Origin of the sequence: Chromobacterium sp. ASV23, assembly GCF_016428945.1 — a bacterium.
Classification (GTDB): Bacteria; Pseudomonadota; Gammaproteobacteria; order Burkholderiales; family Chromobacteriaceae; genus Chromobacterium; species Chromobacterium sinusclupearum.
Genome location: NZ_JAELTR010000003.1, coordinates 1 through 111,625, shown reverse-complemented (window position 1 = coordinate 111,625; position 111,625 = coordinate 1). Strand labels below are relative to the sequence as shown.

Annotated in this window: 108 protein-coding genes and 3 riboswitches (1 of these 111 cut by a window edge); of the genes, 53 read left to right on the top strand and 55 right to left on the bottom strand. The window is 63.7% G+C overall.

Annotation, left to right across the window (positions count from 1 at the left end; all coding sequences use genetic code 11):
- On the bottom strand, positions 1-476 hold the 5' portion of the coding sequence (gene bla, locus JHD59_RS02595) for a subclass B2 metallo-beta-lactamase (RefSeq protein WP_233163859.1). 286 nt of this gene lie to the left of the window's left edge; 476 of the gene's 762 nt are visible here — the first part of the coding sequence; it begins with the start codon at positions 474-476; the stop codon falls past the left edge of the window.
- Between the two features lie 226 nt (positions 477-702).
- Here bla and JHD59_RS02590 point away from each other — a divergent pair, with 226 nt between their 5' ends.
- Entirely contained in the window at positions 703-2,265 is a 1,563-nt protein-coding gene (locus JHD59_RS02590) for a hypothetical protein (RefSeq protein ID WP_199153035.1), read from the top strand.
- A 52-nt stretch (positions 2,266-2,317) separates the two neighbouring features.
- On the opposite strand, the gene uvrB is transcribed toward JHD59_RS02590, so the two are convergent.
- A complete protein-coding gene (gene uvrB / locus JHD59_RS02585; protein ID WP_103321961.1) occupies positions 2,318-4,330 on the bottom strand; it encodes an excinuclease ABC subunit UvrB in 2,013 nt (670 codons plus the stop codon).
- Between the two features lie 278 nt (positions 4,331-4,608).
- Here uvrB and JHD59_RS02580 point away from each other — a divergent pair, with 278 nt between their 5' ends.
- The 3 genes from JHD59_RS02580 to JHD59_RS02570 all read left to right on the top strand — a co-directional run bounded on the left by JHD59_RS02580 (position 4,609) and on the right by JHD59_RS02570 (position 6,666).
- Complete coding sequence (locus JHD59_RS02580; RefSeq protein ID WP_103321962.1) at positions 4,609-5,478, top strand: serine hydrolase; 870 nt, start codon at positions 4,609-4,611, stop codon at positions 5,476-5,478.
- A gap of 87 nt (positions 5,479-5,565) precedes the next feature.
- Positions 5,566-6,063 carry a GNAT family N-acetyltransferase gene (locus JHD59_RS02575; protein ID WP_199153034.1) on the top strand — a complete coding sequence of 166 codons (498 nt, stop codon included), beginning with the start codon at positions 5,566-5,568 and terminating at the stop codon, positions 6,061-6,063.
- A 57-nt stretch (positions 6,064-6,120) separates the two neighbouring features.
- Positions 6,121-6,666: a kinase inhibitor gene (locus tag JHD59_RS02570; protein ID WP_199153033.1), complete on the top strand. Its 546-nt coding sequence runs from the start codon at positions 6,121-6,123 to the stop codon at positions 6,664-6,666.
- Between the two features lie 36 nt (positions 6,667-6,702).
- Here JHD59_RS02570 and JHD59_RS02565 read toward each other — a convergent pair whose 3' ends face one another.
- From JHD59_RS02565 to JHD59_RS02550, 4 genes are read right to left on the bottom strand one after another with little or no spacing between them, the layout of a single operon-like run.
- Positions 6,703-7,662 carry an ABC transporter ATP-binding protein gene (locus JHD59_RS02565; protein WP_199153032.1) on the bottom strand — a complete coding sequence of 320 codons (960 nt, stop codon included), beginning with the start codon at positions 7,660-7,662 and terminating at the stop codon, positions 6,703-6,705.
- Positions 7,637-9,202, bottom strand: a complete 1,566-nt coding sequence (locus JHD59_RS02560; RefSeq protein WP_199153031.1) for an iron ABC transporter permease — start codon at positions 9,200-9,202, stop codon at positions 7,637-7,639. The genes JHD59_RS02565 and JHD59_RS02560 overlap by 26 nt, the downstream gene beginning before the upstream one ends.
- Complete coding sequence (locus JHD59_RS02555; RefSeq protein WP_199153030.1) at positions 9,199-9,750, bottom strand: GNAT family N-acetyltransferase; 552 nt, start codon at positions 9,748-9,750, stop codon at positions 9,199-9,201. Before JHD59_RS02555 ends, JHD59_RS02560 begins: the two co-directional genes overlap by 4 nt.
- Before the next feature lie 56 nt (positions 9,751-9,806).
- Positions 9,807-10,823 (bottom strand): thiamine ABC transporter substrate binding subunit, encoded by a 1,017-nt coding sequence (locus tag JHD59_RS02550; protein WP_199153029.1) that lies wholly within the window; start codon positions 10,821-10,823, stop codon positions 9,807-9,809.
- 45 nt (positions 10,824-10,868) lie between these two features.
- A riboswitch (TPP riboswitch) is annotated at positions 10,869-10,963 on the bottom strand.
- A gap of 129 nt (positions 10,964-11,092) precedes the next feature.
- Between JHD59_RS02550 and JHD59_RS02545 the strand changes: the two genes are divergently transcribed.
- Together JHD59_RS02545 and JHD59_RS02540 are read left to right on the top strand one after the other, a co-directional pair.
- Complete coding sequence (locus JHD59_RS02545; RefSeq protein ID WP_233163858.1) at positions 11,093-12,535, top strand: DUF1800 family protein; 1,443 nt, start codon at positions 11,093-11,095, stop codon at positions 12,533-12,535.
- A 10-nt stretch (positions 12,536-12,545) separates the two neighbouring features.
- Complete coding sequence (locus JHD59_RS02540; RefSeq protein ID WP_199153028.1) at positions 12,546-13,724, top strand: DUF1501 domain-containing protein; 1,179 nt, start codon at positions 12,546-12,548, stop codon at positions 13,722-13,724.
- 4 nt (positions 13,725-13,728) lie between these two features.
- Here the strand turns inward: JHD59_RS02540 and JHD59_RS02535 are convergent, their stop codons facing one another.
- On the bottom strand, positions 13,729-14,490 hold the full coding sequence (locus tag JHD59_RS02535; protein ID WP_199153027.1) for an ABC transporter substrate-binding protein: 762 nt from the start codon (positions 14,488-14,490) through the stop codon (positions 13,729-13,731).
- A gap of 126 nt (positions 14,491-14,616) precedes the next feature.
- Between JHD59_RS02535 and JHD59_RS02530 the strand changes: the two genes are divergently transcribed.
- Positions 14,617-15,447 carry a hypothetical protein gene (locus JHD59_RS02530; protein WP_199153026.1) on the top strand — a complete coding sequence of 277 codons (831 nt, stop codon included), beginning with the start codon at positions 14,617-14,619 and terminating at the stop codon, positions 15,445-15,447.
- Between the two features lie 254 nt (positions 15,448-15,701).
- On the opposite strand, the gene JHD59_RS02525 is transcribed toward JHD59_RS02530, so the two are convergent.
- Complete coding sequence (locus tag JHD59_RS02525; RefSeq protein WP_199153025.1) at positions 15,702-15,947, bottom strand: hypothetical protein; 246 nt, start codon at positions 15,945-15,947, stop codon at positions 15,702-15,704.
- Between the two features lie 140 nt (positions 15,948-16,087).
- Positions 16,088-16,939, bottom strand: coding sequence for a Kdo hydroxylase family protein (locus tag JHD59_RS02520; RefSeq protein WP_199153024.1), 852 nt, complete (start codon positions 16,937-16,939; stop codon positions 16,088-16,090).
- A 273-nt stretch (positions 16,940-17,212) separates the two neighbouring features.
- Here JHD59_RS02520 and JHD59_RS02515 point away from each other — a divergent pair, with 273 nt between their 5' ends.
- The 3 genes from JHD59_RS02515 to JHD59_RS02505 all read left to right on the top strand — a co-directional run bounded on the left by JHD59_RS02515 (position 17,213) and on the right by JHD59_RS02505 (position 21,720).
- On the top strand, positions 17,213-19,480 hold the full coding sequence (locus JHD59_RS02515; RefSeq protein ID WP_199153023.1) for a YgiQ family radical SAM protein: 2,268 nt from the start codon (positions 17,213-17,215) through the stop codon (positions 19,478-19,480).
- A 280-nt stretch (positions 19,481-19,760) separates the two neighbouring features.
- The gene (locus JHD59_RS02510) at positions 19,761-21,236 is read left to right on the top strand and encodes a YdiU family protein (protein WP_199153022.1); all 1,476 of its coding nucleotides are present in this window, start codon (positions 19,761-19,763) and stop codon (positions 21,234-21,236) included.
- A 43-nt stretch (positions 21,237-21,279) separates the two neighbouring features.
- Positions 21,280-21,720, top strand: a complete 441-nt coding sequence (locus JHD59_RS02505; protein ID WP_199153021.1) for a hypothetical protein — start codon at positions 21,280-21,282, stop codon at positions 21,718-21,720.
- 4 nt (positions 21,721-21,724) lie between these two features.
- Here the strand turns inward: JHD59_RS02505 and JHD59_RS02500 are convergent, their stop codons facing one another.
- On the bottom strand, positions 21,725-22,234 hold the full coding sequence (locus JHD59_RS02500) for a GNAT family N-acetyltransferase (RefSeq protein WP_199153020.1): 510 nt from the start codon (positions 22,232-22,234) through the stop codon (positions 21,725-21,727).
- A 156-nt stretch (positions 22,235-22,390) separates the two neighbouring features.
- Between JHD59_RS02500 and JHD59_RS02495 the strand changes: the two genes are divergently transcribed.
- The 4 genes from JHD59_RS02495 to JHD59_RS02480 all read left to right on the top strand — a co-directional run bounded on the left by JHD59_RS02495 (position 22,391) and on the right by JHD59_RS02480 (position 26,202).
- Positions 22,391-23,758: an HD-GYP domain-containing protein gene (locus JHD59_RS02495; protein WP_199153019.1), complete on the top strand. Its 1,368-nt coding sequence runs from the start codon at positions 22,391-22,393 to the stop codon at positions 23,756-23,758.
- A 150-nt stretch (positions 23,759-23,908) separates the two neighbouring features.
- Positions 23,909-24,370 (top strand): putative immunity protein, encoded by a 462-nt coding sequence (locus JHD59_RS02490; RefSeq protein ID WP_233163857.1) that lies wholly within the window; start codon positions 23,909-23,911, stop codon positions 24,368-24,370.
- Positions 24,371-24,455: 85 nt separating this feature from the next.
- Complete coding sequence (locus JHD59_RS02485) at positions 24,456-25,223, top strand: HAD-IIB family hydrolase (RefSeq protein ID WP_199153017.1); 768 nt, start codon at positions 24,456-24,458, stop codon at positions 25,221-25,223.
- A 52-nt stretch (positions 25,224-25,275) separates the two neighbouring features.
- On the top strand, positions 25,276-26,202 hold the full coding sequence (locus tag JHD59_RS02480; protein ID WP_103319329.1) for a glyoxylate/hydroxypyruvate reductase A: 927 nt from the start codon (positions 25,276-25,278) through the stop codon (positions 26,200-26,202).
- 250 nt (positions 26,203-26,452) lie between these two features.
- Here the strand turns inward: JHD59_RS02480 and JHD59_RS02475 are convergent, their stop codons facing one another.
- Positions 26,453-26,713, bottom strand: coding sequence for a hypothetical protein (locus tag JHD59_RS02475; protein WP_199153016.1), 261 nt, complete (start codon positions 26,711-26,713; stop codon positions 26,453-26,455).
- A 15-nt stretch (positions 26,714-26,728) separates the two neighbouring features.
- On the opposite strand from JHD59_RS02475, the gene cydP reads away from it, so the two are divergent.
- The 5 genes from cydP (at position 26,729) to JHD59_RS02450 (ending at position 30,761) form a co-directional block, all read left to right on the top strand.
- On the top strand, positions 26,729-26,890 hold the full coding sequence (gene cydP, locus JHD59_RS02470) for a cytochrome oxidase putative small subunit CydP (protein ID WP_199153015.1): 162 nt from the start codon (positions 26,729-26,731) through the stop codon (positions 26,888-26,890).
- Positions 26,887-28,458: a cytochrome ubiquinol oxidase subunit I gene (locus tag JHD59_RS02465; RefSeq protein ID WP_199153014.1), complete on the top strand. Its 1,572-nt coding sequence runs from the start codon at positions 26,887-26,889 to the stop codon at positions 28,456-28,458. Before cydP ends, JHD59_RS02465 begins: the two co-directional genes overlap by 4 nt.
- 2 nt (positions 28,459-28,460) lie before the next feature.
- Positions 28,461-29,597 (top strand): cytochrome d ubiquinol oxidase subunit II, encoded by a 1,137-nt coding sequence (gene cydB / locus JHD59_RS02460; protein ID WP_199153013.1) that lies wholly within the window; start codon positions 28,461-28,463, stop codon positions 29,595-29,597.
- 15 nt (positions 29,598-29,612) lie between these two features.
- Positions 29,613-29,708 carry a cytochrome bd-I oxidase subunit CydX gene (cydX, locus tag JHD59_RS02455; protein ID WP_082693332.1) on the top strand — a complete coding sequence of 32 codons (96 nt, stop codon included), beginning with the start codon at positions 29,613-29,615 and terminating at the stop codon, positions 29,706-29,708.
- Between the two features lie 300 nt (positions 29,709-30,008).
- On the top strand, positions 30,009-30,761 hold the full coding sequence (locus tag JHD59_RS02450; RefSeq protein WP_199153012.1) for a hypothetical protein: 753 nt from the start codon (positions 30,009-30,011) through the stop codon (positions 30,759-30,761).
- A 128-nt stretch (positions 30,762-30,889) separates the two neighbouring features.
- Here the strand turns inward: JHD59_RS02450 and JHD59_RS02445 are convergent, their stop codons facing one another.
- The 7 genes from JHD59_RS02445 to JHD59_RS02415 form a co-directional block, all read right to left on the bottom strand.
- On the bottom strand, positions 30,890-32,557 hold the full coding sequence (locus JHD59_RS02445; RefSeq protein ID WP_199153011.1) for a SulP family inorganic anion transporter: 1,668 nt from the start codon (positions 32,555-32,557) through the stop codon (positions 30,890-30,892).
- A 174-nt stretch (positions 32,558-32,731) separates the two neighbouring features.
- Positions 32,732-33,454, bottom strand: a complete 723-nt coding sequence (locus JHD59_RS02440) for a LytTR family DNA-binding domain-containing protein (protein WP_199153010.1) — start codon at positions 33,452-33,454, stop codon at positions 32,732-32,734.
- A gap of 28 nt (positions 33,455-33,482) precedes the next feature.
- Positions 33,483-34,502 (bottom strand): sensor histidine kinase, encoded by a 1,020-nt coding sequence (locus tag JHD59_RS02435; RefSeq protein WP_199153009.1) that lies wholly within the window; start codon positions 34,500-34,502, stop codon positions 33,483-33,485.
- Positions 34,503-34,511: 9 nt separating this feature from the next.
- Entirely contained in the window at positions 34,512-35,735 is a 1,224-nt protein-coding gene (locus JHD59_RS02430; RefSeq protein ID WP_199153008.1) for a hypothetical protein, read from the bottom strand.
- A 3-nt stretch (positions 35,736-35,738) separates the two neighbouring features.
- Positions 35,739-36,506, bottom strand: a complete 768-nt coding sequence (locus JHD59_RS02425) for an outer membrane lipoprotein-sorting protein (protein WP_103319314.1) — start codon at positions 36,504-36,506, stop codon at positions 35,739-35,741.
- A gap of 10 nt (positions 36,507-36,516) precedes the next feature.
- Positions 36,517-37,893: an ABC transporter permease gene (locus JHD59_RS02420; RefSeq protein ID WP_199153007.1), complete on the bottom strand. Its 1,377-nt coding sequence runs from the start codon at positions 37,891-37,893 to the stop codon at positions 36,517-36,519.
- Positions 37,890-38,591: an ABC transporter ATP-binding protein gene (locus tag JHD59_RS02415; RefSeq protein ID WP_199153006.1), complete on the bottom strand. Its 702-nt coding sequence runs from the start codon at positions 38,589-38,591 to the stop codon at positions 37,890-37,892. The genes JHD59_RS02420 and JHD59_RS02415 overlap by 4 nt, the downstream gene beginning before the upstream one ends.
- Positions 38,592-38,799: 208 nt before the next feature.
- Between JHD59_RS02415 and ppk2 the strand changes: the two genes are divergently transcribed.
- The 4 genes from ppk2 to JHD59_RS02395 all read left to right on the top strand — a co-directional run bounded on the left by ppk2 (position 38,800) and on the right by JHD59_RS02395 (position 44,606).
- Positions 38,800-39,786 (top strand): polyphosphate kinase 2, encoded by a 987-nt coding sequence (gene ppk2 / locus JHD59_RS02410; protein WP_233163856.1) that lies wholly within the window; start codon positions 38,800-38,802, stop codon positions 39,784-39,786.
- 156 nt (positions 39,787-39,942) lie between these two features.
- Positions 39,943-40,491 carry a molybdopterin-dependent oxidoreductase gene (locus JHD59_RS02405; protein WP_199153005.1) on the top strand — a complete coding sequence of 183 codons (549 nt, stop codon included), beginning with the start codon at positions 39,943-39,945 and terminating at the stop codon, positions 40,489-40,491.
- A complete protein-coding gene (locus tag JHD59_RS02400; RefSeq protein WP_199153004.1) occupies positions 40,488-42,254 on the top strand; it encodes a hybrid sensor histidine kinase/response regulator in 1,767 nt (588 codons plus the stop codon). The genes JHD59_RS02405 and JHD59_RS02400 overlap by 4 nt, the downstream gene beginning before the upstream one ends.
- A gap of 270 nt (positions 42,255-42,524) precedes the next feature.
- Entirely contained in the window at positions 42,525-44,606 is a 2,082-nt protein-coding gene (locus JHD59_RS02395) for a methyl-accepting chemotaxis protein (protein WP_199153003.1), read from the top strand.
- Positions 44,607-44,648: 42 nt separating this feature from the next.
- On the opposite strand, the gene JHD59_RS02390 is transcribed toward JHD59_RS02395, so the two are convergent.
- Entirely contained in the window at positions 44,649-45,257 is a 609-nt protein-coding gene (locus JHD59_RS02390) for a LysE/ArgO family amino acid transporter (protein ID WP_199153002.1), read from the bottom strand.
- 129 nt (positions 45,258-45,386) lie between these two features.
- Between JHD59_RS02390 and JHD59_RS02385 the strand changes: the two genes are divergently transcribed.
- Positions 45,387-45,839, top strand: a complete 453-nt coding sequence (locus JHD59_RS02385) for an Lrp/AsnC family transcriptional regulator (RefSeq protein WP_199153001.1) — start codon at positions 45,387-45,389, stop codon at positions 45,837-45,839.
- Between the two features lie 6 nt (positions 45,840-45,845).
- Here JHD59_RS02385 and JHD59_RS02380 read toward each other — a convergent pair whose 3' ends face one another.
- From JHD59_RS02380 to flgB, 13 genes are all read right to left on the bottom strand, one after another.
- Complete coding sequence (locus JHD59_RS02380; protein ID WP_199153000.1) at positions 45,846-47,060, bottom strand: phospholipase D-like domain-containing protein; 1,215 nt, start codon at positions 47,058-47,060, stop codon at positions 45,846-45,848.
- Between the two features lie 116 nt (positions 47,061-47,176).
- Entirely contained in the window at positions 47,177-48,211 is a 1,035-nt protein-coding gene (locus JHD59_RS02375) for a hypothetical protein (RefSeq protein WP_199152999.1), read from the bottom strand.
- 4 nt (positions 48,212-48,215) lie between these two features.
- Positions 48,216-49,124 carry a flagellar hook-associated protein FlgL gene (gene flgL / locus JHD59_RS02370; RefSeq protein WP_199152998.1) on the bottom strand — a complete coding sequence of 303 codons (909 nt, stop codon included), beginning with the start codon at positions 49,122-49,124 and terminating at the stop codon, positions 48,216-48,218.
- Between the two features lie 8 nt (positions 49,125-49,132).
- Positions 49,133-50,500 carry a flagellar hook-associated protein FlgK gene (gene flgK, locus JHD59_RS02365; RefSeq protein WP_199152997.1) on the bottom strand — a complete coding sequence of 456 codons (1,368 nt, stop codon included), beginning with the start codon at positions 50,498-50,500 and terminating at the stop codon, positions 49,133-49,135.
- A gap of 12 nt (positions 50,501-50,512) precedes the next feature.
- The gene (locus JHD59_RS02360; protein WP_103319293.1) at positions 50,513-50,935 is read right to left on the bottom strand and encodes a rod-binding protein; all 423 of its coding nucleotides are present in this window, start codon (positions 50,933-50,935) and stop codon (positions 50,513-50,515) included.
- Positions 50,936-51,077: 142 nt separating this feature from the next.
- A complete protein-coding gene (locus JHD59_RS02355) occupies positions 51,078-52,184 on the bottom strand; it encodes a flagellar basal body P-ring protein FlgI (protein ID WP_103319292.1) in 1,107 nt (368 codons plus the stop codon).
- An 8-nt stretch (positions 52,185-52,192) separates the two neighbouring features.
- Positions 52,193-52,846 (bottom strand): flagellar basal body L-ring protein FlgH, encoded by a 654-nt coding sequence (gene flgH, locus JHD59_RS02350; protein WP_199152996.1) that lies wholly within the window; start codon positions 52,844-52,846, stop codon positions 52,193-52,195.
- On the bottom strand, positions 52,843-53,631 hold the full coding sequence (gene flgG / locus JHD59_RS02345; protein ID WP_103319288.1) for a flagellar basal-body rod protein FlgG: 789 nt from the start codon (positions 53,629-53,631) through the stop codon (positions 52,843-52,845). Before flgG ends, flgH begins: the two co-directional genes overlap by 4 nt.
- A gap of 12 nt (positions 53,632-53,643) precedes the next feature.
- Positions 53,644-54,375, bottom strand: coding sequence for a flagellar basal body rod protein FlgF (locus tag JHD59_RS02340; RefSeq protein WP_199152995.1), 732 nt, complete (start codon positions 54,373-54,375; stop codon positions 53,644-53,646).
- Between the two features lie 4 nt (positions 54,376-54,379).
- Complete coding sequence (locus tag JHD59_RS02335) at positions 54,380-55,561, bottom strand: flagellar hook protein FlgE (protein ID WP_199152994.1); 1,182 nt, start codon at positions 55,559-55,561, stop codon at positions 54,380-54,382.
- A gap of 20 nt (positions 55,562-55,581) precedes the next feature.
- A complete protein-coding gene (locus JHD59_RS02330) occupies positions 55,582-56,271 on the bottom strand; it encodes a flagellar hook capping FlgD N-terminal domain-containing protein (protein ID WP_199152993.1) in 690 nt (229 codons plus the stop codon).
- A complete protein-coding gene (gene flgC / locus JHD59_RS02325) occupies positions 56,268-56,672 on the bottom strand; it encodes a flagellar basal body rod protein FlgC (RefSeq protein ID WP_043626392.1) in 405 nt (134 codons plus the stop codon). Before flgC ends, JHD59_RS02330 begins: the two co-directional genes overlap by 4 nt.
- A 3-nt stretch (positions 56,673-56,675) precedes the next feature.
- Complete coding sequence (gene flgB, locus JHD59_RS02320) at positions 56,676-57,032, bottom strand: flagellar basal body rod protein FlgB (protein WP_043626395.1); 357 nt, start codon at positions 57,030-57,032, stop codon at positions 56,676-56,678.
- A gap of 124 nt (positions 57,033-57,156) precedes the next feature.
- On the opposite strand from flgB, the gene flgA reads away from it, so the two are divergent.
- Positions 57,157-57,846 carry a flagellar basal body P-ring formation chaperone FlgA gene (flgA, locus tag JHD59_RS02315; protein WP_199152992.1) on the top strand — a complete coding sequence of 230 codons (690 nt, stop codon included), beginning with the start codon at positions 57,157-57,159 and terminating at the stop codon, positions 57,844-57,846.
- Between the two features lie 322 nt (positions 57,847-58,168).
- On the opposite strand, the gene JHD59_RS02310 is transcribed toward flgA, so the two are convergent.
- Positions 58,169-58,486 carry a hypothetical protein gene (locus JHD59_RS02310; protein WP_199152991.1) on the bottom strand — a complete coding sequence of 106 codons (318 nt, stop codon included), beginning with the start codon at positions 58,484-58,486 and terminating at the stop codon, positions 58,169-58,171.
- Between the two features lie 441 nt (positions 58,487-58,927).
- Between JHD59_RS02310 and JHD59_RS02305 the strand changes: the two genes are divergently transcribed.
- Together JHD59_RS02305 and JHD59_RS02300 are read left to right on the top strand one after the other, a co-directional pair.
- Entirely contained in the window at positions 58,928-61,516 is a 2,589-nt protein-coding gene (locus tag JHD59_RS02305; protein WP_233163855.1) for a TonB-dependent siderophore receptor, read from the top strand.
- A 180-nt stretch (positions 61,517-61,696) separates the two neighbouring features.
- On the top strand, positions 61,697-63,022 hold the full coding sequence (locus JHD59_RS02300) for a PAS domain-containing methyl-accepting chemotaxis protein (RefSeq protein ID WP_199152990.1): 1,326 nt from the start codon (positions 61,697-61,699) through the stop codon (positions 63,020-63,022).
- A gap of 55 nt (positions 63,023-63,077) precedes the next feature.
- Here JHD59_RS02300 and JHD59_RS02295 read toward each other — a convergent pair whose 3' ends face one another.
- From JHD59_RS02295 to JHD59_RS02245, 11 genes are all read right to left on the bottom strand, one after another.
- On the bottom strand, positions 63,078-64,274 hold the full coding sequence (locus tag JHD59_RS02295) for a tryptophan--tRNA ligase (RefSeq protein ID WP_103319278.1): 1,197 nt from the start codon (positions 64,272-64,274) through the stop codon (positions 63,078-63,080).
- 75 nt (positions 64,275-64,349) lie between these two features.
- A complete protein-coding gene (locus tag JHD59_RS02290) occupies positions 64,350-64,988 on the bottom strand; it encodes a site-2 protease family protein (RefSeq protein WP_103319276.1) in 639 nt (212 codons plus the stop codon).
- Between the two features lie 58 nt (positions 64,989-65,046).
- Positions 65,047-65,688 (bottom strand): site-2 protease family protein, encoded by a 642-nt coding sequence (locus JHD59_RS02285; protein WP_199152989.1) that lies wholly within the window; start codon positions 65,686-65,688, stop codon positions 65,047-65,049.
- A gap of 20 nt (positions 65,689-65,708) precedes the next feature.
- A complete protein-coding gene (locus JHD59_RS02280) occupies positions 65,709-66,332 on the bottom strand; it encodes an L-threonylcarbamoyladenylate synthase (protein WP_199152988.1) in 624 nt (207 codons plus the stop codon).
- A 4-nt stretch (positions 66,333-66,336) separates the two neighbouring features.
- Complete coding sequence (locus tag JHD59_RS02275) at positions 66,337-67,206, bottom strand: 3',5'-nucleoside bisphosphate phosphatase (protein ID WP_199152987.1); 870 nt, start codon at positions 67,204-67,206, stop codon at positions 66,337-66,339.
- On the bottom strand, positions 67,193-67,387 hold the full coding sequence (locus tag JHD59_RS02270; protein ID WP_103319270.1) for an oxidoreductase-like domain-containing protein: 195 nt from the start codon (positions 67,385-67,387) through the stop codon (positions 67,193-67,195). Before JHD59_RS02270 ends, JHD59_RS02275 begins: the two co-directional genes overlap by 14 nt.
- Position 67,388: 1 nt before the next feature.
- The gene (locus JHD59_RS02265) at positions 67,389-67,604 is read right to left on the bottom strand and encodes an RNA-binding S4 domain-containing protein (protein WP_103319268.1); all 216 of its coding nucleotides are present in this window, start codon (positions 67,602-67,604) and stop codon (positions 67,389-67,391) included.
- A 206-nt stretch (positions 67,605-67,810) separates the two neighbouring features.
- Positions 67,811-68,362, bottom strand: a complete 552-nt coding sequence (locus JHD59_RS02260) for an AAA family ATPase (RefSeq protein WP_199152986.1) — start codon at positions 68,360-68,362, stop codon at positions 67,811-67,813.
- A 607-nt stretch (positions 68,363-68,969) separates the two neighbouring features.
- Positions 68,970-69,965, bottom strand: coding sequence for an asparaginase (locus JHD59_RS02255; RefSeq protein ID WP_199152985.1), 996 nt, complete (start codon positions 69,963-69,965; stop codon positions 68,970-68,972).
- A 77-nt stretch (positions 69,966-70,042) separates the two neighbouring features.
- The gene (locus tag JHD59_RS02250; protein ID WP_199152984.1) at positions 70,043-70,546 is read right to left on the bottom strand and encodes a hypothetical protein; all 504 of its coding nucleotides are present in this window, start codon (positions 70,544-70,546) and stop codon (positions 70,043-70,045) included.
- A 37-nt stretch (positions 70,547-70,583) separates the two neighbouring features.
- Complete coding sequence (locus tag JHD59_RS02245; RefSeq protein ID WP_199152983.1) at positions 70,584-71,102, bottom strand: hypothetical protein; 519 nt, start codon at positions 71,100-71,102, stop codon at positions 70,584-70,586.
- 501 nt (positions 71,103-71,603) lie between these two features.
- Between JHD59_RS02245 and hcnA the strand changes: the two genes are divergently transcribed.
- From hcnA to JHD59_RS02210, 7 genes are all read left to right on the top strand, one after another.
- On the top strand, positions 71,604-71,915 hold the full coding sequence (gene hcnA, locus JHD59_RS02240; RefSeq protein ID WP_103319258.1) for a cyanide-forming glycine dehydrogenase subunit HcnA: 312 nt from the start codon (positions 71,604-71,606) through the stop codon (positions 71,913-71,915).
- Complete coding sequence (locus tag JHD59_RS02235; protein WP_199152982.1) at positions 71,912-73,318, top strand: NAD(P)/FAD-dependent oxidoreductase; 1,407 nt, start codon at positions 71,912-71,914, stop codon at positions 73,316-73,318. Before hcnA ends, JHD59_RS02235 begins: the two co-directional genes overlap by 4 nt.
- Position 73,319: 1 nt before the next feature.
- Positions 73,320-74,579: a cyanide-forming glycine dehydrogenase subunit HcnC gene (hcnC, locus tag JHD59_RS02230; protein ID WP_199152981.1), complete on the top strand. Its 1,260-nt coding sequence runs from the start codon at positions 73,320-73,322 to the stop codon at positions 74,577-74,579.
- A gap of 178 nt (positions 74,580-74,757) precedes the next feature.
- On the top strand, positions 74,758-75,855 hold the full coding sequence (locus JHD59_RS02225; RefSeq protein ID WP_233163854.1) for an ABC transporter substrate-binding protein: 1,098 nt from the start codon (positions 74,758-74,760) through the stop codon (positions 75,853-75,855).
- A 67-nt stretch (positions 75,856-75,922) separates the two neighbouring features.
- Positions 75,923-76,828 (top strand): ABC transporter permease subunit, encoded by a 906-nt coding sequence (locus tag JHD59_RS02220; RefSeq protein WP_199152979.1) that lies wholly within the window; start codon positions 75,923-75,925, stop codon positions 76,826-76,828.
- Positions 76,825-77,625, top strand: coding sequence for an ABC transporter permease (locus tag JHD59_RS02215; protein WP_199152978.1), 801 nt, complete (start codon positions 76,825-76,827; stop codon positions 77,623-77,625). Before JHD59_RS02220 ends, JHD59_RS02215 begins: the two co-directional genes overlap by 4 nt.
- Positions 77,626-77,640: 15 nt before the next feature.
- Positions 77,641-78,645, top strand: a complete 1,005-nt coding sequence (locus tag JHD59_RS02210) for an ABC transporter ATP-binding protein (RefSeq protein ID WP_199152977.1) — start codon at positions 77,641-77,643, stop codon at positions 78,643-78,645.
- Positions 78,646-78,677: 32 nt separating this feature from the next.
- Here the strand turns inward: JHD59_RS02210 and JHD59_RS02205 are convergent, their stop codons facing one another.
- Positions 78,678-80,555, bottom strand: a complete 1,878-nt coding sequence (locus JHD59_RS02205) for a methyl-accepting chemotaxis protein (protein WP_199152976.1) — start codon at positions 80,553-80,555, stop codon at positions 78,678-78,680.
- Between the two features lie 330 nt (positions 80,556-80,885).
- Positions 80,886-81,027, top strand: a riboswitch (yybP-ykoY riboswitch).
- Positions 81,028-81,090: 63 nt separating this feature from the next.
- On the opposite strand from JHD59_RS02205, the gene JHD59_RS02200 reads away from it, so the two are divergent.
- Together JHD59_RS02200 and JHD59_RS02195 are read left to right on the top strand one after the other, a co-directional pair.
- On the top strand, positions 81,091-82,089 hold the full coding sequence (locus tag JHD59_RS02200) for a sodium:calcium antiporter (RefSeq protein WP_199152975.1): 999 nt from the start codon (positions 81,091-81,093) through the stop codon (positions 82,087-82,089).
- Between the two features lie 192 nt (positions 82,090-82,281).
- Positions 82,282-83,295, top strand: a complete 1,014-nt coding sequence (locus tag JHD59_RS02195) for a hypothetical protein (protein WP_199152974.1) — start codon at positions 82,282-82,284, stop codon at positions 83,293-83,295.
- Positions 83,296-83,388: 93 nt separating this feature from the next.
- Here the strand turns inward: JHD59_RS02195 and JHD59_RS02190 are convergent, their stop codons facing one another.
- On the bottom strand, positions 83,389-84,165 hold the full coding sequence (locus JHD59_RS02190; RefSeq protein ID WP_043628805.1) for an HAD-IIA family hydrolase: 777 nt from the start codon (positions 84,163-84,165) through the stop codon (positions 83,389-83,391).
- Positions 84,166-84,519: 354 nt separating this feature from the next.
- A riboswitch (M-box (ykoK) riboswitch) is annotated at positions 84,520-84,687 on the top strand.
- Positions 84,688-84,762: 75 nt separating this feature from the next.
- On the opposite strand from JHD59_RS02190, the gene JHD59_RS02185 reads away from it, so the two are divergent.
- From JHD59_RS02185 to JHD59_RS02170, 4 genes are all read left to right on the top strand, one after another.
- Positions 84,763-85,788 (top strand): magnesium transporter, encoded by a 1,026-nt coding sequence (locus JHD59_RS02185; protein WP_199152972.1) that lies wholly within the window; start codon positions 84,763-84,765, stop codon positions 85,786-85,788.
- Between the two features lie 436 nt (positions 85,789-86,224).
- Positions 86,225-88,465, top strand: a complete 2,241-nt coding sequence (locus JHD59_RS02180) for a M9 family metallopeptidase (RefSeq protein ID WP_199152971.1) — start codon at positions 86,225-86,227, stop codon at positions 88,463-88,465.
- A gap of 103 nt (positions 88,466-88,568) precedes the next feature.
- Positions 88,569-89,369, top strand: coding sequence for an AraC family transcriptional regulator (locus JHD59_RS02175; protein ID WP_233163853.1), 801 nt, complete (start codon positions 88,569-88,571; stop codon positions 89,367-89,369).
- A 76-nt stretch (positions 89,370-89,445) separates the two neighbouring features.
- Positions 89,446-90,564 carry a MalY/PatB family protein gene (locus JHD59_RS02170; protein WP_199152970.1) on the top strand — a complete coding sequence of 373 codons (1,119 nt, stop codon included), beginning with the start codon at positions 89,446-89,448 and terminating at the stop codon, positions 90,562-90,564.
- A 10-nt stretch (positions 90,565-90,574) separates the two neighbouring features.
- On the opposite strand, the gene JHD59_RS02165 is transcribed toward JHD59_RS02170, so the two are convergent.
- Positions 90,575-91,888 carry a hypothetical protein gene (locus JHD59_RS02165; protein ID WP_199152969.1) on the bottom strand — a complete coding sequence of 438 codons (1,314 nt, stop codon included), beginning with the start codon at positions 91,886-91,888 and terminating at the stop codon, positions 90,575-90,577.
- A gap of 298 nt (positions 91,889-92,186) precedes the next feature.
- Between JHD59_RS02165 and JHD59_RS02160 the strand changes: the two genes are divergently transcribed.
- From JHD59_RS02160 to JHD59_RS02145, 4 genes are read left to right on the top strand one after another with little or no spacing between them, the layout of a single operon-like run.
- Positions 92,187-93,026, top strand: a complete 840-nt coding sequence (locus JHD59_RS02160) for a heme-binding protein (RefSeq protein ID WP_199152968.1) — start codon at positions 92,187-92,189, stop codon at positions 93,024-93,026.
- A 55-nt stretch (positions 93,027-93,081) separates the two neighbouring features.
- Positions 93,082-94,362 (top strand): ferritin-like protein, encoded by a 1,281-nt coding sequence (locus tag JHD59_RS02155; RefSeq protein ID WP_199152967.1) that lies wholly within the window; start codon positions 93,082-93,084, stop codon positions 94,360-94,362.
- A gap of 15 nt (positions 94,363-94,377) precedes the next feature.
- Positions 94,378-96,192: a LodA/GoxA family CTQ-dependent oxidase gene (locus tag JHD59_RS02150; RefSeq protein WP_199152966.1), complete on the top strand. Its 1,815-nt coding sequence runs from the start codon at positions 94,378-94,380 to the stop codon at positions 96,190-96,192.
- Positions 96,182-97,309 (top strand): NAD(P)/FAD-dependent oxidoreductase, encoded by a 1,128-nt coding sequence (locus JHD59_RS02145; protein WP_199152965.1) that lies wholly within the window; start codon positions 96,182-96,184, stop codon positions 97,307-97,309. The genes JHD59_RS02150 and JHD59_RS02145 overlap by 11 nt, the downstream gene beginning before the upstream one ends.
- Here JHD59_RS02145 and sph read toward each other — a convergent pair.
- The gene (gene sph, locus JHD59_RS02140) at positions 97,291-98,826 is read right to left on the bottom strand and encodes a sphingomyelin phosphodiesterase (protein WP_199152964.1); all 1,536 of its coding nucleotides are present in this window, start codon (positions 98,824-98,826) and stop codon (positions 97,291-97,293) included. The two genes, JHD59_RS02145 and sph, sit on opposite strands and share 19 nt — an antisense overlap.
- A gap of 244 nt (positions 98,827-99,070) precedes the next feature.
- Between sph and JHD59_RS02135 the strand changes: the two genes are divergently transcribed.
- Positions 99,071-99,322 (top strand): hypothetical protein, encoded by a 252-nt coding sequence (locus tag JHD59_RS02135; protein WP_199152963.1) that lies wholly within the window; start codon positions 99,071-99,073, stop codon positions 99,320-99,322.
- Between the two features lie 67 nt (positions 99,323-99,389).
- On the opposite strand, the gene JHD59_RS02130 is transcribed toward JHD59_RS02135, so the two are convergent.
- From JHD59_RS02130 to JHD59_RS02120, 3 genes are read right to left on the bottom strand one after another with little or no spacing between them, the layout of a single operon-like run.
- Positions 99,390-99,968: a YceI family protein gene (locus tag JHD59_RS02130; RefSeq protein WP_199152962.1), complete on the bottom strand. Its 579-nt coding sequence runs from the start codon at positions 99,966-99,968 to the stop codon at positions 99,390-99,392.
- 31 nt (positions 99,969-99,999) lie between these two features.
- The gene (locus tag JHD59_RS02125) at positions 100,000-100,569 is read right to left on the bottom strand and encodes a YceI family protein (RefSeq protein ID WP_103318529.1); all 570 of its coding nucleotides are present in this window, start codon (positions 100,567-100,569) and stop codon (positions 100,000-100,002) included.
- 21 nt (positions 100,570-100,590) lie between these two features.
- Positions 100,591-101,133 (bottom strand): cytochrome b, encoded by a 543-nt coding sequence (locus tag JHD59_RS02120; protein ID WP_199152961.1) that lies wholly within the window; start codon positions 101,131-101,133, stop codon positions 100,591-100,593.
- Positions 101,134-101,439: 306 nt separating this feature from the next.
- Between JHD59_RS02120 and JHD59_RS02115 the strand changes: the two genes are divergently transcribed.
- The 5 genes from JHD59_RS02115 (at position 101,440) to acs (ending at position 106,574) form a co-directional block, all read left to right on the top strand.
- On the top strand, positions 101,440-101,886 hold the full coding sequence (locus JHD59_RS02115) for a lysozyme (RefSeq protein WP_199152960.1): 447 nt from the start codon (positions 101,440-101,442) through the stop codon (positions 101,884-101,886).
- A gap of 77 nt (positions 101,887-101,963) precedes the next feature.
- Positions 101,964-102,164: a hypothetical protein gene (locus JHD59_RS02110; RefSeq protein WP_199152959.1), complete on the top strand. Its 201-nt coding sequence runs from the start codon at positions 101,964-101,966 to the stop codon at positions 102,162-102,164.
- A gap of 385 nt (positions 102,165-102,549) precedes the next feature.
- On the top strand, positions 102,550-102,858 hold the full coding sequence (locus tag JHD59_RS02105; protein ID WP_103318538.1) for a DUF485 domain-containing protein: 309 nt from the start codon (positions 102,550-102,552) through the stop codon (positions 102,856-102,858).
- Positions 102,858-104,537 carry a cation acetate symporter gene (locus tag JHD59_RS02100; RefSeq protein WP_199152958.1) on the top strand — a complete coding sequence of 560 codons (1,680 nt, stop codon included), beginning with the start codon at positions 102,858-102,860 and terminating at the stop codon, positions 104,535-104,537. The genes JHD59_RS02105 and JHD59_RS02100 overlap by 1 nt, the downstream gene beginning before the upstream one ends.
- Positions 104,538-104,609: 72 nt before the next feature.
- Positions 104,610-106,574, top strand: coding sequence for an acetate--CoA ligase (gene acs, locus JHD59_RS02095; RefSeq protein WP_199152957.1), 1,965 nt, complete (start codon positions 104,610-104,612; stop codon positions 106,572-106,574).
- Between the two features lie 211 nt (positions 106,575-106,785).
- Here acs and JHD59_RS02090 read toward each other — a convergent pair whose 3' ends face one another.
- Positions 106,786-107,316, bottom strand: coding sequence for a GNAT family N-acetyltransferase (locus JHD59_RS02090; protein WP_199152956.1), 531 nt, complete (start codon positions 107,314-107,316; stop codon positions 106,786-106,788).
- Between the two features lie 171 nt (positions 107,317-107,487).
- On the opposite strand from JHD59_RS02090, the gene JHD59_RS02085 reads away from it, so the two are divergent.
- Positions 107,488-108,453 carry a transporter gene (locus tag JHD59_RS02085; protein ID WP_233163852.1) on the top strand — a complete coding sequence of 322 codons (966 nt, stop codon included), beginning with the start codon at positions 107,488-107,490 and terminating at the stop codon, positions 108,451-108,453.
- 93 nt (positions 108,454-108,546) lie between these two features.
- Here JHD59_RS02085 and JHD59_RS02080 read toward each other — a convergent pair whose 3' ends face one another.
- The 3 genes from JHD59_RS02080 to JHD59_RS02070 are packed head-to-tail and all read right to left on the bottom strand — an operon-like array spanning position 108,547 to position 109,832.
- On the bottom strand, positions 108,547-109,107 hold the full coding sequence (locus tag JHD59_RS02080) for a DUF4865 family protein (protein WP_199152955.1): 561 nt from the start codon (positions 109,105-109,107) through the stop codon (positions 108,547-108,549).
- The gene (locus tag JHD59_RS02075; RefSeq protein ID WP_199152954.1) at positions 109,101-109,508 is read right to left on the bottom strand and encodes a tautomerase family protein; all 408 of its coding nucleotides are present in this window, start codon (positions 109,506-109,508) and stop codon (positions 109,101-109,103) included. Before JHD59_RS02075 ends, JHD59_RS02080 begins: the two co-directional genes overlap by 7 nt.
- A gap of 9 nt (positions 109,509-109,517) precedes the next feature.
- A complete protein-coding gene (locus JHD59_RS02070; RefSeq protein ID WP_199152953.1) occupies positions 109,518-109,832 on the bottom strand; it encodes a carboxymuconolactone decarboxylase family protein in 315 nt (104 codons plus the stop codon).
- Between the two features lie 108 nt (positions 109,833-109,940).
- Here JHD59_RS02070 and JHD59_RS02065 point away from each other — a divergent pair, with 108 nt between their 5' ends.
- Both JHD59_RS02065 and rsxB read left to right on the top strand, forming a co-directional pair.
- Positions 109,941-110,834, top strand: a complete 894-nt coding sequence (locus JHD59_RS02065; RefSeq protein WP_199152952.1) for a LysR substrate-binding domain-containing protein — start codon at positions 109,941-109,943, stop codon at positions 110,832-110,834.
- An 81-nt stretch (positions 110,835-110,915) separates the two neighbouring features.
- Positions 110,916-111,625: electron transport complex subunit RsxB (rsxB, locus tag JHD59_RS02060; protein ID WP_233163851.1), on the top strand; the 710-nt coding region annotated here is incomplete at its 3' end.

The window sequence follows — 111,625 nt, the reverse complement described above, 5'->3', positions numbered from 1 at the left end:
AAGTCGCCTGGAAACACTTGATCCGGCAACACCAGCGGCAAGGCCGGATAGTCGGGAAAACCCTGGCGGGTGAAGGCGACCACCTCGTCCCAGCCGGCGCGCATCTCGTCCGCCGTCAGCCGGGTGGACACGATGCGCGCACCTATGCTCTTCCAGTAGGCGTTGCCGCCGGCGCGATCGGTATGGTAGTTGGTGTTGATCACCTCGGTGATCGGCTTATCGGTCACGCGGCGGATCTGTTCCGCCAGTTCGCGCGCGGTATCCGGCGTCCAGGTCGCCCCCACCACGGTCACGTGCGCGCTGCCGATATACACCACCGAATTCTCCCGCGTGTAGTAGCTGTCTTCCGCCACATAAACGCTGCCGCGCACCGGCTTCAACGCCATCTTTCCATCCGCGGCGCCAGCCGTCGCCGCCCAGACCAAAGCCAGGGCCCATGCCGCCAGGCGACCGCCCATCTTGAATATTTTGTGCATTCCATCATCCATCAGTGTTGATAATTAAGCCGCAAATCGTCCCGAAGCTTATCTGCGCGAGAACTTGCCGCCTGCTAGACGTTCAAATGGCGAATACCGGCGCTGCCATGCCGGCAATAAATTGTTTTAAAAAGAAAAACCGCCGAATGTCCGTGACAAAAATTCTAGGGGCGGCGTTCTGCTTGGTAAACGCCGCCAACCGTAACTTCCGTAACCACAAACCGCGATGATCCCGCCCGCCGCCGATTTTTGTTTCGAGCTCAGTTCGCCATATCACGCCGCCGGCGCCCCGGCCCGTTTCCAGTCGCTATGGCTGCTGGTCCGCTTGTATTACGCCAGCGTCCATGAAGATGGTCCGCTGCCGGCCGCCGCCTTGCGGCAGCGTTTTCCGGCCACGCGCGGATTGCGCATGCTGGTATCGCGCGCCTTCGCCGACTTTGCCCGCTGGGGGGTGGAAGTGGGCTGGGGGCCGCCGGGACGCGTGGCTGTGGCGCTGCTGAATCCTGCCGGGCGCAGCCGCGGCCCGTTCTGGCTGCCGGCAAGCACGCTGCAACGGCTGCGCTTCACGCTGCAAGGGCAAGCGGCCGGACGCGAGGCGCTGGAGCAGTTTCTGGGATTGCACGCCGCCTTGACAGCCGGCGCGGACGACCCGCTGGCCGAGCTGATGCAGGATCTTGATTACTGGAGCCGGCTAACGCAGGCGATCCGGGACGAGCGCGATGGCCAGGGCCGGCAGTCGGGACGCCAGACCGCCGCCGCCTTTCATGCCGCCAGCGCATGCGCGCACAACGATTTCCAGCAGGCGCTGGCCTTGATGAAGGAGAGCCTGGCCTGGCGCCGCAGCGCGCAAATGGACGATAGCCGGGTGGCGCTGAAACGGCTGGGCCGCGCCCTGGCGGGAAGCCGTTTCGCCAATGCCCAACCCACCTTCGCCGCGATGGCGCGCATCGCCGAGGCCTGGGACGGCTATGCGCGCGGCGAGACCGCGGCGGCAGAAGCCAGCCTGGCCCAGCTGCATGCCTCTCCCGAGCTGCAGCCGGTGTTCCGCTACAACCCGCGGGTCCGTTTCGAATGCCTGAACCTGAGCGCGCTGCTGCACAAGCAGGCGGCGCTAAGCGACAATCAGCCCCAGCGGGCGCAGGCCGCGCTGCAAGCCTTGGCCGGCGCGTTGGAGGCCGCCTACGAAGCCGACTCGATAGACTCCGCCCAACATGTGGCGGCCAATATCGGCTGGTGCCTGTGGCTGTTCTGGCGGCAGCGGCTGATCGACGGCGAGCGCGCGCTGCCGGCGGAGGCGATGCAGCGCCAAGCGATACGCTGGCTGGGCTTGTCGGAATGGATTTGCGACCGTTTTGGCGGCGGCAATGGCTCGGCCTGGAACACCATTTTTCTGCTGCGCGTCGCCCGCGGAAACTGCGCTGGCGACATCCATCCCTCGCTGGCGGCTTTCCAGTCCAACCGCCCCTTTCCGCCGTCCCAGTTAGGCAAGGCGCTGAAGCTCAGTCCTTGTCCATTCTCGCCGGCCAAGGGTTATGGCAACTGGTCGGCCTTGGCGGAATTGACGCTGGAAGAGCATGATCAGGGCCGGCTGCCGCTGGCGCCGCTGCAACTGGCGAATCTGTTGCTGGAAACGCTATGGTTCCAGGCGCAGGAACAGGGACTGAGCCGCGCAGCCTGCGGCAACGCCGCGCGGCTGCTGGCCTTGCTGCCCGAGCTGCGCCGCAATGAGCGCAGTTTCTTCCGCGCGGAGCTGGCCACCCTGCCGCAGGAATTGCTGGAAACGACTTAAAAAATACCCCGCGTCATTTCGGCGCGGGGCATCGGTTGCGGCATCCAGGCGCTTACAGATCGCTGAGCCAGGCTTTTTCCTTCAATTCCTTCAATTCGTCGCGGATGCGCGCGGCCTTTTCGAACTCCAGGTTGCGCGCCGCCTCCAGCATGTCCTTCTCCAGGCGCTTGATCTCCTTGGCCAGCGTCTTCTCGTCCATCATCGCCACCTTGGCCTCGTCCACCAGCTTCTTGCGCTCGGCCTCGACGCTGTAAACGCCATCGATGATGTCCTTCACCCTCTTCTCCACCCCCTTGGGCGTGATGCCGTGCTCGGCGTTGAACGCCATCTGCTTGGCGCGGCGGCGCTCGGTCTCGTCCATCGCCCGCTTCATGGAGTCGGTGATGCGATCCGCGTACAGCAATGCCCTGCCGTGCAGATTGCGCGCGGCGCGGCCTATGGTCTGGATCAGGCTGCGCTCGCTGCGCAGGAAGCCCTCCTTGTCAGCGTCCAGGATGGCCACCAGGCTGACCTCCGGGATGTCCAGGCCTTCCCGCAGCAGGTTGATGCCGATCAGCACGTCGAACATGCCGAGCCGCAGGTCGCGGATGATTTCCACCCGTTCGACGGTGTCGATGTCGCTGTGCAGATAGCGCACCTTGATGCCGTGCTCGGTGTAGTAATCGGCCAATTGCTCGGCCATGCGCTTGGTCAGCGTGGTGACCAGCACGCGTTCGCCCCGCTCCATGCGCAAGCGGATTTCGGACAGCAGATCATCCACTTGCGTCGCCACCGGACGGATCTCGATTTCCGGGTCCACCAGGCCGGTCGGCCGCACCACCTGCTCCACCACTTGGCCGGCATGCTCCTTCTCGTAAACCGCCGGCGTGGCGGAGACGAAGATGGTCTGCGGCATCAACTGCTCGAACTCATGGAACTTCAGCGGCCGGTTGTCTGCGGCCGAGGGCAGGCGGAAGCCATATTCCACCAGATTGGCCTTGCGCGCCGCGTCGCCCTTGTACATCGCCCCCACCTGCGGCACGGTGACGTGGCTCTCGTCGATGAACATCAGCGCGTTCTTGGGCAGGTAGTCGATCAGCGTCGGCGGCGGATCGCCGGGGCCGCGGCCGGAGAAATGGCGCGAATAGTTTTCGATGCCCTTGCAGAAACCCATCTCATACAGCATTTCCAGGTCGAAGCGGGTGCGCTGCTCGATGCGCTGCGCCTCCACCAGCTTGCCCTCTTTCTGGTACCACTCGATGCGGTGGCGCAGCTCCTCCTTGATCTGCTCGCAGGCGCGCAGCACGGTGTCGCGCGGCGTCACGTAGTGGCTGGACGGAAACACCGTGAAGCGGCCGACGCGCTGCTTGGTGACGCCGGTCAAGGGATCGAACAGCGTCAGCGTTTCCACCTCGTCGTCGAACAGGCTGACGCGCAGGGCGGTGTCACTGCTTTCCGCCGGATAGATGTCGATCACGTCTCCGCGCACGCGGAAGGTGCCGCGGCCGAAGTCGATATCGTTGCGGCTGTACTGCATGGTGGTGAGCCGGCTGATCATCTCGCGCTGCGGCGTGGTCTCGCCTTCCTTCAGATGCAGGATCATCTGATGGTAGTCGGACGGATCGCCGATACCGTAAATCGCCGACACCGTCGCCACGATGATGCAGTCGGGACGTTCCAATATCGACTTGGTGGCCGACAGCCGCATCTGCTCGATGTGCTCGTTGATGCTGGAGTCTTTCTCGATGAACAGGTCGCGGCTGGGAACGTAAGCTTCCGGCTGGTAGTAGTCGTAATAGGAGACGAAATACTCCACCGCGTTGTGCGGGAAGAATTCGCGCATCTCGCTGTACAACTGCGCCGCCAGCGTCTTGTTGTGCGCCATGATGATGGCCGGCCGCCCGGTCTGGGCGATGACGTTGGCCATGGTGTAGGTCTTGCCGGAACCGGTCACCCCCAGCAGGGTCTGGTAGGACAGGCCGTCGGACAACCCCTCCACCAGTTGGGCGATGGCGGCGGGCTGGTCGCCGGCCGGCGCAAACGGCTGGTTCAGTTGAAATGGACTGTCGGGAAAGGTTAGCAGCATGGCAAGAGGGGCGGATCGGGTGGCGAAGCCGATGATTTTACGCTTGTCCGGAGCGGTTCACACCTCCTGCGGAAGAAGACCGGCAACGCCCCGGCCGGAACACACTGCGGAATTGCTTTTTTGCCCTACACAGCGCGACAACATTGTTTAAAATGCAGACAGGACCCTGCGGGCAGCCCGCTTGCAAGATGCCGTCATCTTGGCGACATTTGGCAACCAATGCCCTCGGGATATCGTCCTGTTTCCTCCAAAATAAGCTCACATAAGCGGAGTGACGCATGATCAAGAAAATCGCAAGTCTGCTGGTATCGGCGGCTCTGGCCATGCCGGTAATGGCGGCTCCGCCGCACGGCGTGATGGTAGCCAGCGAGATGTCCGGCTACAGCGCCCCCCGGCTCAATTCCCGTTCGGTGCTGGTCATCAACGGCAGCACAGGTGAAACCCTTTACGAAAAGAACACTCATCAAAGGATGCCGATCGCGTCGATCAGCAAGCTGATGACGGCGATGGTGCTGCTCGATTCCGGGGCGCCGCTGGACGAGCAGGTGACGGTATCCAATGCGGAGATAGACCGCGTCAAGCACACCACCTCGCGCCTGGCCGTCGGCACCACGCTCAGCCGCAAGGAAATGCTGCTGTTGGCGCTGATGTCGTCGGAAAACCGCGCCGCCGCCACGCTGGCGCGCACCACCTTCCCCGGCGGCACCGCCGCCTTCGTGGAGCGGATGAACCGCAAGGCGCGCAGCCTGGGCATGACCGAAACCATCTTCCACGATCCGACCGGCCTTGATGTGCGCAACACCTCCACCGCCGCCGATCTGGCCAAGATGGTCAAAGCCGCCGACGACTACCCGCTGATCCGCGAATTCACCACCACCGAGCAACACCAGATCGTTTCGGCGCGCAACCGCGTGCTGCGCTACAAGAACAGCAATGCCCTGGTGCGCGAAGGCGACTGGGACATCGCGGTGCAAAAGACCGGCTACATCCAGGAAGCCGGCCGCTGCATGGTGCTGCAGGCCACCGTCGGTTCTCAGCCGCTGATCATCGTGCTGCTCGATGCCGGCGCCAGCTCCGCGCGGGTGCACGACGCCAAGAACATCAAAACCTGGCTGGAAGCCCACCCGGGCAGTTGGCTGGCTGGTTAAACACAATGCCATACCAGGGCCGCGTATTCCGCATGGAGTGCGCGGCTTTTTTCATGCCATACTGCTCAACTGACTAGGGAGCCCGCCTTGAACATCCGCATCACCGCCGCCCGGCCGCAGGATTCGGCCGACATCCATCGTTTCATCACCGAACTGGCCATCTACGAGCGCGCCGAGCGCGAAATGGTGGCCAGCGTCGCCGACATCGAGGCCTCGCTGTTCGGCCCTAAAGCCAAGGCCCAAGCGCTGATGTGTCATGTTGAAGGCGTACTGGCCGGCTTCGCCGTGTACTTCTTCAGCTATTCCACTTGGCTGGGCAAGAACGGACTGTATCTGGAAGACCTGTACATCACGCCGGAAATGCGCGGCGCAGGCGCAGGCAAAGCGCTATTGAAATACCTGGCGCAATTGGCTTGCGAACACGATTGCGGACGCTTCGAATGGAGCGTGCTGGACTGGAACCAGCCGGCGATAGACTTCTACCAGTCCATAGGCGCCAAGCCGCAGGCCGAATGGATACGCTACCGGCTGGCCGGAGACGATTTGCGCCGCTTCGCTCACGGCGAAGAAACGATAACTGCCTGATCAAGGGCGTGCCCACGCCTATGATCCGACTTGTCCGCCACCCACAGGAGAATCGATATGCGCCATACCCTGCTGATCGCCAGCCTGCTCGCCCTGCCGCTGGCCGCCCAGGCCGATGGTTTCAAACTGAGCAGCGCCAGCATAGCCGACGGCAAGCCGCTGAGCCTGCGCCAGGTATACAAGGGCTTCGGCTGCGAAGGCGGCAACATCTCGCCGCAGCTGTCGTGGAGCGGCGCGCCGGCCGGGACCAAGAGCTTCGCCATCACGGCCTATGACCCGGACGCGCCCACCGGCAGCGGCTGGTGGCACTGGACCGTGGTGAATCTGCCCGCCAACACGCATGCGCTGGCAGAGGGCGCCGGCAGCACGGGCGGCGCATTGCCGGAAGGCGCAGTGCAGGGCCGCACCGACTTCGGCGAATCGCGCTTCGGCGGCGCCTGCCCGCCGGTTGGCGACAAGCCGCACCGCTACCAATTCACCGTCTGGGCGCTCAAGGTGGACAAGCTGCCGGTGGATGCCAACGCCAGCGGCGCGCTGGTAGGCTTCATGCTGAACGCCAACGCGCTGGGCAAGGCAAGCATCACCGCCACTTACGGCCGCTGATCCAACCGCGCGGGGGCATTTGCGCCCCCGCCGCCATCAGGCCGCCGCATTGTCCAATCGCAACAGGCGCGCCTCGTCTATGCCGACGCCTATCTCGCCGCCGACAAAAAGCGAGTCCTGCCAACGCGCGGCCTCGCGCGCGGACAGGCTCAGCGCCAGCTCCCCCGCCTGGGCAGCCACCTTGACCCGCGCGCCGTCCGGCAGCCAGGTCAGCTCGACGATGCGCGCCGGCGGCTGATCGGTCCCTAATAGAATGGCCTGGGGCGGAACCACGGCATGGGCCAGCACATTTTCGTAGCCGATGAAACGAGCCAACCAAGCGTGATTTGGCGCAGCCAGCAAGCGCTGAGGCGTATCGCATTGCAGCAACCGGCCATCCTTCAGCACCGCCACCCGATCCGCCAGCGCAAAGGCTTCGTCGCGATCATGCGTGACGATGATCACCGGCACGCCTGCCTCACGCAGCAGGCTGCGGAATTCGCGCTGCAGCTGCCGCCGCAGATCCGCGTCCAGGCTGGAGAACGGTTCGTCCAGCAACAATAGCCGCGGCTGCGTCGCCAGCGCCCGCGCCAGCGCCACCCGCTGCTGCTCGCCGCCGGACAGCGTCCACACCTTGCGCTTGGCATGGTCGGCCAAGCCCACCCGCGACAGCATGGCCTGCGCCTGGCAAGCGGCTTCGCGCTTCGCCACGCCCTGCTCGATCAGGCCGAACATCACATTGCCCAGCGCATCCAGGTGCGGAAACAGGGCGAAATCTTGAAACATCAGGGCAAAACCGCGCCGCTCAGGCGGCAAGGCGGCCAGATCCACGCCGTCAAAGCGCAGCTCGCCGCTATCCGGCCGCTCCAGCCCGGCGATCATCTTCAGCAAGGTGCTTTTGCCGCAGCCGGACGGGCCCAGCAAGGCCAGGGTTTCGCCGGCTGCGACGGTCAGCGACACCTCATCGGCCACTACGCGCGCGCCAAATCGTTTATTCAGGTTTCGCAGAGTCAGCACGGCTGTTCTCCCAATGGCCGGCGCCGCCGGCGGTTTCGATGATCCAGAAAGCGATGACCGCCAGCAGCATCAACAGGCAGGACAGCTGCATCGCCGCGTCTGCGTTGGCCTGCCCCGGCCGCCCCAGCCACTGGTAGATCAGAGTGGTCAGTGTCAACCACTCCGGCCGCGACAGAAACAGCGTGACGGCGAACTCGCCCACCGCAGTGGCGGCGGCAAAAGCCAAGCCGCGCCGCAAGGCCGGCTGCAACAGCGGCCATTGCACGCGGCGGAACACTCGCCACGGACTGGCGCCCAGGCTGCGCGCGGCTGCGCGCCAATGCGGCGGCTGGCCGTCCAGCGCGGTCAGCAGCGCCTTGGCCACAAAGGGATAGGCCAGCAAGGCATAAGCCGCCAGCAGCAAAGCCAGCGCGGCGGTCCATTGCGGATACAGCAGCAACAGGCCAAAGGCCACGCATACCGGCGAGATGACAAACGGCAGGAAAATCAGCGCGCGCAGCGGCAGGCTGCGGCCGCAAGCCCAGGCATGCGCCAGCCCCAGCGCGCCCGCGGCCAGCACGGTCAGGCCGGTGAAGCGGACGCTGTTCCACAGCGCCAGCCGGGCATCGTCGTCCCATAGCGCCAGCCAGCCGGACGCGGCGGCCAGTCCGCGCCACAGCACGGCCAGGAGCGGCAGGCCGGCAAACAATAGCAAAGCCGCCAGCGCGGCAGACAACGCCAGCTTTTCCCTCAGTTTGGATACCGGCTTCAACGGCAGCGGCTCGACCTTGGCCGCCGTCGCCAGCTTCCGCGCCAGCCAGGCGTACAGCGCGGCGATGCCGCCGCACACCGCCAACACCAGCAAAGCCAGCGCGCCGGCGTCGGCCAGGTTCAGCTCGTAGGCCACCAGAGTATAGATTTCCACTTCCAGCGTGGCGTAACGCTGGCCGCCCAGGATCAGCGCCAGCCCAAAGCCGGAGAAGCAATACAGGAAGACCAGGCACAGGCTGGACAACAGCCAGGGCAAGGCCGCCGGCCATTCCACCCGCCAGAACGCACGCCACGGCGTGGCGCCCAGCGTGCGCGCGGCGGCCAGCCGGCTGGCCGGCACCTGGGAGAAGCCATCGCAGCCGGCGCGCACCACCAGCGGCAGATTGAAGAACAGATTGCCGTACAACAGCAGCCACGGCGTGTCCTGCAGATTGACGCCGAACAGTCCCTGCGGACCGAACAGCGCCAGCACGCCCATCGCCGCCACCAGCGTCGGCATCACAAAGGGCAGCATCAACAGGCGCAGCAACAGGCCGCGGCCGGCAAAACGATAGCGCGCCAACAGCCAGGCCAGCGGCGCGCCCAGCAGCAGGCACAACAAGGCGCTGGCGGCCGCCTGGCTCAGCGACCACAACAGGCGCCAGCGCAGATACGGATCGCTCAGCAGGCCGGGGCTGAACTGCAGGCCACCCTCGGCCAGCAGCCGAAGCAGCGGCAAAATCGCCAGCAGGAATAGAAACAACAGGGGCAGGCCGGCGAGCGCCTGCCTGGGTACATCGAAACGCTTCAAACAAGCACTCCAGACAACGGCCAATCAGCCGTCAATACATCCTCGCAACCGTCTTCGTCGCGCACCTGGCCCACCTTGGCGAAGCCCAGTTGCGCCGCCAAGGCGTGCGACGGGAGATTGCCCGGCTCGATCGACAACACCAGCCGCGCCACGCCGCCCTGCTCCACCGCCCAGCCGGCCATCGCCAGCAGCGCCTCGCGGGCATAACCCTGGCGGCGGAAGGCCGGGTACACCGCGTAGCCCAGCTCCACGTCGCCATAGCCGTTCAGGTACGGATGGCCGGGCATGGTGTGGAAATTGATGTGGCCGACCATGGCCAGGTCTTCGCGACGCAGCATCGCGCGCACTGACCACGGCGCGTAAGCCGGGTCTTCCGCCATGTCCTGCAGCCGCATCGCCATCAGCGGCCGCTCCGCCAGCCAGTCGGCGGGGAGCGGGCAACCCAGCTGCGCGGCTGCGGCGCTTGAGTCGCCGTACAGGCAAGTCTGCAAAAAGTCCGCATCGAGGTGGCGCATGATCAGGCGGGGACTGATGATGTCAGCGATCATCCTGTTTCTCCAGATTGTCATGATCGAATCATGGCAGAAACCGGCCGCTTCAGGCATCAATTACCAGACTTCAACACCACCCGCGTCCAGCGGCTGACCCAGCCGCGCTGCTTGGCGGCCAGCGTGGCGCTGTCGGGGGTGTCATGCGCGGTGGGCTGTTCGGCATGCTTGAACACCGGGTCCAGCGCGATATTGTCCATCGCCGGGTACATCCACATTTGCGTCGGGATGGCCTTTTGCACCGCATCCGAGCGCAGGAAGGCGATGAACTGTTGCGCCAGCTTCGGCTCCTTGCCGCCCTTGACCAGCGCCGCGCCTTCCACTTGGCGGAACACCGTGCCCGGCAACAGCAGGTTGCCGGTCGGGGCATCCGTCAGCTTTTCCTTGCTGTAGAACACTTCGGCCGCCGGGCTGGTGGCGTAGCTGACCACGATGGGCCGGCCGCCGCCGTTCTTGGAGAAGTCGGTGTAATACGCTTCGGTCCAGCCCTTGCTGACCTTCAGGCCGTTGTCGCGCAGCTTGCCCCAAAGCACGAACGCCTTGTCTTCGCCCAAGGCGTGGATGGTGGCGGCCAGAAAAGCCAGGCCCGGACTGGACGTGGCCGGATTTTCCACCACCAGCAGGTTTTTGTAGGCCGGCAACGTCAGGTCGTTCAGGGACTTAGGCAAGGGCAGCTTGTTCTTGGCGAACCAGGTCTTGTCGTAGTTCAAGGTGACATAGCCGTAGTCGATGGCGGCTGCGCCCGGCAGGCTAACCTTGCCGCCGCGAGCCAGATCGGCCGGCAGCGGCGCCAGCGCGCCGGCTTGCTCGGCCTTGCCGATCAGGCTGTTGTCGATGCCGAACACCACATCGGCAATCGGCGCGGACTTGGTCAGAATCAGCTTGTTGACCATCTCGCCGGCATCGCCGGCCTTGATGATGGACACCTTGGCGCCGGTCTGCTTTTCAAAGGCCGCCAGCAGCGGCTTGTCCACGCTGAAGGAGCTATGCGCCAGCACGCGCAACTCGGCGGCTTGGACGGAAAGGCCGGACAGGCTCAGGGCAAGGACAACAAGCTTGGGAAACCACTTCATGAAATTCTCCGTACAGAAACGACGGAGCAAGCGGGCATGCGGGAGACTTCCCGCGCATCACGCTCCCTCCGCTGGCATGACCCAGATCAGGTTCTCAGGGTGTCTCTCAGCCCGCATGGCGGGCACCCCCGGTGATAGGGCCACAGTATAACGGAGAATACGGCAAACAACTTAACACTCTGCCCCATTCGCTTAATACCGCAGCGAAAAGTAGCCACTATGCTGACATCGCTCGCTCAAGAATCCACCCGAAAAGGGGGAAGACAACCATGAAACGAATCCTGCTGGCCGCCGTCCTGTGCGGCCTGCCCTTGTGCGCCCTGGCCGACATCGGCGTAGACGGCGCGCGCCACCTGTTGCTGCGCACCGGCTTCGGCGCCAATCCGGCGCAAATCGCCGTTTTCGCGCCGCTGAGCCGCGAGGCGGCGGTGGACAAGATTCTGGCCGGCGCGCGCACTCAGGCCGTCACGCCGCCGCCGGGCTGGGCCAATGAGCCGTTCGAACGCCCCGGCCAGCCCGGCCTCTCCGAAGAACAGAAAAAAGCGCTGCAGCAGGAGCGCAACCAGCACGCGGTGGAGCTGCGCAGCTGGTGGCTGACCGAAATGCGCGACACGCCGTCGCCATTGACCGAGAAAATGACCCTGTTCTGGCACAACCATTTCGTGTCGGCGCTGGACAAGGTGCGCTCGCCGCAAATGATGTACCAGCAGAACCTGCTGCTGCGCCACTACGCGCTGGGCGACTTCGGCCAGCTCTTGCACGCGGTGGCGCGCGATCCGGCGATGATGCGTTATCTGGATACCGCCAATAACCGCAAGGAGCAGCCGAACGAGAACTTCGCGCGCGAAGTGATGGAGCTGTTCACGCTGGGCGAGGGCCATTACACGGAACAGGATATCCGCGAAGCGGCGCGCGCCTTCACCGGCTGGGGCCTGGACCATGACGACCAATTCATCGTCCGCCCGCGGTTGCGCGACACCGGCGACAAGCTCATCTTCGGCCAGCGCGGCAATTTCGACGGCGACGACGTGGTCGATCTGTTGCTGCAGCAGCCGCAAACCTCGGTATTCATCACCAACAAGCTGTGGCGCAATTTTGTATCGCCCACGCCGGACGCCGCTGCGGTCAACAAGCTGGCGGCCGACTTCCGCCGCAATCATTATCAGTTAAAGCCCTTGATGCGCGCGCTGCTGCTGACGCCGCAGTTCTGGCGCAGCCAGGGCCAACTGGTGAAATCGCCGGTGGAACTGACGGTCGGCACGCTGGTGACGTTTGACCTGATGCCGCCGGATTGGCGCGTGATCGCCGGGCTGAACCGCCAACTGGGGCAGGACGTGTTCGCGCCGCCCAATGTCAAAGGCTGGCCCGGCGGCGAAGCCTGGATCAACAGCGCCACCCTGCTGACACGCAAGCAGTTTCTGGACCGCATCACCCACGACGCCGCCCCGGCGCGCGACGCCTTCGCCCAAGCGGACGGCAGCATGAACGAGATGGCGGGCCGCGAGGCGCGAATCAACCGCTTCGTCGCCAAGGGCGTGGCGTCGATGAAGCTGCAGCCGGACGAATGGGCTGCCATCTATGACGTGAAGAGCGCGTCCGACGCGGCGCGGATGCTGCTGGCGGTGCCGCCGGCCAATCCCTTGCCGCAGGGAGAAAGCGGCGCCAAGGCCATCGCCCAGTTGCTGATGGACCCGTCCTACCAGGTGGAATGAGGAGCCTGCCATGTTCAAACGACGCGAATTCCTGAAAGCCGCCGGCGCGGGACTGATGATGACGGTGCTGCCCAATCTGTCCTGGGCGCTGGCGCCGGCAGGCTACAAACGGCTCTTGGTGCTGGTGGAGCTCAAAGGCGGCAACGACGGCCTCAACACCGTGGTGCCCTACGCCAGCGCCGACTACTACCGGCTGCGCCCCGGCATCGCCATCGCCCGCGAGCAGGTGCTGCAGCTCAATGGCGAAATCGGCCTGCACCCTTCCCTGGCGCCGCTGATGCCGCTGTGGCAGGACAAGCAGCTGGCGTTGCTGCAGAGCGTGGGCTATCCCGACCCGAATCTGTCGCACTTCCGCTCGATCGAAATCTGGGATACCGCCTCGGCCAGCCAGCAATTCCTGACCGAAGGCTGGCTGACGCGGCTGTTCCGCGAGCAGCCGACGCCGAAGAACTTCGCCGCCGATGGCGTAGTGCTGTCCAGCCAGGTGCTGGGACCGCTCGATGGCGGCTCGCGCGCCGTGGTGCTGTTGAATCCGCAGGACTTCGCGCGCCAGGCCAAGCTGGTGGCGGACCAACAGCCGGGCCACGCCGGCTCGGCGCTGGAGCACATCCTGAAAGTGGAAGGCGATATCCGCCAGGCCGCCGCCAGCCTGGCCCCGCTGCCGCGCACCGCGGCGAGCGAATCGCCCACCGCCGGCCCCAAACCCAATGGCGGCTTCGGCAACGCGGTACGCACCCTGACCGACACGCTGTCACGCGGCGTGGATATTGCGGTGGCGCGCATCACGCTGACCGGTTTCGACACCCACGGCAACCAGCAGCCGACGCAGGCGCGGCTGCTAGCCGAACTGGCCGATGGCCTGGCGCAGCTAAGAAGCGAGATGACGCGGCTGGGCCGCTGGGATGACACGCTGGTGCTGACCTACGCCGAATTCGGCCGCCGCCCGCGCGAGAACGGCAATCGCGGCACGGATCACGGCACGGCCAATGCGCACTTCGCACTGGGCGGCCGCGTCAACGGCGGGCTATACGGCGCCACGCCGCAGCTGGCCGGCGTCAGCGAGGGCAATCTCCCGCATGCCATAGATTTTCGCCAGGTCTACGCCACGGCGATGGAGAACTGGTGGGGCAAGGACAGCCGCAATGTGCTGGGAGACCGCTTTTCCACCCTGCCGCTGTTGCGCGCTTGAACCTTCAATGCTCCGGGTACGGCACGCCGAACTGGCTGCGATAGAGACGCGCCACCGTGCCGTCCTGCCGCATGGCCTGCAAGGCATCGGCAAAGGCCCGGCACTGCTGGACCGGCACGCTGCGACGGCTGAAAACATAGTAGGCCTGGCCCACAAACCACTTGGGCGGCAAGGCAACCATCTGCGGACTTTGCGGCAATCTGGCCACTTCGCGCTGCGCAGTGATGCTGTTGGCCAGCAACAGATCAATGCGCCCCAGTTGCAGCTTGCGGAAACTGCCATCCAGGGTCTCGCCGATATCCACGCTTACCGATTTGGGCGGTGCCTGCAGCCAATGGTCGAGGGCATCGCCGTAACTGTCGCCGCGGGTCACGCCTAGGCGGAGATGGCCTAGACGGCCCAGATCCTCCAGTTTACGCACCGGCCAGCGCGCCATGCGGTCACGCCGCGCCCATAGTTGCACCATGGTCGGGCTATAGCCCTGGACAAAGCAGGCATAGGCCTCCCGCTCCGGCGTCTTCAAGGCCTGCATCGCCGCATCCAGCTGACCCAGACGCAGCTGCTGCAAAGTGCGCGGCCACGGCAAGCGCCGGTAGGTCATGCGACACCCCAGTTTGGCGGCAGCCTGATTCAGCAAGGCCGCCGAATACCCGGCTACCTGCTCATCGCGCCCCTGGTATTGAAATGGCGGCCATTCATCCCAGCCCACGCTCAACGGCCGATCGCAGACGCCGCCCGCCAATGCCGGCAGGGCAAACGCGCTCAACAAAACCCCTCGGATCCAGCCCACGCCCTCTCCTTCGCAAGCAGGCGGCAAGCCCGCTGCTGCTCTCCTAAAATGTACGATAGAATCGTCCACATCACCCAGCAAACCGCATGGAATGCCTAGCCGATGACCAGCAACAACACCAAGAGCAACAGCCAGGCCGAGCCGGAGACGGAAGAGATTCCGCTATTGCCGCCGGAGAACGAAGCCAGCCTGGCCAACCATGCCATCCCGCTGGGGGAAACCATTCTGACCCTTCAGGTCGGCCCCCATCCCATCTACGGCATTCTGCAGCGCAGCCGCGCCGTCACCAGCCAATCCGACTACTACCGCCTGCAGTTCCGCGGCTACGCCCGTTCCGATGGCAGCCACTGGCACCCGATGGAGGGCGACGACAGCCGTTTCCACGCCTTGTACAACATGGCCTGGGTGCGCGTGGATCGTCCCAGCAAGACCGTCACCTTCGGCCCCAAGAACGGCGTGCATTGCAGCCCCGGGCTGGAAGGCACGGGCCTAGACACTTATTTGTTCGGCAATGCGGTCGCCTGGGCCAAGAGCACCTGTCCCGACTACGCCATCGCCCCCGGCCTGGTCACCCTCAGCCAGCCGGCCACCGAAGAGGAACAAACCCGAAAACACTCGTTCTACGCGGGACAGGGCTTTCAGTTTGAATGGCAAGACCCGGCCCAACGCAGCGCCTTGTACTTCAAAGACAAAGTCAGCAAGCTGCTGGGAGTGTGGAACAAAGACACGGTGCATGAATTCGGTGGCGAGGAAATGCTGAAAATGCTGGCCAGCCAGGATGAGGCCAGGGCGGAACTGCAACAGAAGCTGGACGTGGCGGAAAACGCGCAGGACCAGATGAAACGCGCGCTGCAGAAGGAAAAGAATACATCGCAAATTCTGACCGGCGTGCTGATCCTGGCCGCCATCATCGGCATCTGGGCCGTGCTATAGGGCCAGTCACCCGGGCGATGCCCAGGTCGGAGGGGAGCGCGCTTTGCCCGCCGCTCCCGCTCCGACGGCAGATTCGCCATCCTGCACTATCGCCTCCTAAGAGCCTGTTTACGATTTTCTCGTCATCCCTGACATTTCGGGGATGACGGAAAAGGACTACGCAAGCATCATCGATCGCAAAAATTAGTTTTCCCGAAACTGTGGGAGCTTGAAGCCAATACCCAACGTAAGAGCGGCGGCGAAAGGTAAGCTGTTTATGCGACCAAACCGTTTACCCTCACCACCGTGGACTGACCGGCTCCGTATAGCAGATGCGCCCAATGCGCCTCATCATTGGCAAACAGCTTGAACAGCGCCTCGCCATGCCGCGGCGGATCCAGCGGCAGCAAAAATACTGACTGTCCCTGAATGGGGGCGTTAGGCGCCTTCCCGGCCGAGCGCCAGTTTGGCAAGCGTTGCGAGGACGGCGTGGAATGGGGAGTGGCTTGCGGGGAGTTCATGCGTGGGCACCCATTTCTATATCGGCTAACGACGAGGAACCATGAAAACGGCGCTTCAGCGAAGCGCCGGCTAAAGAATTTCAGTATTTTGCAATGAAACGACGCCTCACCAAACCCATCCTAAAGGACAGGTGGTGCGCTCAAACCAGCGCCCGCCCCGTCAGCTTTTCCAACTGCCGCAGCGGCGACTTGCCCTGATCATCCATTTTCTCTAATGGCAGCCACAAGGTCTGCTCCAGCATGAACTGCCCGGACATCACGGCGTGCGAGGCATGGTCGGAAAAGCAGATCCAGGCGCCGCCCGGCGCGAACGGCACGGTTTGCTGCGGACAATCCCTTTGGTACGCCAGGTCGGCCTTCATCGCGTCGTGCAGGTGCAGCATGATGTGGTCGTAGGCGCTGCGCTTGCGCTTGGTGATTTTCAGCGCTGCCAGCAGCGCGGCCGAGCCGGGCCATTGCCTGGGCACGCGCGGCAGCATTGTCTTCGCCATGTCCTCAAACGGCTCGCCCACCCGCCACACCCGCGGCTCGCCCGCCGGATTGATGTTGCAGAACACGCGCAGAATGCGCTCGCCATAGGTGGGACGGGACGGGAAGGCATCCACATGCAAACGGCTATCATCCTTGCGCCAGGACGTTTTGCGGTCTTCCACCCGCACCAGCCGCAGGCTGGTCGGCGCGGCCCGCGTCTTGCCCTGATACTCCGGCAGCACTTGCGCCAACAACTGCGCCGCCGCTTGCTGATAACGCGAAATCAAGGCGCGCACTGCTTGCTGAGTGCCGTCTCCGCCCTGCACGCCGTGCAGGGCGCCGTTATCCGGTTCCAGGCTGATGTTCTTGCGCTTGGGATCGGCGATGGACGGGTTGAGCAAGGCCTGTTCCGCAGCGTTGAGACTGAAGCCGAAATCCGGCACATGCAGCACGGCGCCCGCCTCCAGTTTCTGCACCAAGCCCTGCTCTCCGCCCCTCACGCTGACGATACGCTCGACCATAAACTCCCCCTATCCAGACTCAACGACGGCAACCATGGCAGCCTTGCCGCGGGCCCTTTGCGCCGATTAAAGGCGAAAGGGTACACCCAAATCTATGACAAAGGCAGCCCGCCGCCAGGACAGCCTCGTCAGCGCTTTGATTTGCCTAAAAAATCCCGACGCGCAAAACCCCTACAAGCAGCCAGGCGATTCATGACAATAAACAATTGTTTATGCTGATTTTTTTACCGGATTGAGGCATAATGGCCGGCTGCCAGAAATAGACGTGAACGCATGACTACTCCGCAAGCCGCCAAACCGATCGATTCCTACCGCAAGTACTGGGCCAGCCGTTTCGGCACCGCCCCGTTCCTGCCGATGACCCGCGCCGAGATGGACCAACTGGGTTGGGACTCCTGCGACATCATCCTGGTCACCGGGGATTGCTACATCGACCATCCGAGCTTCGGCATGGCGCTGGTGGGCCGCTTGCTGGAGGCGCAGGGTTTCCGCGTGGGCATCATCGCCCAGCCGGATTGGCACAGCGCGGACGCGTTCCGCGAACTGGGCCGGCCCAATCTGTTCTTCGGCGTCACCGCCGGCAATATGGACTCGATGATCAATCGCTACACCGCGGACCGCAAGCCGCGCTCGGACGACGCCTACACGCCGCATGCGGCGCCGAACAAGCGCCCGGACCGCGCCGTCACCGTGTATGCCCAGCGCTGCCGCGAGGCCTATCCGGGCATAGGCGTGATGATAGGCTCGATCGAGGCCAGCTTGCGCCGCATCGCCCATTACGACTATTGGAGCGACAAAGTGCGCCAGTCGGTGCTGATCACGTCCAAGGCGGACATCCTGCTGTTCGGCAACGCCGAGCGCGCGCTGGTGGAAATCGCCCACCGCGCGGCCAAGGGCGAAAAACTGTCCGAGATGCGCGACATCCGCGGCACCGCCTTCATCGTGCCGCACGGCTGGAAGCCGGATGAAGAATGGCAGGAGATGGACTCCAGCGTGGTGGACGAGCCGGGCCGCGTCGATCCGCACCTGAATCCGTACCAGGAAATTCCCGAGCAGGCGGCCGAAGCCACCAGGGATATCGACCTGACCAAGCCGCAAGTCATCCGCATCGAATCCCGGGAAGAGCGGCTGGCCAAGCGCCGCGCGGAGCGCGCCAAAACCGTGCTGCGCATCCCGGCCTACGAAGCCGTGGCGCACGACCCGGTGCTGTACGCCCACGCCAGCCGCACGCTGCACCTGGAATCGAACCCCGGCAACGCCCGCGCGCTGGTGCAGCTGCACGGCGAACGCGACGTGTGGCTGAACCCGCCGCCGATTCCGCTTTCCACCGAGGAAATGGACTTCGTCTACGGCCTGCCCTACGCCCGCAATCCGCACCCCAGCTACGGCGACGCCCACATCCCGGCCTGGGAAATGATCAAGTATTCGGTCAACATCATGCGCGGCTGTTTCGGCGGCTGTACTTTCTGCTCCATCACCGAGCACGAGGGCCGCATCATCCAGAGCCGCTCGGAAGAATCCATCCTGCGCGAGATCGAAGAAATCCGCGACAAAACGCCGGGTTTCAAAGGCCACATCTCCGACCTGGGCGGCCCGACGGCCAATATGTACCGGCTGGCCTGCAAGGACCCGAAGATCGAATCGTCCTGCAGAAAGCTGTCCTGCGTGTTCCCGGACATCTGCGAGAACCTGAACACCGACCACAGCCATCTGATCCAGCTGTACCGCAAGGCGCGCGCGCTGCCGGGCGTGAAGAAGATCAACATCCAATCCGGCCTGCGCTACGACCTGGCCGTGCGCTCGCCCGAATACATCAAGGAGCTGGTGCAGCACCATGTGGGCGGCTATCTGAAGATCGCGCCGGAACACACCGAGGACGGCCCGCTGTCCAAGATGATGAAGCCGGGCATGGGCGCTTACGACAAGTTCAAGGAACTGTTCGAACGCTTCAGCCGCCAGGCCGGCAAGGAACAGTACCTGATCCCCTACTTCATCGCCGCCCACCCGGGCACCAGCGACGAAGACATGATGAATCTGGCGCTGTGGCTGAAGAAGAACAACTTCCGCCTGGACCAGGTGCAGACCTTCACCCCAACGCCGATGGCGCTGGCCACCACCATGTGGCACACGCGCCGCAACCCGCTGAAGCGGCTGGGCCGCAGCTCGGAAAAGGTGGACGTGGTGCGCGACGGTTACCGCCGCAAGCTGCACAAGGCTTTTCTGCGCTACCACCACCCGGACAACTGGCAGATCATCCACGACGCGCTGATCAATATGGGCCGCAGCGACCTGATCGGCCACAGCAAGCACTGCCTGATCCCGCCGACGCCGCCGGGCGACAAGGCCGCCGCCGTGCGCCACAAGATGGGCGCGACCATGAGCCGCGGCAAGCCGACTGGCGCAAGGCAAGCCCCCCAGGGGCAGCGCGGCAAGCCGGCAACCGTCGGCGCGCGCGGCACAGGCGGCAAGCCGGCCTCCGGCAAACCGCAGGCTGGCCGCTCGCCGGCCAAGCCTGGCGGCAAAACCGGCCGCAACCGCTGATCCAGCAGGCAAAAACGCCACGCCCCTCAAAAAGCGTGGCGTTTTTCAGCCAGAGCCGCATCAACGGCAATTTGGCGCAAATCATGCCAATGAACTATCGCTTATCTCATCGAACAGGCAAAATGGCGCCGTGCACGCCGCCATCGACATACCGCTTTTGAACGCACAATATAGCAACAAGCCCCGCCTAAACTGGTGAACGCTTGAGCGCGCCCCGCCGGCAAACCGGATGGAAAACAGCGCGGCAAGAACATAAACAACAGATCCCACGAGGCCAGCCATGATCCACATCGCCTTCGACCACAGCTATGCCCGCGACCTGCCCGGCGCATGGCAAGCCGCGCAGCCGGACATGCCGCCCGCGCCGGCGCTGCTGTTCTGGAATGCCGAACTGGCGGACGAACTGGGTCTGGACACGGCGCAAGCCAGCGCAGCCGAGCTGGCCCGCCTGTTTTCCGGCGCCAGCCTGCCTCCGGGCGCGCAACCCATCGCCCAGGCCTATGCCGGCCATCAGTTTGGCGGCTTGTCGCCGTCGCTGGGCGATGGCCGCGCGCTGCTGCTGGGCGAAGTGATCGATCGCCATGGCCAGCGCCGCGACATCGCCCTCAAAGGCAGCGGCCGCACCCCCTTCTCCCGCCGCGGCGACGGCAAGGCGGTGGTCGGGCCGATGCTGCGCGAACTGATCCTGGGCGAGGCGATGCAGGCGCTGGGCGTCCCCACTACCCGCGCGCTGGCGGTGGTAGCCACTGGCGAGGCTGTGCAACGCGAGCGCCAGCTGCCCGGCGCGGTGCTGACCCGCGTCGCCGCCAGCCATCTGCGCGTCGGCACCTTCCAGTACTTCGCCATCCACGGCGAAACCGATACGCTGAAAAAACTGGCCGACTACACCATCGCCCGCCATTACCCAGAACTGGCAAACCAAGACCATCGCTACCTGAGCCTGTTGAGCGCGGTGGCGGAGCGCCAGGCCGAGCTGATCGCCCGCTGGATGCACGCAGGCTTCATCCACGGCGTGATGAATACCGACAATATGGCGCTGTCCGGCGAAACCATAGACTTCGGCCCCTGCGCCTTCATGGACGCCCACCACCCGGATACGGTGTTCAGCTCCATCGACCACACCGGCCGCTACGCTTACGGCAACCAGCCGGCCATCGCGCAATGGAATCTGGCGCGCTTTGCCGAAACCCTGCTGCCGCTGATCGCGCCGGACGATCCCGGCTCCGCCGTCCCGGCCGCCACCGAAATCATCGAAGGCTTCGCCGACCGCTACCAAACCCACTGGCTGGATCAGGCGCGCCGCAAGTTCGGCCTGCTGGACGCCAAGGCGTCGGACAAGCAACTGCTGCAAGACTGGCTGGCGCTGCTGGCGGCCTATGGCGTGGATCACACCCTGGCCTGGCGCTATCTGGCCGACGAGGCCGAAGGCAAACCGGACAGGCTGGCCGCGCTGTTTCCCTCCGCATCGGTATTGGAACCGTGGCTCAAACAATGGCAAAACCGCCATGTGCCGCGCACCCGCCGCCCGCCCGACATCGCCGCCGCGATGCGCCGCGAAAACCCGCTGTACATCCCGCGCAATCACTTGGTGGAAGCAGCGCTGACCGCAGCCAGCGAGCATGGCGACATGGGGCCGACATTGACGCTATTGGAGGCGCTGAGCCAGCCATTCAACGAGCGAGAAGGCCTGGAACGTTACGCGCTGCCAGCCGCGCCGGAGGTGGCGGAGGGATATCGGACCTTCTGCGGCACCTGATGTCCACGGCAACAGGGAACCTCCTCACACCAAAACAGTCTTCATGCAGAATGTCATACCCGCCAAATTGAACGAAAGCCAGATGCCCTGCATGAATCCGCGCTACCAATTCCATCACATGGGCATCCCCACCACCGAGCCCAAGCCGAACGAACGCTACAGCGCCAAATACCGGATGTACACCGCCGATGCCGATAGCGCGGATTTCCGCATCCAGTGGCACCGCTTCGAGCCCGGCTGTCCGCTGCATCCGCTGATACAGACCGTGCCGCATCCGGCATTCAAGGTGCCCAGCCTCGCCATGGCCATCGCCGATAAAAACGTGTTGCTGGGGCCCTATGAACCGCTGCCGGGCTTTCACGTCGCCATCATCGAAGAAGGCGGCGTGCCTATCGAGCTCATCGAGACCATGCTGAGCGACGAAGAAGTCTGGGGCCGCGCCAAGCAGGGGGCGTCAGAACTTTATTCAGGCAGCCAAGGCTGACCACTCAGACCAGCCACTTCACCATCACATAATCATCCATCACAAAGCCGTTGCCGATATCGGCCACCACCTGCTCCCGCACGGTGAAGCCGCGCTTCTCGTACACAGCGATGGAGCCGGCGTTATGGCGGCTGACGGTCAGCATCAGCGTGGCGCAGCCCTTGGCGCGGGCGGCGGCTTCCACTTCGTCCATCATGCGGCCGCCCAGGCCTTGGCCGCGCAGTTCTTCCAGCAGATACAGCTGCTCCAGCTTCATCTCCCCGAACTTGTCCGTCAGCGCGTAGCTGCAATAGCCGGACAGCTTGCCATCCACGCGCAGCAGGCGGAACCAGCGGTCCGGCGCGTCCAGGTAGCGGCTCAGTTTTTCCGGCGTGTAACGGCTGGACAGCATGTAGTCGATCTGCTCGCGCGTGATCATGCTGATGAAGTGCTGGTGCCAGATGGCTGCGCCCAACTCGGCGATGGCATGGAAATCATGGGTGGTCAGAAAATCCAATATGGCATGGCGCTTCATGGCAGCGGGCTCCTGTATCGATCGCTTGATCGCGAGGCAATTGTCGTAGACATTTTCACCACTTTATTCCAACGCCGCGCGCGCAGCCATCATCATGGCCAAATAGCCATGCTAAGCGACTAAAATGGTATTTTCTCCCCCCGCAACGGACACGCCATGACGCAAGCCCTGAAGCTATCGCAACTGATAGGCTCACTCAGTTACGCGCTGGACATCACGGAAGGCCAGCCGGAAGGCCATTGCGTGCGCAGTTGTTGGATAGGCATGCATATTGGCCGCGCCATCGGGCTGTCGCCGCAGGAACTGTGGGATCTGTACTACACCATTCTGCTGAAAGACCTGGGCTGCAGCAGCAATGCCGCGCGGATTTGCGAGCTTTACCTCACCGACGACCGCGATTTCAAGCAGGACTTCAAACGAGTGGGCGCCAGCCTGCCGCAAATGCTGGGTTTTGTGTTCGCCAATACCGGCACCCATGCCGCTGGCTGGCGGCAACGCGCCGCGTCCATTCTCAACGTGCTGCGCCGCGGCAAGGAAATGGCGGATGAGTTGATCAACACCCGCTGCCACCGCGGCGCGGACATCGCCCGCCAGTTGCGTTTCAATGAAAACGTGGCGCGCGGCATCCAATATCTGGACGAGCACTGGGACGGCTCCGGCCGGCCATTGGGCCTGAGCGGCCAGGCGATTCCGCTGAACGCGCGCATCGCCCTGCTATCCCAGGTGATCGACGTCTTCAATGTCACGCACGGCCGCCACGCCGCGCTGGACGAGGCGGTGAGCCGCGGCGGCGGCTGGTTCGACCCGGAGCTGGTGGCCGCCTTCCGCGGCGCGGCGCGAGACGATGGCTTCTGGCGCCAGCTGGAATCCGACGACATCGAGCAGGCTGTGCTGGATCTGGAGCCCGCCCAGTTCACGGTCCCCTTGGACGAAGACTATATGGACGAAATCGCCGAAGGCTTCGGCCAGGTCGTTGACTCCAAGAGCCCGTTCACCGCCGGCCACAGCCACCGGGTAGGCCACTACGCCGACCGCATCGGCATGGAGCTGGGGCTGGACCCGCAACGCCGCCGCTGGCTGAAGCGCGGCGCGCTGTTGCACGATGTGGGCAAACTTGGCGTCAGCAACACCATACTGGACAAGCCAGGCAAGCTGACGCCGGAGGAGTGGGAGGCGGTGAAACGCCACGCAGCCTACACCGAAACCATCCTGGCGCGGATCGAGTCGTTTGCCGAACTGGCCCGCGTCGCCGGCGCCCACCACGAACGGCTGGATGGCACCGGCTATCCGCGCGGCCTGGTGGCAGACCAGATTGCCCTGGAAACCCGCATCATCACGGTGGCCGACATCTTCGATGCCATCCACGCCGCCCGTCCCTACCACCCGGAAAACCCGGTGCCCGTCACGCTGGACATCATGCGGCAAAGCCTGGGCAGCGCGCTGGACCCGCACTGCTTTGCCGCCTTGGAGGGCGTGCTGCGCGAAGAGGACGCGCTGGAGAGCGATCTCATCTGCTTGACCTAAGGGGCTGTTGACATTTGGTGAGCGGTCGCGCCGGGATGCGTTTTGCGCCGAATCGAGGCGTTTCGCGCGCCGCATTTCATTCTCTGCCAGCGCGGAACAACGAAGAGTCGGCGCGAAATGCGCCCGGCCCTGCCATGGAAACCTTGGACCATGAACGAGAAGCTTGACGCGCTGGCCGCCGTGCTCGATCTAGACTCCCCACCGCGGGAAACGCTGCGCCTGCGTTTCGGCCTGGCCTGTGCACAGCGCGTCGCCCATTTACTGGAAAATCCCGAGGTTGCCGCCTGCCTGAGCGGGCTGGAACGCTATCTGGCCGGCGGGATAGACCGCGCGGCGCTGAACGCCTTGGCCTTGCGCGCGGCCGAATTGGCCCGGACCCACCCCGGTTCGGCGTCGCTGGACGGCTGCGGCCACGCGGCGGTATCGGCCAGCCATGCGGTGGCGATGGCGCTAGCCGGCCGCGCTCGGCAGGCCGCGGATTACGCGGCCTATGCCGCCGTTTACGGCCAGGGCGGCTACGGCGCGGCGGCGGATCCGTCCGCATTCGAGCCGGAATGGGATTGGCAGGCCCGCTGCCTGAAGCAACTGGCCGGCGCAAACTCGGAAATCTAGCGGTTCATCGAGAACTTACACAGCCCGGTTACCCGCCATTACAATCACACTCCCATCAGAAAATTTGGCCTCCACCGGACTGCGCATGCACTTCATCTTCGACATAGACGGCACCCTTTGCTTCGACGGCCATACCATCAGCCCTACCATACAAAACGCGCTGAGCGAACTGGAAGAACAGGGGCACCAGATCGGTTTCGCCTCCGCCCGCCCCTATCGCGACATGCTGCACTTGCTGGATGAGCGCTTTCACCATGGCCTGTTCGTCGGCTCCAACGGCGCCATGACCTACCATCAAGGCGAGCTGTGCGATATTCAGCCGCTGGCCAAGCGCACGCTGGACCAATTGTGCGAGCTGGCGGAACGCTTGGAAGCCTCCTATCTGGTAGACCTGCCCTGGCACTATCACTACCGCGGCGATCCCGATCATCCGTTCATGGGCTGGGTCGATCCGGCACGCCGGGCCAACCAGGTCGCGCGCGACGACATCCGGCTGCCGGTCAAGCTGCTGGTCACCGAATGCGCCGACGGCCCGGCCCTGCAGCTGGCGCTGGCCGAGCGCGACGATATCGCCATCCATCACCACTCGGACCAACAGATCGTCGATATCACCGCCCATGGCGTGAGCAAGATGAGCGCCTTGCTGCGTCATGGCATCGCCGCGGACCAAGTGGTGTGTTTCGGCAACGACAGCAACGACCTGTCGATGTTTGCCGCCGCACGCCACCCGGTGCTGGTGGGCAGCCACCCGCAACTGTTGCCGTACGCCGCCGAACAGGTTGCGCGCGACGAGCAAGTCGAGGAAACACTGCTGGCCGCCATCGAGCAACTGGGGCGGACCATGCCATGCTGAATTGTCTGAGCGCGGTATACTGAAGGCATATTTCTGCAGAAAAGACACTACGATGATCCTGGTCCACACGCCCAACCCCAAGGAAGTTTCCGCCTATCTGGAACTGTTTCGCGCCGCCATGCCAGAGCGGCAGTTCGTCGACCTGGAACATGCCCAGCTGTCCGACATCCGCCACCTCGTCACCTGGGGGCTGCCGGACGGCCTGCTGGCTGACATGCCTCGGCTGGAAGCGCTATTCGCGCTGGGCGCCGGCGTGGACAAACTGATGACGCGTCCGGACCTGCCTGCCGATCTGCCGGTCTACCGGCTATTGGACGGCGGGATGGCGGCGCAGATGACCGAATACATCCGTTACGGCGTGCTGGGCTATCAGCGCAATATGGACCTGTACCGCCGCCAACAAGCCACGGGCCAGTGGCGCAAGCTGGCGCCGAGGCTGCCTGGCGATATTCGCGTCGGCATTCTGGGGCTGGGCGAAATTGGCAGCGCCGTTGCCCAATCGCTGGCGCGGGACGGTTATCAGCTTAGCGGCTGGAGCCGCAGCCCCAAAAACATTGAAACTGTACGCTGCCTGCATGGCGAGGCCGGGCTGGCCCAGCTGCTGGCCGAAAGCCAGGTGCTGGCCTGCGTATTGCCGTCCACGCCGGATACCCGCGGCCTACTCAACCGCCAACGACTGGAGGCGCTGCCGCAAGGCGCGATGCTGATCAATGCCGGTCGCGGCGACCTGCTGGATCAGGATGCGCTGCTAGCCTTGCTGGACAATGGCCATCTGCGTTGCGCGCAACTGGACGTGTTTGCCGAGGAGCCTCTGCCGGCCGACCATCCGCTGTGGCGCCACCCCGCCGTCGCCATTACCCCGCACGTTGCCGCCATCACATTACGCCAGCCGGCCGTGGAGCAAATCGTCGCGGGGCTGCGGCAATTGGCGGCCGGCTTGCCTGCCGCCGGCCTGGTTCAGCGCGCACAAGGTTATTGAACGACCGCCATCCAACAGGCCGCCCTTGCAAAAAGGCGGCCTGCACCACGCCAGTGGTTATGACGTAAAATATCGCCCGCTATAAATTGCATGGCTATTCGATACCGGCATTCACAATAATCGGCAGACACTTGCAGCGCCGGATTCAGCTTGCGCCTAAAAAAATGGAGCGTCTTTATATAAAAGGCGCGAATCAACCCCCTATCCTCCCACTCCAATCCACAAATAGCCTCCTGCCGCTACGGCAATCTCACTCCATACCCTGCCCTATAAAATCCGCGCCGCAAGACTCGCCCAACAAGCAGCCATTTAATCTCCTGCACCCGGCTATAAATTCAAGCCTTGCCAAAATACAATACATTACAAATGGGTTTTCAAAATCAAAAAATATCCATACGTCAATTTCGCGCATTGCATAATTTTGATCGAGGTCAAAGGTGTGCTTGATCGCGACATTATGCCGCAGGACAAATAGTGGATGGGTATGGCATGTTCCGGCGATCGTTTTCAAGACGGAAGGCCATGCATGAAGAGAAGCTCGAAGTACCGGAAAGAGATAATCATGGTGTTGCTAATAAAATTGATCCTGATTTCTCTGATCTGGGGCATGTTTTTTAAAGAAAGACCCAATATGGATGCCGCTGGCGTGGCAAGCCATTTATTGCAGCAAGCTGGAGAGAAGCCATGAATGAGACGTTGATCGATCTGTCTCGATTGCAATTTGCCGTAACGGCCTTATACCATTTTCTATTTGTTCCGCTGACGCTGGGCATGGTGTGGATGCTGGTGATCATGGAATCCACCTTTGTCATCACCGGCAAAGAGATTTACCGCGACATGACCCGTTTCTGGGGAAAACTGTTTGGTATCAACTTCGCGCTGGGCGTCACCACTGGCATCACCATGGAGTTCCAGTTCGGCACCAACTGGGCCTATTACTCGCACTATGTGGGCGACATCTTCGGCGCGCCGCTGGCCATCGAAGGCTTGATGGCCTTTTTCCTGGAATCCACCTTCATCGGCCTGTTCTTCTTTGGCTGGGACAGGTTGTCGCGCGCCAAGCACCTGATGGTGACCATCCTGATGGCCATAGGCTCGAATCTGTCCGCCTTGTGGATCCTGATCGCCAACGGCTGGATGCAGAACCCGGTGGGCGCCCACTTCAACTACCAGACCATGCGCATGGAAATGTCCTCGATGTGGGACATCATGTTCAACCCGGTGGCCCAGGCCAAGTTCGTGCATACCGTCAGCGCCGGCTATGTCACCGCCGCCTGCTTTGTGCTGGGCATTTCCAGCTGGTACATCCTGAAGGGCCGCGACCTGCCGTTCGCCCGCCGCAGCTTCCGCATCGCAGCCGCCTTCGGCTTCGCCTCCGCGCTGTCGGTCATCGTGCTGGGCGACGAATCCGGCTACACCGTGGCCGAGTCGCAGCACGCCAAGATCGCCACCATCGAGGGCATCTGGCATACCGAGGACGCGCCGGCCGGCCTGACGCTGTTCGGCATTCCGGACAAACAGGCGCAGACCAACCACTACGAAATCAAGATTCCCTATCTGCTGGGCCTGATCGGCACCCGCAGCGTGGACAAGCCGATTCCCGGCATCAGCGAAATCATCGCCCGCAACCGCGCCCGCATCGTCAACGGCCGCGAAGCGGTGATAGCGCTGGAGGCGCTGCGCAAGTCGCCGCAGGACCCGGCCTTGCGCGCGGCGTTTGAGAAGCACGAGGCCGATCTGGGCTTTGGCCTGCTGCTGAAGAAATACGTCGCCGACGTGCGCCAAGCCACGCCGGCCATGATAGACCAGGCCGCGCAGAGCACGATTCCAGAAGTGGCGCCGATGTTCTGGAGCTTCCGCGTGATGGTGGGCCTGGGCTTCAGCTTCCTCGCGCTATTCACGCTGGCCTTCTGGTTCTCGCTGAAAAACAGTTTCGCCGAGCGCCGCTGGCTGCTGAAGTGGGCGCTGTGGTGGATTCCAATGCCGTGGATCGCGGCGGAGCTTGGCTGGGTGGTGGCCGAATACGGCCGCCAGCCGTGGACGGTTTACGGCCTGTTGCCGACCCATCTGTCCACCTCCTCGCTGACCGCGGCCAGCGTGGCGGCGTCGCTGACCGGCTTCGTGCTGTTCTACACCGGCCTATTGGTTGCCGAAATGTATTTGATGGTGAAATACGCCCGCCTGGGCCCGGCCAGCCTGGGCACCGGCCGCTACCACAATGAATCCGCCCCGCAACTGGCCGCCAAGGAGGCATGAGCATGTTTGATTACCCAACCATCAAATTCATCTGGTGGCTGCTGGTCGGCGTGCTGCTGATCGGCTTCGCCATCATGGATGGCCACGACATGGGCGTGGGCACGCTGCTGCCCTTCGTCGGCCGCACCGATACCGAACGCCGCGTCGCCATCAACACCATCGCCCCGCATTGGGACGGCAACCAGGTGTGGTTCATCACCGGCGGCGGCGCCATCTTCGCCGCCTGGCCCTTTGTCTACGCCACCGCTTTCTCCGGCTTTTACTGGGCGATGCTGGCCGTGCTGTGGGCGCTGTTCTTCCGCCCAGTGGGTTTCGATTACCGCAGCAAGCTGGAGAACCCGCGCTGGCGCGCCTTCTGGGACTGGGGCCTGTTTGTCGGCGGTTTCGTGCCGCCGCTGATCTTCGGCGTGGCCTTCGGCAACCTGCTCTTGGGCGTGCCCTTCCATTTCGACGATACCCTGCGCCCGTTCTATGAGGGCAGCTTCTTCGCCCTGCTCAATCCGTTTGCCCTGCTATGCGGCCTGGTATCGTCGGCGATGATCACGCTGCAAGGCGCCACCTTCCTGATGCTGCGCACCGACGGCGAGGTGGCCGAGCGCTCGCGCAAGGCCGCCATCGCCTGCGCCATGGCGGTGATCGCGCTGTTCGCGCTGGCCGGCCTGTGGGTGAGCCATCTGCAAGGCTATGTGATCCTGAGCGGCGCCGAACCGGGCGCGGCCAGCAACCCGCTGGCCAAGACCGTCGGCCGCGAAGCCGGCGCCTGGCTGGGCAATTACCATCGCTATCCGCTGACCATGGCGCTGCCGCTGCTCGGTTTCGCCGGGGCGGCCCTGGCCGCGGCTTTCGCCGCCTCGCGCAAGTCCGGCGCGGCCTTCATCGCCTCCAGCCTGGTGCAAACCGGGGTGATCGGCACCGCCGGCGCCAGCCTGTTCCCCTTCCTGATGCCGTCCAGCTCGGATCCGCGCTCCAGCCTCACCGCCTGGGACGCCACCTCCAGCCATCTGACGCTGAACATCATGTTCTGGGCCGCGCTGATCTTCACGCCCATCGTGCTCAGCTACACCAGCTGGTGCTATCGAGTGATGCGCGGCAAGGTGACGGGCGCGCATGTGGAACGGAACAGCAAAAGCCTTTACTGATTAAGGAGACAAACCATGTGGTACTTCGCCTGGATGCTGGGACTGCCGCTGGCGGTCGCCATGGGCGTGATCAACGCCGTGATCGAGGAAAACCTGCATCACGACGACTGATCGCAGTGTCAGGCGCCTGAAAGGCACCATCTAGAAACAGAACGGCATGTCGCTTGGCGCGGCATGCCGTTCTGCCGTCTGGAACCCATCGGCCGGCCTATCGGACAGGAGGAAGAAGGCCGGACCATCCGGCCTGCTTCACAAAACCATACAGTCGTTTCATAAGCGCATGAAAGACAAAGCGCATTTTATTTGTAAAATAAAAATGTCAAAGGCATATATAGAAAGGCCAGTAGCCGCCCGCCGCCGGCTTTTCTAACATCGCCGCCAATTCATTGCTGCATTGCACAAGGAAATGAAATGGCAGACATCGTTCACTCAATCCGCATCCTCCCCGGCAAGCTGACGCCGGAACAACGGGAAGATCTGTCCCACGAGCTGTTCCGGCTTCACGACACCATCTTCGCCGGCATCGACTACGCCGGCTTCAAGGCCATGGTCATCTCGCCGCCGTCCGAGCACAGCAGCCTGCTGCTGCACCGGAACCTCCAAGGACAACTGGTGGGCTACTGCGCGATGCACCGCTTCCGGCGCCAGATAGGCGGCCGCACCTGCAGCGTGTTGCGCGTGCAGTCCGGCCTGCTCAAAGCCTACCGCGGCAAGAACAGCAACTTCGCCTTCCTGGCGAGCCAGATCATGCGCCATTGGCTGAGCCACCCGCTGCGGCCCCTATATTTCTTCGGAGTGATGCTGCATCCATCCAGCTACGCGGTCATGCACAAGTTCGCCCACCGCATGTGGCCGGCGCCGGGCCATGATGACAGCCACCCGCTGGCAGCCAAGGCCTACGAATTGTTCTCCAGTTTCCAACTGACGCCGGTTTCGCCGGAAAGGCCCTACATCGCCAACGTCGGCATCCTCACCCGCGATGGCAAGGACGATCACCATTACTGGCAGAATTCCGCCAAACCGTCCGACCGCTTCTTCGTCAGCGTCAACCCCGGCTACCGCGACGGCCACGGGCTGCTGGCGCTGATGCCTCTATCGCCGCTGGCGGTGGGACATGCGGTGGCGCGCTGGATGAAACTGCGCAAGCAGAAGAAAAATCGCTGATCCTACGCGCGCCGGGGCCGGGATATTTGGACCAAATCAATATCCCTCCCCCGCCCGCTGGGCAGCTCCGGCAATGAAAGCAGCTATCCGCACAACGGATTCAAGACCATCAAGATGGCGAACCGCCGCTAAGCCCACACCACGCCATCGGTCAGCACTTCCTCCGCGCGCTGCAAGGCAGCGGCCAGATCGGGCTGCAGATTATCCTCGCCCAAGCGCTCCATCAGACGGGAGCCCTCCAGCATGTCCATCACCTCATCCGTCGCACCGCACAGGATCAGCGTCTTGCCCTGCTCCGCCAGCCGCGCGCGCAGGGCTTCCAGCGCCAACAGGCCGGAGGTGTCGAGCAGAACCAGCCTATGCAGCTGCAAGATGATCACACGCGCACGCGGCGCTTCCTTCAGGATGATGTCAACGCTGTCCGCCGCGCCGAAAAACAGCGCGCCCTCGATGCGGAAGGCTGCGCAGCCGTCCGGCACGCTTTTGCCGGCAATGCTGTGGCGCTCGAACAGTTGCGCATGCTCCGGCAACAGCTGATGGATGGCGGTATGGCTGGCCATGCTGCGGATGAAGAACACCGCGGCCAGCAGCAGGCCGATTTCCACCGCCACGGTGAGATCGAAAGCGACCGTCAATGCGAAGGTCACCAGCAGCACCAAGGTGTCGTGCGGCGGAAACTGCCGCGCCTTGCGGATGTCCCAGTCGCCCATCTTCAGCGCCACCGACACCAGAATCGCCGCCAGCGCCGCCAGCGGCACATGGGCGGCCAGCGGAGCGGCCAACAGCAGCACCATAAGCAACAGCGCAGCATGGAACACCGCCGCCAGCGGCGTGCGCGCGCCATTGCCGATATTGGTGACCGAACGCACCACCGCGCCGGTGGCCGGAATGCCGCCGAAGAACGGCACCACCATATTGGCGATGCCCTGCCCTATCAGCTCCTGATTGGCGTCGTGCTTGTCGGCCGTGAGGCTGTCCACCACCACCGCGCACAGCAAGGATTCGATCGCGCCGAGCAGGGCGATGGTGAACGCCGGCGCCAGCAAATCGGACAGATGGACAGGGTTCAGGTCCAGTCCGGCCGGCGACGGCAGCCCTTGCGGAATGCCGCCGAAGCGGCTGCCAAGCGTCGCCACCGGCAAATCGAACAATACGGTCGCCAGCGTGGCCAGCACCAGGGCGACAAAGGGCGACGGCAACAGCCGGTTCAAGCGCTTAGGCCATAGCAGAATCAGCAGCAGCAGCCTCGACGACAGCAGCGTGGTCGGCCCATCCAGGCCGGAGAAATGCGCGCGCAGCGTCGCCATCACGGCGAAAAAGCCGGACGGCATTTTCGCGATGGGCAGTCCGAAAAAGTCCTTCAACTGGGTCAGAAAGATCAATACCGCGATGCCGTTGGTGAAGCCGGTGATCAGCGGCATGGGGAAAAAACGTATCACCTGCCCCAGCCGAAACACCCCCATCAGCACCAGCATGATCCCCGCCATGAAGGTGCAGATCAGCAGATTGGCCACGCCGTAGCGGCTGACGATGCCATACAGGATCACGATGAAGGCGCCGGTGGGACCGGTGACGCACAGCCGGGTGCCGCCCAGCGCGGCCGCCAGCGCGCCGGCGATGATGGCGGTGACGATGCCGGCCTGCGGCGGCACGCCGCTGGCTATCGCGAACGCCATCGCCAGCGGCAGCGCGACGATGCCGACGGTGACGCCGGCCATAAGATCCGCCCGCAGTTGCTTGGCATTGTAGTGACGAAGGGTATCGAGCAGGCGGGGGCGGAAAACGAGGGCGGACATCGCGCGTGCTTTCTGATTTTGAGCTGAGTATGCTGTCAGCGTAGTTCATCGCCATCCGCAGCGCCTTATCGATGGCGCGGCGGGTCGGCAGCTCAGCGCTGCCATGCCGCCTGCCGAGCATCAAGCCGTCCACCCTGGCAACGGCGGAACGCCCGGCAAAGCCGGGCTTCCGCCCTACATGGCCTTGAATTGCGCGGCGAAACTGCGGCTCAGCGGCAGCTTGTCGCCGCCGTGTTTCAACAGCACAAAGCTGCGGCCCAGCAAGTCCTGCTCTATGCCCTGCACCGCCGCCAGCCGCACGATCAGCCCGCGGTGGATTTGGGCAAACTGCCTTGGGTCCAGCCGCGCCGCCAGCTCCTTCAGCGGCGTGCGGATCAGCTGTGTCTCGCCGGCCAGCACCAGCTCCGTGTACTTGTCGCAGGCTTTGAAATACTGCACTTCATCCACCGCAATCAACCGCTTGCTGTTGCCCAGACCGGCGGTAATCCAGCTCAGGTATGCCGGCTGCGCCTCGGCCGGCGCCGCCGCGATGGGCGGAACCAGCGGCGCGGCCTGCTGCAGCCGGCTGATGCAGCGCAACAACCGGGCGTCGTCGATGGGCTTAAGCAGGTAGTCCAGCGCCGCCGCGTCGAAAGCCTGCAAGGCATATTCGTCATAGGCGGTGACGAACACCACCCGGCAACCGCTGACGCTCCTGGCCACCGCCATGCCATCCAGGCCGGGCATGCGGATGTCGAGGAAGGCAAAGTCCGGCCGCAGCCGGTTGATCTCAGCCAACGCCGACGCGCCATCGTGAACCACGGCGAGAATCGCCAACTGCGGCCACAATCTGGACAAGGCGGATTGCAGCGCGGCGGCCAGCAGCGGTTCATCGTCGGCGATCAGGGCGGTGGGCATGGGTTTTCCTAGGCAATGCGGCCAGTCATTATGCAATCGGCAATACCAGTTCCGCCAGCACGCCGCGCGGCTGCCCCGGCGACAAGCGCAGCTGCGCCGCCGGGCCGTACAGCGCGGCCAGCCGTTCGCGGATATTGGCTAGCCCCACGCCGGCCGGCGCCGCTTCGGCGATGCCGACCCCGCTGTCGCGCACCATCAAGCGGAGCGAGCCGTCCTGCCGCTCGGCGCGGATAACGATTTCGCCGCCGGCCACGCTGGGTTCCAGCCCATGCTTCAGCGCATTCTCCACCAGAGGCTGCAGCAGCAAGGGCGGCAGCGGCAGCGCCTTCAGCTCCTCCGCCACCTCCACGCTGACCCGCAGCCGTTCGCCCATGCGGATGGCGGCGATGTCCAACAGCGCGCCCACCATGTCCAGCTCCTGGCCCAGCGTGCCGCTTGCGCTGCGGCTGCGCGCCAGGCTGCCTCGCAGATAGGTATTCAAATAGCCGAGCATGCGGCTTGCGCGCGGCGGATCGATCTCGATCAGGCTTTGCACATTGGCCAGGGTGTTGAACAGGAAATGCGGCTCGATCTGCGCCTGCAACATGGCCAGCTGCGCCGCCGTCTGCGCCTCGCGGCTTTCCGCCTCGCGCCGGCGCGTGGCCTCCAGCTCGCCGGCCAGCGCCTGAGAACGGTAGTACAGCAGGCTCAGCGTCATGGCGAACATCGCCACCAGCAAGGTCGGCACGAGAAACAGATACGCCCGCTCCGGCACGCGCAAAGCTAGCGCCAACACATCGAATGCGCCCAGCCAGGCCGCCAGCTTGAAGCCGAACGGCACGCTGAACAGCAGCACCAAGACATAGACCAGCGCGCGATTCAGCTTGAGCCGGCCCAGCACGCTGCCGCTCAACCAGCAGCTATAGCCTATGCAAAACGAAATCAGCACGTTGTCGTATAGCCGGTCCCAGCCGCCCAACGAGGAAAAGAACAAAGCGATGGCCAGATTGATGCCGCTGCAGACGGCAAACTCCTGAAGTACGCCGGACCAGCGCTGGTATGCATTCATGATTAGGCCTCAATAAAAATAATCAAACACCAGCTGCCAACTCTGCTGCGGCATCGCCGCGCCATACTGGGTCAGCGCTCCGCCGTCGAATCGCTGCCACTGCAAGGCCAGATCGACATGGGGCCAATGGTAGCGCGCCTCCGCCCAGTTCATGCCGCTATGGTCCACCAGGCTGGTCTGCCGCATCGCGGTCAGGTCCAGGCTGTACACCAGCGCGTCCTGCCAGCTGGCGCGCAACAGGGCCGCCCGCCGCGTCAACAGCGAGGTCGAGTTTGCCATGCTCTGGCGATAAGACCCATAGAACGGGCTTTGCCGCAGACGGTCCCAATCGGCCGCCTCCGGCGCCGCGCCGTCGTACTGGCCCTCGAGCGTCAAGCTCAGCTTGCTGGCGCCGGTCCAGGTGCTGCCCAGCGCCAGCCGGTTGCGCCAGCCGCCAGCCTCTTCACCCAGCCAGCGCCGCCAATCGCTCTTTGTCTTTCCGCCGGCCCATTCGACGTAGGCGACGGTGGAGTCGGTCAGCACATGGCTGAGATTGAATCCGAGCTGCGGCGAGCCGCCCTGCTGGCGGAACGCTAGCCATTGCGGGTTCCAGCTTTCGGAAAATTGATAACTGAAAGCCAGCAACATCCGCTCCCTGGGGTTGCTCGCGCCCCAGTCCGCGCTCAGGCCGTTGCCGCTGGGGGCGTCGGCCAGCTTGGGCGACCAGATTCCGGTCAGCGAGGCCCTATCCCACAGTTTTTGCCAGCGCAGCATGGCGTTGCCCAGCCGGTTTTCGCGCAGGCTTTCCTGGTCTGCCGACACCACCGAGCGCACCGTGCCCTCGCCCAGAAAATCAGTCGGGTTATAGCCCACGCCCACGCCGTATCGGGTGTTGACACGGCCGATGTCCAGCAGGTTCTGATCGCCGAATTCCCGGCTCAGGTAGGCTTCGCGCAGCGTGTTGACACCGTGCGCGCGCTGCGGCGAATTGACGAAGCTCTGATCGAGGCGATCCGAAAACACCGCGCGCCAGTCCGGGCTCAACCGGCCATCCCAACGCAGATCGAAGGACAGCCGCTGCGCGTCCGGCATCGCCTGGTTGACGATGGCGGCGGATTCGAACAACAGCTTCAGGTCGCGCGGCTTGTCGCTCATCGCCGGCGTTTGGTCCGCCAGCTGCAGCGCCGCCGCGTCGTCATCGGCCCAGGCTGCCGCCGGCAGCGCCGCCAAGGCCAGCATCAACCAGACGCGCATCGCTCACTCCGCCCTGAAGCGCGGCAGATAGTCGCGCTGCAGCCAGGCCTCCGGCACCTCGCGCCAGGCGAAGTCGCTGTTGCGCATCACCGTCACCCATTTGGGGTTCAGGCCGTCAATGATCACTGTCTCGGTGGGCCGCTCGCGGCCCAACACCTGCTGATACCCGCGATAGTAGGCGGTTTTCAGCAGGCTGCCGCTTTCCGAGTAGAACTTGGCCTTGCGGCTGCGGTAGCCATCCTTGTCCAGCCACAGGTCGATGGCGTGATAAGTGACGCCGCCGTTGCGGGCCGACAGATGCAGTTTGTAGCAATGCCGGGGTTGGCGGTCGCCATCCTGGATGTCCTCCTCGCCGTCCAGCCGCGCGCGGTAGTCCAGCGCCAGGTTCACCGTCACCACGTCGCCATTGGAAGCCTGGCCCAGCAAGCGCTGCTGCGGCGAAATCGGCACGCTGGCCTTGCTGGCCGGGTCGTAAAACCACAAATCGTTGCCGTTCTTCAGCATCAGCTTGCCGGCGTCGCGCGCCGGGCTGACGAAGCGCAGCAGGCTGCGAAACTGGCCGCTGTTCTGGTCGGCGCGCGAGTACACCGCCAGCGCGCTGCGCTCGTTCTCCTGGCCGTCCTTGTAGCTGACCAGCGAGACGATCAGGCCGAACGGCTTGTCCGGATTGCGCACCGCATCGCTGCCCGCCAGTATGGTCTGCGCGTCCGGCGCGGCCAGCGCAAACGGAGCGGCCAGGGCAAAGGTCAGGACTATCAGCATCGTTTTCATCTTCTTTTCCTCAAGCATGGCGCAGCGCGTCCACGATCACGGCGCGGGCGGCGCGGCGCGCCGGCCACCAGGCGGACAGCATGGCCATCAGCATCAGCCCCAGCGCGGTGGCCAGCATCATGCCGTTTTCGCCCCACAGCCGGACATAGATAGGCGCCGGGTCCACCTGACCCGGCGGCAGCCAGGTCAGCCCGGCGTGGTTGATCAGCGCCGCCAGCAGCAGGGACAGCGCAATGCCGCAGACGCTGCCCAGGCCGCCCAGCATCACGCCCTCGCACAGGAATAGCCGCTGGATGCCCCCGCGGCGCAAGCCCATGGCCCGCAACGTGCCGATCTCCACCGTGCGCTCCATCACCACCATATTCATGGTGTTGGCGATGGTGAACAGCGAGACGCAGCCGATCAGAATGGACAGGAAACCGAAGATGGTGCCGAACATGCCGGTGATCTGGCCGTATTGCGGCTGCAGCTCGCTGAAGTCATACACCGCCAGCGGCTGATCCTTCAGCGAAGTGTTGAACAACTGGGCCAACCGCGCGCGCGCCGCCGGGATCTGGTAGGTGTGCTGCAGTTGCAGCGCGATGGCGGTCACGCGCGGCTCGTCCGAGCCGTACACCAGCCGCTGCGCCTGGGCCAGGTGCAGGCTGACGAACATATCGTCCAGCTCCTTCACGCCCATGCTTTGCGCCTTCACCACCTGCAGCCGGGCCACATTGGGCGCGCCGCTGGCGGTGGCGGCCAGCAGCTCGATGCTGCCGTCGGCCTTAGGTTGCGGCGAGGAGGCGGACAGCGCGGCCAGGTCCGTCGGCATGGCCGCGCCGGCGGCAACTGTTGGCGGAGGCGGCGCGCAGTGGCCCATTTTCAGCGCGTCGCACAACTGCAGCACGCGCGCCAGGCCCTTGCCTATCACCGCCGCGTCGGGCGCGCTGCCGGTCAGCGCCGCCGGCTTGGCCGGGATGCCAAAATGATAGTCGTCCCACTGCCGCATCCGGTTCTGGCCGTCCACCTCGCTGCCTTGGGCGAATACGGTGCGCGAAGCGCCGGCGGCGTAATGGCCGGCGATGCCGCCCAGCGACAGCGTGGGCGTCACCACGGTCAACATCGGCTTCAATACCGGGTCGTTTTGCACCACCCGCATCACCCGCTGGTAATCGCGGATGCCGTAGGCCGCCGGGTTGCCGCTGCCATACAGGAAAAAGTCGCGGTGCTGGATCTGCAGATGCCCCATGCCGCGGACAAAGCTGGTTTGCAGACCGTACTGCACAGTGCGGTTGTAGCCGCCGAACAGCAGCAGCGCCACCACGCCCGCCACCATGGTGCCCAGCGTGGCCAGGGTGCGGCGGCGATTGCGCAAGAGATTGCGCCAGGCCAGTTTGACGGTATTCATGCGATTTCCTTTTCGATTTGCGCCTGCAGCTGGCTGACGCGGCCGTCGCGCACCTGATAGCGGTCGTCCGCGGCGGCGATCACCTGCGGGTCGTGCGAGGAAAACACCACGGTCAGCTGATATTGCCGCTGCAGATCGCGCAACAGACCCAGGATGGCCGCGCCGGTCTGGCTATCCAGATTGGCGGTGGGTTCGTCCGCCAGCACCAGCGACGGCCGATGCGCCAGCGCGCGGGCAATGGCCACCCGCTGCCGCTGGCCGCCGGACAATTGGCCGGGCCGGTTGCGCGCCTTGTCCGCCAGTCCCACCGCGTCCAGCAACTCGCTCACTCGGCGCTTGCGCTCCGGCGCCGGCACCCGGTTCAAGATCATCGGATATTCCACGTTCTCGTATGCCGACAGCACGGGCAGCAGGTTGAAGTTCTGAAAGATGAAACCGATATGGCGGGCGCGGAAATCGCTGAGCGCGTCGTCGCCCAGGTGAACGATGTCCTGCCCGGCCACCAGGATGGAACCCGCGTCCGGTCTATCCACGCCGCCTATCAGGTTCAGCAATGTGGTCTTGCCGCTGCCGGACGGACCGGCCAATACGGTGAAACCGCCGGGGCGGATGGTCAGCGCCACATCCTGCAGCGCCGGCACCGTGATCTGATCCAACTGGTAATGCTTGCAAACGCCGCGCATCTCCACTGTCCACATCGATGCTCTCCTCATAAGATTGGCCACCCCGGGACTATAAACAGCCGCATCGCCCCCTGCTCCGGCTTGCGACGAAATGCAGCCATGCGGCGCGAGCGGCCCTCAGCCGTCGCCAGCCGCATGACGTACGCTTGACCTGCGGCATCGACACCTACAGCCGAGCGGGGTAGGATCAAAACCATGCTTACTCTATGGTAAAGGCCAGCCTATGACCCCAGACCAAGACAAGACCCCACAGACGCCGGACATGGAACCGCCGGAAACCGCCGCCCCTCAACGACGCCAGACCGCCCGCCAGCGCAATGTCAAACGCGTGCATGACGCGTCGGTGCAGACCATTCAGGAGATCAGCCAACAGCCGGTGGCGCAACAAGTGGCGCTGGCCCCGGCCGGCAGCAGCGAGGACAGCACCACGGCCGAGCTGCCGCCCGGCTATCCCTACCATACGCGGATGCGCCGGCCGGAATACGAGCGGGTGAAGCAGGAGCTGCAGATCGAGCTGCTGAAAGTGCAAAGCTGGGTCAAGGAGAGCGGACAGAAAATCGTCATCCTGTTCGAGGGGCGCGACGCCGCGGGCAAGGGCGGCACCATCAAGCGTTATATGGAGCACCTGAATCCGCGCGGCGCCCGCGTGGTGGCGCTGGAAAAACCCAGCGAGCAGGAACGCAGCCAATGGTACTTCCAGCGCTACATCGCCCACCTGCCCAGCGCAGGCGAAATCGTGTTCTTCGACCGTTCCTGGTACAACCGCGCCGGCGTGGAGCGCGTGATGGGCTTCTGCTCGCCGGTGGAATATCTGGAGTTCATGCGCCAGGCGCCGCAGTTGGAGCGCATGCTGGTCAATAGCGGCATCCGCTTGTTCAAGTACTGGTTCTCGGTCAGCCGCGAGGAGCAGCTGCGCCGTTTCATCTCGCGCCGCGACGATCCTCTGAAACACTGGAAGCTGTCGCCGATAGACATCCAGTCGCTGGATAAATGGGACGACTACACCGCCGCCAAGCAGGCGATGTTCTTCCATACCCACACCGGCGACGCGCCCTGGACGGTGGTGAAGTCGGACGACAAGAAACGCGCCCGCCTCAACTGCATCCGCCATTTCCTGTCGCGGCTGGACTATCCGGGCAAGGACACGCGCGTCGCCCACGCGCCGGATCCGCTAATCGTGGGTGATCCGGGGGAAATGATAGGCGCATGATCGGCGCAGAGCCTGACCTTTCTAATGGGCCGGGCAAGATACTGGACATATGTGCATTGCCGCAGGAATCGTCAATGGCATAAAATAACCAAAACAAGCGTCAGGACTTAACCTAGTCCCGGCGCTTTCTTTCGTCCATTCCTCATGCCCTCGCCCATGAATCATGACCCTGCTTGTCGCCGCGCCCGCAGCGCGCCTTCCCGCTTCCGCCCGGCAGCCGCTCTGCTATCGGCGGTCCTGGCTGGCGCGCCGGGTTCTGGCGGCTTGGCGGCGGACGGTTCCTCTCCCGCGCTGACCATCAGCGGCGATATCGGCCACTTCACCGATCCCGGCAGCAAAACCTACACCATCAGCTTGCCCAGCCTGGCCAGCATGCCGCAGCGCAATATCACGACCGCCACCGACTGGACGCCCAAAGGCACGTTCAGCGGGCCGCTGCTGCGCGACCTGTTGGCCAAGGCCGGCGCCCGCGGCACGCAAGTCAAGTTCTACGGCGCGGACGATTACAGCATCACCGTGCCGATTGCCGATTTCAGCCGCTACGACGTGATCCTGGCATGGCGCTGGAACGGCAAACCGCTGCAGCTGGAAAACTACGGCCCGTTCTGGGTGATGTACCCGATTCCGACGATGTCGTCAGACGAAACCGGCGGCACGTTCACCTCCAAGCTGATCTGGCAGGTCACCCGCATGGAGGTGAGATGAGCCTCGCCAAACGCTTCTCGCTGAGCGAGATATTAGGCTATGGCCGCGTATTCATGGCGATATCGCTGTGCGCCACCTTGCTGATTTCCGCCGCGCTGTATTCATCGGTGATCAAGCGGCCGATTCCAGACAAGGCCAGTGATTTGTACTGGATGGTGGCGCAGCTGCAGCTATCGCTGAACCGAGTGGAAATGGACGCCTGGCGCTACCAGGCAGGACAAATTCCCCGGCAGGAGGTAGACAGCAGCTACGCCATCGCCATCAGCAAATACCGCATGTACTCGCAGCCGTCCGCCGCCAATGCCATATTGGCGGCGGTGCCGGGCTTCCCGGAATTACGGACCGCGCTGGCCGGCGTGTTCGAGCGCCCGCCGCGGCAATGGAGCCGGCAAGACGCTCAGCAATTGTCCCAGGACTTGGCGCAGCTGCGTCCGCAGCTGGCGGACTTCGCCGTCCAGGCCAGACAGCGGGAAAACAGCGAGATGGTGCAGCAGATGAAACTGATGGAAAACCATCAGACCATGTATCTGCTGGGCTTGACCTGCTGGCTGGGCTTTCTCTGCCTGTTCTGGGTGGTGATGCACCGCTTCGGCAAAATCAAGCGCCAGGCTTCGCAGCAGCAGCAGATCCTGGAGCGCGAGCAGGCAGCGCGCGCGGCGCTGGTACAAAGCGAGCTGGCGCGCGACACCTTCCTCGCCACCATCAGCCATGAAATCCGCTCGCCCCTGCAAAGCATCCAGACGTGCGTCGAACTGCTGGAATACAGCGTGCAGCGCGACACGCCGGGCTATGGCTACCTCGCCCGGCTGAAACACAGCACCGAGCACTTGCTGGAGCAGGTGCGGGACATCATGGACATCTCGGCGCTGAAAAACCATCAGCTGACGCTGGAACCGGCCGCCACCGACATCGCCGCGCTGATCGAAACCGTAGAGCTGGCGCATAGAAGCAATGCCGAAGCCAAGGGCTTGAGCCTGCGCATAGACTGTCCGGTCCTCCCGGCATTGTGGCTTGATGGCCACCGGCTGCGGCAGATCGTCTGGAATCTGTTATCGAATGCCATTCGGTACACCGACAACGGCCACATAGAACTGACCTTGCGCTACCATGAGCGACAGCTGGAAATTTGGGTAAGAGACACCGGCGTCGGCATTCCGGATGAAATCAAAGCCCAATTGTTTCGGCCTTTCGCCCGCGGCAAGAACCGCCGCCCCGGCAGCAGCGGCCTGGGCCTGGCCATCGTCCACGAGTTGGTCATGCTGTTCGGCGGCAGCATCAAGGTTTCCAGCCAAGTGGGCGCCGGCAGTTGCTTCCGGCTACTGCTGCCCGCCTTGGAGGCGGCAAGCATGACCGAGCTTGAAGACGCGGAGCCGCAGCCAGGACGCATCCTGCTGCTGGACGATGACGAGCATATTCGCGAGTCGTATCATGCCCTACTGGAAGCCAAGGGCTACTCGGTGGACACCGTGGCCACGGTGCCGGCGGCCATTGAAAGAGTGCTGTCGCAACGCTACCACCTGCTGCTGCTCGATCTGCAGGTCGGCAACGCCAGCGGCTACGAAGTGGCTGAGGCGGCGCGGCAAACGCTGACCAATCTGAAAACCCCGGTCATCGGGATGACCGCGTTCAAACAGGAATTCTACGATCCGCGCCAGACGCTGTTGACCGGCAAGCTGGAAAAGCCATTCAACTTCGGCCAGCTGCAGAAACTGCTGACGCTCCACCTGCCCGCAAGCCGGCAGGGGGCCGCCAGGACGGCCTGAATCTTCACCCACCATCCCATCCCCCGGCGCTGAGCCGGCGGCGCGCATCGATCGCTTGCCGTCACCATGCATCAGCCCGCCTCCGCACCCCCAAACCTGGCCAGGGACTGGGCCGATCTTGGTCTATTTTAAGATTTCCAAAAGACTCCCCTGCTTCCATCAAGGGGATTGCCGACAAAATCCAGATGACGTTATATTCAAACCAAATAAGAAGAACTACTTATAGCCCATCGCAATCCCGGAAAACACGTGGTTTAGCAGGTAATGGTCATGAATCAGACGCAACAAAAATGGGGCCACCTGGGCATCCGCATCATCCTGGTCGCGGCAGTAGCCATCACGGTTGCGTTTGCCGTGATGATCGCACTGATCGCCAAGCTCAACTACAACGAGGCCATCGACAACGGCTACCAGCTGGCAACGGAACAAGCCGCCAGCTACGCCAAGGATGCCGAAAGCGATTTCGACCGCGGCTTTCAACTGCCCAAACACCTGGCCGGCGCCATCGAGGGCATACGCCGCACCGGCAAGCCGGACCGCAAGCAGACCGACGCGATGATCATGCAATTTCTGGACAACGCGCCGCAGTCCATCGGGCTATGGATGCTGTGGGAGCCTAACGCTTTCGACGGCAACGACAACGCTTTCCGTTTCGATTGGCCGCGCCATGACCCCTCCGGCCGCTATCAGCCCTATATCACCCGCAATGCGCAGGGCAAGGCGCAGATGGACGTGATGGTGGACAGCGACCGCGTCAAGCAGTTTCCCAAATACAAGGAACATCCAGAAACGTATCAGCCGGATTACGAAAAGCCCGGCTGGGGCGATTTCTACTACGTGCCCAAGCAACGTGGACGCGACACCATCACCGAGCCGTACCCCTATGAGGTGCAAGGCAAAAAGGTGCTGGAGAGCTCCCTGGCCGTGGTCATGAAAGACGCCAGCGGCAAGATGACCGGCGTGTCGGCTACCGACGTGGCGCTGGACCAGCTGCAAAAGCGCTTTGGCCCCATCCAACCGCGCGAAACCGGCTTCATCCGCATCGTGTCCGAAGGCGGAATCTATGTCGTCAACCCCCAGGCCGAGCTGCTGGGCAAGCCGGTGGCCAAGGAAGACCCGCTGTTCGCCCACTTGCCGGACATTAAAAAAGGCAGCGACTTCGTCTACGAAGACGGAGGACTCACTCACTTCTTCCATCCCATCCGGGTCGGCGAAACCGGCCAGTTCTGGTCAATCGGCATCAGCATTCCCACTGCGGCCATCACGGCCGACGCCCGGCGCTCGATGTTCGCGGCCATCGCGATTGGCGTGGCGGCGCTGGCGCTGATCCTGCTGTTGCTGACCTTAGTGATCCGCACGCTGACCAAGCCGCTGATCAAACTGGCGGAAACCATGGAGCAACTGGCCGACGGCGGCGGCGACCTGACCTCGCGCATCGCCATCGCCAACCGCGACGAGATCGGCCGCACCGCCTATGCCTTCAACCGCTTCCTGGACAGCCTGCGCGACATGTTCATCCAGGTGCGGGAGCAAAGCCGCCAGGTTTCAGCCGCCGCCAGCCAGCTCAGCCATTCCGCCAGCCAGGTGCACGACGCGTCCACCCAGCAATCCGATGCCGCCTCCGCCAGCGCCGCCAGCGTGCAACAGGTCACCGTCGGCGCCCAGCACATCGCCGACACCGCGCAACAGGCCGGCAGCATCGCCCGCGAAACCGGCGAACTGACCGAACAGAGCGTGGCCAAGGTCAACCGCGTCACCGGCGAAATCCAGCGCATGACCGACACCATGCACGCGCTGGCCGACCGCATGAGCGGCCTGGGCAACCGCTCCAATGAGGTCACCACCATCGTCGGCGTGATCAAGGACATCGCCGACCAGACCAATCTGCTGGCCCTGAACGCGGCCATCGAAGCGGCGCGGGCCGGCGAAATGGGCCGCGGCTTCGCCGTGGTGGCCGACGAAGTGCGCAACCTGGCCGGCCGCACCGCAGAGGCCACGGTGCAGATCACCCGCATCGTCGAAGCGATCAGCAGCGAAACGCGCCAGGCGGTGGGGGACGTGCAGAACAGCAGCCAGCAGGTCGATCTCAGCGTCGGCATCGCTGAAGAAGCCAACCAGGCCATGCGCGAAGTGCAGGACTACAACCGCCAGCTGGTGGCCAGCATTGTCGATATCGCCACGGCCACCCGCCAGCAATCCAGCGCCAGCCAGGAAATCGCCCAGAATGTGGAGCGCATCAGCGGCATGGCGCAAAGCAATAACCAGACCGTGCGAGAAGTCAGCGATGCCGTCACCCGCCTGCGCGAGCTGTCCAGCGAACTGGAGCAACTGGTGGGGCACTTCAAGTTGTAATCGATGCCCGCTTCGTCGAAAGCCCGGCCAGGCCGGGCTTTTTCATTGCCCTCGCCCCGCCATGCTCAGCGCCAAACCGATGGCGAAGCCCAATAAGACAAGGCCGCAGCCCAGATCCAGCCCGCGCCGGCCGCGTGGCCCCAGCCTGAGCAAGAGCGCGCCGCCGCCATAGGACAGCAACAGCCACCACATGGCCGAACCGCAAAACACGCCCGCTACCATTTCCAGTTGCCGCGCGGCGTCAAGGCGTAAACCGCCGGACAGCGCGGCGGCGACTGCAGCGAAAGACAGTATCGTCATCGGATTGCCCAGCGTCAGCAACAAGGTGCTGAGGTAGGCCTTGCCCAGATGCCGCTCCGCATCATCGCGCCTTTCTGCCACGGGCCGGCGCAAGGTGGCAATGCCGAGCCAGGCCAACAGCAAGCAAGCCGCCCACCCCAGCGGCCGGGCCAAGGCGCCGGCAAGCTGCATGGCGAAACCGCCTCCCCATACCCCAGCCAGCGCGAACAAACCATCGGCGCTCGCCGCGCCCAGGCCGGTGGCCAGCCCCAGCCGCGGACCGCCGCGCAGGGTGCGGCTGATGCACAGCAAACCTATCGGTCCCACCGGCGCCGCAATGGCGATGCCTATCCAAGCGGCCTGCCAAAACATCGCCGCCTCCTTTCGTGTTTGCGATGCCAATAGTCTGCCTGCGCCGAGCGTGGCGGCCCATGAGGTTTTTTCGGCCATCAACCATGCTAACCTTCAAAAACAACATCAAAAGCGGGAAAGCGTTTACGAATGGAAGTCGATGCCAAATCCTGGGCGATATTAACCGCCCTGCAGGCCAACGCCCGGCAATCGCTGACCGAGCTGGCGCAGGCGGTGGGCCTGTCGGTGCCGGCGGTGTCGGAACGGGTCAAGCGGCTGGAGGAAGCTGGGGTGATAGGCGGTTACCACGCAAGAGTGGCGCCGCTGCGCGCCGGTTACGCGCTGTCCGCGCTGGTGGGCATCACCGTGCCGCAGCCGGACAAGAAAACCCTGCTCGCGCGGCTGGAGGCCATGCCGGAGGTGATGGAATGCCACCACGTAACCGGCGTGGACTCCTACGTATTCAGGCTCTTGGCGCGCGATGTGTCCCATCTGGAAATGCTGGTGGCGCAGCTGAACGACCTGGGCGAAACCCGCACCTCCATCATCCTGTCCACGCCGCTGGCGGAGCGGCCGGTGCGGCCGCCGCGGCCGCCGCGCTGAGCGGCCTCAGCCTGCCTGGCGGCAGGCCTTGTCCGGCGCTTGATATGCGCGGCTGACATCCAGCGGCGCGGCGTACGGCGAGGACCAGGTTTGTTCATGCAAGGCGGCGATGCGTTGCGCCATCGCCTCGTTGCGCAACACCACTTCCAGATTGCGCGACTTGTCCATATAGCCGCCGCTCCAGTTGCTGGTGCCCACCCAGGCGATCTTGCCGTCTATCTCCATGGTTTTGCTGTGGATGACGCGGGCAAACGGGATGCAGGCGCCATCGCGCGGGATGGTGACGATGCGGACTTCCATGCCGGGCAGCACCACCAGGCTCTTCAAGTAGTCCACGCCCGGCTTTTCCAGATTCCAGTCCGACACCATCAGCTTGACCTTGACGCCGCGCGCCAGCGCGCCGCGGATGGCGTTGTCGAACATCGGATAATAGCTGCGCGGCTTGCCATAGCTCAGCGGCGCGTAGTCCAAGAGCTGAATGCGGACTTCGCGCTGCGCCTCGGCCATCAGCCGCGGCAAGGTGGTTTCGGAGTCGCCCACGCCATCAGGATTGTAGGCATTCGGACTGGCCAGCAGCACCGCGTGCTGCGACAAGTCCGCAGCCTGTTCCGCGTTTCGCAAGGGTTTGACTTGGCCGCCGGCGGCCAGCGCATGCTGCGCCGACCAGTCCTGCTCGAAGATGGCCTGCATGCGGCCGGCCATCGCCGCGTCATCGACTTTGAGCCCGGTTTCATGGATGTGCTGCAGCGAGCGCCAGTCGAAGTTCTGGCTGCCGACATAAGCGGACTGCCCGTCCACCACGATGAACTTGGCGTGGATGATGCCGTTGCCGGTCAGTTGGTTGTAGTCCAACTGGCGGTATTCCAGATTGGGGATGCGCTTCAGCCGCGCTATCGTTGCCGGCTCGCTGGCGAACATGCCCTTCTTTTCCATCAGAAAGCGCATCTTCACCCCGCGGCGGCCAGCGGCGTCCAGGTGATCGATCACCTGATCCAGCTTGCTGCCATCGTGCCCGGCCACGTAGAACTGCTCCAATACAATCTCGCGCTTGGCGGAGTCGAACAACTGGCTCCACACCGTGGCCGGGTCGCGCAGATCGGGCGTATCCAGATTCGCGTGCTGCGGCGCGGTATGCACCAGTTCGAAACCGGGAATGGAGAAATCGGCGCGGGCCAGCGAGGCTGCCATGGTCAGGGCCAGCGGCCACCAGCGTTTGGACATTGCGGCTTCCTTCGGAAAATTTCAGATCATGACATGGCCATGTTAAGCGAATATGTACTCGACATGAAAAAAGGCTGCCCGAAAGGCAGCCATCAAGACAGACCCGCTGTGGCCTGTTAACGAAGCGAAAGCAGCGCCAGCACCCGATAGCGGCTGATGCCGAGCAGCGCCGGCACCAGCTGCTGCAGATGGTTGAAGTCGGCGGTTTGGTTGAGCCGGGCGTTGAAGTCGCTGACGAAGCCACTGGCCCAGCTTTGCTCGTCCGTGCGCGATAGCTGGCTGATCGATTGCCGGGCCTCGGCGATGGCGCCGTCAATCGCCGAGTGGGTTTGCTGCAGTCTGGCGATGGCGCGCAGCACGTCCTGCAAGGCCAAGCGCACTTGGGCGTGATCGTCCGCCCGCCAGCGCGAGACGTCAATCGCCGGGGCCTCGGCTTCCAGCGTCAGAGGCTGCGGCACGCCGCCGGGAAAGCGCACGCCTCCGCCGCGCACGGTCAGCGCGCCCTGCAGCCTGTCCCAGTCCCGCTCGCTGCAACTGAAGCCCAAGCGCCCGTAGTCATCGAGTTCGCAACGCACGCCGGCCGGCCCCAAAGCCTGGTTCAAGCCGCGCAATGCCTCGTCGCGCCGGACGCCCTCGCCGACGCGCACCGCGGCGGGCGCGGCGCCACCGACTGAAAACACCAGCGTTTCCGGCGCGCCGGAAGTCAGGCTGTCCAAGTCCAGCCCGCGCGCGACGAAACTCTGCCGCGCCGGCGCGCCCAGCGACAGGCGCAGCTGGCTGTCCAGGCTGCCGGCGCTGTCATCGCGGCGGCGCTGCCACGCCTGACCCAATGCGTCGCGCTGGGCATTCAAGCCGTCTGTATCCAGACGGCGCTGCGTCAGTTGCTGGCTCAGGCTGTCCTTGAAACCTTGCAGCTGGCTCAGCATGTCTTCCACGTAGTCCAGCGCGCACTGCGCCGACGTCAGCTGTTCGTTCAGCTGGGTGCTGTAACGCCAGCCGGAAGCGCCGCCCGTCTGCGGACGGGCGCTGGCCAAGGCCGCGCGGGAAGAGACGCCGGCGCTGCGCGCGGCGGCGGCCGCGATCGGCGCGCCGTCCTTGCTCCAGCGCTTGTCTCCAGGCGAATGGGAAATGGAACCGAGTGTGGCGGGCATGGCGTCAGATCACATTGAACAGCGTCAGCTGGCTGACCTTGCCGTAGGCTTTCTGGCTGGCCTGCAGCGCCATCGACAACTGGCCCATATTCATATACGCGGTGCCGTAGTCCAGACCGCCCAGCTCCAGCATGCTCTGCTGGTTGGCCAGGCTCAGGCTGTTGTGGTTGCCGTCCAGGGTCTGCAGCACGTTTTGCGCGCCGCCCAGCTCGGAAATGCTGCCGCTGACGCTGGACAAGGCGCTGTCCACGCTGTCCATGGTGGCGCGTACGGCGGCGCCCACCGCCGGGTCCTTGCTGTCCAGCGTCGGGCTTTGCAGCGCGGCGATCACCTTGTCCAATTGGTTGAGCAGCGCCGGCATGGACTCCAGCGTGACGTTGGATGCCTGGGTGACGCCCTCGCCCACCGTGACCTGCTGGCGATCGGTGTTGCCGCTGAAGCTGTAGCGGCTGCCGGCTGCCTGGCTGGCGTCGAATTTGATGGTCGCGCTGTTGACGGCGCTGCCGGAGAACAGATAGCGGCCCTCGCTGTCCTTGGTGTTGGCGGCAAACAGGATGCTGTCGCGCAGGCTGATCAAGGGCGACGCCATCGCCTTCAGGTCTTCGGCCGGCGCGGGATTGGCCGCCGCCACCAGGATGTCGCGCGCGTCGCGCAGATTGGCGCTGATGCCGCCCAGCAGCGTTTCATTCTGGCTGAGCCGGGACTTCAGCGCGCCGATATTGTCGCGGTACTGCGACAACGCGGCCTCTTCGCGCTGCAGCCGCAGCAGGCGCACGCTGGCGATCGGGTTTTCCGACGGCGCCAGCATGCTCTTGCCGCTGGACATCTTCTGCAGAAGCTCGGCCATGCCGGAACTGCTGTTCTGCATGGCCAGCAGCACGACGGACTGGTACTGGTTGCTGGAGATACGCATGCTTGTCCTTACAGGATGGCCAAGGTGCTTTCGAACAGCTGGTTCGCCACCGAAATCACCTTCATATTGGCCTGGTACATCTTCTGGAATTCGATCAGGCTCACCGCTTCTTCGTCGCCGTTGACGCCGGATGTGCCCTGCCAGTTTTTTTCCGATTCGGCGCGGATCACATTGGCGGTGTCCAGACCGGATTTGTTCTGCTGGCTGGCGATGGCCAGGTGGCCGATCATCTGCGAATACGCGTCGCCCAGCGTCACCTGGCCAATGCCGGACAAGGCGAAGCTCTGCTGCCGGATCGCCAGGATCTGCTGCAGATTGTCGTTGTTGCCGGGCTTGGCCGGATCGGCGGAAAAACCCAGATCCGCCGCGCCGATGCCGGTGGTTTGCAGCAGGCCGTGGGCCGCGCCGGGGTCGAACTGAAACAGCGGCTTGCCGCTCTGGCCATTCATGTCGTAGCCCTTGGCCAGCTGGCCATTGACGCGGCTGGCCAGTTCGCCGGCCAGCGTGCGAACCTGGTCCTGCGCCGGCCGCAATACCTGGACCTCGAACTGGTTGAGCCCGCCCAGCTGCCCGCCCAGATCGCCGCCGGGCATGGCGTATTTCTCGGTGCCGAAGGCCAGTTTCAGCTGCTGGCTGCCATCCGGCTGCGCCTCGCTGGACAGGGTGGCGGCGCTGTCGCCGGACACCAGCGGCAGACCGTTGGTCAGTGAGATAGACTTGCCGCCGTCCGGCTGCGCCACCACGCGCACTTCCACCAAGGACGCCAGCGCGTCGATCTGGCGGTCGCGCTCGTCTTCCAGGCCGGAGGTATTGATGCCCTGCGCCCGCGCAGCGATCAGTTTCTGGTTCAACGTCGCCAGATTAGCGGTGGCGCTGTTGATCTGGGTCAGCGTGGCGGAGCGTTGTTCGGCGATGGCCGCCTGCTGCGAGGTCAGCACGCCGTACAGATTGTTGAAGCGTTGCGCCAGCGAGCCGGCTTCGCGCACCACCTGGTCGCGCATGGTATTCGAATCCAGGCTGGCGGCGTTGAGCGCGGCGAAGAACTTGTCGAAGCCGGTGGACAGGCTGCTGCCGTCGCTGCCCATCACCTTTTCCAGCTGGCTGAAGTAAGGCTGGGCGGCCGACAGCGCGCCGACATGGGAGCCGGCTTGCCATTGCTGCAGATTCTTGTAGTCGTCGCTGAAGCGGCGCACGCTGGCCACCGACACGCCATACCCGGCGCTGTTGGGATCGCCGAGTCCCGGCGTTTGCGTGGCCAGCACCACGCCCTGGCGCGAGTAGCCGGGCGTCTGCTGGTTGGCGATGTTCTGGCTGGCCGTATTGAGCGCGACCTGGGCGGCCTGCGCGCCGGTCAGCGCGTTATCGATCATGCGCATCGTGGGCGGTCATCACTTGGAAAGTGGAAACATAGGCGCGGAGAAAGCCGCCAAACCCTGGCCGGCGTCGCGCCCCTGCTGCAGACGGGCGACGGCCTGGTCCGGGTTCTTAAGGGGAATATTCCCGTCGGCCGGCAGCAGCTGCGCCAGGATCAGGTTGGCGATGCCGAAAGCGCGCTTGCCGGCCAGCTGGTCCGCCAGCGCGCCGTCGGCGATGTCCTGCATGTCGCCGTTGACGGACTTGGCGAACACGCTGTCCTCCCCGGCCACTTCGCGCGTGGTCTTGCGCATCTGCTTGAACATCTCGCGCACGAACTGCGCCTCGAACATCTCCGCGGCTTTTTCGGCTTTCTTGCGGTATTCCGGGCTGGCCGGCGCGACAGGCTGCTCGGCTCCGCCTTGCGCGGACGGGTTTTGCAAGTCATTGTTCAGCATCGCAGACTCTCCATAGAACCTGTTCATAGTATTTGCTCGCCGCAGCGGCATGCCTGGTCCGCGAGCCATGGCGTCTTCGCCGCGCCCAGTCCCTTCAAGCCTGCCCTCGCGGAGCGGATTGAAAATCTGCAAACACGAGCTTTTATATCACCACCAACTCGCCATCTATCGCCCCGGCCTGATCCAGCGCCTGCAGGATGGCCATCACGTCGTCCGGCGTGGCGCCGGTGCGGTTGACGGTGTCGATGATGGCGCGCAGGCTGGCGCCGGCCGGCCACTTGAACATGCGTCCCTGGCCCTGCTCCACCTGCACGCTGGAATTCGGCACCACCTTGGTGTCGCCGTTGCTGAACGGCCCGGGCTGGCTGACCTGGGACGACTCGGAAATCACCACGCGCAAGCTGCCGTGCGATACCGCCGCCGGCCGCACGGTGACGCCCTCGCTGATCACCACGGTGCCGGTGCGCGAATTGAACACCACGCGCGGAATCTCCTGGCCCACGTCCACATTGAGTTTTTCCAGCCGCGCGACGAAGGCCACGCGCTCGGTCGGGTCCTGCGGCGCCCGCACTTCTATGGTGGTGGCGTTGCGGGTGCTGGCGATCTTGCCGTAGCTGCGGTTGATGGTTTTCACCACATTGGTGGCGGTTTCGAAGCTAGGGCGGCGCAGGCTGAGCCGCACCGAATCGCCCTGTTCGAAATCGCTGGGAATCTCGCGCTCTATGCTGGCGCCGTTGGGAATGCGCCCGGCGGTGGGCGTGTTGACGGTGACGCTGGAGCCGCTCTTGCCCTGCGCCGACAGCCCCCCGATCACCACGCTGCCCTGGGCCAGCGCGTACACTTCGCCGTTGGCCGCCTTCAGCTGCGTCAACAGCAGCGTGCCGCCGCGCAGGCTTTTGGCGTCGCCCAGCGACGACACGGTCACGTCTATGGTCTGACCGCGGCTATACCCCGGCGGCAGGCTGGCGCTTACCATCACCGCCGCCACGTTCTTGACGCGGGTGTCGGTCTTTTCCGGCATTTTCAAGCCGAACTGCTTCAGCATATTGGCCACGGACTGGCCGGAGAACTTCACCTGCGAGTTGTCGCCGGTGCCGTCCAGGCCCACCACGATGCCGTAGCCTATCAATTGGTTGTCGCGGATGCCTTCCACATTGACCAGCTGGCGCAGCGGCTGGGCGGCGGCGGCAAGCGACAACGCCGCCAGGCTGGCGGCGACGATCAGGCGCTTCAAAAGTGTCAATCTCATCGATAGCCCTAGAACGGCATCAGCGGACTGGTGAAGAACTTCATCAGCCAGCCGGGATTATTGGCGTCGGCCAGCGCGCCGCTGCCGGAATAGCCGATGCGGGCGTTGGCGATGCGCAGCGAGGACACGCGGTTGTCGGTGTCGATGTCTTCCACCCGCACATAGCCGGCCAGCTGCAAAGACTCCTCGCCCTGGTTCAGCGTCAGCTGCTTCTCGCCCTTGACCTGCAGCAGACCATTGGGCAAGACCTTGTGCACCACCACGGTCAGCGAGCCGGCCAGTGCGTTCTGCTGGGTGGAGGTGGACGAGCCGTTGAAATTGCGATTGGCGTCTATGCCCACCTGGGCGTTGAAGGTGGTGTTGCCGATCAGCGACGGGCCGATCTTGGCGCCGGATTGTTTGCCGAAGGTGGTGCCGGCCTGCTTGCTGGCCTGGGTGGTTTCTTCCAGCACTACGGTCAGGATGTCGCCGGGGCGGAAGGCGCGGTTATCCGAGATCAGCGACAGCGTGCCGCCTGCGGTGAACACGCCGCCGCCGCGCGGCGCCTCGGCGGACTGCCGCACCAGCTCGGGCAGCGGATCGGGCGGCGGCGGCGCCGGCTGGAACTGGGCGCAGCCGGCCAGCAGCAACGCGGCGAGCATGAACGGGCGTAGCAATGTCATCGCACCGACTGGCCCAGTTGCTGCAGCATATTGTCGGCCGCGCTCAACACCTTGGTGTTCATTTCATAGGTGCGCTGCGCAGCGATCATGTCCACCATTTCCTCCACCACCTGCACATTGGAGCCTTCCAGGCTGCCCTGCTTCAGCTTGCCCAGCGCATCGGCGCCGGGGTTGCCGGTGGTGGCATTGCCGCTGGCGGCGGTTTCCTGGAACAGATTGTCGCCCAGCGCCAACAAGCCGGTAGGGTTGACGAAGTTGGCCAGCGTGATCTGGCCGACGTCGGTGGGCGTGGTCGCGCTGCCTTCGGTCACCGACACCACGCCGGTTTCGCTGATGGAAATCTTGGTGGCCGTCGCCGGAATCTTGATTTCCGGCTCCAGCGGCAGGCCCTGGGCGTTGACCACCAGGCCGTCCGCGTTCAGCTGCAGCTGGCCGGCGCGGGTGTAGCCGGTTTCGCCGTTGCTCATCTTCACCTGCAGAAAGCCCTGGCCGACGATGGCCACGTCCAGCGTCTGGTTGGTGGTGGTCAGGTTGCCCTCGGTGAACACCTTCTGGCTGCCCACCAGGCGCGTGCCGTTGCCCAGCTGCACGCCGGACGGAGACAGGTTGTTGTCGTCCACCTTGCTGCCGGGCTGACGGTCCACCTGATAGAACATGTCCTCGAACACCATGCGGTCGCGCTTGAAGCCGGTGGTGTTGACGTTGGCCAGGTTGTTGGCGATGGCGGTCAGGCGCGCGTCCTGCGCCTGGATGCCGGTTTTGCTGATCCACAGTGCCGGATTCATCGAACTCTCCTATCAGCCGCGCAGCAGGCGGTTGCCCGCCTCGTTCATGTCGCTGGCGGCGTTGAACAGCTTCATTTGCATTTCGAAATTGCGGTTGAGCGTCATGGTGGCCACCATTTCCTCCACCGCGGACACATTGCTGCGCTCCAGATGACCGCTTTGCACCTTGACGCTGTCGTCGGCCGGAAACGGCGCATTCTGCCGCGGCACGATCAGGCCGTCGGCGCTCTTGGCCAGCTCGCGCGCATCGGGCTTGACCAGCTTCAGCTTGTCCACCGGCTGCATCTCGGCATCGCCGGGATTCAGCACCGACACGGTGCCGTCGGCGGCGACGCTGACCTTCAGATAGCCTTCAGGCAGGCGGATCGCCCCGCCGTCGCCCAGTACCGGATGGCCATTGACCCTGAGCGTGCCGTCGGCGCCGGCCACCATGCTGCCGGCGCGGGTGTAGGCCTCGCTGCCGTCCGGCGCGGCGATGGCGATGAAGCCATCGCCCTGCAGCGCCACATCCAGATCGCGGCCGGTTTCCACCACCGTGCCGTTGCGGGTGTCCAGCGCGGTCGGCGCGTTCTGGGTCAGCAGCCGGGCGTCGTAGCCATAGCCCGGCACCGCCTGGCTGACGGCGGTGTCGATGTCGGCGCGGAAGCCGCCGGTTTCGGCATTGGCCAGATTGTTGGCATGAATTTGCTGCGATTTGAGCAAGCGGCCCGCGCCGCTCATCGCGGTGTAGATCAGCGCGTCCATCGCCTTACACCGCCTGCATCAGCGCCTGCATCACCTGGCTCTCGGTCGAGATCACCTTGGTGTTGGCCTGATAGTTGCGTTGCGCGGTCATCAGCGTCACCAGTTCCGAGGTGACGTCGACATTGGATTGCTCCAGCGAGCTGGTGGCCAGCTTGCCGGCCATGCTGCTGCCGGCGGTGGACAACAGGGCCGCGCCGGATTCGGTGGTTTCCTGCCAGCTGGTCTGCGACGAGGCGGCCAGCGCGTTCTCGTTGGCGAAATTGGCGATGGCCAGTTGCGCGACCACCTGCTTCTGGTCATTGCTGTAGCTGACGATCACCTCGCCGTGTTCGCCCAGGCTGACGCCGGTGCGCGCGCCCGGCGGATAGCCGGTGGCGGCGTTGCGGCTGGTGCTGGCCTCGCCGGCAAACTGGGTGGTGCCGGTGTAATCGACGGCCAGCTTCAGCGGCGAAGCGCCGGCCGGCGTGCCCAGGTCCAGCGCCACCGCGGCGGCCGGCTGGGTCAGCTTGCCGTTGCTGTCGAACTGCAGACTGGTGGTGGCGCCCAAAGCCTGGCCGTCCAGCGCGTAGTGCACGGTGACGGTGCTGTCCGCGCTCTTGCAGAAGTACTGGGTCAGGTTGTGCTTGTTGCCCAGGGAGTCGTAGACGGTGGACACGCTGGAGTGGTTGAAGCTCTGGGTATTGCCCTTGTCGAACGGGATGGTCTGCGTGGTCCAGCCGGCCGACATATTGCCGGTGTACTGCAAGGCGTCGCTCGGCTTGGCCGGGATGTTGCCGGTGGGAATCTGGATGTCGCCCAAGGCGCCCAGCGCGCCGCTGTCCGCCTTGGCATAGCCCTGGATGCGGCCCTTGCTGGCGTCGATCAGGTAGCCGTCCTTGTCGGTATCGAAGATGCCGACGCGGCTGTAGCTGACCGTGCCGGCCGTGCTCTTGGAGACGAAGAAACCGCGGCCGTCGATGGCGGCGTCCAGCGTGCGGCCCGTATTCACCAGGCCGCCGTTGCGGCCGATGTTCTGGCTATTGCCGCGGCTGTTGACGCCCATGGCCTGGCTGCCAGCATAGGCGGAGGCGAAGGTCACGCGGCCGGACTTGAAGCCGTAGGTGGCGGAGTTGGCGATGTTGTCGCTGATGCTGCCGAGTTGATCGTTGACGGCGTGGATGCCGGACAGGGCGATTTCGAAACTCATGAAACTCTCCGAACGGGACTTTAAGCGGAAGCGCCGGGCAGACCCAGCAGGGCGGAAACAGAGGACGACGGGAATTCTCCCAAGCCGGCCAGCGACAATACCGGTTCGCCGCCGTTGACCGGCAGGCGCACGCCGTTGACGTTGGCCTTCAGTTCCAGCAAGCCGGCGCTGCCGGAAGCGGTGGCCAGCTCCAGCTGATAATCGCCGGCCGCCAGGCCATAATCGGCCAGCTTGATCTGGAAGTCGCTGGCGCCGGCGGCGCGCTTGCCCAGCTCGATGCGGGTGCGCTGGCCGGCGGCGTCGGTCAGGATCAATGTATTGGCCTCCTCCGCGCCGGACAGGGTCAGCCGGCCGGACAAGGCGGTCTGGCCGTCGCTGCGGAAGCGGTCGGTCTGCACCAGCACCGGCTTGCCCACCTGCGCGCCCAGCGCCAGGCCTTGCAGCTCGCGCAGCATGCCGCTCTGGCTCTGCAGCAGCTTGACCATGTCCTGAGTCGACTGCACCTGGTTCATCTGCGCCAGCTGGCTGACGAACTGCGACGGATCGGCCGGGTCCAGCGGACTCTGGTTGCGGATCTGCGCCAACAGCAGGGTCATGAACATGTCTTGCGTATCGTTCTTCTTGCCGGCGGCCGGCGCCACTTTCGGCGCGGCGGACGAGGACTGGCCGCCCGTAGGCAGTTGCGACGACTGCGTCTGATCCACGCTCATGCGTTGTCTCCCAGTTTCAGCAGGTCCTGCTGCATGGTTTTCACTCGCGCCAGCACTTCGACATTGGTCTGGAAGGCGCGGCTAGCGGACAGCATGTCGGTCATTTCCTCTACCGAGTTGACGTTGCTGTAGTAGACATTGCCGTCGGCGTCGGCCAGCGGATTGCCCGGCTCGTGCGCCTTGCGCACCGGCTCCGGGTTATGCACCACATCCAGCACCTGCACGCCGACGCCCTCGCCCATCATCTGGCTGGAGAACACCGGCTTGCGGCCGTGATAGGCCGCCTGCTCGTTGCCGGCAGCGGCATCGGCGTTGGCCAGGTTGCTGGCCACCGTATTCAGGCGCACCGTTTGCGCGGTCATCGCCGAGCCGGCAATGCGCGAGATATCGCGAAATGACATGGCTTATTGCCCCGCAATGACTTTGGCCAGCCCGTGCAGCTTCATATTGATGAAGGTGAGGCTGGTCTGGAATTCGGAAACGTTTTGGGAGAATTCGGCCTGCTCCACGCCCAGCTCGACGGTATTGCCGTCGCGGGACGGGTGATTGGGCAGCCGGTACAGCAGATCGCCGCCGTCATCCAGCGCCAATGGCGAGTCGGCGCCGGCCGATGCCAGCGCCGCCTTGAAATCGATATCGCGCGCCTGATAACCCGGGGTGTTCTCGTTGGCGATATTGGACGCCAGCACCCGGGTCCGCTCCGCCCGCAGCCGCAAGGCCTCGGGATGGATGCTCAGGGCCTTGTCCAGATGTAAGCCCATTGCCTTGACCCTATCAGTTCACTACCATGTTCAAGCTATTCGCTACAAATAGCCCTTTAATTGGAAAGCGATACTAATAAGTGAATCCAGCATCGTATACGCAACAATTACCAAGCAATTCCGAATGGCAAAATTCACGACTCAAGCCTTGACGCTGCTCGCCCTCGCCCTGCCTCAAATCAGCCTGGCCGCCGCAGGACCGGACGCCGCCATCCGCCAACAGGCGGAAGCCCGGATTAATCAGCGTCTGCAGGAAGCCGGCCTGGAAGCCAGCAGCACGCAGTTGCAATTGCTGCCGCCGCGCGACGTACCCGCCTGCCCCGCGCCCTGGCAAGTAGAGGCCGCCGATACGCGCGCCTTCAGCCGCATGCGCTTCACCCTGTCCTGCCCGGGCATGGGCTGGCGCGGCAATGTCATCGTCCGCGCCGCCGTATCCGCGCGCGTCGCCGTCGCCGCCCGCGACCTGCGCGCCGGCGAAACGCTGCAAGCTGAAGACATCGCCTGGGAAGAACGCCCGCTCGCCGACCCGGCCGACCTGTTCGGCCGCGCCGCGCCGCCGCAGGGCATGCAAGTCCGCTCGGCGCTCAGCGCCGGTCAGCCGCTGCGGCGCCGGCAATTGCAGCCGCCGCAGCTGGTGAAGCGCGGCGCCGGCCTGCGGATCGTGGCGCGGCAGGACGGCATCGAAGTGACCGTGGCCGGCGAGGCGCTGGCCAACGGCCGGCAGGGCGAGATCATCCCGGTGCGCAACCTCAGCAGCGGCAAGACCATCAAGGCCCGCGTCAGCGCAGACGGCGAGGTCAATCCGGTGGAGTGAGCGCGTTCAAGATTAATTAAGTGGGTGACTTGAGAAGGAATTTAATGCCGATAATCAAACCACTCAGAGCACCTTAGCCAAGGCCTGCCACTGAAAACAGTATAAAGTCGTACGGCAAGGAGGCGCGATCAGGAATCATAGGCTGGATTAGCAGCTCGGACTACTTTAGTTCCAAGGAAGGGGTTTGAGTATGATACTCAACAGGTGAAATCAGGGCAATTTAGCGAAATGGAAATAAAAATCCAAACACCTTTAGCCGTAGAGAAAAACGACTGAAAAATATGCGTATAGCTGTCGACTATGCTATAGAGACACCGATCCCTCAAGCTGAGTCGAAAAGATTTATCACTTGAAACCGAACGCCCTTTCCTGTCTTGCTGTAGCCATCGTATTGAGTAGGGTCGACAATGTGGCCAAACTGATCAGAGCTGATTCCAGCATGGCTTGCATACTGTCTTGCCTGCCGCTCAACTACTGGAAGATTTTTCTTTATCTCCTCAACCGCCTCTACGTATCTAGCCTTCACGTCAGGATCTGTCGTTGCATCAGCAATTTTCTGGAATGCGATGAGATTGGACTTGCACGTAGCAATCACTGACATTCTCTCATTATATGCGACCGCATATGCCATTGATTCCATTACCGCCTCCTAGCATCAAGTTCTGAATGGATAAAAATTCAGCATAGCTGTTTACACAAAACAGCATGTAAAAGACATATAATTTTCTCAGCCTAGCCAACATAGACCGCCAACTGCTGCAGATATACCTATACACCTTGCCTTAGCGTCCTGCTGCATGTTGGCAAGACAAGTTCCACCAACGCGCGCCATCTCGCAGATTATCGTCACCACGCCCTATCCCGCCCCCGTGATTAGCTAAGCGCAATCTTTCATTTCACATACCCGATTCGCATTGATACATTTTGCATATCAGATTATGTATTTTGTATCCAAAGATGCCTTCCACTCCGCTGATTTTCCTCCTCGCATTCCGCTGTCGCGGCCTGTCCGGCTGATCGCAAGACTTGCCGGGCAGGCACACCCGCATACCGCAAACCGATAACAAAGAAAGCCTGATCCATGATGAAACACACCCTGCTGCTGGCCGGGCTGGGCGCCGCTTTGCCTTTTTCCGCCTTCGCCGCCGATTCGTCCGCGCCCGACAACACCCTGGAACGCGTCACCATCACAGGCAGCAACATTCGCGCCAGCTCCAAAGCCAAGGCCAATCCGGTCCAGGTGATCACCGCCGCCGACATCGCCAAAAGCGGCAAAGCCGACCTCCCGGACGTGCTGCGATCGCTGGCGGTGAACAGCGGCAACAGCTTCAACGAACAAGTCACCGGCAGCTTCTCCGCCGGCACCGCCGGCGTTTCGCTGCGCGGCCTGGGCCAACGCAACACCCTGGTGCTGGTCAACGGCAAGCGGGTTTCCAATTACGCCACCGCGCAGGAGTTGCAGGAAACCTTTGTGGACTTGAATGCGCTGCCGCTGAAAGCCGTCAAACGCATCGAGATTCTGAAGGACGGCGCCTCGGCCATTTACGGATCGGACGCCATCGCCGGCGTGGTCAACATCATCCTCTACCCCGATTACCAGGGGGCCGAGGCCGGCGTGGAGTTCAGCCGCGACAGCAGCACCGGCCAGAATCAGCAGAAGTTCAATCTGCTGGCCGGCAAGGGAGACCTGGAGCAAGACGGCTACAATGTCTGGTTCGCTTTCGATTCGCAAAAGCGCGGCCGGCTGGACCAGACCGACGTGTCCTGGCTGAAGGACAACGATTTTCGCGGTTTGCCCGGCGGCGCGTTGAACCGGGCTGTCACCAACTACTATGGATCGGACCCGACCAATCGCTTCCCCAAGGCCATAGGCCCGCTGCAGGATACCGACTACTCGACCCTGAACCCGGCAAAGAGCGGCCGCGTCTGGGCCTACAACCCGGCGCAGTACACCACGCTGATGCCGGCCATCGAGCGCTATCACGCCGCCCTGCACGGCAGCTACCGGCTGAACGCCGCCACCGAGGCCTATGCCGAATTCCTGTACGGCGCCAGCCACGCCAGCGCCATCTTCGCCGGTCCGCTGTCGCTCACCAGCTCGCTTCGCGCCTGGGACGCCGCCCATCAACAACTGGTGCCGATCAGCACCACGCTGCCGGTCGGCCATCCCGACAACCCCAACGCAGCGCCTACGCCGTTCAGCACGGTGCTGTTCGGACAGGGCGAGCGCGACAAGACCGACAGCACCTCGTTCCGCCGCCTGCTGGCCGGCGTCAAGGGCAGCGGCGACAAATGGGACTGGGACGTTTCCGGCCTGTATTCCGACAGCCGGCTGCGTGAATACGCCTACAACTTCGTCAACCGCTACGCCTATGAAGCCCTGCTGCAGAACGGCGGCTACAGCTTCACCGATCCCTCGAAAAACAGCGAGGCGGTCAAGGACAGCCTGCGCATCAACACCCTGCGTCCGGCTTACTACCGCGTGATGAGCCTGGACGCCACCGCCAGCACCGAGCTTGGCCGGCTGCCGGCGGGGCCGATCGGCTTCGCCGCCGGCTACCAGCTGCGGCGCGAAGTCATGAACGCCGGCACCTCCTGGCAAGTGCTGAGCGGCACCGAGCTGCGTCCGGCGCTGGACCTGATCGACGGCTCGCGCCTGATCCAGGCGGCGTACTCGGAACTGAACGTTCCGCTGCTGAAGAACCTGTCGCTGAGCGCGGCCGCCCGCGCCGACCACTACAGCGACTTCGGCAACGCCTTCTCGCCCAAGCTGGGCCTGCGCTATCAGCCGCTGGAAAGCCTGACGCTGCGCGGCTCGGTGTCCAAAGGCTTCCGCGCGCCCTCGCTGCCGGAAATCACCCAGAGCACCGCAGTCAGCTACAGCAGCGCCCAGGATCCGTTCGACCCGGTGACGCCGGGGCGTTCGGTATCGTTCACCCACCTGGTGGTGGCCAATCCGGCCATCAAGCCGGAGCGCTCGAACAACCTGAACCTGGGCTTTGTCTTTTCCCCGACCGCCAGCACCAGCATAGGCGTCGATTACTATCGGATCCGCCAAAAAGACGTCATCGGGCTGGAGGACTCCGAAACGTTGATCCGCAATCCGCAGGCCTATCCTGGCCAAGTGGTGCGCGACAGCCAGGGCCGCTTGCAATCGATCTCCCAGAAATTCATCAACCTGAGTTCGCAGAGCACCTCGGGCTTTGATCTGGAGCTGTCGCAAAGCTGGAAATTCGCGCCCGGCAAACTGACGCTGGCCGCCCAATGGACCCGGCTGCTGTCGTTCAGCAAGCCGCTGCAGCAAAACGGCCCGCAGATAGAAGGCGCCGGCAGCAATGTCCACGGCGCGTTGCCGCGCTGGAAGGGCCAGACTTCGGCCAACTGGGAGGCCCGCGACTGGAGCGGCACGCTGACCTGGTTCCATACCAATGGCTATACCCAGGCCACCCGCGACGACGACAACGATCAGGCTTGGGTCAAGGGCTCAGACACCTTCAACCTCAGCGCCAGCTACAAGGGCTTCAAACGGCTGACGCTGACCGCCGCGGTGGAAAACCTGACCAACAAGCGCCCGCCTTGGGATTCCCATAGCGGCGTCTACTTCGACTCCAGCCAGTACGACCCTACCGGCCGCACTTTCATACTGGGCGCGCAATACAAGCTGGACTGACTCTCGCTTGCCCATCGGCCGTCCCTATCAGAAGCGCCTGCTGAAACCGGGCGCTTTTTCCATGGCATGGCCCATAATAACGATCAGTATTTCTACTAGTATTGACTATGCAGTCATGTCCAAATCCATCCTTCGCCGGGCACGGCGCGCAGGTTTGATGGTTTTCTCAAGGAACACGCCATGTCATTTTTCAACCGCAGCCTCTCCCGCGAACTCGACGCCGCCCGCTTGGAACTGGAGCAAGCCCGCAGCCGGCTCGCGGCCATCGATCGCTCGATGGCGGTGATCGAATTCTCTGTCGACGGCACCATCCGCCATGCCAACGAACACTTTCTGCGGGCGATGGGTTACCAGATGCAGGACATCGCCGGCCAGCACCACCGCATCTTTTGCACCCAGGCGTACGCGGCCAGTCCGGCTTATCGCGAGTTCTGGCAAAAGCTGGGTCATGGCGAATTTCAATCCGGCCGCATTCTGCGGCTGCGCAAGGATGGTTCGGAAGTTTGGCTGGAAGCCAATTACTCGCCGATTCGCGATCAATCTGGGCGGGTGACAGGCGTGATCAAAGTGGCGGTCGACATCACCGCCCAGGTCCGCGCGGAGCAGGACAGTCTGGCCTTGCGCCAGGCGATAGACCACTCGATGGCGCGCATCGAATTCGATCTGGACGGCAATATCCTCGACGCCAACGATAACTTTTTGAAGGTATTCGGCTATGGACGCGGCGAGCTGATAGGCAAACACCACCGCATGCTGTGCGAGGCAACGTACGCCGCCAGTCCGGAATACGGGAAACTCTGGCAACAGCTCAGGCAGGGGCGCTTTATGGAGGGGCAGTTCCGCCGCCTGCGCAAGAACGGCGAGACGGTGTGGCTGCAGGCCACCTATAACCCGGTGCTGGACCCGGACGGTCGGCCGGTGCGGGTGGTGAAGTTCGCCAGCGATATCAGCGAGCAGATGCTGCGACTGCGGCAACAGGCGGAAAACGCGCAAAGCGCGGTAGAGGCCTCGCAGAACACCGAACAGCTGTCGATTCAAGGCTCATCGGTACTGGAACAGGCCGCCAGCGAAATCAACCGGGTGGCCGGCAGCGTGGAAACCTCGTCCGGCATCCTGGCCAAGCTGGGCGACAGCTCCACACAGATCGGCAGCATCGTGGACACCATCAGCGACATCGCCGATCAGACCAATCTCTTGGCGCTGAACGCGGCGATCGAGGCGGCGCGCGCCGGCGAGATGGGCCGCGGCTTCGCCGTGGTGGCGGATGAAGTGAGAAAATTGGCGGAACGCACCAGCCAGTCCACCGGGGAGATTTCCGGCATCGTCAAGAGCATTCAGGACGACTCGCGCTCGGCGATCGAGGCGATGCAACAGATGCAGACGCTGGCCGACAACAGCCTGCAGCTGGCCGACCAGGCGCGCGGCGCGATTCAGGAAATCCGCAGCGGCGCGCGCGATGTGGTGCAAGTCGTGCGCGAGGTGTCGGAGCTGCTGCAACAAAACTGAGCCGGGCGCCGTCCAGCGGACGGCGCAAACCGGCATCAAGACCAGAGCCGCCGGCTCAGTAGCCCAAGCCCATCGCCGCGCGCACCTCGCCCATGGTTTCGCGCGCCACTTTCTCGGCGCGGGCATTGCCGTCGGCCAGGATTTCCGTGACCAGCTTGGGATTGGCCAGGTATTTCTCGGCGCGCTCGAACATCGGCTGCTGCTCGCGCACGACGGCGTCGATCACCGGCTGCTTGCAATCCAGACAGCCGATGCCGGCGCTGGTACAGCCCGCCTTGACCCATTCCTTGGTTGCGCCGTCGCTGTACACCTCATGTAGCTGCCACACCGGGCATTTGGATGGGGTGCCCGGATCGGTGCGGCGCACGCGCGCCGGATCGGTCGGCATGCCGCGGATTTTCTTGCTCACCGTTTCCGGCGCTTCGCGCATGGTGATGGTGTTGCCGTAAGACTTGGACATCTTCTGGCCATCCAGGCCCGGCATCTTGGAGGCGGCGGTCAGCTTGGCCTCGCACTCGGACAGGATGCTCTTGCCCTTGTTTTCCAGCCAGCCGAACAAGCGTTCGCGGTCGGCGTTGCCCAGGTTCTGGCTGGCGGCCAGGATGTCGCGCGCCTGCGCCAGGGCCTCCACCTCGCCGTCCTGCAGATAGCGGTTGCGCAGCTGCTCGAACAGCTTGCCGCTCTTGCCGATTTTCTTGACGGCGGCGCGGGCCAGCTCCTCGAAATTGGGCTCGCGGCCGAACATGTGGTTGAAGCGGCGCGCCACTTCGCGCGTCAGCTCGATGTGCGGCACCTGATCCTCGCCCACCGGCACCATGCCGGCCTTGTACACCAGGATGTCCGCCGCCTGCAGCAGCGGGTAGCCGAGGAAGCCGTAAGTGGTCAGGTCTTTGTGGCTCAGCTTCTCCAGCTGGTCCTTGTAGGTGGGCACCCGCTCCAGCCAGCCCAGGGGCGTCACCATGGACAAGGCCAGGTGCAGCTCCGCGTGCTGCGGCACTTTGGACTGCACGAAGATGGTGGCCTTTTCCGGATCGACGCCGGAGGCCAGCCAGTCGATCACCATTTCGTTGATCGACTTGCCGATGATGGAGACGTCGTCGAAATTGGTCGTCAGCGCGTGCCAGTCGGCCACCATGAAGAAGCATTCGTGATGATGCTGCAGTTCCACCCAGTTCTTGATCACGCCATGGTAGTGACCAAGGTGCAGGCTGCCGGTGGGGCGCATGCCGGAAAGGATGCGGTTGGCGGACATATTATTGTGCTCTCGATTGGCCGCGGGAAAGCAAAAGCCGCCGGCACCATCCGGCGGCCTGGCCCGCGCAGGGTTCTAGAAAAACAGTTGCAGCAGATGATACATCAACTGGTAAAACGGTTGCAGGATGGTGCCCAGCAAGCCGGTGGCGATCAGCAGCAGCAGTATCCACATGCCGTAACGCTCGGTCTGGGAATACTTCCAGGCCGTGCCCGGCGGCAGCAGGCTCTCCACGATGCGGCCGCCGTCCAGCGGCAGGATAGGCAGCAGGTTCAGCAGCATCAGCGAGATATTGATGGCGATGCCGGCCTTGCTCATCAGCAGCAGCGGCTCGGTGTAGGCATTGTCGGTATGCAGCGCCAGCTTCAGCAGCAGCGTCCAGCCTATGGTCATGGCGAAATTGGCGGCCGGCCCGGCGGCGGCCACCCAGCGGCTGTGCTGGCGCGGCTTGCGCAGCGCGCCGAAGTTCACCGGCACCGGCTTGGCCCAGCCGAACACGAAACCGCCCATCCACAAGGTCAACAGCGGCAGCAGCACCGTGCCCACAGGGTCGATGTGTTTCAGCGGGTTCAGCGTCATCCGGCCCATCATATAAGCCGTGCTGTCGCCAAAACGGCGAGCCGCATACGCGTGCGCCGCCTCATGCATGGTGATCGCCAGCAGCACCGGCAAAGCATAAATGGCGACACGCTGCACCATCAGGTCGAGATCCATCCCCACTCCTTGTCTATCCGGCCGCGCGTGCGCGGCCTGTTCATTGGCTTAACGGCGCTCACAGCACCGCGCCGACAATCAGCATTACGATGGCCTGCACCAGCGGCAACAGCACCTTGCCCAGAATGCCGCTGAACATCAGCAATAGCAGTATCCAGAAGCTGTAGCGCTCCACCTTGGAGAACTGCCAGGCGGCGCGTGCCGGCAGCAATGCCTGCACAATGATGCCGCCCGGCAGGGGCGGCAGCGGGATCAAAGTGAAGATCATCAGCGCCACATTGACCTTGATGCCGATCAGCGCCATCAGTTGCAGCGGCTCGCCGAAGTAGACCGACAGATGGTCGGCGGCCACCGCCACCCCGGCCCACAGCAACGCCATCACCAGATTGGCCAGCGGCGTCACTACCGCCACCTTGGCCAGCGCGCTGCGCGGCTTGCGCATGGCGCCGGGATTGAATTGCAGCGACTTGGGCCAGCCTATGATGAAGCCGCCCATGGCCACGCCCACCAACGGCAACGCGATGGAGCCGATGGGGTCAATGTGGGCCAGCGGGCTGAAGGTTCGGCGGCCGGTCATGTAGGCGGTGCGGTCGCCCAGATAATCCGCCATGAAGGCCTGCGCGCCGGCCGGAATGGTGATGGCGAACAGGATGGGAAGAATGGACACCGCCAGTTGTTGAATCAGGGAAAGGGACTGCATGATTTCCTATTGCAATGGGGTTACAGACCAAACGGCGCCAGCGGACCCTTGCCCTGGCGCACCAGCTCCATGCCGTCGGTCATGTCGATCACGGTGGTCGGCTCGGTGCCGCACCAGCCGCCGTCTATCACCGCATCCACCGCATGCTCCAGCCGCTCGCGGATTTCGTACGGATCGGACAGCGGTTCGGCGTCGCCAGGCAGCAGCAGCGTACAGGACAATATGGGTTCGCCCAGCTCTTCCAGCAAGGCCAGCGCCACTTTATGGTCCGGTACTCTCAGGCCTATGGTTGAACGCTTGGGGTGCAGCGTGCGGCGCGGCACCTCGCGCGTGGCCTGCAGGATGAAGGTATAGCTGCCCGGGGTGGTGGACTTCAGCACGCGGAACTGGCCGTTGTCCACCTTGGCGTAATTGGCCAGTTCGGACAGATCATGGCACACCAGCGTCATCATCCGCTGCTTGAGGTCCACGCCGCGAATCTCCAGGATGCGCTCCAGCGCCGCCTTGTCGCCCAGCATGCAGCCCAGCGCGTAACAGGAGTCGGTGGGATAGACGATCACGCCGCCTTCGCGCAGGATCTTCACCGCCTCGCGGATCAGCCTGGCCTGTGGATTGTCGGGGTGAATCACAAAAAATTGCGCCATGTTCTTATCCTTGTCGTGTCGCCGCCGGACGCAAGACGCGCGCATCCAGCTCGCGCCAGATCGGCCGGCAGATAGGCGGCAAATCCTCGGTGTGGCCGACGTCGCGGCCGCCCTCGCCCGGCGCGTGGAAATCGCTGCCGCTGCTGGCGAACAACTCGTGCCGGTCCGCGTGCAGCGCGAATTTGTGCATATCGTCCAGGCTATGGCTGCCGCTGGCCACTTCTATGCCCTGCCCGCCCGCCGCCTTGAAGTCCAGGATCAGCCGTTCGATCAGGGTGCGGCCCATGTCGTAGCGACCGGGATGGGCGATGGCCGCCATGCCGCCGGCGCCGACGATCCAGCCCACGGCGTCTTCCAGGCTGGCCCATTCGTGGGCCACGTAGCCCGGCTTGCCCGGCGTCAGATACTTGCGAAACACGGTGCGCACGTCCTTGACCGCGCCGCAGTCCACCAGATGGCGGGCGAAGTGGGTGCGGCTGATCATTTCAGGATTGTCGCACCAGCGCATGGCGCCCTCGAGACAACCGGCGATGCCGGCCGCGGCCAGCGAGTCCGCCATCTGCCGCGCCCGCTCCAGCCGCCCGTCGCGTATGCTTTGCAGCCCGGCAGCCAACGCGGCGTTTTCAGGATCGACCCCCAGCCCGACGATATGCACCGTGTGGCGGCCCCAGCTCACCGAAATCTCGACGCCGTTCAAAAAGCCTATGCCATGCCTGGCCGCGGCCGCGGCGGCCTCGGCCAGCCCGCCGGTGCAATCGTGGTCGGTCAGCGCCAATAGCGCCGGCTGGCGCAAGGCGGCGCGGTCTATCACCTCGGTCGGCGTCAGCGCGCCGTCCGAGGTGCGGGAATGGAAATGCAGGTCAATGCCGGCCATCGTATTCTCCTCCGGCCTGCGGGGCGGCCTGCCGCTGCTCCCAGGCCGCCAGCCGGGCGCGGTACTCGCGCAGCGCCTGCTGGTGAAGGTCCAGGATGCACGGCTCGCAGCCGCTGCCGCAGCACATGTCGTCGCTGACCTCGAACGGCGGCTCCGGCCTGATGTCAGCCGGGTCTGCCATGTCAGGCGGCCTCGACCACGATGGTGAAGCCATCGCCGCTGACCTGCTGACCGGCGCGGATCTTACAGGTTTTGCGCAGCTCCACCTGCCCATCCACCCGCACATTGCCCTCGCCGATGAAATGCTTGGCGGCGCCGCCGGAATGGCAGACGTTGCAGGCCTTGAGCAGGTCGCATAGCGCGATGTATTCGCTGGCCAGCTTGAAGGTTTCTTTCATTTTTTCACACTCATTCTGGACAGGCTTGTGAGCGGCCTGTGGACAAGGCCGCCAAGCCCTTAATCTGTCTGATGTTTTTCTTGCCGCCCATTTTTTAGGCAGCCACGCCGGGCTATCCACGCTCGCGGCGAACAATCTTGTGGAGGCGCTGTGGACAAGCGCGGCAAGCCGCTGTTTTTGCTGCCCGTTTCGCCTCTGATTATTTTTTAAGCAGCCAGCAAAGCCAAGACCGCCTGCAGCGCGCGCGCCAGCCGCGGCTCGCGCTCGCCGCGCAATTCCACGGCTTGGATGCCCTGCCGCGCCAGTTCCTGCCTATGCAGCTCCAGCAGCCAGTCGCGCTGGGTGGGGTGGCTGCGCAATGGGTCAGGCTGCCAGGGAATGTCCGGGCAGGCCAGCAGCGTCAAGTCGTAATCATGCGGCCGGTACAAGGCCAACAGCTGCGCCGAAGCCGCGCCGTGGACCACCTCCGCCCAGATCTTGCAGGTCAGCACCGTGGTGTCGCACAGCAGGATGCGGCTGGCCGCCGCCGCCGCGTCCTCCGCCGCCAGCTGGCCGGCGGCGATCGCCTCGATGTCGGCCGGTGTGGAGACGTAGGGCTTATCGGCGTAATAGGCCCGGGAATACTCCTCCACCCACGTCGCCGCCCACCCTTGCTCGCGCAAGCGGCGCGCCAGATCTTCCGCCAATGTGCTCTTGCCGCTGGATTCCGGCCCGACTATCGCCACCCGGATCGGCTTGTCGCCATATTGTTGCCGCATTGCCCTCGCGTCCGCGCCAAGCCGCCGGCAGGACGCGCCGGCCATCGCTCGGCCAAGCCCACCATTATACCGCGACGGCAAAGGCTTTCCGCGTTTTTCACAATAGACGGGGACAGCGCTGTGGGCCGGCTGTGGAAAAGGCAGGCAACGCCTTGATGGAATAAGACATTTGCCCACCCGTCTATTTTTTAATCAAGCGGGAACTTTTCCCCCAGTTCAAGTGAGGCGTTGTGTGGACCCGCTGTGGATAGCTTGAGCAAGCCGATGAAATCCAAAGAAAAAACCTGGCCGCCTATTTTTTAGGCAAGCTCAACCTCTCGCCCATCCAGAGAAATCCCCACCTACGGTACACAATCCTGTGCGCCGATTGTGGACAAACAGCGCAAGTGGCTGATTTTGCTTCACTCATGCCCGGATGATTATTTTTTAGGCAAACCGCGGTACGCGCGGCCACCTCGCCACCTCCCCCTCAATAGGGCCGTTGCCCACATCTCCGGTGCAGAGAAATGTGGAAGCGCTGTGGACAAGCGCGGCAAGTCCTTGAATGCCAAGCATGAAAAAAGGCTGCCTGTTTTTTAGGCAGCCTGGCTTCAACACCCGCCACGCCTTACAGGGTGATCTCGCCACGCAAGGAGCAAGCCAGCGCCTCGCGCAGCGCCGCGGCGGACGGCGCCGCCGACAACAGCACATGCAGCTTGGCCAGCGCCGCCTCCGGCGTCAGATCCCCTCCCGGCAGCGCGCCGGCTCGCGCCAGCGGCTGGCTGGCGGCATAAGCACCCACCTCCACCGCGCCCTTCACCACCTGGGTCAAGGTCAACACCGGGCAACCGCGCGCCGCCATCGCCGCGATGCCGTCCAGCAACGCGGGATCGGCGGGGGCATTGCCGCTGCCATAGCTCAACAGGATGGCGCCATCCAGCTCCCCGCTTTGCAAGGCGCGCCCGGCCCATGCGCTGCCATAGCCCGGGGTCAGCATCAACGCGGCCAGCTTCAGTTCTTCATTGACCCGTTGCGGCCGCCATCCGCCGTCCTGCTTGAGCCAGCGATCGCGCCGCCAATGGGCATGGATGGCGAACTCGGCCAGAAGCTCGGCATTGGGGCTGTTGAAGCCGTCAAAACGTTCGGCGTCCAGCTTGCGGGCGCGGCAACCGCGCAGCAGCAGGCGGTTGAAAGCGATGGCGACTTCATGCAGATCCGGCTGGCAGGCGGCCTCGAAGGCGTCGGCCAGATTGGCCCAGCCGTCCGAGCGCGGATGAACCAGCGGCAACTGCGCGCCGGTCAGCACCACCGGCTTGGCCAAGCCCTGCAGGGCGAAGGCCAGCACGCTGGCGGTATAGGCCATGGTATCGGTGCCGTGGATCACAACGAAGCCGTCGTATTGCGCATAGCGCGAGACCAAGGCGTCGATGATCTCGTTCCATTGGCGCGGGGTGATGGCGGAGGAGTCGATCAGCTGCGCGAATTCAACGATGTCGAATTCCAGCCCGGGACGTTCGAAACGCTGCAGCAGGCGCGGCAGCAGGCCCGGCACGGGAGCCAGGCCTTCGGGGGTGTGGTCCATGCCTATGGTACCACCGGTGTAGAGCACCAGGATTCGGCTCATTGCATACTCCATCTGGCTTAATCTTGCCTGATGGTAGCGCAAGCCCTATCCGGCGTCACACCGGCGGCAGGCGAGACTCAGCGCAATGCGTCGTTGATTGCCTGATCAATGGCGCGCTGGGCTTCGTCGATATGATGGACGATGTCGCGCTGCAGCGAACGCAGATACGGATCGTCCTCGCGATGGGTCGCATCCTGGCGGGCCTTGGCCAGCAGCTCCTTGGCCTGGTGGAAGCGGTCTTCCGGCCGCCAGCGGGCATCCGGCGGCATGCGGTCGTAGATGTCCTTGCCGTCGTCGATGGCCGCGTCGCGCATCTTGCGCATCGCCTTGTTTATCTCATCCACAGCATGGCGCTCGTCATCCATGACTTGCGGATAGTCCGGCCTGGCCAGCAGATCGCGCGCCTGGCGCAAATCGCTCATCGCATGCAGATAGTACGGGTGCTCTTCCGGATGCCATTGGTGCTGCTGCCAGTTCCACGGATCTCCCTCGCGCCAGCCATCGGCCCAGGCGGGGGCGCTCAATATGGCGTTGCCGGCAGCGGCAAAAACCAGGACCGTCAGAATTCCACGCAGTTTCATGATTGTCTCCTCGAATTATTCTTAAACTTTCGCCGGCTTAGCGCAGGGCGTCGTTGATAGCCTGCTGCACGGCACGGTGCGCGCCGTCTATGTGGTGAAGGATGCGATGCTGCAGATCGCGCACCCACGGATCGTCTTCCTGATGGCTGGCGTCGCGGCGGGCGGCATCCAGCAGCTCCAGCGCCTTGTGGAAGCGGTCGGTTGGGCTCATGCGCGCGTCCGGCTGCTCATAGCGCCAGGGGTCTTTGCCGTCTTCAATCGCGGCGCGTTGCATCTCGTTCAGCGCGGCATCGATCTCGCCTACCGCGCGGCGCTCGTCATCGGCGATCTGCGGATAATCCGGCCGCGCCAGATAAGCCCGCGCCTGACGCAAATCGCTCATCGCATGCAGATAATACGGGTGCTCCGCTGGACGCCATTCGCGCGGCAGGTCCAGGCGCACCGACGCCGGCTGATACACCACCTGGGCGCGCGGCGGCGTCACCACGCACGCGCTGAGGCTGGCGGCCGCCAGCACCAAGGCCATCCATTTGACGCCCTGCTTCTTCCATTCCACCTTGCATCTCCTTGGGAATCTGTCTTCTCGATGTTTCCGGAGTCCGAACCACACTCCTGCTGATCACAGCATGACATCCGTCCCCTGTGCTTTCAGCACGCTTTAGGTTTCCGCATGTAAGCGTTTGTAGCCATCTCGCGCCGAGAGCATATTTGTTTTAAATAGAAATTTCTAAATAAGGCTGTTGTATGAAATTTTATTAATAACCCCGCCCAATTCACATAAACAGACCGTATGGAAAAAGTAACAGACAGTTTGGATAACTGTCATTTTCTGATGGATATGAATTCAAAATTTGATTTTTGTTAAATGAATAAAATTCAGTCAATGATAAAAATTTATTCAAATTAAGTTAATTTCCATATGTCATAATTATTTGCATTCAATAAAAGCCCAGCCCATGGGCGAACGGCTAAAGCATGGCGGGAAAGGATGGGCGGGCCTCCCGGCGCATGCAGATACAAACACACCCGCCAAATCTTCCATTCAGCAAGGTGTTTCATGGCTCTAAACCGCAATCATGACATCCAGGCCCTGCAAGGCCAGACACTAACCATACACATCAACGAAGAAGCGGTTGCCGCCGCCCCTGGAGAAACCGTGCTCAGCGTGCTGAACGCGATCGGCCTGCGCCGGCTCAGCCGCAATGACAATCAACAGATCGCCGGCTCCTATTGCGGCATGGGCGTCTGCCATTGCTGCCAGGTACGCATAGACGGCCGCCACAAGCGGCGCGCCTGCCAGACCTTGGTACAGCCCGGAATGCGGGTGGAAACCGCCAGCAATCGCTTCGATACGGAGGGTCTGAAATGAGCGCCAAACCCGTGATCGTCGGCGGAGGACCGGCCGGCATGTCGGCCGCCATGACGCTGGCCCGCCACGGCGTGCCTAGCATGCTGTTGGACGAGGCTTCACGCCTGGGCGGCGTGGTCTACCGCGGCCCGCTGCGCCAGGGCGTAGTGCTGGACTATCTGGGCGAACGCTACCGCGACAATATGCAGTCGCTGCACCGCGAATTCGAGCAATTCCGCCCGCAGATCGACATCCGCCTGAACACGCGCATCATCGGCGGCGATGCCAGCCAACTCTTCGCGCTCACGGAAGAAAACCTGGTACAACCCATTCCTTATTCGCAACTGCTGCTGGCCGCCGGCTGCCACGAACGCAGCGTGCCCTTCCCCGGCTGGACCCTGCCCGGCGTGATCATGCTGGGCGGCCTGCAATTGCAGATCAAGAGCGGCGTCGTCAAGCCGCTGGGACGCACCGTTCTGGTAGGCACCGGCCCGCTGCTGCCGCTGGTGGCTTGCCAACTGCATCGCGCCGGCGCGGAGGTCGCCGGCGTTTACGAGGCCAGCGCCTTCGGCCGGCTGGCTAAAGAAGCTCTGGCCCTGCTCAACCAGCCGCAGCTGTTCCTGGATGGCTTGAGCATGGTGGCCTATCTGAAGCGTCACGGCATTCCGCTGCATTACGGCTGGGGCGTGGTGGAAGCGCATGGCGATGCCGAGCTGAACGAGGTGACGGTCGCGCCGTATGACGCCGACTGGCGCGCCGACCTGACTCTCGCGCGCCGCTTCCCCGCGCAAACGCTGGCGGTAGGCTACGGCTTCATTCCGCGTACCCAGCTGACCCAGCAGATGGACCTGGCGCACCATTACGCCGAGGATGGCTACCTGAAGCCCGTCAACGACGACTGGCAGCGCAGCAGTCGCGACAACATCCATCTGGCCGGCGACATCGGCGGCCTGCGGGGCGGCGAAGCGGCCATGCTTTCCGGCCGCATCGCCGCGCTATCCATGCTGCGCCAACTCGGCAAACTGGACGAACAGCAGGCGCAAAGCCAGCGCCAGGCCTGCCTGAGCGAGCTGGCGTCCCTCCTGCGCTTCCGCAAGGGCGTAGACAGCTTCACCCGGCGCGGCCTCGGCCAATTGGCGCTGCCCACCCCCGACACCGTGATCTGCCGTTGCGAGCACGCCACGCGCCAGGACATCGACACCGCGCTGGAACAGGGCGTCAACGACCTGATCAGCCTGAAGATGCGCACCCGGGTCAGCATGGGAGACTGCCAGGGCAAGATGTGCGTCGGTTATTGCAGCGACCGTCTGCGCGAACACACCGGCAAGCACGATGTGGGCTGGATCCGCCCGCGCTTTCCGCTGGACCCGCTGCCGTTTTCCGCGTTCTCCGCAATCGACGCCCAACAGACAGAGAAGGTTTGACATGAGCAAGCAATACGACATCGTGATCGCCGGCGGCGGCGTGATCGGCGCCTCCTGCGCCTACCAGCTGTCCAAGAACCGCGACCTGAAGATCGCGCTGATCGACAGCAAGCGCCCCGGCAACGCTTCCCGCGCCTCCGCCGGCGGCCTGTGGGCGATAGGCGAATCGGTAGGCCTGGGCTGCGGCGTGATCTTCTTCCGCATGACCTCGGCCAAACACAAGCGGGAAGCCACGGGCGCGGCGATGGCGGTGGATGCCACCACGCCGCACATCCTGCCGCAGAGCTTCTTCGACTTCGCGCTGGCCTCTAACGCGCTCTATCCCATGCTGCATCAGGAGCTGATGGCAAACCACGGCATGGACTTCAAGTTTGAGGAAACCGGGCTCAAGTACATCATTTACGACGAGGAAGACCAGCTCTACGCCGAGCACATCGCCGCCCAGATTCCCCATCTATCCAGCCAAATGCGCTGGCTGGACCGCGCCCAGCTGCGCGAGCATGAGCCATACGTCAGCGAAGAGGCACAGGGCGCGCTGGAATTCCTGTGCGACCACCAGATCAATCCCTTCCGCCTGACCGACGCCTACACCGAAGCCGCGCGGCAGAACGGCGCGGACGTGTTTTTCAATGTCAACGTCACCGACGTCGTACGCCAGGGCAGCCGCGTCACCGGCGTGCGCACCGCCGAAGCGGGAGACTTTTCCTGCCACACGCTGATCAATGCCGGCGGCTCCTGGGCCGCCGAACTGTCGCGCTGGGCCACTGGCCGCACCATCCCGGTCAAGCCGGTCAAGGGCCAGATCGTGCTGTCCGAAAAAATGCCGAAACTGCTGCGCGGCTGCATCACCACCAGCGACTGCTACATCGCGCAGAAGGACAACGGCGAAATCCTGATCGGCAGCACCACGGAGGACAAGGGTTTCGACACCAGCATCACCTACCCGGAGATCAATGGGCTGGTGCGAGGCGCAGTGCGCTGCCTGCCGGAACTCGCCAACATCAACATCAAACGCTGCTGGGCCGGCTTGCGCCCTGGCACGCCAGACGAGTTGCCCATTCTGGGGCCGGAAGACGGCATAGAAGGCTATCTGAACGCCTGCGGCCATTTCCGCACCGGCATGCTTACCTCGGCCATCACCGGCGTGCTGCTGAACGGCCTGGTGCGCGGCGAGCCGCTGCCGCTGGACATCACGCCGTTTCTGGCCAGCCGTTTCCCCAACCGCAGCGAAAAAACCATGGACTTCGCGCTGCACGCCTGACCGAGTGTCCGCCCTGCGCCGCCATGGTCTTTTGGCCTGGCGGCTTTCCTCCCACCGCCTTGTCATCCAGCCCTGAAACCAGTTTGTCATATTAATGACGTCGTTTTGTCATCAATCCCTCATAACATCGCATCAGTTTTTCGATAGATAGGCCACTGGCCGTGAAAGGGGACCAATGATGAAGAACAAGCTCGCTTACCTCGCCGTTGCCGGCGCGCTGGCAACGGTTGCCAACGCCGCCCTGGCCGCCAACCTCGATGCGCTGGTCAAGGCCGCTAAGAAGGAAGGCGAACTGACCGTGATCGGCCTGCCCCACGACTGGTGCGGCTACGGCAATGTCATCGCCGGCTTCAAGGCCAAGTATGGCATCAAGGTCAACGAACTGAATCCGGACGCCGGCTCCGCCGACGAGCTGGAGGCCATCAAGGCCAATAAGAACAACAAGGGACCGCAGGCGCCGGACGTGATCGACGTCGGCCTGTCCTTCGGCCCGCAAGCCAAGGCCCAGGGCCTGCTGCAGCCGTACAAGGTGTCCACCTGGAAAACCATTCCGGACAACGTCAAGGACAAGGATGGCTACTGGTACGGCGACTACTACGGCGTGCTGACCTTCCAAGTCAACAAAGACCTGATCAGCAAGGCGCCGGCCGACTGGGCCGACCTCTTGAAGCCGGAATACAAGAACGCCGTGGCACTGGCCGGCGACCCGCGCGCCGCCAACCAGGCCATCCAGGGCGTGTTCGCCGCCGGCCTGTCCCAGGCCAAGGGCGATGTGGGCAAGTCCGCCGACGCCGGCCTGAAGTTCTTCTCGCAACTGAACAAGAACGGCAACTTCGTGCCGGTGATCGGCAAGGCCGCCTCGCTGGCCCAGGGCACCACCCCGATCATCGTGCGCTGGGACTACAACGCGCTGGCCGACCGCGACACGCTGAAGGGCAACCCCAAGATTGACGTGATCGTGCCGAAGACCGGCGTCGTGGCCGGCGTGTACGCACAGGGCATCAGCGCCTACGCGCCGCACCCGAACGCCGCCAAGCTGTGGATGGAATACCTGTTCTCCGACGAAGGCCAAGTGGCCTGGCTGAAGGGCTACTGCCACCCGATCCGCTTCAACGATTTGACCGCCAAGAACAAGATTCCGGCCGATCTGATCAACAAGCTGCCGGACGCCGCCGCCTACAAGAAGGCCGTGTTCCCGACCATCGAGCAGCAAGAAGGCTACAAGGCCGGCATCACCAAGCAGTGGGACAGCGTAGTGGGCAGCAACGTCAAGTAAGCCGCTCCCTCGTCAGTCGCCAGGGCCGCCCAGGGCGGCCCTTTTACCTCGCTCGAGAAAAACAACGATGTCCGCATCCACCGAATCCATACCGACGCCCGTCGCCAGCGCAGCCGCCGGCGGCACCCGAGCCGCGCTGCTGTCCTGGCTGGGCGTCGCGCCGTTTTTGCTGTTCGCGCTGCTGTTTCTGATCCTGCCCACCGCCATGCTGATGGTGGGCGCTTTTCAGGATGCGCAAGGCAACTTCACGCTGAACAATATCGCCCGCCTGTTCGACGACAACATCCTCAGCGCGTATCGCATCAGCCTGCAGATCAGCGCCGCCTCCGCCGTGCTGGGCACCCTGCTGGGCCTGTTGCTGGCGCTGGCCGCCATCCGCGGCGGCCTGCCCGCCTGGATCCGCCCGACGCTGACCACGTTTTCCGGGGTGGCGTCCAACTTCGCCGGCATCCCGCTGGCCTTCGCCTTCCTGTCCACGCTGGGCCGGATGGGCCTGGTCACCATGCTGCTGCGCAAGTATCTCGATTTTGATCTGTACGCCAGCGGCTTCTCCATCCTGAGCTTCGCCGGCCTGACGCTGACCTATCTGTACTTCCAGGTGCCGCTGATGGTGTTGATCATCGCCCCGGCCGTGGAAGGATTGAAGGACGAATGGCGCGAAGCCTGCGAGAGCCTGGGCGGATCGGCCTTCGCCTACTGGCGGCACATCGCGCTGCCGGTGCTGTGGCCCAGCCTGGTCGGCGCCGCGCTGCTCTTGTTCGCCAACGCCTTCGGCGCCGTGGCCACCGCCTACGCGCTGACAGGCAGCTCGCTGAATATCGTCACCATCCTGTTGTACGCGCAGATTCACGGCGACGTGCTGCATGACCAGAACCTCGGTTACGCGCTGGCGCTGGGCATGGTTCTGATCACCGGCAGCGCCAACGCCGGCTATATCTGGCTGCGCAAGCGCAGCCACCGGGAGGCCGCATGAAAACCAAAGCCACATCGCGCCTGGGCGCCTGGATCGCCATTCTTTTGGGCAGCGGCTACTTCCTGCTGCCCTTGATCGCCACGTTTGAGTTCAGCCTGAGGATGCGCCGCGAAGGCTACAGCCTAGAGGCCTACAAGGTGGTGCTGGCCGACCCCGGCTTCCAGCACAGCTTCGCCTACTCCGCCGCGCTGGCGCTGCTGACCATTCTGGTGGGGATTCTGCTGGTGGTGCCCACTGCGTTCTGGATACAGCTGAAGCTGCCGCGGCTGCGCCCCTTGATCGAGTTCATCACCCTGCTGCCGCTGGTGATTCCGGCCATCGTGCTGGTATTCGGCTACCTGCGATTGTACGGCAGCGGCGGCTGGCTGCCGTTTACCGGCAACGAGCGCGGCACCGATCTGCTGCTGGTATTCGGCTACGTGACCCTGGCCCTGCCCTATCTGTACCGCTCGGTCGATACCGGCCTGTCCGCTATCGACGTGCGCTCACTGACCGAGGCCGCGCAAAGCCTGGGCAGCGGCTGGTTCGACATCCTCAGGCTGGTGATCTTCCCGAATCTGAAAACCGCCATCCTGTCCGGCGCCTTCCTGACCTTCGCCATCGTCATCGGCGAGTTCACCCTGGCCAGCTTGCTGGCGCGCCCGGCCTTCGGCCCCTATCTGCAGCTGATCGGCGCCAACCGCGCCTACGAACCGGCCGCGCTGGCCATCATCGCCTTCCTGGTCACCTGGGCGGCGATGGGCCTGATGCAGGTGTTCAGCCGCAACCGCGCCGCGCTCGGCGCCGACAAACACTGATATACGGAAGCAATCATGGCATTTCTGCACATCGACCATCTGAACAAGCGTTTCGGCCAGCAGGCCGTGGTGCACGATTTCAACATGCAGGTGGAAACCGGCGAGTTCGTCACCTTCCTCGGCCCGTCCGGCTGCGGCAAGACCACCGTGCTGCGCATGATCGCCGGTTTCGAAACGCCCAGCGGCGGGGTGATCCGCCTGGCCGGCGACGACATCACCTACCTGTCGCCGCAGAAGCGGGGCATCGGCATGGTGTTCCAGAGCTATGCGCTGTTCCCGAATATGAATGTGGTGGACAACATCGCCTTTGGCCTGAAGATGCAAAAGCGCTCGGCCGACGAAATCCGCCGCAAGGTAGGAGAAGTCATCGCGCTGGTGGAGCTGAACGGCCGCGAGCAGCACTTCCCGCACCAGTTGTCCGGCGGCCAGCGCCAGCGCGTGGCCCTGGCGCGCGCGCTGGTGGTGGAGCCGCGCCTCTTGCTGCTGGACGAGCCGCTGTCCGCCCTGGATGCCCGCATCCGCAAGAACCTGCGCGAGCAGATCCGCGACATCCAGCGCCGCCTGGGCCTGACCACGATTTTCGTGACCCATGACCAAGAAGAAGCGCTGACGCTGTCCGACCGCATCTTCGTGATGAATCAAGGCAAGGTCGAGCAGGAAGGCGCGGCGGAAACCATCTACACCCAGCCGGCCACCGAATTCGTCGCCCGCTTCATGGGCAACTACAACCTGCTGACGGCGCAGCAGAGCCATGCGCTGCTGGGGATGGAGATCAGCGGCCATTTGGCCATCCGCCCGGAATCGGTCCAACTGCTGAGCCACGACGACCCGACCGAAGGCGCGCTGCCGGCGGTGATCCGCCAGCATCAGTTACTGGGCAACGTCATCCGCTATCAGGTGGAAGCCCACGGCGCCATGCTGCAAGTAGACCGGCTGAACCGCAACGCGGCCGACCTGCTGGCCGGCGGCACCCTGGTGCGGCTGAAGATCGCGCGCGACGACTTGCGCGAAGTGCGCTGAACGCCAGCCCGAGCGGCTCTACCGCTTGACCGCTACGGCCCCGCCTCTCCGGGGCCGTTTTGCTGCGACGGCTCCGTCCCCTGCTGGAAATACTGCATCTGGCGGCGCAAACTATCCGCCCGCATCGCCACCTCCTGCGCCGCCGCGGACAGCTCCTCGCTGGCGGCGGCGTTGTCCTGCGACAGCTGGTTCAGCCGCTGCATGGCCTGATTGATGCCGCCCACCCGTTGCGCCTGCTGCGTGGCCTCGCAGGAAATGCCCTTCACCAGTTCCAGCGTCTTGAGGCTGGACTCCACGATATCGCTCAACTGCTGGCCGGCGCTCTCCGCCAGCTGCACGCTGCTGATCGCCACCTGGCCGATCTCCTGCGCCGCCGCCTGGCTGCGCTTGGCCAGCTTGCGCACCTCGTCGGCCACCACGGCGAAACCCTTGCCGTGCTCGCCGGCCCGCGCCGCCTCTATCGCCGCATTCAAGGCCAATAGATTGGTCTGGTAGGCGATGTCGTCGATGATGTCGGTGCGCTTGGCGATCTTGTGCATCGCCGCGATCGTCTGCTGCACCACCCGGTTGCCCTCCGCCGCCTGGACACTGGCGGTATCGGCCATGCTACCGGCGTGATTGGCGTCGTTAGCCATGCGGAACATGCAGCCGGCGATGTCGTCCACCGACGTGCTGGTGCCCTCCACATCGGCCGACGCGCGCGCCGCGCCCTGCGACAGCCCCTGCGACGCCGAATTCAGCTCGTCCGAAGCATTGGCCACCGCATCGGCATCTTCCTTGACCTGCATGATCACCCCGGACAGCCGCTGTCCCATCTGGCGGATGTGGGCGGCTAGGCTATGGGTATCGCCTTCGCGCAAAGGCAGGAAGAAATCCAGCCGCCCGGCCGACAACTCGCGCATGCCCTGCGCCACCTCGTCCGGCTCCGCGCCCAGGGTGCGGATGATGTTGCGGCCCACCACCACCGCCAGCCCTACCGGCATCAACAGCAGCAGCAAACCCAAGAGCACCAGATAACTACTCAGCCGCGCCGAACTGGCCTGTTGCTCCAGCAAGCGGCTGATCTGGGCCAGGATGCCCTTCTCCACCCCCATCAAGGCGTCCACCCGCCGGCTGGAAACCTGGAACCACTCGTCCGGGCGCAGGCTTTGCATGGCGCCGGCCCCGCGCGCCAGCACGGCATCGCGCGCCGACTCGAACTGGCGCGAACTGTCCATGGCCGCCTGCAGCACGGATTCGTCGCCGCCATATTGGCGGTATTGCGCCCGGCACAGCTCCTCCTGCGACACCACCCCGCTGACCTGGCGGAAATTGGTGATGCTGAAGCTGCCCACCGTCAGTACCCCGGTGATCAGCCCGCGCGCGCGTCCTGTGTATTCCTTCTGGCAATTCACCGCCGACCATTGCAAAACCAAGGCCTGCACTTGCTGCGTGTTGGCATGGAACAGCGCGACGATGCGGGACAGCTGCTCGATCATGTCGGAATAGCGCAGAAAAGCCGGATCGGGAGAGATATGGCGGGCATCGATGTCGCGCCGCAATTGCGCCAAGGCGTCCTGGCGCGGCACGGCGTTGTCGAGATAGGCGCGCAGTTCATCGGACATGTCGGCGCGCGACTGCCGCTGCAGACGCTGCAGCACATCGTCCGCCGCCGCCCTCGCTTGGCTCAGCGGCGGGGGCAGCGGCTGATGCAGGTTCAGATAGCCATAGCTCAGTCCGCGCTCCGCCTGCAGGTCATGGATCAGGTCGCCTGCCAGCGCAATATTTTCCGCCAGAGACTGATCCCGGTTCAACTCCTGCAACAGCTGGCGTTGATGCCAGGCATAGCCAAGCGCCGCGATGAACAGCGCCAGCACCAGCGGCGCAATCAACAGCACCAGTTTGTGGGCGACCTTGAGCCGCGCTCGCATAGCCATCCCTCCCACGCCAGAATGATTCACTATAGGAGTACCCAGGCATTGGTGTAAGCGAAAGCACTTAAAGCCTGTCCGAGCTGTTTTCCCCGGCCAATTAGGCTGGGCGGTTTATCGGGGGAACCGCTTGCCCATCCGCGACAACGCCGCGTCGGTCCAGGGCAATCAGGCTGCCCGCGCAAAACCGTGAAACTGAACGTGATGGCGTATGCGCTGGGCAACCGCGCTCTGTTCCTTATTTGTACAAGGCGGAACCCTGGCAAAGCCGGGCGTTCCGCCACAGCGCACAACAGAAGACAGGATGGCACCAAGCTGATAACATCGCCCGCTGTAGTCATTGGGGAGTAGCCATTCCCAGCGTCCCCGCTGGGAAGACCACGTCAACAAACTTGAGACAGCTGTCTCATGGCGTGGTCAGCCGCTGCAGCAGCAGCGTGAGCCCGGCGAGACCTTTGGCCGCAATGCGCTTTGCCAGCCGGGCAAGCCGCATTGCCGCGCCATTGGAATCTTGCTTGCCCGGCCGGACCGTTTCATGTTTCTCACTCTTGTCCTGTTTTTCCTGTCAGCCGTAGCGATCTATCTCGCCTGCGAATATTTCGTCAATGGCATTGAATGGGTTGGCCGCGGCATGAAGCTCGGCGCCACCGCTGTCGGCTCGGTGCTGGCGGCCTTCGGCACCGCGCTGCCGGAAAGCGCCGTCACCTTCATGGCCGTGGTGTTTGGAGACACGCCCGCGCAGAAGGATCTTGGCGTAGGCGCCGCGATGGGCGGACCACTGGTTCTGGCCACCCTGGCCTACGCCGTGGTCGGTTTTGCCCTGCTGCTCAATCGAAAACGTCTGGTTCGGGACTCGCACCAGGTGCGGGTGGACCATGCCCGGCTTAGCCGCGACCAGGCCGCCTTCCTGGCCGTGTTTGTGGTCAAGGTGGCGCTCGGCCTGGTCGCCTTCGCGATCAAGCCCTGGCTGGGCGTGCTGTTTCTAGCCGCTTACGCCATCTATGTCTGGCGCGAAATCCGCGATGCCGATACCGCGGAAGACGAGGAAACGTTGGAGCCGCTGAAAATCCGCCCGCACAGCAGCCAGCCCTCGCTGGCCTGGGCCGGGCTGCAAACCGTGCTGGCCTTGGCGGTCATCGGCTTCGCATCGCATCTGTTCGTCGCCCAGCTCGAAGCCATCGGCACGTTCATGGGATGGTCGCCCCATCTGGTGGCGCTGCTGCTCAGCCCTGTCGCGACAGAGCTGCCGGAAACCATGAATGCCCTGATCTGGGTGCGCCAGGGCAAGGAACGCCTGGCGCTGGCCAACATCTCCGGCGCCATGATGATCCAGGCCACCATCCCCAGCGCGCTGGGCATGTTTTTCACGCCCTGGCGCTTCGATGGCCCGTTGCTGGCCTCCGGCGTCATTACCTCGCTGGCTATCGCCTTCCTATGGCTGCTGTTCCGGCGCGGCGCGGTGGATAGTCGCGCGCTGATGGCCGTCAGCGGCCTGTACGGCGTATTCGTGGCCTTCATCGTCGCCTGTAGCTAGCAACAGACGGATGGCTGGCCCGCAGCGGCCATCCATCCCGCACACAGGGCGGCAGACCTGTCATTTCTGCCAGCCATGCTCTGGCCGTCAACGGCTAGGCTCATCCCAGGCTTGGCGAAGTCCAGCCATCACACTTAACGCTCAGGATCTTAGGCCGTTTCTCGCTTATTCACCGTTTTGCAAGGAGCAAGCATGGCAATCATGAATAGCAAGGCTTTGATCAGACAGCTGCTAGGGGCCGCCTCGCTGATGGCGGCATTTCTGGGCATGGCGTCCGCCGCCGCGCAGGCCGAACCCATGGGCCAGCTGACCTCCGCCGCCGCTCAGCGGCCGTCCAATGTGCCAGCCGGCTATGTGATTACTCCGTTCGGCTATTTCCATCCGTCCTGCGTGCAGGAAATCCATCCGCAAGAAAAGCTGCTGGACCATGGCCGCATCCAGGGCGCGGATGGCTCTGTCCGAACAGGCGTTCTCTGCCAGCATGTCCGCTACACGCTACGCGGCGAAGCCATCAGCCCGCGCGACACGCATCCGGCAGCGCGGCCCGCGGCGTCCGCGTCGGCTCAGGATGCCGTCAACGGCTGGGTGCTGGACACCGAGCTGACCACGTCCTCGGCCTATGGCGGCATCAACGCCCGCTGGACTGTGCCGGCGGCCCCGGCCGCAGCGGATGGCCAGGTGGTGTATTTCTTCCCCGGCCTGCAGGACACCAATAATGTGCAGAGCATCCTGCAACCGGTATTGGGTTGGAACGCCTTCAACGACAATCGCTGGACCATCGCCAGCTGGAACTGCTGCCAGGACGGCGCGGTCAACTACAGCACCCCGCAGAACGTGGCCAGCGGCGACCTGATCGTCGGCACCGTGCGGAACAACTGCGCGGCCGGCACGCGGACTTGCACGTCTTGGAACATCAACACTCAGGACATAAGCCGCAACGTTTCCAGCGCGCTCAATCAGACCAGCAATTATGGCCAGACTTTCAACTGGGCGTTTGGCGGCGTGCTGGAGGTGTATGGGGTAAGCCGCTGCGACGACTATCCACGCGATGGCGCCATGAGCTTCACCAGCATCCAGTTGCTGGACATCAACAAGAAGCCCATCACTCGGAGCGCCAGCCTGGGCTGGCGAGCCAACGTGCTGCAGCAAGCCGGGTGCAATTTGAACGCCAGCGCCAGCCCATCGGTGGCCAACCTCAGCTATTGATCGACTTCAACGCCGCCGCGCAGCTTGCTGTCGCGGCGGCGTTTTGCCTAGCTGGCCCTCGGGTACGCAGACGGAACCGATACGCCGGGACTGCTACAGCGCATGCGGATCGATGTCCGCCACGCTGTCGAACACATAGTCCGGCTGATATGGAAACTGCTCCATCGACTCGCGGGTGGAGACGCCGGACAACACCAGCGCAGTGCACATGCCGGCCTCCAGGCCGCCGACGATGTCGGTATCCATGCGGTCGCCTATCATCACCGCCTCTTCCGGATGGACGCCCAGCTTGCGGGTAGCCAGCAGCATCATCAGGGAGTTGGGCTTGCCGACGATATACGGCTTCTTGCCGGTGGCGGCCTCGATGGCGGCCAGCAAGGTGCCGGCGGCCGGCTCGTAGCCGCCCTCGATCGGATCGATCATGTCCGGATTGGTGCCGATGAACTTGGCGCCTTGGTCGATGAAGCGCACGGCTTTTTTGATCTGCTCGAAGCTGAAGGTTTGCGACTTGGCCACCACCACGTAGTCCGGGTGCGATTCCGAAATCGAGAAACCCACGTTGTACAGCTCGTTGATCAGGCCGGCGCCGCCCACCACATAGGCAGTGGGCATGGCCTTGCGGGTCTGGCTCTTCAGGAACATCGCCGTCGCCATCGCGCTGGTGATGAAGTTGTCCTCGGTCAGTCCAATGATGCCCAAGCCTTCCAGCTTCAGCCGCAGATCCAGCGGCGTCTGTTCCGCGTTGTTGGTCAGAAACAGGAAGGGGGTTTGGGTGTCGATCAGGCGCTGGACGAACTCGCGCGCGCCGGGAATCAACTGCTTGCCCCGATAGATCACGCCATCCATGTCGGAAATGATGCTCTTGCTCATAGGTGGTTCCAGAACGCAGTGCCGATTGCGCGGGCACGATCGCGGGCCGCGGCTGGGTTGCGCGACCGGCACAGCATAGCACGGCTGCGGGGCGGCTTTATTGCGCAGGCAAGGCCTTGCCCTCCGCAACCATGACTCACGCCTGCCTGCGGCCGCGATATGCGGCATGCCCACGGCAGATTACCCCTTCGCTTGTTTATGATAATGATATTTATTATAAGAAAAACGGAAAAATATGGAACAAAAGCGACAATCCTCGCTCAGACCTGTCTGGCTGACGCCCAAGCGGGCCGGCCAGGCGGATGCCGCGCCCGTCCTCCAAAGACGGGTAGGCGCCCAACTCATCGAAAAGATGCAGTATCTCGTTCGGCGAGGCTCCTATGCAAACACAGGTCACTGATCTGACGACGTCGAGAGACGCCCAAGGTTAGGACAGGCTTTATCGGATTAAGGTTTAGCCCAAAGTGACTTCCCTGGCAGGATACGTTGCATAGTGCCAAAACCTAGACGCGGAGATCGCTTCCTGCACTCGCCTCCTGGTTGTCGCCCCCATTGAGAACTGTTTGCGGTTTAAACAGCTAAACGGGGAATTCCTACATGACTTACGTCGCAAGCCACATCCACGCCGCCGCACCACGAGCGGATATTGATTTGAAAGAAACCGTCGCATCCTATATGAGCGCCTCGCTGATCACGCTCAGACCAGGCATGTCGGTCGGCCGCGCCCGCGGCCATATCCTGAGCCAGTTGCACGAGAACGATGTTCCGGCGCAGGTCTTTGTCACCGATGACAGCGGCTTTCTGCATGGCCGGCTGTCGCTGAAGGCGCTGCTGACCGAGCAGGATGAACAGCGCCTTGTTTCCACCATGATGCTGGCGCCCGACTACTCGGTCGAACCCGGCCAGTTGCGCCGGGATATCGCGCCGGAACTGACCGAAAAAACCCTGGACATCGTGCCGGTGGTTCGCGGCGGCAAGCTGGTGGGCGCGCTGTACGAGCGCGAAATCGCCGCCTTGATCCGCGATGAAGGCACCGACGACGCCCAGCGCCAAGGCGCCAGCCTGCCGCTGGACACGCCGTATCTGAGCACCAGCCCATGGGGCCTGTGGAAGAAGCGCCTGCCCTGGCTGCTGCTGCTGTTCGCCGCCGAAGCCTACACCAGCACCATCCTGCAGGTATTCGAGGAACAACTGGAGGCGGTGATCGCGCTGGCCTTCTTCATTCCGCTGCTGATCGGCACCGGCGGCAACAGCGGCACGCAGATCACGTCCACCCTGGTGCGCGCCATGGCGGTGGGCGAAGTGGGGCTGCGCAATCTGGGCACGGTGCTGCGCAAGGAAGTCACCACCTCGTTCATGATCGCGCTGGCGATAGGCATGGTGGGCTTGCTCCGCGCCTGGATGCTGGGCGTCGGCCATGAAGTGGCGATAGTGGTGTGTTTGACCTTGTTCGCCATCACGGTATGGAGCGCCATCGTGTCGTCCATCATTCCGATGCTGCTGAAGAAGATGCGCATCGACCCGGCCGTGGTGTCTGCGCCCTTCATCGCCACCTTCATCGACGGCACCGGTTTGGTGATCTATTTCAACATCGCCAAGCTGGTCATCACCGACCTGGCCTGAGCGAACTAAGAGTAATTGACGTTTGCTGAGCGGTCGCGACCAGCGCCCGCCCTATGGGTTCGGCAGAACACAAACGCGATCCACACAGCAAACGTCAACCGCCCCTAGTCCGCCACCGGCTTGAATTTCGGCCGGCTATGCCGGCCAGCCCTGCAAACCCCTCATCGCGCGCGAACGCCCTCCGATGGCTTTCGCTCAGGCCCAAGTCCAACCAATTCATAAACACCAAGATGTGCAGCTTCCGGTCCAGCTGCAAGCGGCTGCAGTGAGCGCCTTTAGCAGACAAAGGGAAGGCGCTTATCGCCGATCGCCTCTCGGGCCGGAACGCATTTGGCAAATCTGCGCGCGGCGGCGGAAAGACTCGGCAAGAAATGCGCAAGGACACTAGGCATGATTTTCGGGTCAGGGAAACGCCCTGATTTTCCGGAGACAAAACATGCGAAGCATCTCACTTGCCGCGCTGTGCATCGCCTTGGCCGCCGCGCTGGCGACGCCTGCCCAGGCCTCGCCCAAACCGTACAAAACGCCGCACCAAGCGAAAATACAGGCCCGGCAACCGGCCGCGCCGCGGCTGTGGCAGCATCGTCCGCCAACGGACTTCCAAGCCCGCTATCGCCTGCAGGACAACCGCACCGTGATCGGCCGGCCGCTGAAGAAACTGATCCGCCACGCCGCCACGCCGCAATGCCAGGACATGAACGCGCTAGCCAGCCACAGCGGCGCCGACCTTGCCAACTACCTGGCCACCCTGCCCGACTACACCTGCGCTTACGGCCTGTTTGCGCTGGATAAGAACCTGGCATCGACGATCTTCACGTCCTCGAATCTCAATGCGGCGGCTAGCCGCTTCATCCAGGAGGCGGCAGCCTATGACGCCTCGTCGATGGCGCTGGTGAATCTCACCTTGTACCTGCGCGCCGGCTACTATCTGGCCAGCACCGGCACGCTGCCGGCGCTCGACCCCAACCTGCAATCCTCGCTGCGTCCCGGCATCCGCCAGCTGGCGGACGGCGCCGCGCTGTTTGCCGCCAACGCCCAGGCGCCCACCACAGCCAATGAAGTGATGACGCTGATCACCAATATGGCGGATGAGGCCTATTACCTGCCATCGATACGCGCCATCATCCAGCGCTACACCAACAGCGCGGCCAATCCCAATGCCGCGCTCGCCCTGCGGGAAAGTTCGGCCAGCCGCGGCTTCACTGGCGCGCTGACCGTGCTGTTCTACGCCCATGGCCGCGCCAATGCCTTGCCGCTGCTGCAGAATGACGGCAGCTATGCGGCGGCGCTGACTCAGTTCGTGCTTGCAGACAAAACCAGCCTGATCGGCACCGAAAGCGCCTTCCAACTGGGCGACGCCACCCGCGAGGGGCTGCGCTTCATGCAGTACCCGGCGCTGCTGCCGTCGATCAAGCCGCAGGCGAAGACCATTCTGGCCGGCAGCAGCATGACCGGCGCCGGCAACGAGATGTGGCTGGCCGCCGCCGAGGCGGTGAAATACTACGATGCCAGCCATTGCAGCGAATATGGCACCTGCAATTTTGAAACCCGGCTCGCCGACGCCGTCCTGGTCAACCGCTACACCTGCAGCCCCACCATCCGCATCCGCGCCCAGGAAATGACCGACGAGCAGATGCAATCGTCGTGCGCGCTGCTGCAAAAGGAAGAATCGTATTTCCACCAGATGCTGCAAACCCACAAACAGCCGGTCGCTGACGACAACAACACCTCGCTGGAGGTGGTCGTGTTCGACGACTACGACAATTACGCTAAGTACGCCGGCGTGATTTACGGCATTGGCACCGACAATGGCGGCATGTATGTGGAAGGCAATCCGGCCGATCCGAACAACCAGGCTCGCTTCATCGCCCACGAAGCCTCGTGGCTGCGCCCGGTGTTCAAAGTGTGGAATCTGGAGCATGAATACATCCACTACCTGGACGGCCGCTTCGACATGTATGGCGACTTCGCCGCCGCTACCCAGCAGCCGACGGTATGGTGGATAGAGGGGCTGGCCGAATATCTCTCCTTGCGCAACGACAACCAGACCGCCATCGACGTGGTGAACACCGGCAACTACAAATTGAGCCAGATTTTCGGCAACACCTACGACATGCCGGACTATGTCACCCGCGCCTACCGCTGGGGCTATATGGCCACCCGCTTCATGTTCGAGCGGCACCGCGCCGATATCGACGCCATGCTGCCGCTGTGGCGCAAAGGCGACTACGCGGGCGGCTATATGGGCTTGATGCGGCAGATCGGCAACCGCTACGACGGTGAATTCGCCGCCTGGGCGCAATCGGCCACCACTGCCGGCCAGCCGCCGCTGCCCCCAGCTTCCAGCCTGCCGCCATGCAATGAAGGCTACCCGAACCGGCTGGGCAAGAACTGCTCGATCACCGCGTCCGCCGCCGGCGCCGCCTACGCCACCATTCTGCTGCCGGCCGGCGCGCGCAATCTGCGGCTATGGACCAGCGGCGGCACGGGAGACGTGGATCTTTATGTCGCCAAAGACCGCTACCCGACGCCGTCCAGCTATGACTACGCCTCGGCCTGCGTCGGCAATGAAGAATCCGTCGCCATTCCCTTGCCGCAAAGCGGGCATTGGTATTATCTGACGCTTCAGGCGAAGCAGCCGTTTGCCAGCGTCAGCGTCAACGCCAGTTACGAATAATCTAAGCCGCCGCGGCGCAGCCCTCGCCGCGGCTTTCTTGCAAAATGCATGAAGTTGATCCATGTTATCCATGTAAATGCCAAGTAAATAATTGGCAATCAGGATGGCATCGCCACCACGCCGCCGCCAGGCGGCCTTGCGCAAGGATCGTCACAACATGCACATGTCCCTGCAACAGCCATTTCTAATCAGCGAGCTGCCTGCCGCTCGCACGATGGCGTCGCTATTCGACCACCTGCCCGATGTCGTATTCGCGATCAAAGACTTGAACAGCCGCTACCTTGCGCTCAGCGAGGGCTGCGTGTTGCGCTGCGCGCTGCGCAACCGTTGCCAGGCGGAAGGCCGCACCGCGCATGAGCTGTTCCCCAGCGCCATGGCAGACCGCTACCACGCGCAAGACCGCTCGCTCTACACCGAACGCGCGCCGCTGCGCAACCGGCTTGACCTGACCGTCTACCCCGACGGCGCCCACGGCTGGTGCCTGACCAGCAAGCAGCCGCTGCAGCATCCGGATGGACGGCTGCTCGGTCTGGTCTGCATTTCGAAAGATCTGGCCGATCTGACCCGAGAAAAACTGCTGGATGAGCGCTTCGCCGCTTGCGTAGACCACATCCAGACCCACTACCACCGCCCGCTTCATCTGGACGAGCTGTGCGAACTATCCGGCCTCAGCATCGGCCAGCTGGATCGGCGCATGAAACGCGTGTTTCAACTCTGTACCGGCGACTTCATCCGCCGGACCCGCATGGATGCGGCCAGCCACGCCATTCGACACAGCCGTCGGCCTCTGGCGGACATCGCCACGGCTTGCGGCTTCTCCGACCAGAGCGCCCTCACCCGACTCTGCCGGCAGTTGCTGGGCGTCAGTCCTCGCCAGCTCAGAATCGGCCTGAATCGCGGCTGAAACGCAGCCAGGATCCGGCTCTGTGGGATATGATGGAATCCATTCAACCGTTTCTCTGGGAGAGTCGGTTACCGCCATGGATTTCGATCACCTCATAGACCGCCGCGGCACCACCAGCGAAAAATGGGACAAATACGCCGGGCGCGACATCCTGCCGATGTGGGTGGCCGACATGGACTTCGCCGCCGCGCCCGCCATCCTGCGCGCCCTGCATCAGCGGATAGACCACGGCGTGTTCGGCTATACCCATGTTCCGGCCTCGCTTATCGAGGCGGCGCAAGCGCATCTCATGGCGCATTACGGCTGGGCCATCCAGCCGGAATGGCTGGTCTGGCTGCCCGGCCTGGTGCCGGCGCTGAATGTGTCTTGCCGCGCGGTTGGCGCCCCCGCCGATGCCGTATTGACCACGACGCCTATCTATCCCCCCTTCCTCAGGGTGCCGTCAGAAGCCTCACGCGCGCTCAGCGCCGTCTCCTTGATCATCGGCGATGGCCGCTGGCAATGGGACTGGCCCGCGATGGAACGCGCGGCGCCGGGCGCGAAGCTGCTGTTGCTGAGCCATCCGCACAACCCCACCGGCCGTTGCTGGGACGAGGACGAGTTGAAGGCGCTGATCGCTCTGGCCAAGCGGCACGAGCTGATCATCTGTTCGGACGAAATCCATTGCGATCTGATCCTGGCGCCGCGGCGCCATCGTCCGCTCGCCGCAGTCGATCCCGACTTCGCCGCGCGCACCATCACCTTGATGTCGCCGTCCAAAACCTGGAACCTGGCCGGTCTGGGCTGCGCCTTCGCCGTCATTCCGGACAGAACGCTGCGCAGCCGCTTCCGCCGCGAGATGTCGCATCTGGTGCCGCCGGTAGGCGCGCTCGCCTATGTCGCGGCGGAAGCCGCCTACCGGGATGGCGAATCATGGCGGCAGGCGCTGCTGGACACGCTGCGGCGCAACCGCGACCGGTTGGCGCAAGTGTTCGCCGACAGCCGCCTGCCGTTGATTCCACCGGAAGCCACCTATCTGGCCTGGATCGATGCCCGCGCGGTCCATCCGGACAACCCGTTGCCGGAATTCGAGCGGCTGGGGGTCGGCCTCAGCGATGGCCGGGATTTCGGCAGCCCCGGTTGGCTCAGACTCAACTTTGGCTGCCCGCCTGCCTTGCTGGAGGAGGCGTTGCGACGGATCATGCCCTTGCTGTGAAAACGCCTGCTCAGGCAAGGGCTGAGCTGTCGCCGCCGGCGGACATCAGCAGCCCGGTATAGGCATAAGCCGCGATATTGCCGAACACGAATTCCACCGCCTGCCTGTCCGGCCAAGCCGCCTTGGAGACCGACTGCAGCAACTGGCAGGCCCCGTCAACGATTTTGTCCGCAGGGCTGTCCGTTTGCCCCTGCGCCCGCGCGGTTTGCAGATCCTGCACCAGCCGGGCGATGGAAATCGCGTCCGCCAGCCCCATCGGCGCCAGCGCAAAAGCGGCGTCGCCCAGATGCCTGCGCACAATGGCTTGCGACATCAGACGCAGAATGAAGCGAAACGGCAAACCGGTATGAATGGCCAACAAAACCGGGTCCATGTCCAGCAGTTGGTCAATCGATGACACCCCTTCCGCCTCCAATTGGCTCGCGATGGCAGGCGTCACGCCATCCAGCGAGAGCAAGGGATCCGGTTGATCGGTTTCGTTGGTACTCAGCTTGCTGTTCACCAGCCGGCGCAGCAGCTTGATGATGCTGTCTATCGGCAAGGCCCCGAGGGCAAAAGCCACGCCCACCGCCGCACTGTCCGGCAACGCCAGCGTGATCGAATACGCGATGGGCACCGCCAGCAGCATGCGCAGCACGTACCAATAGATGTCCGATACATTCAGACAACGCTTGCGCACGCTGTTGACCGCATCGCCCACCACAAACATGTACGCGCCGCTCATCGCGCTGGCCTGCAGTTCAAAGTGGCCGAACTGCGCCAGGTAACCCGTCAAGGGATGGCCGCCCGGCAGCATTTCCTTCAATGGAAACAGCACCACGTAATTGGCTTCGAAAAACACCACGAACAGCAATAGCGTCAACGGCACCATGAAGGCGTCCGGCCCATATTGTTCGCGATAAATCGCGTCGAACAGCCCGGCCGCCCTCGCCTGCTGCTGAGCGTCCGGCCCTGCCGGTCCTCGCGCCAGCGCGCCCGTCGCCTCGGCCCGCCTGTGCCAGAAGTGCCACAGATACTGGGACAAGGCCTGTCCCCACAGCTGGTTGCCGAACTCCTCGTAGCGCGTCCACCAGCCGTGGTCGATGAAACGCAGATACGGCGTGGCCGCCAGCATCACCACGAACAGGGTCAGGCCGCCGGCGAGCAATGCCAGGATCAACGGCAATTTCAAACCGATACCCATCGCCAGCGACAAAGTCAGGCTGAGCAGGATGATCGCCGCGCCGATGCGCCGCCCGACCTTGCGATGGCTCGCGACCGGCGGATCTTCCTCCGCCACCACGTAAGAATCGTCAAGCGCGGGGCTGTCGATAGGATTCGCCATCATTCTCTCCATTGTTGTGAACAGAAGCCACTCACAGGCCACACGATTCCATCAGCATAGGCGGCACCCCCTAAGCCCGGCTACAGGTAGAAATGCTGACTGCCGGACTTGGCGGCTGGCCGCCCCGTTGCGCGCGTCTTGACATCGCCTCTGCCCTATCTATAACCAGCACATGCCAAATATTCCATTGTGCCAACATGGATAAGTAATAACACCTATACGGCATGAATCAATCGCAAGGGGAATCGTTAGCCTGAAGGGCACTACCGTCCGCACATTTACGTGGGAGAGTGGATACATGAATCTGCTACAACGCGCCGCCACACCAATCAAACAAGCCCAGCAAAATCTGGGGCCGCTCGCCGAACTACCCGGCACCTGGGTGGGACATGGCTATAACCTGATTGCCGTACCGGACTTCCAGAACAAGCAAATCTTCCGTCTGATCGTCAACGCCACCAAGGAAACCCTGACTTTCACGCCCATCGGCGGCCCGATTCCCAATCGCGGCTCGAAACAGGACGACATCTTCCTGTACGGACTCACCTATCTGCAGCAGGTCAACGACGCCGCCACCGACGAAGGCATCCATACAGAACCGGGCCTGTGGCTGAATGTGCCGCCCACCAGCGATCCGGACGCGCCGTCCACCATCGTGCGCCAGGCCACCATTCCGCATGGCGACTCCCTGCTGGCGCAAGGCCAGGCCTCCAGCGAGGCCCGCGCCCCCGTCATCGACCCCGTCAGCCCGCTGCCCACTCTGCTGCCAGGCACCCCACAGCCGCCGCTGGGCTACATCGACCCGTATTTGAACGGCCAGTTCCCGCCGGGCTTCGACATGCAAAACCCCAACCAGGCTTTGGTCAACGTACTGAACCAGCAGGCCGAGCAAGGACTGAAGATCGTCAATACCACCAATCTGCCGGTGAGCTCCAAGAACGTCGGCGCCGTCGTCAACATCCCCTTCATCGTGGTCAACGCCAACGCCACCGAGATGAATTCGATCTTCTGGATCGAAACCGTGCAGCGCCCGGACGGCAGCCAGTTCCTGCAGCTTCAGTACACGCAGACCGTGCTGCTGGTATTCGACGGCATCGTCTGGCCGCACATATCCGTCGCCACGCTGATCAAGCGCTGAACGCAGGAAGGCGAGCGCCGCTTGGCGCTCGCCCATCACCACTCGCGGAGGCAACATGACTATCCAGGCCGACTCCAAAAAACCGTTCGGCATGCTGTTCGACCGCGTCAGCGGCCAGCTCAGCGCCGAAGACAAAGCCTGCGGCGACAGCCGCAAACCGCTGCAGGACATGGCCCAGCTGGCGATCATGGTGGAAATGACCACCATCCCGCCGTATCTGACCGCCCTTTACTCCATCAGCGACCCGAACTGCAAGGCTTACCAGTTGCTGCGCAGCGTGATGATGGAGGAAATGTTCCACATCAATCAGGCTGCCAACCTGATGGTGGCCATCGGCGGCAGGCCGAAAATGACCGGCGCCTACGCTCCTACCTATCCCTGTTATCTGCCGCACGCCAATCCTAATACCACGCCTTTCATCGGCTTGTGCCGCGCCTCGCCGCAGGTGTTCAACGACACCTTCACCGCCATCGAGACGCCGGCCCCGCCGCACGCCCCGGCCCGCGGCAACAACTACAGCTACATCGCCCAACTGTATGACGCGCTGGAAGACGGACTGGAGGCGTACAAGGGCGCCCAGCCGCTGTTCCAGCAAAACCCGGATGCCTGCCAGCGCACCGATATCTATCTGGGCAAGTTCGGCGGCACGCCGATACAAGTGACGGATCTGGCCAGCGCCAAGCTCGGGGTGCGGCAGATCGTGCAACAGGGCGAAGGCAGCGTGCCGGAATCGCAATCCATGATCCCGATCGAGCCGTGGGCCACCTACAACACCTATGGCGAACGCACCGACGGCACCTACGGCCCCATCATCGGCACCCCGTACGAGATGTCGCACTTCAAGAAATTCCGCACCGTGTCGCTGGACAAGGACAGTTTTCCGGACAGCTACCCCATCGTGTCCAACCCCAAGCGCAGCGACTTCACCAATCCGGTGGCGATCGAACTGGCCGAACTGTTCGACATCGCCTACAGCCTGATGCTGGATGCGATGGAGCACAGCTTCGCCGCGCGCGCCGGCCACGCCAACGACACCTTCTTCACGCTGGCGTTGCCGCTGATGCACCAGGCCATGCCGAATCTGGCGCGCCGGCTGATGAATACGCCGCTGCACAAGGATACCAACAGCAGTGTCGGCCCCAATGGCGCCCCCACCTACCTGTACCAGCCGGGCAGCAATCTGCAGGACTTCGCCAATCGCCTGCAACAGGCCGTCAAGACGGTGGGACAGCAGGTATCGGACCCGGACGAGCGCCAAACGCTGGAACAAACGCTGGCCGGCGTACGCGCCAATGTCAACCAGCTGATCGCAGCCGTTCACGCCCAACACGCCTAAGCTCTTGGAGGCACCATGATCGAGTATCGGATCTACCCCGCCATCGGCATCGCCCGCGTCGGCAACGCGCCGGAAAAGTTCTACATCGAACCGGACCGCTACTGCGGCCTGCCCATCATGCCGGACGGCAAACCGTTCACGCAGCAGGACTTCCGCGATGAGCAGGGCCGGCTATGCCGCCAGGCGGCGCGCTTTCAGGTATATAAGGTGGAGAACGGCGTCAGCGAACCGTTGACGCTGTCCAGCGCCGGAATCAAAACCATCCGCTGGACTGCCCATCTGGCCAACAAGAAGCCCAGCTGGTACACCTTTGTGCCGGCCGAGGGCGAGGACGGCTACGCCTCGAACCACCCCTTGCGCAACCCGCAGGTGGCCGACCGCCATACCCTGCTGATCGACGCCGGTCCGCGCCAGATCGCCGGCCGCGGGCAACAGGGCGTACAGTTCAGCAGGCACACCGTGCCGGCCGGCTACCAAGGCGCCCATTTCCCGCCCAGCCCGCTGTACCCGATGAAGGATTCGATCGACACGCTGGGCGAACTGCGCACCGACCAGGATGGCCGGCTGCTGGTGCTGGGCGGTTACGGCATCTCCGGCTCCGCCGACCCCGACGCCACCATCACCGACTATGCCAATAACGACGGCTGGTGGGACGACACCTCGGACGGCCCGGTCAGCGCCGTCATCGAGTTCAACGACGGCACGGTGATCGAAGCCCTGCCCGCTCATGTGCTGGTGGCCCCGCCGAAGTACGCGCCGGAGGTTCCGAATCTGGTGACCTTGTACGACACCATCTTCGACGCCATGGTGCGCAGCGGCCACTATCCGGAGATCTACCAAAACGGTTTCTGGAAATCCGGCAAAAGCGGCTTCCTGCCCAATTTCCACACCGAGATCCGTCCGCTGCTGGAGCGCGCCACCTATATGCCCTGGGTGTCGGCGATACCGCCCAAACCTCACCAGTTCGACTTCGGCATGCTCGGCGCCACCGGCGCCGACGGCCTGGGCGCCGAGGAGTTCCGCGGCTTCCGCCAGTACATCCTGGACTTCATCCGCCCGCCCAGCCAGGAAAACAACATCCTCAGCGCCAACGGCGCGACGATGATGCCCTATCTGGCCGGCGACAACTGCCTGGTGCCCAGCACCGCCACCAGCAAATACATGCGGCTGACCGACACCCAATACTTCATGTTGCAGCAGTGGGTGGCCGGCTGTTTCGTCAACCGGGTTGTGGAGGCGGAGGCCACGGCCGACAGCCTGACCCGGGCCGTGCTGGAAAACTGCGTGGGCGGTCCCTTCTCGCCCGGCATTGAGATGACCTGGATCTCGCGCAACCCGGCCATCTACCGCGAGCCGTTCCGCATCCGCAACCACTTTGTGCCGCAAGGTCCGCTGAGCCTGGATTTCGACCTCAAACGCGGCATGGAGCCGGGCGACCTCACCCGCTACATGGCCATCCCGTGGCAAGCGGACTTCAACGAATGCTCGTCGCAGCCGATTGATGGCCGCACGCTCTGGTGGTGGCCGGCGCAGCGGCCGGAATACGTCTACCTGGAGCCGCAACCTCAACCCAGGACCATGCTGGCTTCGCCTCCGCCGGCGCCGGATCAGGAAACCGGCAAGCAAGTGCCATGGATAGGCACCGACTATGACCAGATGGCCAGCGACTACATCAGCTTCGCCGAAGACATCGAGATGGTGAAATACTGGTCCGGCCTGGGCTTCATCATGGAAAAGCTGGTGGACGGCGAACGGCGCTTTGTCGAGGTGGAGCGCGCGCTGCCGCGGCCGTTCAACCCCGAAGACCTGCCGCCGCCCAATGTCCGCTAAACGCTACGATGTGCTGATCGCCGGCGCCGGTCCGGCCGGCTGCGCCGTCGCCCTGGCCTTGCAGCGCCTTGGGGTCGAGACGCTGCTGGCCGACCGGCCGCTGGCACAGCCGTTCCGCATCGGCGAGTCCGCCACCCCGGACGTGGCGGGCCTGCTGCAGCGGCTGGACATGCGGATAGACTTCGCGGGCCACAGCCCCTACCACGGCAACCTGGCGCTGTGGGGCAGCGACCAGCCGCAACTGGACCACTTCCTGTTTCGCGGACGCGGCCACGGCTGGCACCTTGACCGGACCGCCTTCGACCGCATGCTGCAGCAGGAAGCGATGGCGCGCGGCGTCGCATTTCTAGGTCAATCGGGCGTGGATGGCGTGGCGCCGGATGAGGAGGGATGGAAGGTGCAGGTACGCGGCATTGGGGAGGTTCGCGCGCGCGTGCTGGTCGATGCCGGCGGACGGCGCTCGCCGCTGGCCGCCAGACTGGGCGTGGCCCGCCATCGGCTGGACCGGCTGCAGGCGCTGGCCTGCCATGTCGAAACCACCGGCGACTTGAGCGGCTATTCGCTGGTGGAGTCCAGCCCCCATGGTTGGTGGTACGCCACCGCGCTGCCGGACGGACGCGCGCTGCTTGCCTTGATGACGGACCAGGATCTGGCCCGCGAGCAGCGCCTGGACCACGCCGGCAATTTTCTGGCCGCCTGGCGCGCCACCCGCTTGCTGGCGGAACGGCTGCCGCCGCCGCTGCAGGCCGCGCCGCTGCACGCCTTCGCCGCGCACAGCGGCTGCGTCGCCCGAGCCGCCGGCCCCAACTGGATCTGCGTCGGCGATGCGCTGATGGGGCTGGACCCCTTGACCTCGTCCGGCATCAGCGGCGCGCTCAGCGACGCGCTGGCCGCGGCGCCGGCCATCGTCGGCATGCTGAACGGCAATCTCAATGCCGCCCGCCACTATGCGCAGCGCGCCGACGACAGCTTCCGCCGCTATCTTACGGAGCGCCGCCAGCACTATGGCCTTGAAACGCGCTGGGCGGAGCTGCCGTTCTGGCAACGGCGTTGCCCGCCGCCGCTGGGCGGCAGCCAGCACGCGGCGCCACGCGCCTATCAAGGCCGCTTGGCGTAGCGCAGCCTGGCCGACCAGTCGAGATAGCGCGGCGACTCGCCCAAGCGCAAACGGAAGCGCTCGGCATTGCCGGCTGCCGCTTGCCATAGGTACACCTGGTCGGCGTGGCTGCCGCTTGCCCACGCGCTCAGATAGTAATCGGCGGCGCGCGCCCAATCCTTGAACGACACCTCGTCGCCATCCTGCAGGCAGCCGCCGTCGGGACGGCTGTGATTGATCAGCCTCAGCTCGGCAGAACGGTTCAGCGCGCCCTGCGCGGTGTAATAAGCGTACTGGTTGCCGCCGACTCCGCCCCACCAAGTCCAGAACCAGCCAGGCTGATCCGCCCGCTCCAACCGGACGTACTCGCCGGAGCGGATGCAGCCGTTGTCGCGCATGGAGAAGTTGTTGGACAGGTTGAAGCGCGCTCGCGGCCCAGGCGCGGCCGCGTCGGTCTTCAACCAGCCGTCATTGGCGGCCGCGGCCTGCGCGTAACGGCCATTGGCCAGATTCTGCAGCGTGACGCCGCGGTAGCTGCCCGGCAGAGCGGTCAGCGAGCGCTGCGGAATCGAGGCGTCGGCCCAGGCGAAGGCCTGCACCGGATAATGGTCGCTGTAATCGGTATAGGCAAAGGTCTGCTTGGCCACGGCGGACTCGACGGTCCACTGCGGCGCGGCCGCGTCCAGCGCCTGGTTATGCCAGACTGCCGGTTGACGGTGGCCTTTCAACAGCAGGATGTAGTCCAGGTACTCTGGCGCGTCCCCGGTCCGGGCGCCGTAGCGCTCCAGCGCGATGCCGTTGCCGGCGGTGTCGAAGCTGTACGGCATGCCGGCGTAGCGCGGCTCGTCCGCCTGCAGGATATCCAGCAAGGCGCGGTACTCGGCGCTCTTGTTGCGGTCGGTATTCATGTCGCCGGCGACGATCACGGTATCCTCGGGCGGCAAGTGCTTAGCTTGGATCCAGTTCGCCATCTCGCGCAGCTGAGCTTGGCGCACGGCGATGTCGCCATGGTTGGCGCAGCCGCTGTCTTCGGACTGCAGATGGGTGCCTATGACATGGAAAATCCGTCCGTCAGCATTGATTTTCGCGTAGGCGAAGCCTTTCAGCGCCTGTCCGTCCCAGCTGCAGCCAGGCGTAGCGAACAGGTATTGCCGGCGCTCAACGATGGGCCAGCGGCTGACGATGGCGACGCCGCCGTCCTCCGGCTTCAGCGCGTTCCAGCCCTCCGTCGCGTCCCAGCCTTGCTGCGTACGGCCGATCACCGGGGTCTGAAAGGGATAGCGCGGCTTGAGCAAGGCCAGCAGATGCTCAGAGGCGGCATTGTCCTGCAGCTCCTGGAATACCATCACATCCTGGCGCTGCGCGACGCTGGACGCCGCCATCAGCTCGACCCGGCGCATCTGGCCGTAATTCGGATACAGCGCTTGCGGCAGCAGCATGGCGTTCCAGGTGGCAAGCCGCAGATCGTCCGGCGGAGCGGCGCTGGCCGCCGCTGTCCACGCCAGCAAGGCGGCCAGCAGAAAATGCCCGAGTCTCATTCGATGTCCTCAATCAGCGGGGGAAATCGAACAAGCTGGGCAAGCTCCATTTCAAAATGGTTAATTATCAAAAATTTAAAATTACATACGCAACACCTCTGCTCGATTGTTCAAATTATCCGAGCAGTGAATCCAAAAACAAGTGGATTATCCCCAAGGCCGCCCAAGCTAAACTGCCTTCAAGCATCACGCCTGCTGGAGATTCAACCCAGTCATCGATGAATGGAAAACCAAGGAGCAAGCCATGCATACCGCGCTGGTCATGCTGGGTGGACTGGCGCTGTTGGCCGTCTGCCTGGCCTGCGGCCACCTGAGCGGCCACTTCGCCGCCGCCGCGCTGATCTTCATCCCGCTATGGCTGGCAGCCGCCGGCTTGAATCTGTGGATAGGCGTCAGCCGGGTCGGCTACACGCTGCGCGAGGAACTGCCTATTTTTCTGCTGATTTTCACCATGCCTAGCGTCATCGCGGTGCTGGTCTGGTGGCGATCAAACTGAATGAGCCAAACAAAACGGCCGCGCTTGGTGAAGCGCGGCCGTTTCCGTCCTAAACCGGCAAGACGGCTTATTCGTGGATGGCTTCCACGGCGATGGTGATGGTCACTTCGTCGCCGACGTAAGGCGCATACTTGCCGGCGTTGAATTCGCTGCGCTTGACCACGGTGCTGGCATTGGCGCCGATGGCATCCTTCTTCAGCATCGGGTGCGGCTGCTGCAGGAAGCTGCTCAGCGTCAGCGTCACCGGCTTGGTCACGCCCTTGATGGTCAGATTCCCTTCCACGGCAGTCGGCTTGTCGCCGTCGAACAACACCTTGGTGGACTTGAAGGTGGCGGTCGGGTACTTGGCGGTATCGAAGAAGTCCGCGCCCTGGATGTGGCCGTTGAACACCGGGTAGCCGGTGTCCACCGATTTCATGTCGATGGTGACGTCCACAGAGCCGGTCTTGGCTTCCTTGTCCAAGACGATGGTGCCGCTGGTCTTGTCAAAACGGCTCAGCTGGGTGGAGAAGCCAAAGTGGCTGTAAGAAAAACGCGGGAAGGTGTGGGTGCCGTCGATGACGTAGGTTTCCGGCGCGGCCAGCGCGGCGCTGCTGAAGCCGGCGAAGGCCACGGCGGCCAGGGTGAGGCGAGTCAGTTTGTTCATGGCTTCTTTCCTTGGTTGAAAGCGGCTGCGCTTATTTGGCGCGCGCCAGCAGGTGGAACTTGATCTGGATTTCATTGGCGACGGTGCCGAAGTCCTTCCAGTCGCCCTCGCCGATGGCGAAATCGGCGCGCTTGATGCTGAGCGCGCCGTCAAAAGCCGCCATCGCGCCCTGCGGGGTCATGGTGGCGACGGTGCTGACGGCCTGGGTACGGCCCTTAATGGTCAGCTTGCCGTCCACCTGGAAGCGGTTGCCGCCCAGCGGCTTGATGGCGCCGGATACGAAGCGGGCGGTCGGATACTGCTTGGTATTGAACCAGTCCTTGTCCGACACTTGGTCATTGGCCTCGGCCGATCCGGTGTCGATGCTGGCGATGTCCACCGTCAGCTCAGCCTTGGACGCCGCCGGCTTGGCCGGATCAAAATTCAGCACGGCGGAGAATTTCTTGAACTGGCCCTGCATGCCCACGCCCATCTGCTTATAGCCGAAGGCGATATGGCTCTTGTCCTGCTGGATGGCGGTGTAAGCCGCCGCGCGGGCGGCCAGCGGGGCCGCCAAGACGCTGCCTATCAGCAAGGACAGCGCAAGGGATTGGATTTTCATGTTCAGTTCTCCGGGTAAGGGTCAAGAACGCGCGCGCCACGGCAGCATGCGGCTCAGCACGTCGTCCTTGTCCAGCAAATGATGTTTCAGCGCGGCGGCCGCATGGCCCACCACAGTCGCCGCCAGCAGGTAATTCAGCGCGGTGTGCAAGGCACCCAGGCGATGCCCCAGTTCGGGGTTCGGCGCAATCAGATCAGGCAGCGGCAGCACGCCAAAATAGACCGTCTGCACGCCCTTGGCCGAGCTCATCAGCCAGCCGGACAGCGGAATGGCGATCATCAGCAGATACAGCACCAAGTGGCCGACATACGCCAGCGCCCGCACTGCCTTGCCCATGCCGGCGGGCAGCGCGGGCGGCCGGTGTCCAAAGCGCCAAATCAGGCGCAGCCACACCAGCAAAAACACCGTGACGCCGGCCCATTTGTGCCAGGAGTAGATCTTCAGCTTGAACGGCGACAGCGATAAACCATGCATATAGAAGCCCATGCCAAATAGGCAGAGCAGCATGATGGCCATCAGCCAGTGCAGGAAGATGGCGGTGGAGGTGTAACGCGTTTGGGACATGGAAGCCTCTGCTGGAAAGTCAACACGGCATTGCCGCCGATGGACGATGCTCAATGTAAGCGGTTTTCATTTCGTGAAATAGCCCGGCTAAACAAATTTATTGTTTCTCATTAATAAACAATAGATTCTCCCGCTGCCAAAATAGCGGCAGTCCGGCTTATATCTTGACGTTCGCACATTGCCAATAAAATAAAAATACCAAACAGATTCCCAAGCCGCCATTGCCCGCTCGACTCGACCGCAGTGACATCTGCGCCACCGTTCATGGCGCTCGCCACCCTATCTGCAGATAAAGGAGACTACCTCATGCAAACCAGCAGCAACGGCATCCAGCTGATCCAGCAATTTGAAGGGCTGCGGCTGACCGCCTATCAGGACTCGGTCGGCGTCTGGACCATAGGTTATGGCCACACCGGACCCGATGTCCGGTCGGGCCTGAGCATCAGCAACAGCCAGGCCACGCAGCTGCTGAGCCAGGACTTGCAGCGCTTTGAACAAGGCGTGTCCAATCTGGTCAAGGCGGCCATCAATCAGAACCAGTTCGATGCGCTGATCAGCTTCAGTTACAACCTGGGCCTGGGCAATCTGCAAAGCTCCACCCTGCTGCGCTTGCTGAACCAGGGCGACTACCAGGGCGCGGCCGGACAGTTCCCGCTGTGGGACAAAGCCGGCGGCAAAGTGCTGCCCGGCTTGCAAAAACGCCGTCTGGCCGAGCAGGCGCTGTTCCTGACGCCTGTCACCGCGACGGCCTAACCCTAGCCGGCGAATAATCGCCCCAAACCACCCGCCCGCTGCTAAGCTGGGCGGGTTCGTCATTTTGCCTAGCCGTCATGCCAGACTCCCGCCCCGCGCGCGGCGCATTGCTGTGCCGGCGCTGCCAGCACTACTTCGTCACCTACAATCCCAGCTTCCCCTATGGCTGCCGGGCGATGGGCTTTTCCAGCAAACGCCTGCCCTGCCTCGACGTGCAGGAGGCCTCCGGCCAGACCTGCATGCGCTTCGACCCCAAAACGACTCCCCCGCGCGGCTGACTTGGCAAGGTTGCCGGGTGGCCAGGTTCAGCCTGAACGCGCCACCGCCTCCCGGCCATATAAGGGTGTGGCTGCCCTGCCGCCATCTTCGCCCCAGCATTGAGTCAGCCGCTTATCTCAGCCAGCCCCCGCGGCATATCCAACTGATTGCCCCTCAACCCCAATCGCAACCAACAACCCGACGTCATTATGACAAACAGCGCAGCCACCGCAAATTCGAGCAAAAATTCCACTGCAGACTATTGATTTTCATAATATTTCCCAATCCATCATCGGCGTGACAAATTTACCGCATCAAAAAATACGATTAGATTACCGCCGCCGTCCTCTCGTATGTTTGGATCAGCGCCCCTTCAAGCGCAGCACACCCCCAAAGGAGGATGTCATGAATGAGGAGACTCTGAAGAAGATCCAGTCCAATCCGAAGTACTTGGAACTGGTCCACAAGAAAACCAGCCTCGGCTGGACCCTGGCCATCGTCATGCTGGCCATTTATTACGGCTACATTCTGGTTCTGGCTTTCGACCCGTCCTTGCTGGGCAAGCCGCTGTATGCTGGCGCCACCATGACGGTGGGCATCCCGGTGGGCATTTGCATCATCCTGTCCGCCTTCGTGCTGACCGGCATCTACGTGCGCCGCGCCAACCGCGAGTTCGACCCGCTGACCCAACAGATCGTCGAGGAGTCCCGATAATGCAGCCACGCAAACTCTCCCTGGCCGCCGGCACGGCGGCCCTGCTGCCCACGCTGGCGTTGGCGGCGGGCGCGATAGAAGGCGATGTCAAGCAGCAGGCCACCAATTGGCACGCCATCATCATGTTCTTCCTGTTCGTCGCCTTCACGCTGGGCATCACCTACTGGGCGGCGCGCCGCACCAAGTCGGCCAGCGACTTCTACGCCGCCGGCGGCGGCATCACCGGCTTCCAGAATGGGCTGGCCATCGCCGGCGACTATATGTCGGCGGCGTCCTTCCTGGGGATTTCCGCTCTGGTGTTCGACAAGGGCTACGATGGCCTGATCTACTCGATGGGCTTCCTGGTGGGCTGGCCCATCATCCTGTTCCTGGTGGCGGAGCGGCTGCGCAACCTCGGCAAGTACACCTTCGCCGATGTGGCGTCCTACCGTCTGCAGCAAGGACCGGTGCGCAGCTTCGCCGCGCTGTCCACCCTGGTGGTGGTGGCGATGTACTTGATCGCGCAGATGGTGGGTGCCGGCAAGCTGATCCAGCTCTTGTTCGGCATGAGCTACGGTTCGGCCGTGCTGATGGTGGGCGTGCTGATGGTGTGCTACGTGCTGTTCGGCGGCATGCTGGCCACCACCTGGGTGCAGATCATCAAGGCCGTGCTGCTGCTAGCCGGCGCCACCTTCATGGCGCTGATGGTGCTGGCCACGGTCGGCTTCAACCCGGAACTGATGTTTGAAAAAGCCGTCGCCGCGCACAGCAAGGGCATCGCCATCATGTCGCCGGGCAAGGCCGATCCGATCGACTCCATCTCATTGGGCCTGGCGCTGATGTTCGGCACCGCCGGCCTGCCGCACATCCTGATGCGCTTCTTCACCGTCGCCGACGCCAAGGAGGCGCGCAAGTCGGTGTTCTTCGCCACCGGCTTCATCGGCTACTTCTATATCCTGACCTTCATCATCGGCTTCGGCGCCATCATGCTGGTGCTGAATCAGCCGGGAATGATGGAAACAGTGATGAAGGACGGCAAGGAAGTGCACCAACTGGTGGGCGGCAGCAATATGGCAGCCATCCATCTGGCGGACGCCGTTGGCGGCAACATCTTCCTCGGTTTCATCTCCGCCGTGGCCTTCGCCACCATTCTGGCGGTGGTGTCGGGCCTGGCGCTGTCCGGCGCCAGCGCGGTGTCGCACGATCTGTACGCCAGCGTGTTCAAGCACGGCAAGGCCAACGAGGCCGACGAGATCCGCGTCTCCAAGATCACCACCGTGGTGCTGGGCGTGGTAGCCATCGTGCTGGGCCTGGTGTTCGAGAAGCAGAACATCGCCTTCATGGTGGGCCTGGCCTTCTCCATCGCCGCTTCGGCAAACTTCCCGGTGCTGTTCCTGTCGATGTTCTGGAAGGGGCTGACCACGCGCGGCGCGGTCATCGGCGGCCTGATCGGCCTGCTCAGCGCCGTGGTGCTGATCGTGCTGGGACCGACGGTATGGGTGGAAGTGCTGAAGCATGAACATGCCGTCTTCCCGTACAAGAACCCGGCCCTGTTCTCGATGACCCTGGCCTTCGTCGCCACCTGGCTGATTTCGGTGCTGGATACGTCCAAGCAAGCCGCGGATGAAAAGGCCAAGTTCGACGCCCAGTACGTGCGGGCGATGACCGGCATCGGCGCCAGTGGCGCCAGCAAGCACTGAATGTCAATATCATAGACAGGCCGCGCGCTGTCACGGCGCGCGGCGACAACATCAAAGACTCTGGAGAAATACATGTCGACGCTAGATTCCATCCTCAAGGAAACCCGCAGCTTCGCCCCGTCGGACGAGTTCCGCCGCAAGGCGACGATCAGCGGCATGGAGGCCTACAACGCCCTGTGCGAACAGGCCGACGATCACTACCTGTCGTTCTGGGGGGATCTGGCGCGCGAACTGATCACCTGGAAAAAGCCGTTCTCCCGCGTGCTGGACGACAGCCAGGCGCCGTTCTTCAAATGGTTCGAGGATGGGGTGCTGAACGCGTCCTACAACTGCCTGGACCGCCATCTGGCCGCCAACGCCAACAAGATCGCCATCATCTTTGAAGCCGACGACGGCGACGTCACCCGCATCACCTATGCCGAACTGCACCGCCGCGTCTGCCAGTTCGCCAACGGCCTGAAAAGCCTGGGCGTCAAGAAGGGCGACCGCGTGGTGGTGTACATGCCGATGGGCATTGAGGCCGTAGTGGCCATGCAGGCCTGCGCCCGCATCGGCGCCATCCACTCCGTGGTGTTTGGCGGCTTCTCCGCCGGCGCGGTGCGCGACCGCATCCAGGACGCCGGCGCCAGCGTGGTCATCACCGCCAACGAAGGCATGCGCGGCGGCAAGAACGTGCCGCTGAAACCCACCGTGGACGAGGCGCTGGCGCTGGAAGGCGCGGAATCGGTCAAGCACGTGGTGGTCTACCAGCGCACCAACGGCGGCGCCAACTGGACCGATGGCCGCGATGTGTGGTGGCACAAGCTGATCGAAGGCCAGAGCGAAACGTGCGAACCGGAATGGATGAACGCCGAAGACCCGCTGTTCATCCTCTACACCTCAGGCTCCACCGGCAAGCCCAAGGGCATCCAGCACAGCACCGCCGGCTATCTGCTGGGCGCGATGAACAGCTTCCGCTGGGTGTTCGACTACAAACCCAACGACGTGTACTGGTGCACCGCCGATGTGGGCTGGATCACCGGCCACAGCTACGTCTGCTACGGCCCGCTGGCCAATGCCGCCACCCAGGTCATCTTCGAAGGCGTGCCCACCTACCCGGACGCCGGCCGCTTCTGGCGCATGATCGAACAGCACAAGGTTTCCATCTTCTATACCGCGCCGACGGCGATCCGCTCGCTGATCAAACTGGGCGCCGACCTGCCCAAACAGTACGATCTGTCGTCCTTGCGCGTGCTGGGCACGGTGGGCGAGCCGATCAACCCCGAAGCCTGGATCTGGTATTACGAAACCGTGGGCGGCGGCCGCTGCCCCATCGTCGACACCTGGTGGCAGACCGAAACCGGCTCCGCGATGATCGCGCCGCTGCCGGGCGCGGTGCCCACCAAGCCGGGCTCCTGCACCCTGCCCTTGCCCGGCATCATCGCCGATATCGTGGACGAATCCGGCGCCCAGGTGGAACCGGGCCGCGGCGGCTTCCTGGTGATCAAGAAGCCCTTCCCCAGCCTGGTGCGCACCATCTGGAATGACCCGGACCGCTTCAAGAAAACCTACTTCCCGGATGAATTCGACGGCAAATACTATCTGGCCGGCGATTCCGCCCACCGCGACGAGAGCGGCTACTTCTGGATCATGGGCCGCATCGACGACGTGCTGAACGTGTCCGGCCACCGCCTGGGCACCATGGAGATCGAATCGGCGCTGGTGGCCAACCCGCTGGTGGCGGAAGCCGCCGTAGTCGGGAAGCCGCACGAGGTCAAGGGTGAGGCGGTGGTGGCCTTCGTGGTGCTGAAGGGGCCGCGCCCGCAGGGCGAAGCCGCCAAGACCGTGGCGGCCGAGCTGAAAAACTGGGTGGCGCACGAGATCGGCAAGATCGCGCAGCCGGACGACATCCGCTTCGGCGAAAACCTGCCCAAGACCCGTTCCGGCAAGATCATGCGGCGCCTGCTGCGCTCCATCGCCAAGGGCGAGGAGATCACCCAGGACGTATCCACGCTGGAAAATCCGCAAATCCTGGCGCAGCTGCAGCAGCCGCTGTAATCCCTTGAGGAGAGCCTGATTGGCCGTCGCCCGCGCGACGGCCTTTTTTTTCAAAACATCAGAGCTGCAGAAACGAAATAGAACGCAGCCAAGCCGCCGCCAACCGCGCCATTAGCGCCTTGCCCGTTGCCGAAATTCAGCGGAATGTCCACCGCACAGGCATGCATGGATCTTGTCCGTGTGATTCCGTGGCCAATAAAGGTTTTATGGTTTATTGGAAACGAATATGCGGCGAACGACACGCCATATGCCACAGATCATGCCATTGCCCATGCAGCAGCATGCTCTTCTCGGCCTTGCCGAACACCGTAAAGCCATTGCGCTGCAGCACCTTGAGCGAGCCAGGATTGGCCGGCCGCACAGTGGCCTCCAGCCTGGCCAGACCAAGCTCGCCGAACGCCAGCTCGCGCAGGTCGGCCAAAGCCTGGCTGGCGATGCCTTGTCCGGCATGCGCTTCGCCTATGCGGTAACCCAGCTCCGCCTTGTGGAAATACCGCCGCTCCACCCCACGCAGATTGATGCGGCCGACGATTTCGTCGCCTCGCCAGATCAGATACTGATACCCGGCATCGGCCTGGGCTTCCCCCGCCGCCGCGCCTATCGCCTCCCGCACCGCGTCCAGCCGGTAATAAGCCTCAGGCCGCGCATTGATCCAGTGCTCGAAATAGGCACGATTGCTCAGCTCGAAAGCCAGCAGCGCCCCTGCGTCCTCCGCTTGCGGCGGCAATAGCCGAATGCTCATCCTCATCCCTCTGATCATCTCGCCCAGGCTGCAGATCAGTAAAATTCATACAGCATACCACTGGAGTAAAGCGATCCGGCAGCGCGCCGCCGCTGGCAGACGTCATATTTATCTGCGATGATCCAAATCAGTTACAGACCTGACCATCAGGCACCGTCGATGAGAATAAAGATGAACACGCCAGACCGAATCCCCGCCCTCAGCCTTGCCGCCTTGGCCGCCGCCGCCTGCCTCGTCCTGTCCACGCCCGCCCGCGCCGATGAAAACGGCGTGAGTTTCTGGCTGCCGGGACAGATCGGCACTTTCGCCGCCGTGCAAAACGATCCGGGCTGGTCCTGGAGTTTCAGCGCCTATCACGGCAAAGCCAGCTCCGAGAGCGTCAAACGCAACAGAAAAGGCACGGTCTCTGCTAGCCTGCAGAGCACGCCGAATGATTTGCTGTTTGTGTCTCCGACATACACCTTTGCCACGCCGGTAGCCGGCGCGCAGCTGGCGGTCTCGATGACCGGCTACTATGGCCGCGCCGAGGCCTACGCCAGCCAATCCACCACCACCGTGCGCGGCAGAACGCGCTCGCAAAGCAGCGATGACGTCCATGACGGCTTCGGCGATCTATACCCGATGGCGACGATGAAATGGAACGGCGGCAACCACAACTACCTGGCCTACGCCACCATGGGCGTGCCGGTTGGTTCCTACGACCCCAACCGCAACGCCAACCTGGGCCTGAACCACTGGTCCTATGACGGCGGCGGCGGCTACACCTATCTCAATGAAAAAACCGGCACCGAGTTTTCCGCCGTATTGGGGCTGACATTCAACCAAAAGAACCCGGACACCGACTACAAAAACGGCAACGACGCCCACCTGGATGTCTCGCTCTCGCAGTTTCTGAATGAAGACTTCCACATCGGCCTGGTCGGCTACGCCTACCATCAGTTGGAAAACGACAGCGCGCCGGGACTGGGCAAAAAAGATTACAAAGCCCGCGTCGCCGGCCTCGGCCCGCAGCTGGGCTATTTCTTCAAAGTGGGCCAGCAGAAGTGGTACGCCAACCTGAAAGCCTACGACGAATTCGACGCCCACAACCGCACGTCTGGCTGGAACGCCTGGCTGACGCTGTTTGTGCCGATCTGATTGTTCGTAGGGCGGAAGCCCGGAGGGCGCTCCGCCATTGGCAGACAATGGATGGCAGATCGCCCCGCAAGCGGGGCATCAGCCCTACACACATCACTCCGCGCCCCGCGATACCCTCCCCACGCGGTAATGCTCGCAGCCGAGCGCTAGATTGTCCGGTGCCTCACGCAGCAGCACGATGCGCGTGAGCAGCCACGTCGAGGGATCGAAAGCGCTTGCCGCCGCCAGCGTATTCGCATCCTGCAACCGCGTCCGCCCCCAGTCCTCCTCCGCCGTGCGCCGCGCCGCCAAAGACTCCACTGCCGCCAAGGAGAGGCGCTCGATCACCGCATGGCGCGCCGCTTCCGCCTCGCCTTTCCACTCGCCGAACCAGGCCACGGCGCCATTCACAATGGGGCGGCCAAACGATTCGCTCAGCGCGGCAAAACCGGGGCCGGACAGAAAGTCGCGCATGCCCTCCGCCGTCCGCCACAGATAGAACGGCGCATAGGCATTGAACAGCGCGCCCGGCTCGCCCTTGATCGCATACAGGTAGGCCTTGAACGCCAGTCCCGACAGCCCGTCGGTCAGATGGCCGCGCTCGGCGATGCGGCGCTCGATGATTTCCATCGGATAATCAGTCGGTAAAACGATGCGATATTGCATGGTCAGCATGATTGCAGCTCCTCTCGGCCCAATGCCGAGGCTTGGCGGCCATGGCTGAATGACCAGTTGTCCATCTCACCGTCAGCAATCACCACCAGCAGGTCGGCCGGGGCCAAGCCAGGCGATTCGGCCAGTATCTCCGCCATCCGCGCAAACAGGGCGGCCTTGGCTGCAGCCGTGCGCGGCCGGCCGGTCTGGATGGCCACCAGCACAAAATCATCTGAACGCGGGCCGCCGGCGTAGTCGCGGTCGAAGATCATTTCGCCCGCGTCGTGCTGGTGGATCAGTTGGAAACGGTCGGCCGGCGGCACGGCAAAGCACTCCACCATGGCCTGATGGACACCATCGGCCAGCGCACGCAGATAGCGCGGCGGCTTGCCTTTAAGCAGGGAAATACGGGCATACGGCATGAGGCTCTCCTATCTTGTCTGATCGGCCAGAACGGCATCCAGCTGCCCCAGCGCGGCGGTTGCGGATGGCCAACCGACATAAAAGGTCAGATGAGTCAGTAATTCGCCCAATTCCTCTGCGCTTAAGCCGTTGTCCAGCCCGCGTCTCAGGTGGAATTCCAGCGCGTGCGGCCGCGATTGACCAAGCAAGGCGGCGATCGTGATCAGGCTGCGTTCGCGTGGAGACAGCACCGCGCGCTGCCACGCATCCCCAAACAATACCTCGCGCGTCAGTTGTTCCAGCTTGGGGGCGAGGCGGGGCAAGGCTTCTGGTATAGAAAACATCGGTACTCCTTGGCATCGGTAAATACATGCGCTTACTGTAGCCCTGGCAAACCATCCTGAAAATCGCATATATTTTTACTAACCATCTTAAAAAACAGGATTATTTGAATGCGCAAAATCCTGCTGGACCCGGAAGCGCTGCAAAGCTTCGCCAGCGGCGTGGAACTGGGCAGCTTTGCCCGCGCGGCGGAGCGGCTGCATCGCTCCACCTCCGCTGTCAGCGCCCAGCTGAAAAAACTGGAAGAACAAGCCGGCGTACCCATCCTGCAAAAAAACGGACGCGGGCTGGAGCCGACTCCGGCCGGCGAGGTTTTGCTGTCCTATGCCCGCCGCTTGCTGGAGCTGAATGACGAGGCCGTGCAGGCGGTGCGCGGCGCGGAGTTGGCCGGCAGCGTGCGGCTGGGGCTGGCCGAGGATTTCGGCGAAGGCATGCTTCCGCAAGCGCTGGGCCTTTTCGCCCGCGCCTGCCCGGAGGTCCATGTGGAAGTGAGGGTCGGCCGCAGCCTGGAGCTGCAGCAAGCGCTGCGCAGCGGCCAGTTGGACCTGGCCCTGCTATGGAGCGATGGCATGCCCTGGCCGCATCAGGACAGATTGGGCCAGGCGCAATTGCACTGGATAGGCCGGAAAGAAAGCCAGCCAAGCATAGCGGGACGGCCGCTGCCCCTGGTGCTATTCGACGCGCCCTGCCTGGTGCGGCGGCTGGCCTTCGATGCCCTGGACCAGGCAGGCCTGCCCTGGCGGGTGGCGGTCAGCGGCAGCAGCCTGGCTGGCCTGTGGTCCGCGGTGCGCGCCGGCTTGGGCATCAGCGCCCGCACGGCTTTGGGTCTGCCTTCGGACTTACGCGCCCTGTCTCCCGCGGAATGCGGATTGCCCTCGCTGCCACGGCTGGAACTGGCGCTGCTGCGGACGCAAACGCCGCTGCCCGATGCCGCGGAGCAGCTGCGCCGCATCCTGCTGGACAGCCTGGCGGAGCGCATGCCTGAAGAGACTGCCATCGCATAAGAAAGCGTCCGCGCATTGCGGGAGTTGAAGCAAAAGCTCTTAACATTGATAATTAATGGTTTTTGAAGCGGAATCCGTAGCATGGCCGTCATCACACTCGTCGACCGGATCGACGCCCTCCTACCCCAGACCCAGTGCGGTCAGTGCAGCCACGCCGGCTGCCGCCCGTACGCCGAGGCGCTGGCGGAAGGCCGCGACCCGATCAACCGCTGCCCGCCGGGCGGCGAGGACGGCGTGCGGGCGCTGGCGGCGCTGCTGAATCAGCCGGTCATCCCGTTCGACCCTGCCGGGCCGCAGCCCAAGCCGCGCGCGCTGGCGGTGATACGCGAGGACAGCTGCATAGGCTGTACGCTGTGCATCCAGGCCTGTCCGGTAGACGCCATCGTCGGCGCGGCCAAGCAGATGCACACCGTGATCGCCGACGAATGCACCGGCTGCGAACTGTGCCTGGCGCCCTGTCCGGTGGACTGCATCGACCTGGTACCGGTAACCGACCCCGACGACGGCAAACGCGAACGCGTGATGGCGCGCGCCGCCCTGGCCCGCAAGCGCTATGATGCCCGCCAGGCGCGCAAGGCGCGCGATGCGGCGGACAAGGCGAAGCGGCTGGCCGAACGCGCCGCCGTCCCGGCATCGCCCGCCCCAGCGGCGGCGCAGGCCGCGACCTGTCTCTTATACACATCTCCGAGCCCACGAGACTCCGCCAATTATCGCGTATGCCGTCTTCTGCGTGAAAAGGGGGGGGGGGGGGGGGGGGGGGGGGGGGGGGGGGGGGGGGGGGGGGGGGGGGG

What these genes read in the sequence shown, in the direction of transcription:
- JHD59_RS02415 (WP_199153006.1), bottom strand. Translation starts at nt 38,591, where the DNA reads ATGTGGACAGTGGAGATGCGCGGCGTTTGCAAGCATTACCAGTTGGAT.
- JHD59_RS02290 (WP_103319276.1), bottom strand. Translation starts at nt 64,988, where the DNA reads ATGGATCTCGACCTGATGGTGCAGCGTGTCGCCATTTATGCTTTGCCG.
- JHD59_RS02100 (WP_199152958.1), top strand. Translation starts at nt 102,858, where the DNA reads ATGCAGCCACGCAAACTCTCCCTGGCCGCCGGCACGGCGGCCCTGCTG.
- JHD59_RS02335 (WP_199152994.1), bottom strand. Translation starts at nt 55,561, where the DNA reads ATGAGTTTCGAAATCGCCCTGTCCGGCATCCACGCCGTCAACGATCAA.
- JHD59_RS02590 (WP_199153035.1), top strand. Translation starts at nt 703, where the DNA reads ATGATCCCGCCCGCCGCCGATTTTTGTTTCGAGCTCAGTTCGCCATAT.
- JHD59_RS02405 (WP_199153005.1), top strand. Translation starts at nt 39,943, where the DNA reads ATGAATCATGACCCTGCTTGTCGCCGCGCCCGCAGCGCGCCTTCCCGC.
- JHD59_RS02330 (WP_199152993.1), bottom strand. Translation starts at nt 56,271, where the DNA reads ATGAGCGTGGATCAGACGCAGTCGTCGCAACTGCCTACGGGCGGCCAG.
- JHD59_RS02170 (WP_199152970.1), top strand. Translation starts at nt 89,446, where the DNA reads ATGGATTTCGATCACCTCATAGACCGCCGCGGCACCACCAGCGAAAAA.
- JHD59_RS02550 (WP_199153029.1), bottom strand. Translation starts at nt 10,823, where the DNA reads ATGAAGTGGTTTCCCAAGCTTGTTGTCCTTGCCCTGAGCCTGTCCGGC.
- JHD59_RS02435 (WP_199153009.1), bottom strand. Translation starts at nt 34,502, where the DNA reads ATGAATGCATACCAGCGCTGGTCCGGCGTACTTCAGGAGTTTGCCGTC.
- JHD59_RS02215 (WP_199152978.1), top strand. Translation starts at nt 76,825, where the DNA reads ATGAAAACCAAAGCCACATCGCGCCTGGGCGCCTGGATCGCCATTCTT.
- cydP (WP_199153015.1), top strand. Translation starts at nt 26,729, where the DNA reads ATGAAGAGAAGCTCGAAGTACCGGAAAGAGATAATCATGGTGTTGCTA.
- JHD59_RS02425 (WP_103319314.1), bottom strand. Translation starts at nt 36,506, where the DNA reads ATGAAAACGATGCTGATAGTCCTGACCTTTGCCCTGGCCGCTCCGTTT.
- JHD59_RS02255 (WP_199152985.1), bottom strand. Translation starts at nt 69,965, where the DNA reads ATGAGCCGAATCCTGGTGCTCTACACCGGTGGTACCATAGGCATGGAC.
- JHD59_RS02445 (WP_199153011.1), bottom strand. Translation starts at nt 32,557, where the DNA reads ATGTCCGCCCTCGTTTTCCGCCCCCGCCTGCTCGATACCCTTCGTCAC.
- JHD59_RS02340 (WP_199152995.1), bottom strand. Translation starts at nt 54,375, where the DNA reads ATGGACGCGCTGATCTACACCGCGATGAGCGGCGCGGGCCGCTTGCTC.
- JHD59_RS02160 (WP_199152968.1), top strand. Translation starts at nt 92,187, where the DNA reads ATGAATCTGCTACAACGCGCCGCCACACCAATCAAACAAGCCCAGCAA.
- JHD59_RS02360 (WP_103319293.1), bottom strand. Translation starts at nt 50,935, where the DNA reads ATGCTGAACAATGACTTGCAAAACCCGTCCGCGCAAGGCGGAGCCGAG.
- JHD59_RS02270 (WP_103319270.1), bottom strand. Translation starts at nt 67,387, where the DNA reads ATGGCAGACCCGGCTGACATCAGGCCGGAGCCGCCGTTCGAGGTCAGC.
- JHD59_RS02500 (WP_199153020.1), bottom strand. Translation starts at nt 22,234, where the DNA reads ATGAAGCGCCATGCCATATTGGATTTTCTGACCACCCATGATTTCCAT.
- JHD59_RS02555 (WP_199153030.1), bottom strand. Translation starts at nt 9,750, where the DNA reads ATGATCGCTGACATCATCAGTCCCCGCCTGATCATGCGCCACCTCGAT.
- flgA (WP_199152992.1), top strand. Translation starts at nt 57,157, where the DNA reads ATGGCAAAATTCACGACTCAAGCCTTGACGCTGCTCGCCCTCGCCCTG.
- JHD59_RS02105 (WP_103318538.1), top strand. Translation starts at nt 102,550, where the DNA reads ATGAATGAGGAGACTCTGAAGAAGATCCAGTCCAATCCGAAGTACTTG.
- cydB (WP_199153013.1), top strand. Translation starts at nt 28,461, where the DNA reads ATGTTTGATTACCCAACCATCAAATTCATCTGGTGGCTGCTGGTCGGC.
- flgK (WP_199152997.1), bottom strand. Translation starts at nt 50,500, where the DNA reads ATGCGCATGATCGATAACGCGCTGACCGGCGCGCAGGCCGCCCAGGTC.
- JHD59_RS02130 (WP_199152962.1), bottom strand. Translation starts at nt 99,968, where the DNA reads ATGAACAAACTGACTCGCCTCACCCTGGCCGCCGTGGCCTTCGCCGGC.
- JHD59_RS02150 (WP_199152966.1), top strand. Translation starts at nt 94,378, where the DNA reads ATGATCGAGTATCGGATCTACCCCGCCATCGGCATCGCCCGCGTCGGC.
- JHD59_RS02395 (WP_199153003.1), top strand. Translation starts at nt 42,525, where the DNA reads ATGAATCAGACGCAACAAAAATGGGGCCACCTGGGCATCCGCATCATC.
- JHD59_RS02145 (WP_199152965.1), top strand. Translation starts at nt 96,182, where the DNA reads ATGTCCGCTAAACGCTACGATGTGCTGATCGCCGGCGCCGGTCCGGCC.
- JHD59_RS02520 (WP_199153024.1), bottom strand. Translation starts at nt 16,939, where the DNA reads ATGGTCGAGCGTATCGTCAGCGTGAGGGGCGGAGAGCAGGGCTTGGTG.
- JHD59_RS02390 (WP_199153002.1), bottom strand. Translation starts at nt 45,257, where the DNA reads ATGTTTTGGCAGGCCGCTTGGATAGGCATCGCCATTGCGGCGCCGGTG.
- JHD59_RS02510 (WP_199153022.1), top strand. Translation starts at nt 19,761, where the DNA reads ATGATCCACATCGCCTTCGACCACAGCTATGCCCGCGACCTGCCCGGC.
- JHD59_RS02200 (WP_199152975.1), top strand. Translation starts at nt 81,091, where the DNA reads ATGTTTCTCACTCTTGTCCTGTTTTTCCTGTCAGCCGTAGCGATCTAT.
- flgG (WP_103319288.1), bottom strand. Translation starts at nt 53,631, where the DNA reads ATGAATCCGGCACTGTGGATCAGCAAAACCGGCATCCAGGCGCAGGAC.
- hcnC (WP_199152981.1), top strand. Translation starts at nt 73,320, where the DNA reads ATGAGCAAGCAATACGACATCGTGATCGCCGGCGGCGGCGTGATCGGC.
- JHD59_RS02480 (WP_103319329.1), top strand. Translation starts at nt 25,276, where the DNA reads ATGATCCTGGTCCACACGCCCAACCCCAAGGAAGTTTCCGCCTATCTG.
- JHD59_RS02450 (WP_199153012.1), top strand. Translation starts at nt 30,009, where the DNA reads ATGGCAGACATCGTTCACTCAATCCGCATCCTCCCCGGCAAGCTGACG.
- JHD59_RS02530 (WP_199153026.1), top strand. Translation starts at nt 14,617, where the DNA reads ATGACCAGCAACAACACCAAGAGCAACAGCCAGGCCGAGCCGGAGACG.
- JHD59_RS02075 (WP_199152954.1), bottom strand. Translation starts at nt 109,508, where the DNA reads ATGCCGTATGCCCGTATTTCCCTGCTTAAAGGCAAGCCGCCGCGCTAT.
- JHD59_RS02115 (WP_199152960.1), top strand. Translation starts at nt 101,440, where the DNA reads ATGCAAACCAGCAGCAACGGCATCCAGCTGATCCAGCAATTTGAAGGG.
- JHD59_RS02430 (WP_199153008.1), bottom strand. Translation starts at nt 35,735, where the DNA reads ATGCGCGTCTGGTTGATGCTGGCCTTGGCGGCGCTGCCGGCGGCAGCC.
- JHD59_RS02300 (WP_199152990.1), top strand. Translation starts at nt 61,697, where the DNA reads ATGTCATTTTTCAACCGCAGCCTCTCCCGCGAACTCGACGCCGCCCGC.
- JHD59_RS02205 (WP_199152976.1), bottom strand. Translation starts at nt 80,555, where the DNA reads ATGCGAGCGCGGCTCAAGGTCGCCCACAAACTGGTGCTGTTGATTGCG.
- JHD59_RS02265 (WP_103319268.1), bottom strand. Translation starts at nt 67,604, where the DNA reads ATGAAAGAAACCTTCAAGCTGGCCAGCGAATACATCGCGCTATGCGAC.
- JHD59_RS02295 (WP_103319278.1), bottom strand. Translation starts at nt 64,274, where the DNA reads ATGTCCGCCAACCGCATCCTTTCCGGCATGCGCCCCACCGGCAGCCTG.
- JHD59_RS02175 (WP_233163853.1), top strand. Translation starts at nt 88,569, where the DNA reads ATGGCATCGCCACCACGCCGCCGCCAGGCGGCCTTGCGCAAGGATCGT.
- JHD59_RS02485 (WP_199153017.1), top strand. Translation starts at nt 24,456, where the DNA reads ATGCACTTCATCTTCGACATAGACGGCACCCTTTGCTTCGACGGCCAT.
- JHD59_RS02225 (WP_233163854.1), top strand. Translation starts at nt 74,758, where the DNA reads ATGAAGAACAAGCTCGCTTACCTCGCCGTTGCCGGCGCGCTGGCAACG.
- JHD59_RS02190 (WP_043628805.1), bottom strand. Translation starts at nt 84,165, where the DNA reads ATGAGCAAGAGCATCATTTCCGACATGGATGGCGTGATCTATCGGGGC.
- JHD59_RS02120 (WP_199152961.1), bottom strand. Translation starts at nt 101,133, where the DNA reads ATGTCCCAAACGCGTTACACCTCCACCGCCATCTTCCTGCACTGGCTG.
- JHD59_RS02090 (WP_199152956.1), bottom strand. Translation starts at nt 107,316, where the DNA reads ATGAGCATTCGGCTATTGCCGCCGCAAGCGGAGGACGCAGGGGCGCTG.
- JHD59_RS02525 (WP_199153025.1), bottom strand. Translation starts at nt 15,947, where the DNA reads ATGAACTCCCCGCAAGCCACTCCCCATTCCACGCCGTCCTCGCAACGC.
- JHD59_RS02135 (WP_199152963.1), top strand. Translation starts at nt 99,071, where the DNA reads ATGCATACCGCGCTGGTCATGCTGGGTGGACTGGCGCTGTTGGCCGTC.
- JHD59_RS02210 (WP_199152977.1), top strand. Translation starts at nt 77,641, where the DNA reads ATGGCATTTCTGCACATCGACCATCTGAACAAGCGTTTCGGCCAGCAG.
- cydX (WP_082693332.1), top strand. Translation starts at nt 29,613, where the DNA reads ATGTGGTACTTCGCCTGGATGCTGGGACTGCCGCTGGCGGTCGCCATG.
- ppk2 (WP_233163856.1), top strand. Translation starts at nt 38,800, where the DNA reads ATGACCCCAGACCAAGACAAGACCCCACAGACGCCGGACATGGAACCG.
- JHD59_RS02385 (WP_199153001.1), top strand. Translation starts at nt 45,387, where the DNA reads ATGGAAGTCGATGCCAAATCCTGGGCGATATTAACCGCCCTGCAGGCC.
- JHD59_RS02185 (WP_199152972.1), top strand. Translation starts at nt 84,763, where the DNA reads ATGACTTACGTCGCAAGCCACATCCACGCCGCCGCACCACGAGCGGAT.
- JHD59_RS02310 (WP_199152991.1), bottom strand. Translation starts at nt 58,486, where the DNA reads ATGGAATCAATGGCATATGCGGTCGCATATAATGAGAGAATGTCAGTG.
- JHD59_RS02110 (WP_199152959.1), top strand. Translation starts at nt 101,964, where the DNA reads ATGCCAGACTCCCGCCCCGCGCGCGGCGCATTGCTGTGCCGGCGCTGC.
- JHD59_RS02570 (WP_199153033.1), top strand. Translation starts at nt 6,121, where the DNA reads ATGCGCCATACCCTGCTGATCGCCAGCCTGCTCGCCCTGCCGCTGGCC.
- JHD59_RS02235 (WP_199152982.1), top strand. Translation starts at nt 71,912, where the DNA reads ATGAGCGCCAAACCCGTGATCGTCGGCGGAGGACCGGCCGGCATGTCG.
- JHD59_RS02275 (WP_199152987.1), bottom strand. Translation starts at nt 67,206, where the DNA reads ATGGCCGGCATTGACCTGCATTTCCATTCCCGCACCTCGGACGGCGCG.
- JHD59_RS02355 (WP_103319292.1), bottom strand. Translation starts at nt 52,184, where the DNA reads ATGAGATTGACACTTTTGAAGCGCCTGATCGTCGCCGCCAGCCTGGCG.
- JHD59_RS02465 (WP_199153014.1), top strand. Translation starts at nt 26,887, where the DNA reads ATGAATGAGACGTTGATCGATCTGTCTCGATTGCAATTTGCCGTAACG.
- JHD59_RS02515 (WP_199153023.1), top strand. Translation starts at nt 17,213, where the DNA reads ATGACTACTCCGCAAGCCGCCAAACCGATCGATTCCTACCGCAAGTAC.
- hcnA (WP_103319258.1), top strand. Translation starts at nt 71,604, where the DNA reads ATGGCTCTAAACCGCAATCATGACATCCAGGCCCTGCAAGGCCAGACA.
- sph (WP_199152964.1), bottom strand. Translation starts at nt 98,826, where the DNA reads ATGAGACTCGGGCATTTTCTGCTGGCCGCCTTGCTGGCGTGGACAGCG.
- JHD59_RS02305 (WP_233163855.1), top strand. Translation starts at nt 58,928, where the DNA reads ATGATGAAACACACCCTGCTGCTGGCCGGGCTGGGCGCCGCTTTGCCT.
- acs (WP_199152957.1), top strand. Translation starts at nt 104,610, where the DNA reads ATGTCGACGCTAGATTCCATCCTCAAGGAAACCCGCAGCTTCGCCCCG.
- JHD59_RS02125 (WP_103318529.1), bottom strand. Translation starts at nt 100,569, where the DNA reads ATGAAAATCCAATCCCTTGCGCTGTCCTTGCTGATAGGCAGCGTCTTG.
- JHD59_RS02280 (WP_199152988.1), bottom strand. Translation starts at nt 66,332, where the DNA reads ATGGCGCAATTTTTTGTGATTCACCCCGACAATCCACAGGCCAGGCTG.
- JHD59_RS02540 (WP_199153028.1), top strand. Translation starts at nt 12,546, where the DNA reads ATGTTCAAACGACGCGAATTCCTGAAAGCCGCCGGCGCGGGACTGATG.
- JHD59_RS02180 (WP_199152971.1), top strand. Translation starts at nt 86,225, where the DNA reads ATGCGAAGCATCTCACTTGCCGCGCTGTGCATCGCCTTGGCCGCCGCG.
- flgB (WP_043626395.1), bottom strand. Translation starts at nt 57,032, where the DNA reads ATGGGCTTACATCTGGACAAGGCCCTGAGCATCCATCCCGAGGCCTTG.
- JHD59_RS02505 (WP_199153021.1), top strand. Translation starts at nt 21,280, where the DNA reads ATGCAGAATGTCATACCCGCCAAATTGAACGAAAGCCAGATGCCCTGC.
- JHD59_RS02165 (WP_199152969.1), bottom strand. Translation starts at nt 91,888, where the DNA reads ATGGCGAATCCTATCGACAGCCCCGCGCTTGACGATTCTTACGTGGTG.
- JHD59_RS02155 (WP_199152967.1), top strand. Translation starts at nt 93,082, where the DNA reads ATGACTATCCAGGCCGACTCCAAAAAACCGTTCGGCATGCTGTTCGAC.
- JHD59_RS02495 (WP_199153019.1), top strand. Translation starts at nt 22,391, where the DNA reads ATGACGCAAGCCCTGAAGCTATCGCAACTGATAGGCTCACTCAGTTAC.
- JHD59_RS02400 (WP_199153004.1), top strand. Translation starts at nt 40,488, where the DNA reads ATGAGCCTCGCCAAACGCTTCTCGCTGAGCGAGATATTAGGCTATGGC.
- JHD59_RS02380 (WP_199153000.1), bottom strand. Translation starts at nt 47,060, where the DNA reads ATGTCCAAACGCTGGTGGCCGCTGGCCCTGACCATGGCAGCCTCGCTG.
- JHD59_RS02195 (WP_199152974.1), top strand. Translation starts at nt 82,282, where the DNA reads ATGGCAATCATGAATAGCAAGGCTTTGATCAGACAGCTGCTAGGGGCC.
- JHD59_RS02260 (WP_199152986.1), bottom strand. Translation starts at nt 68,362, where the DNA reads ATGCGGCAACAATATGGCGACAAGCCGATCCGGGTGGCGATAGTCGGG.
- flgL (WP_199152998.1), bottom strand. Translation starts at nt 49,124, where the DNA reads ATGCGTATCTCCAGCAACCAGTACCAGTCCGTCGTGCTGCTGGCCATG.
- JHD59_RS02490 (WP_233163857.1), top strand. Translation starts at nt 23,909, where the DNA reads ATGAACGAGAAGCTTGACGCGCTGGCCGCCGTGCTCGATCTAGACTCC.
- uvrB (WP_103321961.1), bottom strand. Translation starts at nt 4,330, where the DNA reads ATGCTGCTAACCTTTCCCGACAGTCCATTTCAACTGAACCAGCCGTTT.
- JHD59_RS02545 (WP_233163858.1), top strand. Translation starts at nt 11,093, where the DNA reads ATGAAACGAATCCTGCTGGCCGCCGTCCTGTGCGGCCTGCCCTTGTGC.
- JHD59_RS02250 (WP_199152984.1), bottom strand. Translation starts at nt 70,546, where the DNA reads ATGAAACTGCGTGGAATTCTGACGGTCCTGGTTTTTGCCGCTGCCGGC.
- JHD59_RS02070 (WP_199152953.1), bottom strand. Translation starts at nt 109,832, where the DNA reads ATGTTTTCTATACCAGAAGCCTTGCCCCGCCTCGCCCCCAAGCTGGAA.
- JHD59_RS02285 (WP_199152989.1), bottom strand. Translation starts at nt 65,688, where the DNA reads ATGCAGTCCCTTTCCCTGATTCAACAACTGGCGGTGTCCATTCTTCCC.
- flgH (WP_199152996.1), bottom strand. Translation starts at nt 52,846, where the DNA reads ATGACATTGCTACGCCCGTTCATGCTCGCCGCGTTGCTGCTGGCCGGC.
- JHD59_RS02375 (WP_199152999.1), bottom strand. Translation starts at nt 48,211, where the DNA reads ATGCCCGCCACACTCGGTTCCATTTCCCATTCGCCTGGAGACAAGCGC.
- JHD59_RS02420 (WP_199153007.1), bottom strand. Translation starts at nt 37,893, where the DNA reads ATGAATACCGTCAAACTGGCCTGGCGCAATCTCTTGCGCAATCGCCGC.
- JHD59_RS02085 (WP_233163852.1), top strand. Translation starts at nt 107,488, where the DNA reads ATGAACACGCCAGACCGAATCCCCGCCCTCAGCCTTGCCGCCTTGGCC.
- JHD59_RS02220 (WP_199152979.1), top strand. Translation starts at nt 75,923, where the DNA reads ATGTCCGCATCCACCGAATCCATACCGACGCCCGTCGCCAGCGCAGCC.
- JHD59_RS02065 (WP_199152952.1), top strand. Translation starts at nt 109,941, where the DNA reads ATGCGCAAAATCCTGCTGGACCCGGAAGCGCTGCAAAGCTTCGCCAGC.
- JHD59_RS02580 (WP_103321962.1), top strand. Translation starts at nt 4,609, where the DNA reads ATGATCAAGAAAATCGCAAGTCTGCTGGTATCGGCGGCTCTGGCCATG.
- JHD59_RS02440 (WP_199153010.1), bottom strand. Translation starts at nt 33,454, where the DNA reads ATGCCCACCGCCCTGATCGCCGACGATGAACCGCTGCTGGCCGCCGCG.
- JHD59_RS02080 (WP_199152955.1), bottom strand. Translation starts at nt 109,107, where the DNA reads ATGCTGACCATGCAATATCGCATCGTTTTACCGACTGATTATCCGATG.
- flgC (WP_043626392.1), bottom strand. Translation starts at nt 56,672, where the DNA reads ATGTCATTTCGCGATATCTCGCGCATTGCCGGCTCGGCGATGACCGCG.